107 protein-coding genes, 1 tRNA gene and 2 pseudogenes (1 of these 110 running past the window's edge) are annotated in these 115,343 nt (G+C 49.5%); 54 read left to right on the top strand and 56 right to left on the bottom strand.

Features of this window, described 5'->3' with window-relative positions; translation table 11 throughout:
• A protein-coding gene (mfd, locus tag VNQ80_RS08940; RefSeq protein ID WP_325637618.1) for a transcription-repair coupling factor crosses the window boundary here: on the top strand, positions 1-2,993 show its 3' portion. 340 nt of this gene lie to the left of the window's left edge; 2,993 of the gene's 3,333 nt are visible here — the last part of the coding sequence; its start codon lies beyond the left edge, outside the window; it ends in the stop codon at positions 2,991-2,993.
• A gap of 6 nt (positions 2,994-2,999) precedes the next feature.
• On the opposite strand, the gene VNQ80_RS08935 is transcribed toward mfd, so the two are convergent.
• Positions 3,000-5,039: a dipeptidyl-peptidase 3 family protein gene (locus tag VNQ80_RS08935; RefSeq protein WP_325637616.1), complete on the bottom strand. Its 2,040-nt coding sequence runs from the start codon at positions 5,037-5,039 to the stop codon at positions 3,000-3,002.
• Positions 5,040-5,196: 157 nt separating this feature from the next.
• Between VNQ80_RS08935 and VNQ80_RS08930 the strand changes: the two genes are divergently transcribed.
• The 4 genes from VNQ80_RS08930 to VNQ80_RS08915 all read left to right on the top strand — a co-directional run bounded on the left by VNQ80_RS08930 (position 5,197) and on the right by VNQ80_RS08915 (position 8,784).
• A complete protein-coding gene (locus tag VNQ80_RS08930) occupies positions 5,197-6,090 on the top strand; it encodes a DMT family transporter (RefSeq protein ID WP_325637614.1) in 894 nt (297 codons plus the stop codon).
• Positions 6,091-6,215: 125 nt separating this feature from the next.
• Positions 6,216-7,400 (top strand): aminotransferase class I/II-fold pyridoxal phosphate-dependent enzyme, encoded by a 1,185-nt coding sequence (locus tag VNQ80_RS08925; protein WP_325637612.1) that lies wholly within the window; start codon positions 6,216-6,218, stop codon positions 7,398-7,400.
• A 63-nt stretch (positions 7,401-7,463) separates the two neighbouring features.
• Complete coding sequence (locus VNQ80_RS08920) at positions 7,464-8,039, top strand: sigma-70 family RNA polymerase sigma factor (RefSeq protein WP_325637610.1); 576 nt, start codon at positions 7,464-7,466, stop codon at positions 8,037-8,039.
• On the top strand, positions 8,032-8,784 hold the full coding sequence (locus VNQ80_RS08915) for a hypothetical protein (protein ID WP_325637608.1): 753 nt from the start codon (positions 8,032-8,034) through the stop codon (positions 8,782-8,784). The genes VNQ80_RS08920 and VNQ80_RS08915 overlap by 8 nt, the downstream gene beginning before the upstream one ends.
• A 10-nt stretch (positions 8,785-8,794) precedes the next feature.
• Here the strand turns inward: VNQ80_RS08915 and VNQ80_RS08910 are convergent, their stop codons facing one another.
• Entirely contained in the window at positions 8,795-11,887 is a 3,093-nt protein-coding gene (locus tag VNQ80_RS08910) for a CHAT domain-containing tetratricopeptide repeat protein (protein WP_325637606.1), read from the bottom strand.
• A 188-nt stretch (positions 11,888-12,075) separates the two neighbouring features.
• Here VNQ80_RS08910 and VNQ80_RS08905 point away from each other — a divergent pair, with 188 nt between their 5' ends.
• The 11 genes and pseudogenes from VNQ80_RS08905 to VNQ80_RS08855 form a co-directional block, all read left to right on the top strand.
• Positions 12,076-12,588: a hypothetical protein gene (locus VNQ80_RS08905; protein WP_325637604.1), complete on the top strand. Its 513-nt coding sequence runs from the start codon at positions 12,076-12,078 to the stop codon at positions 12,586-12,588.
• A gap of 25 nt (positions 12,589-12,613) precedes the next feature.
• Complete coding sequence (locus tag VNQ80_RS08900; RefSeq protein WP_325637602.1) at positions 12,614-13,165, top strand: hypothetical protein; 552 nt, start codon at positions 12,614-12,616, stop codon at positions 13,163-13,165.
• Between the two features lie 7 nt (positions 13,166-13,172).
• Positions 13,173-13,943, top strand: coding sequence for a hypothetical protein (locus VNQ80_RS08895; RefSeq protein ID WP_325637600.1), 771 nt, complete (start codon positions 13,173-13,175; stop codon positions 13,941-13,943).
• A 130-nt stretch (positions 13,944-14,073) separates the two neighbouring features.
• Positions 14,074-15,153, top strand: a complete 1,080-nt coding sequence (locus VNQ80_RS08890) for a hypothetical protein (protein WP_325637598.1) — start codon at positions 14,074-14,076, stop codon at positions 15,151-15,153.
• 130 nt (positions 15,154-15,283) lie between these two features.
• Entirely contained in the window at positions 15,284-16,600 is a 1,317-nt protein-coding gene (locus VNQ80_RS08885) for an OmpA family protein (RefSeq protein WP_325637596.1), read from the top strand.
• A gap of 94 nt (positions 16,601-16,694) precedes the next feature.
• Positions 16,695-18,482, top strand: a complete 1,788-nt coding sequence (locus VNQ80_RS08880) for a chloride channel protein (protein WP_325637594.1) — start codon at positions 16,695-16,697, stop codon at positions 18,480-18,482.
• Positions 18,483-18,593: 111 nt separating this feature from the next.
• A complete protein-coding gene (locus VNQ80_RS08875) occupies positions 18,594-20,834 on the top strand; it encodes an inorganic phosphate transporter (protein ID WP_325637592.1) in 2,241 nt (746 codons plus the stop codon).
• A gap of 99 nt (positions 20,835-20,933) precedes the next feature.
• Positions 20,934-21,263 (top strand): metalloregulator ArsR/SmtB family transcription factor, encoded by a 330-nt coding sequence (locus VNQ80_RS08870; RefSeq protein ID WP_325637590.1) that lies wholly within the window; start codon positions 20,934-20,936, stop codon positions 21,261-21,263.
• A gap of 79 nt (positions 21,264-21,342) precedes the next feature.
• On the top strand, positions 21,343-21,780 hold the full coding sequence (locus VNQ80_RS08865; protein ID WP_325637588.1) for a DUF6428 family protein: 438 nt from the start codon (positions 21,343-21,345) through the stop codon (positions 21,778-21,780).
• Position 21,781: 1 nt separating this feature from the next.
• Positions 21,782-22,210 carry an arsenate reductase ArsC gene (locus tag VNQ80_RS08860; protein ID WP_325637586.1) on the top strand — a complete coding sequence of 143 codons (429 nt, stop codon included), beginning with the start codon at positions 21,782-21,784 and terminating at the stop codon, positions 22,208-22,210.
• A gap of 11 nt (positions 22,211-22,221) precedes the next feature.
• A pseudogene (locus tag VNQ80_RS08855) lies at positions 22,222-22,593 on the top strand (arsenic resistance protein); the annotation flags it as partial.
• Positions 22,594-22,707: 114 nt separating this feature from the next.
• Here VNQ80_RS08855 and VNQ80_RS08850 read toward each other — a convergent pair.
• Entirely contained in the window at positions 22,708-22,848 is a 141-nt protein-coding gene (locus tag VNQ80_RS08850) for a Txe/YoeB family addiction module toxin (RefSeq protein WP_325637584.1), read from the bottom strand.
• Positions 22,849-22,860: 12 nt separating this feature from the next.
• Positions 22,861-23,058 carry a DUF2683 family protein gene (locus VNQ80_RS08845; protein ID WP_325637582.1) on the bottom strand — a complete coding sequence of 66 codons (198 nt, stop codon included), beginning with the start codon at positions 23,056-23,058 and terminating at the stop codon, positions 22,861-22,863.
• Between the two features lie 140 nt (positions 23,059-23,198).
• On the opposite strand from VNQ80_RS08845, the pseudogene VNQ80_RS20950 reads away from it, so the two are divergent.
• Positions 23,199-24,164, top strand: a pseudogene (locus VNQ80_RS20950) (Rpn family recombination-promoting nuclease/putative transposase).
• 65 nt (positions 24,165-24,229) lie between these two features.
• Here the strand turns inward: VNQ80_RS20950 and VNQ80_RS08830 are convergent.
• Both VNQ80_RS08830 and VNQ80_RS08825 read right to left on the bottom strand, forming a co-directional pair.
• Complete coding sequence (locus tag VNQ80_RS08830) at positions 24,230-24,892, bottom strand: helix-turn-helix domain-containing protein (protein ID WP_325637576.1); 663 nt, start codon at positions 24,890-24,892, stop codon at positions 24,230-24,232.
• Positions 24,893-25,192: 300 nt separating this feature from the next.
• Entirely contained in the window at positions 25,193-25,405 is a 213-nt protein-coding gene (locus VNQ80_RS08825; protein WP_325637574.1) for a hypothetical protein, read from the bottom strand.
• A 72-nt stretch (positions 25,406-25,477) separates the two neighbouring features.
• Between VNQ80_RS08825 and VNQ80_RS08820 the strand changes: the two genes are divergently transcribed.
• The 3 genes from VNQ80_RS08820 to VNQ80_RS08810 are packed head-to-tail and all read left to right on the top strand — an operon-like array spanning position 25,478 to position 31,593.
• The gene (locus tag VNQ80_RS08820) at positions 25,478-27,007 is read left to right on the top strand and encodes a TlpA disulfide reductase family protein (RefSeq protein WP_325637571.1); all 1,530 of its coding nucleotides are present in this window, start codon (positions 25,478-25,480) and stop codon (positions 27,005-27,007) included.
• Positions 27,004-30,204, top strand: a complete 3,201-nt coding sequence (locus tag VNQ80_RS08815; RefSeq protein WP_325637568.1) for a SusC/RagA family TonB-linked outer membrane protein — start codon at positions 27,004-27,006, stop codon at positions 30,202-30,204. The genes VNQ80_RS08820 and VNQ80_RS08815 overlap by 4 nt, the downstream gene beginning before the upstream one ends.
• Positions 30,205-30,213: 9 nt before the next feature.
• Positions 30,214-31,593 carry a RagB/SusD family nutrient uptake outer membrane protein gene (locus tag VNQ80_RS08810; protein ID WP_325637566.1) on the top strand — a complete coding sequence of 460 codons (1,380 nt, stop codon included), beginning with the start codon at positions 30,214-30,216 and terminating at the stop codon, positions 31,591-31,593.
• Positions 31,594-31,730: 137 nt separating this feature from the next.
• Here the strand turns inward: VNQ80_RS08810 and VNQ80_RS08805 are convergent, their stop codons facing one another.
• Positions 31,731-32,261, bottom strand: coding sequence for a hypothetical protein (locus tag VNQ80_RS08805; RefSeq protein ID WP_325637565.1), 531 nt, complete (start codon positions 32,259-32,261; stop codon positions 31,731-31,733).
• Positions 32,262-32,321: 60 nt separating this feature from the next.
• Entirely contained in the window at positions 32,322-32,939 is a 618-nt protein-coding gene (locus VNQ80_RS08800; protein ID WP_325637564.1) for a hypothetical protein, read from the bottom strand.
• Between the two features lie 298 nt (positions 32,940-33,237).
• Between VNQ80_RS08800 and VNQ80_RS08795 the strand changes: the two genes are divergently transcribed.
• Together VNQ80_RS08795 and VNQ80_RS08790 are read left to right on the top strand one after the other, a co-directional pair.
• Positions 33,238-33,807, top strand: a complete 570-nt coding sequence (locus tag VNQ80_RS08795; protein WP_325637562.1) for an RNA polymerase sigma factor — start codon at positions 33,238-33,240, stop codon at positions 33,805-33,807.
• Between the two features lie 17 nt (positions 33,808-33,824).
• Positions 33,825-35,144, top strand: coding sequence for a FecR domain-containing protein (locus tag VNQ80_RS08790; protein ID WP_325637561.1), 1,320 nt, complete (start codon positions 33,825-33,827; stop codon positions 35,142-35,144).
• A gap of 239 nt (positions 35,145-35,383) precedes the next feature.
• On the opposite strand, the gene VNQ80_RS08785 is transcribed toward VNQ80_RS08790, so the two are convergent.
• From VNQ80_RS08785 to nhaA, 4 genes are all read right to left on the bottom strand, one after another.
• Positions 35,384-35,767, bottom strand: a complete 384-nt coding sequence (locus tag VNQ80_RS08785; protein WP_325637559.1) for an HU family DNA-binding protein — start codon at positions 35,765-35,767, stop codon at positions 35,384-35,386.
• Between the two features lie 463 nt (positions 35,768-36,230).
• Positions 36,231-37,067, bottom strand: coding sequence for a universal stress protein (locus VNQ80_RS08780; protein WP_325637558.1), 837 nt, complete (start codon positions 37,065-37,067; stop codon positions 36,231-36,233).
• The gene (locus VNQ80_RS08775; RefSeq protein WP_325637557.1) at positions 37,064-37,972 is read right to left on the bottom strand and encodes an alpha/beta hydrolase; all 909 of its coding nucleotides are present in this window, start codon (positions 37,970-37,972) and stop codon (positions 37,064-37,066) included. The genes VNQ80_RS08780 and VNQ80_RS08775 overlap by 4 nt, the downstream gene beginning before the upstream one ends.
• Complete coding sequence (gene nhaA, locus VNQ80_RS08770; RefSeq protein ID WP_325637556.1) at positions 37,969-39,183, bottom strand: Na+/H+ antiporter NhaA; 1,215 nt, start codon at positions 39,181-39,183, stop codon at positions 37,969-37,971. Before nhaA ends, VNQ80_RS08775 begins: the two co-directional genes overlap by 4 nt.
• Positions 39,184-39,297: 114 nt before the next feature.
• Here nhaA and VNQ80_RS08765 point away from each other — a divergent pair, with 114 nt between their 5' ends.
• From VNQ80_RS08765 to VNQ80_RS08750, 4 genes are all read left to right on the top strand, one after another.
• Positions 39,298-40,341 carry a sensor histidine kinase gene (locus VNQ80_RS08765; protein WP_325638186.1) on the top strand — a complete coding sequence of 348 codons (1,044 nt, stop codon included), beginning with the start codon at positions 39,298-39,300 and terminating at the stop codon, positions 40,339-40,341.
• Between the two features lie 10 nt (positions 40,342-40,351).
• A complete protein-coding gene (locus VNQ80_RS08760; protein ID WP_325637555.1) occupies positions 40,352-41,029 on the top strand; it encodes a response regulator transcription factor in 678 nt (225 codons plus the stop codon).
• Between the two features lie 23 nt (positions 41,030-41,052).
• Entirely contained in the window at positions 41,053-42,993 is a 1,941-nt protein-coding gene (locus tag VNQ80_RS08755; RefSeq protein WP_325637554.1) for a KUP/HAK/KT family potassium transporter, read from the top strand.
• A 237-nt stretch (positions 42,994-43,230) separates the two neighbouring features.
• Complete coding sequence (locus tag VNQ80_RS08750) at positions 43,231-44,547, top strand: DUF389 domain-containing protein (RefSeq protein ID WP_325637553.1); 1,317 nt, start codon at positions 43,231-43,233, stop codon at positions 44,545-44,547.
• A 16-nt stretch (positions 44,548-44,563) separates the two neighbouring features.
• Here the strand turns inward: VNQ80_RS08750 and VNQ80_RS08745 are convergent, their stop codons facing one another.
• The 8 genes from VNQ80_RS08745 to VNQ80_RS08710 all read right to left on the bottom strand — a co-directional run bounded on the left by VNQ80_RS08745 (position 44,564) and on the right by VNQ80_RS08710 (position 51,053).
• A complete protein-coding gene (locus tag VNQ80_RS08745) occupies positions 44,564-46,003 on the bottom strand; it encodes an alanine/glycine:cation symporter family protein (protein ID WP_325637551.1) in 1,440 nt (479 codons plus the stop codon).
• Between the two features lie 108 nt (positions 46,004-46,111).
• Positions 46,112-47,620 carry a sodium/proline symporter PutP gene (gene putP / locus VNQ80_RS08740; protein ID WP_325637549.1) on the bottom strand — a complete coding sequence of 503 codons (1,509 nt, stop codon included), beginning with the start codon at positions 47,618-47,620 and terminating at the stop codon, positions 46,112-46,114.
• A gap of 288 nt (positions 47,621-47,908) precedes the next feature.
• Positions 47,909-48,679: a DUF72 domain-containing protein gene (locus VNQ80_RS08735; RefSeq protein WP_325637547.1), complete on the bottom strand. Its 771-nt coding sequence runs from the start codon at positions 48,677-48,679 to the stop codon at positions 47,909-47,911.
• Positions 48,676-49,407, bottom strand: coding sequence for an endonuclease (locus VNQ80_RS08730; RefSeq protein WP_325637545.1), 732 nt, complete (start codon positions 49,405-49,407; stop codon positions 48,676-48,678). Before VNQ80_RS08730 ends, VNQ80_RS08735 begins: the two co-directional genes overlap by 4 nt.
• A 104-nt stretch (positions 49,408-49,511) precedes the next feature.
• Complete coding sequence (locus VNQ80_RS08725) at positions 49,512-49,646, bottom strand: Fic family protein (RefSeq protein WP_325637543.1); 135 nt, start codon at positions 49,644-49,646, stop codon at positions 49,512-49,514.
• A 157-nt stretch (positions 49,647-49,803) separates the two neighbouring features.
• Positions 49,804-49,875 (bottom strand) — tRNA-Glu (locus VNQ80_RS08720).
• A 111-nt stretch (positions 49,876-49,986) separates the two neighbouring features.
• Positions 49,987-50,640 (bottom strand): class I SAM-dependent methyltransferase, encoded by a 654-nt coding sequence (locus tag VNQ80_RS08715; RefSeq protein ID WP_325637541.1) that lies wholly within the window; start codon positions 50,638-50,640, stop codon positions 49,987-49,989.
• A 5-nt stretch (positions 50,641-50,645) separates the two neighbouring features.
• The gene (locus VNQ80_RS08710) at positions 50,646-51,053 is read right to left on the bottom strand and encodes a DoxX family protein (RefSeq protein ID WP_325637539.1); all 408 of its coding nucleotides are present in this window, start codon (positions 51,051-51,053) and stop codon (positions 50,646-50,648) included.
• A gap of 133 nt (positions 51,054-51,186) precedes the next feature.
• Between VNQ80_RS08710 and metG the strand changes: the two genes are divergently transcribed.
• Positions 51,187-53,262 (top strand): methionine--tRNA ligase, encoded by a 2,076-nt coding sequence (gene metG / locus VNQ80_RS08705; protein WP_325637537.1) that lies wholly within the window; start codon positions 51,187-51,189, stop codon positions 53,260-53,262.
• On the opposite strand, the gene folP is transcribed toward metG, so the two are convergent.
• From folP to VNQ80_RS08685, 4 genes are all read right to left on the bottom strand, one after another.
• The gene (gene folP / locus VNQ80_RS08700) at positions 53,221-54,063 is read right to left on the bottom strand and encodes a dihydropteroate synthase (RefSeq protein WP_325637535.1); all 843 of its coding nucleotides are present in this window, start codon (positions 54,061-54,063) and stop codon (positions 53,221-53,223) included. The genes metG and folP overlap by 42 nt on opposite strands.
• 1 nt (position 54,064) lies before the next feature.
• A complete protein-coding gene (locus tag VNQ80_RS08695) occupies positions 54,065-54,544 on the bottom strand; it encodes a DUF4920 domain-containing protein (protein ID WP_325637533.1) in 480 nt (159 codons plus the stop codon).
• A gap of 72 nt (positions 54,545-54,616) precedes the next feature.
• The gene (locus VNQ80_RS08690; protein ID WP_325637531.1) at positions 54,617-55,198 is read right to left on the bottom strand and encodes an L-threonylcarbamoyladenylate synthase; all 582 of its coding nucleotides are present in this window, start codon (positions 55,196-55,198) and stop codon (positions 54,617-54,619) included.
• Positions 55,199-55,227: 29 nt separating this feature from the next.
• Entirely contained in the window at positions 55,228-56,046 is an 819-nt protein-coding gene (locus VNQ80_RS08685) for a 2,3,4,5-tetrahydropyridine-2,6-dicarboxylate N-succinyltransferase (protein ID WP_325637529.1), read from the bottom strand.
• Positions 56,047-56,159: 113 nt separating this feature from the next.
• Between VNQ80_RS08685 and VNQ80_RS08680 the strand changes: the two genes are divergently transcribed.
• Entirely contained in the window at positions 56,160-56,558 is a 399-nt protein-coding gene (locus tag VNQ80_RS08680) for an RNA-binding S4 domain-containing protein (RefSeq protein WP_325638185.1), read from the top strand.
• Here VNQ80_RS08680 and VNQ80_RS08675 read toward each other — a convergent pair.
• The 5 genes from VNQ80_RS08675 to VNQ80_RS08655 all read right to left on the bottom strand — a co-directional run bounded on the left by VNQ80_RS08675 (position 56,555) and on the right by VNQ80_RS08655 (position 60,752).
• Positions 56,555-57,313, bottom strand: coding sequence for a hypothetical protein (locus tag VNQ80_RS08675; protein ID WP_325637527.1), 759 nt, complete (start codon positions 57,311-57,313; stop codon positions 56,555-56,557). The genes VNQ80_RS08680 and VNQ80_RS08675 overlap by 4 nt on opposite strands.
• 101 nt (positions 57,314-57,414) lie before the next feature.
• On the bottom strand, positions 57,415-57,537 hold the full coding sequence (locus VNQ80_RS08670; RefSeq protein ID WP_325637525.1) for a hypothetical protein: 123 nt from the start codon (positions 57,535-57,537) through the stop codon (positions 57,415-57,417).
• A 5-nt stretch (positions 57,538-57,542) separates the two neighbouring features.
• Positions 57,543-58,046: a 6,7-dimethyl-8-ribityllumazine synthase gene (gene ribH, locus VNQ80_RS08665; RefSeq protein ID WP_325637523.1), complete on the bottom strand. Its 504-nt coding sequence runs from the start codon at positions 58,044-58,046 to the stop codon at positions 57,543-57,545.
• Positions 58,047-58,064: 18 nt separating this feature from the next.
• Positions 58,065-58,748, bottom strand: a complete 684-nt coding sequence (locus VNQ80_RS08660; RefSeq protein WP_325637521.1) for a tetratricopeptide repeat protein — start codon at positions 58,746-58,748, stop codon at positions 58,065-58,067.
• Between the two features lie 72 nt (positions 58,749-58,820).
• Positions 58,821-60,752: a nucleoside-diphosphate sugar epimerase/dehydratase gene (locus VNQ80_RS08655; protein ID WP_325637519.1), complete on the bottom strand. Its 1,932-nt coding sequence runs from the start codon at positions 60,750-60,752 to the stop codon at positions 58,821-58,823.
• Positions 60,753-60,978: 226 nt separating this feature from the next.
• Between VNQ80_RS08655 and VNQ80_RS08650 the strand changes: the two genes are divergently transcribed.
• The 3 genes from VNQ80_RS08650 (at position 60,979) to VNQ80_RS08640 (ending at position 64,184) form a co-directional block, all read left to right on the top strand.
• Positions 60,979-62,190, top strand: a complete 1,212-nt coding sequence (locus VNQ80_RS08650) for an alanine dehydrogenase (RefSeq protein ID WP_325637517.1) — start codon at positions 60,979-60,981, stop codon at positions 62,188-62,190.
• Between the two features lie 52 nt (positions 62,191-62,242).
• Positions 62,243-63,115 carry an alpha/beta hydrolase gene (locus tag VNQ80_RS08645; protein WP_325637515.1) on the top strand — a complete coding sequence of 291 codons (873 nt, stop codon included), beginning with the start codon at positions 62,243-62,245 and terminating at the stop codon, positions 63,113-63,115.
• A gap of 211 nt (positions 63,116-63,326) precedes the next feature.
• A complete protein-coding gene (locus VNQ80_RS08640) occupies positions 63,327-64,184 on the top strand; it encodes a glutamate--tRNA ligase family protein (RefSeq protein WP_325637513.1) in 858 nt (285 codons plus the stop codon).
• Here the strand turns inward: VNQ80_RS08640 and VNQ80_RS08635 are convergent.
• A complete protein-coding gene (locus VNQ80_RS08635; protein ID WP_325637511.1) occupies positions 64,149-65,429 on the bottom strand; it encodes a replication-associated recombination protein A in 1,281 nt (426 codons plus the stop codon). The two genes, VNQ80_RS08640 and VNQ80_RS08635, sit on opposite strands and share 36 nt — an antisense overlap.
• A gap of 89 nt (positions 65,430-65,518) precedes the next feature.
• Here VNQ80_RS08635 and VNQ80_RS08630 point away from each other — a divergent pair, with 89 nt between their 5' ends.
• Both VNQ80_RS08630 and VNQ80_RS08625 read left to right on the top strand, forming a co-directional pair.
• Positions 65,519-66,655 (top strand): tetratricopeptide repeat protein, encoded by a 1,137-nt coding sequence (locus tag VNQ80_RS08630; RefSeq protein WP_325637509.1) that lies wholly within the window; start codon positions 65,519-65,521, stop codon positions 66,653-66,655.
• Between the two features lie 165 nt (positions 66,656-66,820).
• A complete protein-coding gene (locus VNQ80_RS08625) occupies positions 66,821-68,938 on the top strand; it encodes a carboxy terminal-processing peptidase (RefSeq protein ID WP_325637507.1) in 2,118 nt (705 codons plus the stop codon).
• A gap of 58 nt (positions 68,939-68,996) precedes the next feature.
• Here the strand turns inward: VNQ80_RS08625 and VNQ80_RS08620 are convergent, their stop codons facing one another.
• Entirely contained in the window at positions 68,997-69,986 is a 990-nt protein-coding gene (locus tag VNQ80_RS08620; RefSeq protein WP_325637505.1) for an AraC family transcriptional regulator, read from the bottom strand.
• Positions 69,987-70,133: 147 nt separating this feature from the next.
• On the opposite strand from VNQ80_RS08620, the gene VNQ80_RS08615 reads away from it, so the two are divergent.
• Entirely contained in the window at positions 70,134-72,548 is a 2,415-nt protein-coding gene (locus VNQ80_RS08615; protein ID WP_325637503.1) for an outer membrane beta-barrel family protein, read from the top strand.
• A 17-nt stretch (positions 72,549-72,565) separates the two neighbouring features.
• On the opposite strand, the gene VNQ80_RS08610 is transcribed toward VNQ80_RS08615, so the two are convergent.
• From VNQ80_RS08610 to VNQ80_RS08565, 10 genes are all read right to left on the bottom strand, one after another.
• On the bottom strand, positions 72,566-72,721 hold the full coding sequence (locus tag VNQ80_RS08610) for a hypothetical protein (RefSeq protein ID WP_325637501.1): 156 nt from the start codon (positions 72,719-72,721) through the stop codon (positions 72,566-72,568).
• A gap of 190 nt (positions 72,722-72,911) precedes the next feature.
• The gene (locus VNQ80_RS08605) at positions 72,912-74,159 is read right to left on the bottom strand and encodes an NlpC/P60 family protein (RefSeq protein ID WP_325637499.1); all 1,248 of its coding nucleotides are present in this window, start codon (positions 74,157-74,159) and stop codon (positions 72,912-72,914) included.
• Between the two features lie 51 nt (positions 74,160-74,210).
• Positions 74,211-74,741, bottom strand: a complete 531-nt coding sequence (locus VNQ80_RS08600) for a hypothetical protein (RefSeq protein ID WP_325637497.1) — start codon at positions 74,739-74,741, stop codon at positions 74,211-74,213.
• 52 nt (positions 74,742-74,793) lie between these two features.
• Positions 74,794-75,549 (bottom strand): hypothetical protein, encoded by a 756-nt coding sequence (locus VNQ80_RS08595; protein ID WP_325637495.1) that lies wholly within the window; start codon positions 75,547-75,549, stop codon positions 74,794-74,796.
• Between the two features lie 90 nt (positions 75,550-75,639).
• Positions 75,640-76,047, bottom strand: coding sequence for a DUF3800 domain-containing protein (locus VNQ80_RS08590; protein ID WP_325637493.1), 408 nt, complete (start codon positions 76,045-76,047; stop codon positions 75,640-75,642).
• 139 nt (positions 76,048-76,186) lie between these two features.
• Positions 76,187-76,342: a hypothetical protein gene (locus VNQ80_RS08585; protein ID WP_325637491.1), complete on the bottom strand. Its 156-nt coding sequence runs from the start codon at positions 76,340-76,342 to the stop codon at positions 76,187-76,189.
• 16 nt (positions 76,343-76,358) lie between these two features.
• Entirely contained in the window at positions 76,359-76,805 is a 447-nt protein-coding gene (locus tag VNQ80_RS08580) for a DUF6934 family protein (RefSeq protein ID WP_325637489.1), read from the bottom strand.
• A gap of 44 nt (positions 76,806-76,849) precedes the next feature.
• A complete protein-coding gene (locus VNQ80_RS08575) occupies positions 76,850-77,104 on the bottom strand; it encodes a hypothetical protein (protein WP_325637487.1) in 255 nt (84 codons plus the stop codon).
• Positions 77,105-77,164: 60 nt separating this feature from the next.
• Positions 77,165-77,452, bottom strand: coding sequence for a hypothetical protein (locus tag VNQ80_RS08570; protein WP_325637485.1), 288 nt, complete (start codon positions 77,450-77,452; stop codon positions 77,165-77,167).
• A gap of 159 nt (positions 77,453-77,611) precedes the next feature.
• Complete coding sequence (locus VNQ80_RS08565) at positions 77,612-77,917, bottom strand: helix-turn-helix domain-containing protein (RefSeq protein ID WP_325637483.1); 306 nt, start codon at positions 77,915-77,917, stop codon at positions 77,612-77,614.
• Here VNQ80_RS08565 and VNQ80_RS08560 point away from each other — a divergent pair.
• The 5 genes from VNQ80_RS08560 (at position 77,883) to VNQ80_RS08540 (ending at position 83,265) form a co-directional block, all read left to right on the top strand.
• On the top strand, positions 77,883-78,125 hold the full coding sequence (locus VNQ80_RS08560) for a hypothetical protein (RefSeq protein WP_325637481.1): 243 nt from the start codon (positions 77,883-77,885) through the stop codon (positions 78,123-78,125). The two genes, VNQ80_RS08565 and VNQ80_RS08560, sit on opposite strands and share 35 nt — an antisense overlap.
• 364 nt (positions 78,126-78,489) lie before the next feature.
• Complete coding sequence (locus VNQ80_RS08555; RefSeq protein WP_325637479.1) at positions 78,490-81,378, top strand: triple tyrosine motif-containing protein; 2,889 nt, start codon at positions 78,490-78,492, stop codon at positions 81,376-81,378.
• Between the two features lie 92 nt (positions 81,379-81,470).
• On the top strand, positions 81,471-82,031 hold the full coding sequence (gene efp, locus VNQ80_RS08550) for an elongation factor P (protein WP_325637477.1): 561 nt from the start codon (positions 81,471-81,473) through the stop codon (positions 82,029-82,031).
• A 174-nt stretch (positions 82,032-82,205) separates the two neighbouring features.
• Positions 82,206-82,649, top strand: coding sequence for a DUF4488 domain-containing protein (locus VNQ80_RS08545; protein ID WP_325637476.1), 444 nt, complete (start codon positions 82,206-82,208; stop codon positions 82,647-82,649).
• Between the two features lie 25 nt (positions 82,650-82,674).
• Entirely contained in the window at positions 82,675-83,265 is a 591-nt protein-coding gene (locus tag VNQ80_RS08540; protein WP_325637475.1) for a 5-formyltetrahydrofolate cyclo-ligase, read from the top strand.
• On the opposite strand, the gene VNQ80_RS08535 is transcribed toward VNQ80_RS08540, so the two are convergent.
• Complete coding sequence (locus tag VNQ80_RS08535; protein ID WP_325637474.1) at positions 83,249-84,541, bottom strand: HAD-IB family phosphatase; 1,293 nt, start codon at positions 84,539-84,541, stop codon at positions 83,249-83,251. The genes VNQ80_RS08540 and VNQ80_RS08535 overlap by 17 nt on opposite strands.
• Before the next feature lie 9 nt (positions 84,542-84,550).
• On the bottom strand, positions 84,551-85,558 hold the full coding sequence (locus VNQ80_RS08530) for an NAD-dependent epimerase/dehydratase family protein (RefSeq protein ID WP_325637472.1): 1,008 nt from the start codon (positions 85,556-85,558) through the stop codon (positions 84,551-84,553).
• A 225-nt stretch (positions 85,559-85,783) separates the two neighbouring features.
• Here VNQ80_RS08530 and VNQ80_RS08525 point away from each other — a divergent pair, with 225 nt between their 5' ends.
• Positions 85,784-86,965 (top strand): formimidoylglutamase, encoded by a 1,182-nt coding sequence (locus VNQ80_RS08525; RefSeq protein WP_325637470.1) that lies wholly within the window; start codon positions 85,784-85,786, stop codon positions 86,963-86,965.
• A 33-nt stretch (positions 86,966-86,998) separates the two neighbouring features.
• On the opposite strand, the gene radA is transcribed toward VNQ80_RS08525, so the two are convergent.
• From radA to VNQ80_RS08510, 3 genes are read right to left on the bottom strand one after another with little or no spacing between them, the layout of a single operon-like run.
• Complete coding sequence (gene radA, locus VNQ80_RS08520; protein ID WP_325637468.1) at positions 86,999-88,375, bottom strand: DNA repair protein RadA; 1,377 nt, start codon at positions 88,373-88,375, stop codon at positions 86,999-87,001.
• A 2-nt stretch (positions 88,376-88,377) separates the two neighbouring features.
• Positions 88,378-89,535, bottom strand: a complete 1,158-nt coding sequence (locus tag VNQ80_RS08515) for a dipeptidase (RefSeq protein ID WP_325637466.1) — start codon at positions 89,533-89,535, stop codon at positions 88,378-88,380.
• A gap of 7 nt (positions 89,536-89,542) precedes the next feature.
• Positions 89,543-91,324, bottom strand: a complete 1,782-nt coding sequence (locus tag VNQ80_RS08510; RefSeq protein ID WP_325637464.1) for a serine hydrolase domain-containing protein — start codon at positions 91,322-91,324, stop codon at positions 89,543-89,545.
• 84 nt (positions 91,325-91,408) lie between these two features.
• On the opposite strand from VNQ80_RS08510, the gene VNQ80_RS08505 reads away from it, so the two are divergent.
• From VNQ80_RS08505 to miaA, 3 genes are read left to right on the top strand one after another with little or no spacing between them, the layout of a single operon-like run.
• A complete protein-coding gene (locus VNQ80_RS08505) occupies positions 91,409-92,221 on the top strand; it encodes a hypothetical protein (RefSeq protein WP_325637462.1) in 813 nt (270 codons plus the stop codon).
• Positions 92,222-92,255: 34 nt separating this feature from the next.
• Positions 92,256-93,428 (top strand): Gfo/Idh/MocA family oxidoreductase, encoded by a 1,173-nt coding sequence (locus VNQ80_RS08500; protein WP_325637459.1) that lies wholly within the window; start codon positions 92,256-92,258, stop codon positions 93,426-93,428.
• Entirely contained in the window at positions 93,425-94,336 is a 912-nt protein-coding gene (gene miaA, locus VNQ80_RS08495) for a tRNA (adenosine(37)-N6)-dimethylallyltransferase MiaA (RefSeq protein ID WP_325637457.1), read from the top strand. Before VNQ80_RS08500 ends, miaA begins: the two co-directional genes overlap by 4 nt.
• On the opposite strand, the gene VNQ80_RS08490 is transcribed toward miaA, so the two are convergent.
• From VNQ80_RS08490 to VNQ80_RS08480, 3 genes are all read right to left on the bottom strand, one after another.
• Positions 94,326-95,879, bottom strand: coding sequence for an Rne/Rng family ribonuclease (locus tag VNQ80_RS08490; protein ID WP_325637455.1), 1,554 nt, complete (start codon positions 95,877-95,879; stop codon positions 94,326-94,328). The two genes, miaA and VNQ80_RS08490, sit on opposite strands and share 11 nt — an antisense overlap.
• Before the next feature lie 363 nt (positions 95,880-96,242).
• Positions 96,243-97,073 carry a hypothetical protein gene (locus VNQ80_RS08485; protein WP_325637453.1) on the bottom strand — a complete coding sequence of 277 codons (831 nt, stop codon included), beginning with the start codon at positions 97,071-97,073 and terminating at the stop codon, positions 96,243-96,245.
• A gap of 34 nt (positions 97,074-97,107) precedes the next feature.
• Complete coding sequence (locus VNQ80_RS08480) at positions 97,108-97,392, bottom strand: HU family DNA-binding protein (RefSeq protein ID WP_325637451.1); 285 nt, start codon at positions 97,390-97,392, stop codon at positions 97,108-97,110.
• A gap of 253 nt (positions 97,393-97,645) precedes the next feature.
• Here VNQ80_RS08480 and VNQ80_RS08475 point away from each other — a divergent pair, with 253 nt between their 5' ends.
• From VNQ80_RS08475 to uxaC, 3 genes are all read left to right on the top strand, one after another.
• On the top strand, positions 97,646-98,467 hold the full coding sequence (locus VNQ80_RS08475) for an SDR family oxidoreductase (RefSeq protein ID WP_325637449.1): 822 nt from the start codon (positions 97,646-97,648) through the stop codon (positions 98,465-98,467).
• Positions 98,468-98,593: 126 nt separating this feature from the next.
• Positions 98,594-99,757 carry a mannonate dehydratase gene (gene uxuA, locus VNQ80_RS08470; protein ID WP_325637447.1) on the top strand — a complete coding sequence of 388 codons (1,164 nt, stop codon included), beginning with the start codon at positions 98,594-98,596 and terminating at the stop codon, positions 99,755-99,757.
• Positions 99,758-99,773: 16 nt separating this feature from the next.
• Complete coding sequence (gene uxaC / locus VNQ80_RS08465) at positions 99,774-101,177, top strand: glucuronate isomerase (RefSeq protein ID WP_325637445.1); 1,404 nt, start codon at positions 99,774-99,776, stop codon at positions 101,175-101,177.
• Here uxaC and hemL read toward each other — a convergent pair.
• The 4 genes from hemL to hemA all read right to left on the bottom strand — a co-directional run bounded on the left by hemL (position 101,172) and on the right by hemA (position 106,691).
• Positions 101,172-102,557, bottom strand: coding sequence for a glutamate-1-semialdehyde 2,1-aminomutase (gene hemL / locus VNQ80_RS08460; RefSeq protein ID WP_325637443.1), 1,386 nt, complete (start codon positions 102,555-102,557; stop codon positions 101,172-101,174). The two genes, uxaC and hemL, sit on opposite strands and share 6 nt — an antisense overlap.
• A 42-nt stretch (positions 102,558-102,599) precedes the next feature.
• Positions 102,600-103,571 (bottom strand): porphobilinogen synthase, encoded by a 972-nt coding sequence (gene hemB / locus VNQ80_RS08455; protein ID WP_325637441.1) that lies wholly within the window; start codon positions 103,569-103,571, stop codon positions 102,600-102,602.
• Positions 103,572-103,625: 54 nt separating this feature from the next.
• Positions 103,626-105,263, bottom strand: coding sequence for a hydroxymethylbilane synthase (hemC, locus tag VNQ80_RS08450; RefSeq protein WP_325637437.1), 1,638 nt, complete (start codon positions 105,261-105,263; stop codon positions 103,626-103,628).
• Positions 105,264-105,449: 186 nt separating this feature from the next.
• Entirely contained in the window at positions 105,450-106,691 is a 1,242-nt protein-coding gene (gene hemA / locus VNQ80_RS08445; protein ID WP_325637435.1) for a glutamyl-tRNA reductase, read from the bottom strand.
• A 246-nt stretch (positions 106,692-106,937) separates the two neighbouring features.
• Here hemA and VNQ80_RS08440 point away from each other — a divergent pair, with 246 nt between their 5' ends.
• From VNQ80_RS08440 to VNQ80_RS08430, 3 genes are read left to right on the top strand one after another with little or no spacing between them, the layout of a single operon-like run.
• Positions 106,938-108,149, top strand: coding sequence for a serine hydrolase domain-containing protein (locus VNQ80_RS08440; RefSeq protein ID WP_325637433.1), 1,212 nt, complete (start codon positions 106,938-106,940; stop codon positions 108,147-108,149).
• A 48-nt stretch (positions 108,150-108,197) separates the two neighbouring features.
• Positions 108,198-108,380, top strand: a complete 183-nt coding sequence (locus tag VNQ80_RS08435; protein WP_325637431.1) for a CoA-binding protein — start codon at positions 108,198-108,200, stop codon at positions 108,378-108,380.
• Positions 108,332-108,562 carry a CoA-binding protein gene (locus VNQ80_RS08430; protein ID WP_325637429.1) on the top strand — a complete coding sequence of 77 codons (231 nt, stop codon included), beginning with the start codon at positions 108,332-108,334 and terminating at the stop codon, positions 108,560-108,562. The genes VNQ80_RS08435 and VNQ80_RS08430 overlap by 49 nt, the downstream gene beginning before the upstream one ends.
• Before the next feature lie 7 nt (positions 108,563-108,569).
• On the opposite strand, the gene VNQ80_RS08425 is transcribed toward VNQ80_RS08430, so the two are convergent.
• The 3 genes from VNQ80_RS08425 to VNQ80_RS08415 form a co-directional block, all read right to left on the bottom strand.
• A complete protein-coding gene (locus VNQ80_RS08425) occupies positions 108,570-109,082 on the bottom strand; it encodes a GNAT family N-acetyltransferase (protein ID WP_325637427.1) in 513 nt (170 codons plus the stop codon).
• Positions 109,069-109,218 carry a hypothetical protein gene (locus VNQ80_RS08420; protein WP_325637425.1) on the bottom strand — a complete coding sequence of 50 codons (150 nt, stop codon included), beginning with the start codon at positions 109,216-109,218 and terminating at the stop codon, positions 109,069-109,071. The genes VNQ80_RS08425 and VNQ80_RS08420 overlap by 14 nt, the downstream gene beginning before the upstream one ends.
• Positions 109,219-109,281: 63 nt before the next feature.
• The gene (locus tag VNQ80_RS08415) at positions 109,282-111,378 is read right to left on the bottom strand and encodes a hypothetical protein (RefSeq protein ID WP_325637423.1); all 2,097 of its coding nucleotides are present in this window, start codon (positions 111,376-111,378) and stop codon (positions 109,282-109,284) included.
• A gap of 221 nt (positions 111,379-111,599) precedes the next feature.
• Between VNQ80_RS08415 and VNQ80_RS08410 the strand changes: the two genes are divergently transcribed.
• The 5 genes from VNQ80_RS08410 to rplB all read left to right on the top strand — a co-directional run bounded on the left by VNQ80_RS08410 (position 111,600) and on the right by rplB (position 115,278).
• Entirely contained in the window at positions 111,600-112,643 is a 1,044-nt protein-coding gene (locus VNQ80_RS08410; protein ID WP_325637421.1) for a LacI family DNA-binding transcriptional regulator, read from the top strand.
• 260 nt (positions 112,644-112,903) lie between these two features.
• Positions 112,904-113,521, top strand: coding sequence for a 50S ribosomal protein L3 (gene rplC / locus VNQ80_RS08405; RefSeq protein ID WP_325637419.1), 618 nt, complete (start codon positions 112,904-112,906; stop codon positions 113,519-113,521).
• A gap of 4 nt (positions 113,522-113,525) precedes the next feature.
• Positions 113,526-114,155, top strand: a complete 630-nt coding sequence (gene rplD / locus VNQ80_RS08400; RefSeq protein WP_325637417.1) for a 50S ribosomal protein L4 — start codon at positions 113,526-113,528, stop codon at positions 114,153-114,155.
• Between the two features lies 1 nt (position 114,156).
• Positions 114,157-114,447, top strand: a complete 291-nt coding sequence (gene rplW, locus VNQ80_RS08395; RefSeq protein WP_188504464.1) for a 50S ribosomal protein L23 — start codon at positions 114,157-114,159, stop codon at positions 114,445-114,447.
• A gap of 6 nt (positions 114,448-114,453) precedes the next feature.
• A complete protein-coding gene (gene rplB / locus VNQ80_RS08390) occupies positions 114,454-115,278 on the top strand; it encodes a 50S ribosomal protein L2 (RefSeq protein ID WP_325637412.1) in 825 nt (274 codons plus the stop codon).
• The last annotated feature ends 65 nt before the right edge of the window (positions 115,279-115,343 follow it).

Here is a 115,343-nt window from a genome sequence, read left to right as displayed (position 1 = left end):
CGAGCGAGCTACCCAAGATGGTGGTGACTTACCCAGAGGCACTGGCGGAAAAAGTAATCAACCGCAGCGACCTGGAGAAAAATACGCTCGAGATCACCCAACGGGCCAACCTCGATATCGATTTCATCAATGAATTTTTGCAAGAATATGAGTTTGAACGGGTAGATTTCGTCTATGAGCCCGGGCAGTATGCGATCCGTGGGGGTATAGTGGATATCTTTTCCTTCTCTAACGACCTGCCTTACCGTATCGAGTTTTTTGGCAACGATATCGAAAGCATCCGTACGTTCGACATCGAAAGCCAACTGTCGGTAAGCAACATCCACACGGTAACCATCGTACCCAACGTGCAGGCCAAGTTCCTGACGGAAGGAAACATTGCACTGCTGGAGTACATTCCCGCCGACGCGGTGATCTGGTTTGAGGATGTGCAGTTTACGCTCGACATCATTGCTCGGGGCTATAAGAAGGCTACCGAGCTGTGGCGTGCCCTGCCACAGGAGGATAAGCAGCAGAACCCCGAATGGGTAGACCCGAAGTATAACTTCATCGACGACAAGAACCTTTCAGCGATATTGCATGATTTCGCGGTGGTGGAATTCGGCAAGCAGTTTCTGTACAAAGCGGATCATACCATCGTGTTTGACCAGCGCCCGCAGCCCTCGTTCAATAAGGACTTCAGTCTGCTGATACACAACTTCAAGGAGAATGAAAAGGCCGGTATCGAGAATTGTGTTTTCAGCGATTCGCCCCGACAGATTGAACGGCTCATCACCATCCTTGACGACATGGACAAGTCGGTCTCCTTTACACCTATACACACGGCCCTTCGCGAAGGCTTTGCCGATTTGGCCCTTGGTGTAGCATGCTATACCGACCATCAAGTGTTTGACCGCTATTACAAATACAAACGGAAGAAAGGATACGAGCGGTCGCAGGCCATTACGTTGAAGGAACTGCGCGAGCTGAAACCGGGAGACTATATTACCCACATCGACCACGGCATCGGTAAATATGCCGGCCTGGAAAAAGTGGAGGTAAACGGCAAGATACAGGAGTCTATCCGTTTGGTTTATGCCGATAACGACCTGCTCTACGTAAACATCAATTCGCTCAATCGCATCTCGAAATATACAGGCAAAGATGGCGTGGCACCCAAGATGAACAAGCTGGGTACCGACGCGTGGGATAAGTTGAAAAAAACCACTAAAAAAAAAGTTAAGGACATTGCGCGCGACCTGATTAAGCTCTACGCGAAGCGGAAGGCACAAACAGGCAATGCATTCAGCCCCGATACCTACCTGCAAACCGAATTGGAGGCTTCGTTCATCTACGAGGACACGCCCGACCAGGAAAAGGCAACGCACGATGTGAAACAGGATATGGAGTCGCCTCATCCCATGGACCGCCTCGTGTGTGGCGATGTGGGTTTCGGCAAAACGGAGGTGGCTATCCGTGCAGCATTCAAAGCGGTAACGGATAGCAAACAGGTGGCCGTACTAGTGCCTACCACCATCCTGGCCATGCAACATCACCGCACCTTCATGGAGCGCCTAAAAGGCTTCCCGTGCAATATCGATTACATCAACCGGTTTAAAACCAACAAACAGATAAAAGAGACGCTGGCCCGGCTGGCCGAGGGGAAACTGGATATCATCATCGGAACGCACCGCCTGGTGAGCAAAGACGTGAAGTTCAAAGACCTCGGCCTGATGATTGTGGATGAGGAGCAGAAGTTTGGTGTGGGGGTGAAGGAAAAACTCAAGCAGTTGCGTGCCAATGTAGATGTGCTCACGCTGACTGCCACGCCGATACCGCGTACGCTGCATTTCTCATTGATGGGCGCACGAGACCTCAGCATCATCAATACGCCGCCACCAAACCGGCAGCCGGTACAGACGGAATTGCACGTTTTTAACGAAACGCTGATCCAAGAAGCAGTAACCTATGAGATAGATCGCAGTGGGCAGGTATTCTTTATCCACAACCGCGTTGCCGACTTGCCACAACTGGGCAACTTGATTATGAAGCTGGTGCCGCATGCACGTGTGGGCGTGGCCCACGGTCAGCTTGAGGGCGAAGCCCTTGAGGATGTGATGCTCAAGTTTGTGAACCACGAATATGACGTGCTGGTAGCCACTACCATTATCGAAGCTGGGCTCGACATCCCCAACGCAAATACCATTATCATCAACCACGCCCACATGTTTGGGTTGAGCGACCTTCACCAAATGCGGGGCCGTGTAGGGCGCTCCAACAAGAAGGCCTTTTGCTACCTGTTGAGTCCGCCATTATCTACGCTCACTGCCGAAGCGTATAAGCGACTTAATGCCATTGAGGAGTTTTCGGAGTTGGGCAGCGGCTTCAACGTGGCCATGCGCGACCTCGATATCCGTGGTAGTGGCAACCTGCTGGGGGCGGAGCAGAGTGGCTTCATCGCCGAGATCGGCTTTGAGATGTACCACAAAATATTGGATGAAGCCATCCAGGAGCTGAAAGACGACGAGTTCTCGGCGCTTTTCACCGATGTAAAGCCGCGGGAGTTTGTGTCGTTCACACAAATTGATACCGATCTGGAGGTACTCATCCCCGACGAATACGTAACCAACGTGGCTGAGCGGTATAACCTTTACAACGACATTTCCAAGTTGGAAAACGAGGCGCAGCTCGATGCCTTCCGACAGTCGTTGCGCGACCGGTTTGGTCCGATACCGCCGCAAGTCGAGGAGCTGCTGAATACACTGCGACTGCAGTGGCTGGGCAAGGAAATCGGCTTCGAAAAGGTATCCTTCAAGAAAAATGTGCTCCGCGGCTACTTTGCCACCAATCCGGCCTATTTCGAGAGTGAACGCTTCGGTAAAATCCTGCAGTTTGTGCAGCAGAACCCCACCATCTGTAACCTCAAAGAGGTGAAAGGATCACTGCGCATTGCCTTTGAGCGGGTACCAGATATCCAGCACGCCATTGCTATTTTGGGTGATATGGCGGGGTGATGGCAGCTAGTTCACCGCGGGCAACAGCGAATATTCCTTGCCGTACTCCAGCATCTGACCGTAGAAATCTGCGACATATTCCAGCTTCACATTGGTGATTTCGCCGTTTTCTTCAATGGCGGTAAGCCGCGGTTGCACGAAGCCCTTGTAAGGTTTGAGGTTGAGCTTGGCGTAACGTGCCAACACCTCGTCGTGCAGTTCGCGATTGACTTTCACGCCGTAGGTTTCTACGAGATTCTTACCAGACTCGTAATCGCCTTCCGATTTGATACGTTGGATTTCACGGAGTAGCTCGCCGAACAGCGTGCGCAACTTTTCATAGTCGTTTACTTGCACGTAGGTTTTGCCATCGATTTTCTCAAACGATACCACATTATCCGCTTTGCCTTTTTCATATACCCAGTACGCATTGAGTGCACGGTTGCGCATATGCGCTTCCTCAATCTGGTCGCCCGGCTTGATGCGCGTAAGCTGGGTCATCAGGCCATTCATGAGGTAACTATCGTACTCGGCCTTGCCCGCTTCCAGCGATGGCATGACGCCGATATCGATCAACTTCGGATCGAGGATATAGTACAGGGCTACCAGGTCGGCCCGCGCTTCTTCCAAGCAGGAAGCATAGCTTTTGAGTGTCTTGTCCGTCGTGCCCACGCTGGGGTTGATCTGGCCGGAAGCATGGCCGATGCATTCGTGCATATCGGTATGGAGGTCGCTGGCTAGGTTGCCGTATTTTTTCATACGATTCAGCTTGGCCGTATCGGCCACGAATTCTTCGAGGAAGCCGCTATTGGCGCTGCTCTCGTTGTAGGCGTGCACAATGTTGCTGAGTGATACCGACTTGGAGCCGTATTCTTTGCGTAGCCAGTCTGAATTGGGGAGGTTGATGCCAATGGGTGTGCTGGGCGTTGCGTCGCCCGCCTCGGCAATGACCGTAATGGCCTTGGCGCTGATGCCTTTCACTTCTTTTTTCTTATGCTCAGGCATGAGTGGCGAGTTGTCTTCAAACCATTGAGCCTCATCGGCGATGGCCTTGATGCGTTTGGTGCTTTCGAGGTCTTTCAGCGAGAGTACGGCTTCGTAGCTGCCCTTGATACCCATGGCATCATTATACACTTCGATGAAGCCGTTGGCGAAATCGATGGTACCGGTGGTATCCTGCACCCATGCCTTATTGTATTCATCCCACGTGTGGAGGTCGCCCGTGCGGTAGTAGTCTGCCAATAAGGTTAGTGCCTGCTGTTGGGTGGGATTCTCCGCCAAAGGGATAGCTTTTTCGAGCCAGGAGATAATCTGGTCGATAGCAGTGCCGTACATGCCACCTGATTTCCAGGTTTGCTCGGTGACTTTGCCGTCTACTTTCACTACCTTGCTGTTGAGGCCCCATTCGGGGTCGTGGCCCGTATCTGGGAACGTGCTGTAGAAGGCTTCGACTTCTTGCTGGGTCACGCCTTCATAAAAGTTATTGGACGATTGTGCCACATGGTCGATGCCTTCGGTAAGATTGACCATTTTGGGGTTTATCGTGGGATCGAAGATGACCGGCTGGATGCGGTCGATGAATGCGGCAACACTTTCGCCTTCGAGCAGCGGAAGGGCTGCCGAATCGCACGCCTGTACCACACCGGCAAAGTATTCGGGCCTGCACGCTGGCACAAACTTATCGTTGGAATAATGGTGGTGAGCACCGTTGCTGAACCAGAAGCGGCCCGCATAGGTTTTGAACTTTTCCCACTCGTCGCCGCTTTTGTCCGTTTCGGGGCTGTTGAAAATAGCCTCCAGTGTTTTGCGGATGGTCAGGTTGTCTTTGCCACGCTGGTCGTAAATGATGTCGCGGCCCGATAGTGCAGCTTGGTAGAGGTAATAAGCCAGCTTTTTCTGCTGGAGGGTGAGCGCATCGAATCCTGGCACCTCGTAGCGCAGGATTTCGAGATCGGCAAATGCGTCGACCGCGACGGGCGATGCGTGTCCATCCGTTGCCGTGTCGCTTTGGGGCGACTGGCACGACTGGGATAGGGTAGCTAAGGCTACAGAACTAGCAATGAGCATTGTGATTTTGGTAGGTAAAATTTTCATGATTGAAACATTCATTTAGTGCATGGTATCATGGCCGAATTGGTGCTCGGTCTCTGCAAAGGAAATAAAATAAAACCGAAAACCATTCTTTTGTTTAGTTTCGCGGTGAAATTGTGGCTTTAAAAGTGAGGTGAAAAGTTCGATTCAACAGGCGGGTCATGTGGTTGCCGGCACCGTGTTTGCCATCTTATGGGCGTCGGCATCGGCGGCGACGAAGATCGGCCTGCTATCCGCACAACCCTTTATCATTGCCATTGCACGGTTCGCGGTGGCCGCCACGATAATGCTGGTAATTGCACACGTCGTAATGGGACAGCGGCTGCCCAAGGGGCGGGCACTTTGGAAGCGATTGGCAACCTACGGTTTCCTTAACGTAGGCCTCTACCTCGGCTTGTATGTGGTGGCCATGCAGGAAGTGTCAGCCGGGTTGGGTGCCTTGTTCGTGGCGACCAACCCGGTGCTTATTGCCGTGATGGGCGCGCTATGGTATAAGCAACCCGTGGGCGGGAGCACGGTCGTGAGTTTCATACTATGTATTGCGGGCATGTTGCTGGCGTCGTATCCGTTATTGGGTGAGAGTTACGCCACACCGCGCGGCCTTACTGTTCTATTCCTCAGTATGTTGTCTTACTCGGCCGGGTCGATTTATTTTGCCAGGCAGGATTGGGGCAGGCTGCACATCCTCACCATCAACGGCTGGCAAACGCTAATCGGCGGATTATGCGTGTTGCCGTTCGCCTATTTTTTTTACAACGGTTCGGCCAACACATTCGATGGGAAGTTTTGGGGTGCAGTGCTGTGGCTGGCCATTGCTGTGTCGGTCATTGCGGTGCTTCTTTGGTTGTATTTGTTGCGAGATAATCCCGTTAAGGCATCCGCGTGGTTATTTCTCTGCCCCATTGCGGGCTTTGCCATCGCGGCTGTGCTGATGGGCGAGCCGCTTTCTTGGCATACCTTTGCAGGTGTACTGCTCGTTATAGTGGGCCTGTATATCGTGCAACGGCGGCGTGCAGCAGCCAGCTGACTTGTTACCTTTGTATATAGCCGCACCACAGTGGGAACCACTTGGCTGTTGGATTAATCGGGGGGATTAATTTTTTTGCCTAAGTTTGTGTGGTTGCAAAACAACCCTTTCAAATTTCACATAACATGAGTCATATAGAAACCGATTTAATCCACGCGGGCAAGTCGTTTAACGACACGAAGGCCGTTGTGCCGCCCATTTACCAATCGTCAACGTACTACGCATCGGCCGATGCTGAGGCATACATGGCGGCGGCTACCGACGCCAGGTACCCCTATTTTTATCACCGCCATGGCAACCCGGTAAGTAGCCAGGCGGCCGAGGTAGTGGCCGGTTTGGAAGGTACCGAAGCGGCATTGCTCACGGCTACAGGTATGGCGGCCATCAGCACGGCCATCCTCACGATTGTGAAGGCGGGCGACCATGTAGTCGCCCAGTATTCGCACTATTCGGCGGCAAGCATTCTGCTGAAGGAGCTGCTGCCCCAGTTTGGTGTGACGGTGTCTTTCTTTGATCAAGGGGATAATTCATCGCTCAAGGAGGCGCTGCGCGATACAACGACCTTGATTTACCTCGAAACGCCCTCCAACCCTAATTTGGCTGTAACCGATTTGGCATATGTGAGCAATGTGGCTCGGCAGCGCGGCATTACCACCATCTGTGACAATACCTTCGCCAGCCCCATTAACCAGCGGCCGGGCGACTTCGGTATCGACATTATTGTGCATAGTGCTACCAAGTACCTCGGGGGTCACAGCGACCTCACTGCGGGCGTAGTCTGCGGAACCGAGGAAATGGTGAACAAGGCATGGAAGAAATTGCTGTCGCTGGGGGGTGCGCTGGCACCGTTTGACGCGTGGTTGCTGCTGCGCGGCCTCCGTACGTTATCCCTCCGCGTGAACCAGATCAATGCTAATGCGTTGGCACTGGCCCAATGGCTGGAGAATCACCCCATCATTGCGCACGTGGGGTACTGTGGCCTGCCCTCACACCCGCAACATGAGTTGGCAAGGACGCAGATGAAAGGCTTTACGGGCATGCTCTGCGTGGAAGTGGCGGGTACCGATGAACGCCAGCAATTTACGCGGGCACAGACAGTATTGAACCGCCTGAATATCTTTGCCAATGCGGCGAGCTTGGGCGGTGTGGAATCGTTAGCGGTGCACCCGGCCAGCATGTGGGGGCTGCACCATTCGCCAGAACAGAAGCTGAAGGCGGGTATCAACGACGGCATGTTGCGCATCTCGGTGGGCATCGAACATATTGACGATTTAGTCGGCGATTTCGAACAGGCGCTGACAGGACTTTAAAAGGAGAGACTGCTCAACCCTAATCAATCGTTTCTTTTTGCTACACAGTTTACTTAAGCTTACATGCCGACACTAATAGAAAATGAACAGCAACTAATCGGTGAGATTGCAAGAGGCAATGAAAAGGTGCTTGAAGATCTCTATGTCTCCAATAAGGCGAAGTTTTTGGGATATGCGAAAGGGATGTTGCAAGATTCCGCGGCTTTGGAAGATATCTATCAGGATGCCATCATCGCTTTTTACGAAAACGTACGGGTGGGGAAGGTGACAACATTGAAAAGTAGCATTTCAACGTACATTATCAGTATAGGCAAATTTATGCTCTTTCGCTATCTTCGGAATCGGAAAATGACAACTCATTTGAAGGCTTTTGAAGACCAGGAATTAGACAGGGTATTTTCCGACTATATCGAAACGATTTCGGATGAGGACGAAACGATTAAGTTTTTTCAAAATGCTATCGACAAGCTGGGCGAGCCGTGTGCCACGTTGTTGAAGTTGTTTTATTATGAAGATAAAGGGAACACCGATATTATGGAACTATTGGGGTATGCCAACACCGATGTGGTGAAAAGCCAGAAATACAGGTGCATGCAAAGTTTGAAACTCATCGTGAAAAAATTATATCGAAATGCGTGAAGAAAAAGATGCACTAATCGATGCCTACCTAAAAGGTCGGTTAGACGAGGAAGGGCGTCGTAGCGTGGAACGTCTGGTTGCGGAAGACGCTTCGTTTCGAGAGGAGATCAGGTTTAGGCAGCAAGCGACAAAGGCGTTTGCACGAAATGAATACAAGCGGTTAAAGTCGCGTCTGCAGCAGCTATCCATGGAAGCCGAACCTTCCACGACACCCATTTTTAGAGACGGTAGTCGGCGAAGGTGGTGGTATGCCGCTGCTTCCATCACGTTGATTGGTGTAATAAGTTTGGTTTTCTGGATGCAACAACCCGCGCGTACGGCTACGGAACTATATTCAGCTTATTTTGACCCCTATCCGAATATCGCCGCACCTATAGTACGGGAGGCTAGCGAAAGTCATCCAAGCATAGCCGCCTATGCCTACTATGAGCAGGGAGATTACCGAAGAGCTTATGAACTGTTTGGAGAATTAATCAAGCGTGGTGAAGCGGATGCCGACGCCTCGTTTTACCAAGCCTTATCCGCAATGTCATTAAACCGGGATCAGGAAGCCCTGATGTTGTTGTCTGCATACATGGACTCGGCTAGCCCGAAGCTCATGCGCCAAGCACAATGGTATTCGGCGCTAGCTCGTATGAAAGTTGGCGAAACACAGGAAGCTGTCGCGCTACTGGAACATTTGTCAGCATCAAAGGGCTACAAACAAAACGAAGCTAAGGTATTGAGAAGCGAATTGAAACCGTGATGCTGCGTTTTTAATGCAGGCGCGTCCGGCTAAGCTTTCTGCCCACGTAAATACATCCGCCCAGCAAGATAGCACCCAAAACTGCCCAGTATGCCCAAGCTGTATGGGTGTGGATTGGGCCAGTATTACCGGATACGACGAGCCCAGCCCAATAATAAGGATGCCGTAATTCGGATTCAAATTCAGTTTTTTTGAGGTACTCTTTTTTTGCCATGGCTAGTGCCATATGCTTAGCTTGGTTTTCCTTCAATCCCCGATAAAAGCCAACCATGATTTCGCTCGTACTATTGTCAGGTAATTGCCAAAGCCCCATGACGAGGCTAGGTACACCCGCATAGGTGAATGCCTTTGCCAAACTCTGCACGCCTTCGCCTTTTTGGAGTGGACCGTGCCCGGTATTACAGGCGCTGAGAACTGCCAATCTTGCTTGTAATTTCATCCCATACAATTCATAAGCATGCAGTCGGCTTCGGTCTGCAAAAAGGAAATGGGATTGCTCACCATTTTGGTCATCCACTTGGGCATGCATAGCCAGGTGTAACAGTCCGTATTTGGGGGCCTGATTCCAGAATACAGATTTAACGACCGTATCACCTTGATGGACTTCCCCGCTGAATAAATTGGATAGCGCAGCCGCTTCGGTTGCTGTGCCAGGTAAGTGGATTAAATCTTCGCCACGGGTACCTGCTGCTACCCCCGCCGACGCGTAATGCGGAGCAAAGGCAGCAAATGCTTTGTTAGGGAAGCCGGTAGGTCTATCTTGAACGAACCAAAGTGGCAAGGAGGCTGCATAGCTGGGCGTATGGTTGAGCACGAGGAAACCGTTAGGATCGCCCGTGCTTGTCAAGGCTTCGAAGGGAACGTAATGCAAGATACCATCCGGTATAATGACGAGTTGGTTTGCCAGTTGAGGTCGCAATTCCGCGGGCAATAACACATCGTGCAAGGTTTTGGCCGATGAGTAGTAGGCCTCATCTCGTTGCTTCAACAGGTTAATGGTATGCTCGGCCAGCTTTGTCAAGGTAGATGATGTGCCCAATGGATAAAGTGCTAGACCACGGCGATGGATATGGATGAGGTAGGCTGCGGAATCGGTGACCACATACCGTAAAATTGATTGGTTGCGTAGCTTTCGCTGGATAGCAGAAGCTGTGATCAGGCCGTCGTTCCATTGATTGTATGTGGGGTGTAAGGCCAAAATCGTGGCTTCAACTTGCTGCAGCGCTCTTTCTTCTTGATGAAGCAAGGATGTGATACGATCAACGTCTGTGCCTAAGATACTATCGTTTTCGGCTTCATACAATTGGCTCTTGTAATGCACGATGAGACGGCGATGGGTTTCTTCTTGATTATGCAGGGAGTCTGGAATAGGTGCCGAGCCTGTTGGGGTGTTTTTAAGGAATTTTTTCCAGCTATGGCGACTCTGGTTATACTCCAATATGCTGATAAGCTCCGATAATTTTTTTTCGTTCGGGGCCAATACCTGGCTTTCCAATAAACCATGTTGGATGGCCGATAGCAGCTCAGCTAATGTTTCATTGTAAATTCCGCCGAGATAATAGGTGTCCAGCATTTCGGCGGCCCGCGTAAACAGGTTCCGCGCTGCCACTAAGTCGGAAGCAGCGCCCGTGGTGCGGTAGAAGCCCAGGTAATGGTGACCTGCCGTACTCAACGCGGCGATGTAATTACGGCTCACTTTGCCCGCGAAATCGTCCTGGCTGATTTTTTGTGGGGATTTTCCCAGATCGTCCAACCCTGTTAACTGGCTAAGAACCTGCTCGGTATGGTGTCTCACCTGTGCGAAATCATTTGTTTTACTTGCAATTTGGGCGGCAAGGGTGTGGAAGTCGGGGAGGTTGGCTGCATTGCGACTTGTGGAAATCGCCCTGTCTATATGTTCCTTTGCGTTTGCGTAATCTCCCGTGGCCATTAACGACTTGGCCATTTTGGCATGCGTTTGTGATTGCGGCGCCCCATACCGGTGGGTCTCCTTGAGATCAAGGGCCCGCTGGAAGTAGCGGATGGCAAGGGTGTCTGCTCCTCGCTCTGCATATTCGCTGCCGATGTCTGCATAGCCGCTCTCGAGGTATTCGAGCCGTTCGTCGGTTTGCTGCGGACCAATTTGGCGTAGCAATTGAACGATGGAATCGAGGTAGCTGTTTGTTCGGGTGACATCTCCTTTTCGAGCATAAAGTTTTATGCTCTTACTCCACAGACTTAGCCGTATCGTCACATTTTCGTGGTTTTGTTTATTGGGGATAAGCCTATTGTTTTTGCCCCATTGGCCACCTTTGTTGAGGTGGAGTTGGCGCATCTTGGCCAACAGGCTTTCCGCTTCGTCCACTTGTCCGTATTTCATAAGCCAATGGAGGAGATTGCCATATGCCGTACTGAGGTAGCTTTGATCTTCCAAATCAATATTTTCCCAAATATTGGCGGCTTCGCGATAGGCTTCGTACTCCTTATTGGCTAAGCCAACTGCTCCATAGTTGTATGCCAGGTTGTTATAACCCAGCGCTACTTCATTGTCCAGGCGGCCGTTATAACGGATATACAGCTCAATGGATCGTTGGTAGTTTTCAATGGCTTGTGGGTAATTGCCAATCTTATTGCTGATATAGGCAACGTCATGAACGGAAGAGATATACGCCAAAGGTGGATCATCATCGAGGAAACTGCGCAATCGTACACAATGCTCGGCAATGGGAAGAGCCTCCCGCCATCGGCCATTGTAACCAAGAAAATGGTAGTAGGTATTGAGAAAGGTGGATTGGCGTGACGTATCCAATTGGGAGGCCGGTAATAGCGGATAGGCTTCTTCAAAGAACGGAATGCCTTCCTTATCATAATTGAAAGTGAGCCCCTTGCCATAAAGAAGGCGGAATCGTAACATTTGCTTAACCGTGTCCGGCGAATTTCCGGCGCTAGCGACGGCTTGTTCCCAAAAAGGTATCGCTTCATCAAAATGCCTGATTTGCTGTAGGGAGTCGGCGATAGTTGCCGCCTGTTTCCATTGAGATTCCTGCGATTCTGTGGTGGATACCAGCGCCGTTGCGAAGCAAGTTATCAATAGGGGTAAGGATCGGTAGATGATGGAACGCATATGTTGCTGCTGAGTTAGTGTGACGATGTTTGCAAATATAGGGCAATGCATTTATTTGATGATACACCAAATTAGGTATTATGCTGTCATTTTGATTTTTCTGTTTACCTCGGTATGCATGTTTTGCACTAACCGGATAATATAACAAAATAATTAATTGGATTGACATGAAAAAACAAGTTCCTCTTATGAAAAAATCAGTATTATCAAGTTTCCTACTATTGGTCTGTGTGGCGTTCGCTCAGGCGCAACAACCTATAAACGTAGGTTTATTCGGTGGTTACGGCACTAAAATTGAAAAGCCAGCCATCGGTGTGATCGGCGAAATCGGCATTATCGAGAAGCTGGCCATTGCGCCATCGCTTGCCTATTATTTTCTGGAGAAAAACGAATTTGCAAAAACCTCGTTCTGGGAGTTCAACGCCAACGCCCATTATTTCCTGATGGACGGCGGGCCGCTCAGCGTCTATGGATTGGCGGGATTGAATGTCGCACGGTCTTCTGTATCATTTGATTTGGGCGATACCGGGATGGACTTCGGAGGCCTGGGAGGCAGTAGCAGCAAAGTAGGCCTTAACATCGGTGGTGGTGCAACCCTCGATTTTGGTTCCAAAATTCTTCCTTTTGCCGAATTGAAATATACCATCGCCGGTACCGAGCAGTTGGGTGTTTTCCTTGGTGTGAAATACAATATCCGTTAACAAATAAGTACAAAAATAAAAAGCCATGAAAAAAACATTCACATTTTTTAGCGTATGGGTCATTGTCGTGCTAAGCGCTTGCGGCAAGAAAGACAACCCGATACCCGATGCGAACAACAGCAGCTATGAATTTAAATTCCTGAGCGGGCCACTCGCCGGGCAGGAGTATAAGGCCGGCGGGTTGTCTGCGGAACAAGCGATAGCCTTGTTTGTACAGGAACCCGGAACCAATACGAGGGGGATTAGTCTCCAATTACTGCATGGCGATTTTACGTTTGCCATGGCGTTGGGGCTAGACCAAAATGACCAGCCGCTTCCTTTTGTGCTAGACGGTGCGGACACGGGGACGAAAGCGGCCTTTTACTTGAACGAAGGCGGGAGTCAATACGTGTTCGGTTCCGTGGGTGGCAACCTATCGATCAGCAAACTAAAGCGGCTAACGGGCGGGGCGAATGGCAATGGCGGTTTGGCAACGTTTGAATTGAGCTTTGAAAATGCAACGTTCTACGATGCCGTGGCCGCTGGCGACAACATCGACGTGCCGGTAGCGATTAGTGGTAAAATAGTTATCCGTTAAAAAAAAGATGATGAAGAAAATTACGTTCCTATTGCTTGCCACCACTTTACTGGCCTGCGGCAAAAAAGATAATCCGAACCCAGAGGGTCCGGGCGCAGCAACCGAAATCTGGTATCCCGAAAAGTCGCAACCCGGCGTGTTCAAGGTGCCTGATGCACTGAAAAATCATAATAACGATTACGCCAAGCAGACTCATGCGGGGATTGCGGAACTGGAAGATTTGATTAGCGCTTACAATGCCTATTTTCTGGCTCCGGAGGGGACTAAAAACACGTCACTTACGCTGGCGCTTGGTTACCAGTATGACTACCTAGTCGACGGTCACACCGTTAAATATATGTATGGCGATTTCAGCAGTACGCATCGTGTTTTTGAGCTTGAGGTAGTCAATTCAACAGGGGGGCGTATCGTTTTTATCTCAGGAAGTTGGTGGGAAAACTGGAATGCCGAGGACGGGAGAACGGAAAACGGCAGGCACTATGGGCAAATGAGGTATGAAGTTGGTGAAGGCGACAGTAAACAAGCCAAAGAATTTTCCTGGATCGACGACGGAGGCGGTGATTACCGGGTATCCTTCAATATTTGGAAACCCGGTGGGGGCGGTGGTCTTGCCGCCAAATACGAGTACACCTTCAACGCCGATCGATCCGGAAAGTCAATGTATCAGGCCGAACTGCCCGAAGGCGGGTACGCACACTATCAAGCAGCTTGGATGAGCAACGGTTCCGGGGCAATCACCTTTGGCGAAGGAGGAAATGCCAAGAAACATGAATGGTAAGCTATCAACTATAGAGCACATTTTCATGGTGGACCGAAAAGGTACAGGAGCCTGGAATGGGGGAATGTACCCTTCGGTTTCTTTCATGGGAACGTTCCGATGAAGTCGAATCTTTAAATTTGATACTCCTATGAAAAAGCGAATAATAAATGGCGCGATACTATTGTTAATCTTGACGATGTCGTCGTGTAAGAAGGGTGACACCGGACCGCAGGGGCCTCCAGGTGTTGCAGGAGAGCGGGGAACTTCTGGTAGCAGTGGACCGGCAGGAAAGGATGGAAACTTGATACTGAATGGCACAGGGACGCCTGCTGATGGACTGGGTTCAGCGGGCGACTATTACCTGAATACCGCAAATTCGACGCTTTATGGTCCGAAGACCGATGGAGGATGGGGGAAACCCACCAGCTTACAGGGACCGCGTGGCGCTACAGGTGCGCAGGGGCCGAAGGGAGATCGCGGTGAGACGGGTGCTAGGGGACCTACGGGCGCTCAAGGCCCCAAAGGTGATGCCGGCGCAACCGGCCCCCGTGGCACTACAGGTGCGCAGGGGCCGAAGGGCGAAAAGGGTGATGCCGGATCGCAAATACTCAGTGGCACGGTATCGCCTACTACCGAGATAGGCCGCAATGGCGATTATTATTTCCATACCACCACCGGTGCATTGTTCGGGCCTAAATCCGACGCCGGGTGGGGTGCGGGTATTGTTTTGCGGGGTGTTCAAGGCCCTAAAGGTGATAAGGGAGATAGGGGTGACCTAGGTCCTCAAGGGGAGCGTGGGCCTAAAGGTGACCAAGGCGATACAGGCACGGCCAATGTTATTTATTCTGAATGGATAAGAGCGGAGTGGGATTTCCAGAATTCGCGTTCTCGCTCGTTGACGATCAATGGTATCCAAGCACTGCAAAACCCGGAAAAAAGTAGCGTGCATTTATATATGAGGTTCGGGGTACAAAATGCCAATTACGCGTTGCCCTATACTGAATTTTGGAATGATGGAAATGTAACCACGGATTACACCTTCGGACGAAATTACATTAATGCGCGGATTATAGGTACGGGCGTGAATATCGATCCGTTTCAATATAACGAAATTTACTTTCGGTACATCATTATTCCCGGTGGGATAGCCGCATCTGCAAAGACTAACCGTATTGATTTAAACAGCTTGGATGCTGTATCAAACGCATTCAACATTCCGATGATGTAAACCAAATTGTAAATCAAAATAGAATTTTATCACCATGAAATATAATACCAACATTATTTTAGTCTCTGTTTTTAGCTTAGTCCTATTGTTAGGAACTTTCATTTCTGCCGAAGCGCAGATTTGGAAAAACATGGGAAAAAAAATCGAAAAGAAAGTGGAACAGAAAGCTAGCCAACGAATTGAGCGAAAGATTGATAAGGCGATCGATAAGGGACTTGACAAAGTGGAGGAAACGCCCGGTGAAATCGCTAAGTCTGAGAAGGATGGAAAAACGAAAGGCCAGCCTCAAAAAAAAGGAAAAGACGCTAATAGGGAATCCCGTGCGGGCGAAGCTGAGGGCTTGCCACTAGGTAACGCTGACACTTCTACTGCTAGTTTGCAGCGGTACAGCAAATTCAGCTTTGTGCCGGGTGAGGAAATCATCGCTTTCGATGATTTTTCCCAGGACGCGGTAGGTGATTTACCCGCTTCTTGGATAAGTACCGGCACTTCCGAAATAGTTAACTTCGAGGGAATGGAGGGGAACTGGGTATGGTTCAACAAGACCACAGGAAATTTCATTCCCGAATATTTGCGGGATTTCCCGGAAAACTTCACCCTTGAGTTTGACCTGATGTACGATTTCGCATTTGGCACATATAGCAACGCACGACTGCTAGCGCTGGTGTTTTCTGATATTGCCAATCCTGAAGCTAAGATGGACTGGACAGGCACCCCCGGATACTTCTTTCTCCAAAAATTGGCTGACAATTACACGGGGATTGAGTTCTCCGGAATCGGGAGCGATGGCGGGCCCTTCATTACGGGTAGGAAAGCCGTAGCTGCGGACAAATCCCTCAACTACTCGACACCGTATAAAGCTGGCCTGTTAATCAACTCCGACGGTATAAATGTGCCGATCCGTATCTCCATCGCACGGATGGGTAGGCGGCTACAGGTTTTTGCCAATGAAGAGAAGGTGTTGGACTTAACAAATGCCTTTGAAAAGACCGCGGAGTTGACGAGCGCTCGATTTTTTGTAAACAACAATACGGATTCCGATAATTATTACCTAAGCAATATCCGTTATGCCGTTGGTAAGCCTGATACGCGTAATAAACTGCTTTCTTCGGGTACGTTTACGACCTCGGCAATTACTTTCAGCTCAGGATCGGCACATATCAAACCGGAATCCTACGGGATATTGAAGGAAATAGCCGATGCACTGAAGTCGGAACCCGGGAAATCCGTCACCATTATTGGCCATACTGATAGCGACGGGGCTGAGGATTTAAACCAACGGCTTTCAGAGCAGCGGGCAGAGGCCGTGAAACAAGCCTTGGTGCAGGAGTTCGCGGTGAGCAATGGAATGGTTGCGGAGGGGAAGGGCGAAAGCACACCCGTAGCAGATAATGTAACAGTAGTTGGTAAAGCGAAGAATCGCCGAGTGGAGTTTTTAATCAACTAAACCGACTCGGGAATGCTGATTGAAGGGTGATTTTGTTATTAAGTTAATATAGCGCCGCACTTTTTGGTACCATATGATTAGCTTTGTTGGTCATATGAGGCGAGGCGGCAAATATTTATTAAAGCTCAACCAATGGCGGATCCAACGGTTATCAAACCGGAATTTTCTGGTTATTCTTTCCGTTGTGGTTGGTATTATTGGCGGCCTCGCGGCAGCGGCACTGAAAGGCCTCACACATTCCATCGCATCCTTTTTGCAGGACGGAGTACAATGGGAATACAAATATTACCTGTACCTTTTTTTTCCACTGGTGGGCATCCTGCTTAGCGTGGTTTACGTAAGGCGGTTTATCAAAAGCAAACACATGGCGCACGGTATGACCCCAATTATGTATGCCATATCACGTAAATCGAGCAAGCTCGAACCCCACAACATGTATTCGCAGATCATTACCAGTGCACTGACCATTGGGTTTGGTGGGTCGGCCGGGTTGGAAGCACCCATTGCGAACAGCGGCTCGGCAATTGGCTCTAACATCGGCCGTGTGTTCGGGCTAAATTACCGCGAGGTGACCCTGTTGCTGGCATGCGGCGCCGCGGCCGGTATTGCCGGGGCGTTTAACAGCCCTGTGGCGGGGATGATTTTCGCGATAGAAATCCTCCTGCCCGAATTTTCGATACCGGCATTCATCCCGTTACTCATGTCGGCAGCGACGGCTTCCGTGATATCGCGTTTGCTGTACAGCGAGCCACTGTTCCACCTGCTTACCGACGATTGGGACCTGAACGCGCTGTTTTTCTATGTGATGCTCGCGGTCGTTGTCGGCTTGTTTTCTATCTATTTCGCGAAACTGAGTACTGCAGTGAACGGATGGTTTGCGCGCATCGCCAACCCATACCGAAAAGTGTGGTTGAGTGGACTGCTATTGGGGTTACTCATTTTCCTTTTCCCCGCGCTATATGGCGAGGGGTATTTGGCCATCCAACAGATTCTGGACGGGAATCACCGTGCACTGCTTGAAAACAGCATCTTTTCGGAATACAGTTCTTACGGTTATTTGATCGTTTGCTATGCAATTATTACGGTATTTGCCAAATCGTTTGCTTCGCTTGTAACACTCAACAGCGGGGGCAATGGCGGCATATTCGGGCCCACGGTAGTGATGGGTGGTTTATTGGGCTTTGCCTTTGCCTACGGATTAAACTTGACGGGGTGGGTAACCCTTGATGTTGCTAATTTTTCCGTGGCGGGAATGGCGGCTGCGTTAAGTGGCATCATGCACGCACCCCTTACGGGTATTTTCCTGAGTGCTGAAATAACCGGCGGCTACGCCCTCATGGTGCCGTTGATGATCGTAACATCCATTGCCTACCTCATCAACCGCAGTGTTATGAAACACTCCATCTATACCAAGGCATTGGCAGAAAAGGGGGATTTACTTACTCATGAAGACAAAGATCGTACGGTGCTGAGCATGATGAAGCTCCGCTACGTGCTGGAAACGAACTTCACGATCCTCCACCCGTGGGAGAAACCGGCAGATAGGCGGTATGACATCATCCATACGAAGCGGAATATTTTTCCGGTGGTGGATGACGGGGGTAAGCTGATGGGAATCATTTACAGCGAGCGTTTATTTGAGATCCTGTTGGGCGAAACGAATGAGGGAGACAAAGCGATTGCGGATTTGGTGCAGAAGCCCGTGGATACGGTGCAGATGGGAGCTAACATGGAGGTGGTGATGAACAAGATGAACCGCGAAGACATCTGGATTCTGCCAGTGGTAGACCAAGATGGGAAATACATGGGCTTTGTCTCTAAATCGGCTGTTTTTAACAAATACCGGGCGCTGTTGATGCGGCAGGCCGATTACCTCGGGTAAATAGACCGGCAGCAAGCGTCGGGGTTGTTAACATTAACTTAATATTAACACAACGGTTAATACACATTAACTTTACATTTTTGGGGCCGTTATCCGTAATTGGAAATTACTATGGAATACATGTTGTTTATTATTGCGGTACTGCTCGTGTTGGCTATTGCGGATTTGATTGTAGGTGTCAGTAACGATGCTGTCAATTTTCTGAATTCAGCCATCGGGAGCAAAGTAACGACCTACCGGAATATTATCCTTATTGCAGCGGCCGGTATATTGGTTGGGTGTTTTTTTTCGAGCGGTATGATGGAAATTGCCCGGAAAGGGATTTTTCAGCCGCAACATTTCACCTTTGATAAGGTGATGTGGATATTCCTCGCCGTGATGCTCGCCGATATCGTATTGCTTGATATTTTTAACTCGTTAGGCCTCCCTACTTCGACCACAGTCTCCATCGTATTCGAGTTGCTCGGTGCTTCGATGATTATGGGCTTTCTATTTGCGGCCGAGAAAGGGGAGTCAATCGGTGAGGTAATGAAATACATCAATACCGATAGCACGTTTTCAATCGTTTCAGGCATATTTCTTTCTATTTTGATTGCCTTTACCGCGGGAGTGATTGTACAGTTCATCATGCGCTCCGCATTTACTTTTCAATACGAGAAGCGATTGAAAAGCCTTGGTGTCCTTTTCTCCGGAATCGGCATAGTCGTCATTATCTATTTTTTATTGATTAAGGGGCTGAAGGGAACCAACTTGTTGGAGGGGGAGTGGGTAAACCACATAAATAATAATATCGTGACGGTTATGCTGGCGATTTTGGCCGTTGCGATAGGACTTTGCTATCTGCTCCAGCGCCAGTTCGGTATAAACCCACTCAAGATTGTCGTGCTGGCCGGAACCTTTTCCTTGGCGATGGCATTTGCTGGAAACGACCTGGTGAACTTCATCGGTGTACCGATTACGGGCTTGCTGGCCTACCAGAACTGGGTGGGGAGTGGTGTGGCGGCCGATGCGCTGTACCAGGACTACTTAGCGAATAGCGACATCATCGTACCGAATTACATGCTAGGCATAGCAGGGGCGGTGATGGCGCTGACCTTGTGGTTGAGCGCGAAGGCGAAGAAGGTGACTGAGACCGAAATCAACCTCGGCAAGCAGGGCGATGACGGCAGCGACGAGCGGTTTAAACCAAACAACATTTCGCGACGGGTGGTAAAGACCGCCATGATGTTGGGCAATGTGTTTGATGCGGTAATACCGCGCAACGTTAAGCGTCGTTACAACCTGAGCTTTGAACGGGATAAACTGCAAAAGGCAACGCAGGTGGGGGAAGACGCGCCGGCATTTGATTTGGTTAGGGCAGGCACCAACTTGATATTGGCGAGTATATTGATTGCGTGGGCCACCTCGCAGAAGTTGCCGCTATCGACCACCTACGTGACCTTTATGGTGGCCATGGGTACCTCATTGGCCGATAAGGCCTGGGGCCGTGAATCGGCGGTTTACCGGGTTACGGGTGTACTCAGCGTAATCGGGGGGTGGTTCATCACGGCATTGATTGCGTTTTCGGTAGCCGGCTTATTTGTGTTTGTGATTTACCAAGGGGTGGTCGCTACGGCGGTGCTGATGGGTATTGTACTCGCTTACATCATCATTTCAAACATTACTTTCTCTAAAAAGGAACAGAAATCAAAGATCGAAAAGAGCAGGCTCAGCTTATTGGAAGAGCCCGACCTCGACGTATACATCCGCAGCAAGAACATGTTGGTAACGATGATCATCGAAATCTCTGGCCACTACGGTACGGTGCTAAACGGCATCCGTAGTGGCGACGCTTCAGCCATCAAGAAGACGGACAAGGAGCTGATGGACCTCATTAAGTACTCATACAAACTGAAGCGGAACAGCCTCCGGGCCATCCGGAAACTCGGGGCTGCCGACCGCCGCTCGGCTGAGGTGATTGTACATGGCTCCGATCTGATACAGGATATGCTCCAATCGGCCAAGTTCCTGAGTGCTGAAAGTCTTCAGTATATCGAGAACCTACATGAACCTCTGGCCAGTGGATTTATCGATACGCTAGAGGTACTGGCAGGTAAAATGGACAAGTTCTTCCGGTTGGCTACCAATGAACTCAATGAAGAGGATGGGCCGGATGTACCACTGCTTCGCTTGAGCCGCAATGAGATCCGCGAGTTTATCAATACCCATTTCGGGAATGAGCTGGACATCATCCGCCGTAAGGATATTGGCAGTAAGCAAGCATTGCTGCAAACCAGTATTTTCCTGCAGAGCCGCGACATACAGGCGGTGCTTTTCCGAATTTGTAAGCTCTACGGACGGTTTGAGAATTGAGGCCCGTGCCTTCTGGAATGAAGCTGCGCAATGTTGTTGGTGATTGATTTGCGATTTTGAAGTATTAATCGTAATATTGCAATGTAATAGTGAGGTACAATGGGTATTACCAGATCAGAAATATTCAATGAACAGCAGAATAGGCTGGCGGTTACGCTGAAAGCATTGGCACATCCAGCCCGGATTGCTATCCTGCAGTATATCATCAAGCAGAATGCCTGTATCTGCAACGACTTGGTACAGGAACTCGGCCTAGCGCAGGCCACGATTTCGCAACATCTCCGGGAGCTTAAGAATATCGGCATTATCAAGGGAAACATCGAGGGCACCAGCGTTTGCTACTGCATCGATGAAGGTATATGGCAGTCCGTGAAAAGCGAACTTGACGCCTTCTTTTCACAGGATGTAGCCGGGGAGAAGTGCTGCTGATTTTTTTGGATTTATATATCGTAATAATGCATTATAACAATACTGATAAAATTAAATCGGAAATATAACTTTTAATACCATGAGACTATCTGCAATAAAGCAACTGCTTCCCGAACTGGACAACATGAAATTCCAACTGGAAGACGGCACATTCGTACCTGAACACTTCCATGTAACCGAGGTCGGTATGGTCACCAAGGATTTCATTGACTGCGGCGGCGTGATCCGCCACGAAAAGGTAGTCAACTTCCAGCTTTGGAATGCCGATGATTACGAGCACCGACTGAAACCCGGCAAGCTACGCCGCATTATCCAGCTGTCAGAAGAAAAACTGGGTTTGGAGGATGCCGAAATCGAGGTGGAATACCAAAGCACCACCATTGGGAAATACGATTTGGATTTCAATGGGCAGCATTTTGTGTTAAGGAACAAAGCAACTGCTTGCCTGGCGCAGGATGCGTGCGGCACTCCGGTTGCCGTTTCTCCTTGCTGCACACCAAATGAAGGTTGCTGCTGATATGGAAAAAAAGAAGATATTGGTGCTCTGCACAGGCAACAGTTGCCGGAGCCAGTTGGCTGAGGGCTACCTGCGGCATTTCGCCGGGGGCCGCGCGGAGGTTTACAGTGCGGGCATTGAGACACACGGTGTGCATCCCAAAGCCATAGCGGTGATGGCGGAAGATGGGGTCGATATTTCCCACCACACCTCAAACCATGTGGATGAGTATGATGGAATTGCTTTCGATTACGTAATCACGGTGTGTGACAATGCAAAAGAGAGCTGTCCGGTGTTTCCAACACGGGCAAAAAAATTCCATCATAATTTCCCCGATCCGGCAAAGGCGCAGGGAACGCCCGAAGAAGTGATGGACCAGTTCCGAAGCGTGAGGGACATGATTAGAGATTACGCCGATAAATTCGTAAAAGAGGTGGTTGGCCAGCGTTAAGCCAAAAGGATGTCGCTTTACTGTTTACGATCGTGGTTATGTTCAGCTTGAAAGGTGAGCTGATCGTACAGATTCCCATGGATGTTGTGCGCATCGCCATCCCGCTGGCCATTTACTTTGCTGTCATGTTCGTTTTCAGTTTCATCATGGGTAAGCGCATAGGTGCCGATTATTCCAAGAATACGGCAATCGCATTCACCGCTACCGGAAACAACTTTGAGCTTGCCATTGCGGTGGCTATCGGCGTCTTCGGCATCAACAGCGGGCAGGCTTTCGCGGGGGTCATTGGTCCTTTGGTGGAGGTCCCCGCATTGATCGCGCTGGTAAATCTTGCCTTCTGGTTCAGGAATAAATATTACAAAACCGATGTGTTGTCGCAATAATGCCCACAATTTCCCTTCCAACCTCGCTACCTTGGCTTCGAGTTCGGCGATGTATTCCACCAAAGATGCTGTCGGGTTCATAACTCCATTTATTTTAAAGGGTGTGGAGCAATTTTAAGTATAATGCCCTTTCAAAGAAAAGACATATACAATATCACCGCGCACCTGATATACATAACGGTGTTCACGGTTTATGCGTCTTGACCATTTTCCTGAATATTTATGTTTGAGCGGCTCGGGCTTGCCGGAATGCACGTTGGGTGAATTCTATTTCCATAACTCGTCCAGTGTCATTTTCACTGTACGACCCGCCTTGATATCCTCTTCGCCTTCCTGCATTTTCGCAACAAAATCAGCATTGTAAGTTGTTTTGCTTTCTTCAAAATCAACCTTTAGGGCTTTCAATACGGCCTTGATTGCCGTTAGCTTCTCGCTACTGTCCGGATGCACGATTAAATATCCCATAGTTCAAAATTACTAAATATTCCTTACCTATTCGCCGCGTTCCTTTTTGGCAAGTGTATTTCTATTGCTTTTCTAATAACCCCCTGAGGTACGTAATCTCTTTATCTTTAAAAATTAAGCTAAAATTTTTATCTTTACGCATGGCCGATTCAAAAGAACCTAAAATAGGCAGATTCATCGATCCACTTACGGACTGGGGCTTCCGTTATCTTTTTGGGCAGGAACCCAACAAGGAGATCTTGAAAGCGTTTCTCAACGACCTTTTCCAAGGAGAGAAGCATATTGTAGATCTCGAATATGCGCCTAATGAACACGATGGTGATGATGACAAGGACAAACGTGTTGTATTCGACCTGCATTGCCGCGGCGATAACGGGGAATATTTCATCATTGAGATGCAGCGTATCCGTCAGGATTTCTTCAAGGACAGGGCGCTGTTTTACATCTCGCGGCTCATCCAGCGGTTGCTGAAAAAGGGCAAAGAATCCAACAATTATGAACTGCCTGAAGTTTACTTCATCGGCATTCTGGAGTTCCCTATGGATGTGGATGAACAGGGCAGGTATTTCCACGATATTGCCTTAGTGGAAAAGACGTCAGGAAAAGTTTTTCATTATAACATTAATTGTTCTTTAGCGACATAATGGAGCATTCATGCATTTTGTTTAACAGCTGCATGAATGGTTTACAATAAACTGGGTTTTAAATTTCTTGAATTGCCTAACTTTGCAAAGGAAGAAGGTGATCTGCTTACAGATACGGATAAGTGGATGTATCTGTTGAAGCATATGAGCACGCTGGATAAGGTTCCGACATTTTTGGATAAGCGGGTTTTTCAGCTTATCTTTAAGATATCGGAAGTAGCAAAATTAAGAAAAGAGGAACGTATGGCATACGAAGCAAGTTTAAAAGCTAAATGGGATACGCAGAATGCGTTTAACGCGGTACGGAGGGAAGCGAGGGAAGCAGGGAAGGAAGAAGCTGGTTTCCAATTTGTAAAAAACTTACTGTTCAACACCGATTTCGATGATGTAAAAATTGCGGAATTGGCATCCGTTTCTTTGAGTTTTGTGCAGAAAGTTAAAGCTGAATTGAAAGTCAAGTAGAATCAGGAATAAATAGAACCATACGGGAATACAACAGAGCCATACCTTCACCGGTGTGGCTTTTCTTATTTCGGCAACGGTTCCGGTCTCGTTGCAGCGGGTTCATGAGCAGCCAGGGCATCCTTTCCAGTTTGTGTTGTGTAATATCTTTGCCCGGGATCGTTGGGATTCGCTAAATTTGTCATCGTCATCCAGCCTGTGGACTCTCCTTTCAGGAAATCCAGCATGTTTTCAAAACGCGGTGTCTTGGAGTTGAGGCCGACTTTCTTTAGCAGCTCACGCTTAGATAATGGGGACCACCCCGCCACAAGTATGTTGTGCATATCCTTTATATCGTCATCATCGAAACTGTATGCTTTTGCTTCGTCAGAGACCAGTTTAACTTGGTGCCTAAGTTGGTCAATCAAGTGATTGGTACTCTTCTCGGCCAGCGCGTTTTCCTCGTCGGACCGTCCAAGTGCTAGAAAATCTTTGTTGAATACGTCTTCATCTTTCAGGCCGTGGGCTGCCGCATTGTCAAGCAGCGTTGTGACTTTCATCCCTACAGAACCAGCTTCATATCTCCCATACATCCCTCTGTTGAGCTTCTTTGCGTTTGCGAATTTTTCGTAGCTGGTATATCCTGCATTTTTTCTGAGCTTTTGAAAAGCGTTTCCTATCGCTTTTCTCAGTTTTAAATGTAGCGGATTTTCCTGTTTTTTCTTGCTTTCAGTTGATTTGTTCTCCATATATAAATCAACCTCGAATTAAAACATCATACAACTCGAAAAAACGAGCTATTGTTATTTGTTTATATCAGCTATTGTTTTTATAATTGCATTATCAAATTATTTGTAGATATTTTATGATTAAAAATTAGTTAAGTAAATATTATTAAGTATAGGGTATAATTAAAGAGTCTCACTTCCCTCATTGCCTAACAATGTTTTCGAACGGTGAGAGCGATAGATTATGCCTGCATCTCTTAATGTGCTACCTTTGTGGCTTTAAGAATGTGGGCGCTATCGTTTCTGCTGAGTTCAACGGTGTTAGGCCCGGAGGGATAAGGCAAGGCGGAGCGCCCCTTCTTTATTTAAGTGAGACTCGCTAAACAAGCGAGCAATGACAACCAAGCCCAGAGCCAATACATCCAACATACTACCAGCTTCCCGAAGCGGGGCAAATACCCGATGCGCGTTTACCGCGTATGACCGCTTGTACCCCAAGAAGCCGAAGAAACCAATATAGCTTTCATTATTCACGCTTTTCTGCAGTTTCAGATTGCCGAAAAAGCCGGATTAATAATCAAATCACGAATTGAATTATGAAACAAAATGAAGCAAAAATTACGCTTAGGGGATCACTATGCCCTAACCAAACATAAACCGAAACACCATTATATACGATACATCAGCCTAATGGCTGTACTGATGAGCATGTGTTTGTATGCCGTGAAGCAGGTCTCCGCCCAGCAGGCGGAGCCTGCGGCTACGGCAGTTGCAGAAATCAAACCGCTGCAAATCGGCGACACCATCCCCGAATGGCTTTGGCACCATCCGTTGCAAGTGGTAAACCATTCGCCCATTGGCGGAAGAGATACGGTCACGCTCGATGATTACCGGGGGAAACTAATCATCCTTGATTTCTGGGCTACATGGTGCAGTCCCTGCATTGCATCCATAGAAAAGCTTTCTGCCATCCAACAAAGATACCCTGGTAAAGTCGCGTTGATTCCCATAGCTTCCCACGAGGCCATTGATAACCAATCACTGGCCAACTTCATGAAAAGTAAGAACTGGCCTGTTGCATCGGTAATAGACCGAGATAAGTTCTTTTTCGACGGGGTATTCCGCAATGGTGAGAGAAACGGCATACCGTATGTGGTTTGGATAAAAGATGGAAGAGTTGCCGCAAAGCCAAAGATTGCCTACGTGACCGAAGAGAACATCCTACGGTTTTATGAGGGCGAACCCGTGGATATCGAGATGAAATCTGGGAATGTAGGAGCCATTGACCGCTCAAAATCGCTGTTCCTGCCTGACAATGGTTTCACAAAAGTATACCAACGCCTTTCGCCATATTCTGCGATTGGCGGATACATTCCTAATTATGGCACCGGGCGCAAGATGGAGATCAGCACGCAGGATGATACCGTCGCGGTAATTTCCATAAACCGGACCCTTGAAGACCTGATATTCGATGCGTTCTCGACCGCTATCATGCCAAAGTTGGATAAAACAAATGGCATCTACTGGTGCATAGACTCCGGATTAAGAAAGAGATTGTTCGCGGACCGCCCGGGATACGATAAAACAAACGATCTCCAGCATTATTTAAGGCGGATGAAATGGCTTGAAGAAAACACATACAGTTATAATCTCAGGGTCCCGGACGATACTCCGCAAAGGGAAGTATTCAAAATGGCCAGACGTGATATCACGATGTTTTTTAAAAAACATCTCGGCGTTGATATCGCGGTTGAACCGGCGATGAAGCACCGGTATGCGGTATTAAAAACCATCGGAAGCCCTCAGGAAACGCTGGCACTATTGAACGCAAACGACGAAGGCCGGCGGCTGGTGGACACACCGTCGCATTATCAGCGGCAACATTTCGAACAGGTTTTCTTAAAGGAAATATACAACAGATTATCGCCGTTGACCATCAATGCGGTTATAGACAGTACGGGTATTCCGTCGGGTACCTTCGTCTGTTTCGACCTGCCAAATGATACGTGCGGTGACGACAATGTCATTGTTAACGCACTTAAACGCTATAGACTCTCTCTTTCAATCCGCGAGACCTACGTACCCGTGATCACAGTCAGGCAGTCAACGCAGAACAATTTAGAGAAATGCTTATGAAACCAATATATTTAACTATTATCTTCGTGATTGTCTTAACGGCTACCGCAGCAGCGCAACCATACCAAGGGCGGGTGCTGGCATCCGACACAAAGCTCCCGTTAGCGGGAGTCAATATAGAAAGTACAAATAGCGGACGGATAGACGTCTCGGATTCCAACGGATACTTCCATATAGCAATCCAACATCAGGCAGACACCTTTATCGCGAAACATCTTGGCTACGAAAGCCAAGAATTTACGCTGGCTGCCATGGGCAAGTCCCTTACGTTATACCTGACCCTGTCGTCAGCCGTATTGCAGGAAGTCATTGTCAATACCGGTTACTACGAAATACCCCGCGAAAGGGCTACCGGCTCATTTGCGCATATAGACCAACAAACACTCAGTAGGAGTGCAAGCACAAATATTTTGGATCGGCTGGAAGGGGTGACCAATGGGTTGCAATTCGATCGAAGTTTGGTAACCGGAGAGAACGCCGGTTCTGCTGCGCCACGTTTGCGCGTAAGGGGGCTTTCAACTATTGAAGCCGGGTCTGACCCCCTCGTTATCGTGGATAATTTCCCTTATGACGGGAACATCTCAACCATAAATCCAAATGATGTAGAAAGTGTAACCGTCCTCAAAGACGCCGCATCAGCTTCGATCTGGGGTGCACGTGCTGGAAACGGTGTTATCGTCATCAATACAAAAAAAGGACGCCGCAACCAGCCCTTCACCGTAAACCTTGTCGCGAATACCTCTTTTTTGGAGAGCCCGGACTTGTTTTACTCACGCAATTTTCTCCCCTCCGAGACGGTGATGAAAATCCAGGAAGAGTTTTTTTCCAAAGGCGGGTACGTGGAGGATGAATCTATATACCTCCCACTGTATGTGGAAATGCTAATCAAAAAACGGGATGGTCTTATTACTGACGAGGCATTCGATTATATGCGTAACCAGTATCGTCAAGCCGACCTGAGACAGCAAGCGCGCAGCTATCTATACCAGACCGGGTTGACGCAGCAATATGCGGTAAATGGTAGTGGCGGCGGTGAGCGATACACCTATTATCTGGCCGGTAATTATGACAATAACAAAGGGAATGTTATCGGCAATTCAAGCAGGCGGGTAAACGTGAACATGCGGAATGAATTCAAGATAAATAAAAAAATCTCCATAGAAGCCGGAATCTGGTACACGTCCAAATCCGCAGTAAACAACGGACTGACCTATACGGCGATTGGTAATGGCGCAACCGAGCCTTATCTTTTGTTAGCGGATGAACAAGGCATTCCTTTACCGACGGGTTATTATTCTAGACGGTTCTCCTATTCGGAAAACGCGATTGAAAAGGGATTGGTGAATTGGCAGTATTATCCGCTTGAAGAAATGGAATTGCGCAATCGGATAAGTGATGACAGGGAAGTGAGGGTGACCAGTGGCTTCAACTACAGAATTTTGAATTGGCTGGATGTAAAGGCCAATTACAGGTTCCTGTCAGGTCAATCCGGGGGAAGCAACTACTATGATCCAGGGAGTTTCTATGTCAGGGATTTGATCAACAGATTCACGCAGCCCGATGGCAGACAGGTTATTCCCCACGGTGGAATAAACGACGTCATGCCAAACAATGCATATTCCACCCATTCCGGTAGGGTGTTGCTCAATCAGGAACGGGAATGGAGCGGTTCACATCGCCTGTCGGCGTTGGCCGGGATCGAGTTATCCGAGCATCGGATATCGCAAACACCCGGCTTGAGGCTATATAATTTCAGTAACGATTTCCTGGGTGGAACCCAGGCGTTCGATTTTACGACATGGTATCCGGTATTGCCCCGTGGAAGTGCCAGGGTCGAGAGTGGTCAGGGTAGCGTGGAAAGGAGACTTAATAGGAATCTTTCTTACTTTTCAAATGCAGCATACACCTATCTGGACCGTTATATCATTTCCAGTAGTGTAAGGTGGGACGGCAGCAACCTACTGGGGGTGAAAACGAATCAGCGGGGTACAGTCCTGTGGTCTTCGGGCGTGAGTTGGCGTATCGATGAAGAGAAATTCTACAATAAAGATGGGATATTTCCCCGTTTACGCTTAAAAGCGACCTACGGGAGTGGCGGAATTATCGATAAATCGCAGGGGCACTACCCAACCGTTTCCTTCCGGATCAATTCGGATACCGGTTTACCGTATGCTGATCTGCTCCATCCCGGCAATCCGAGTTTGAGATGGGAAACGGTTAATACATTGAACCTTGCAGCGGAGTGGGGGATGAAAGAGGAGCGCCTTTCGGGGAGCGTAGAGTGGTATAACAAAGATGCAAAAGACCTGCTGGGAAGTTTCATGATCGATCCTACGACAGGTGCCGGCCCGAACTATCGACGCAATTACGCCAGTATGCGTACACGTGGCCTTGATCTGCAGATCAGCAGCCTGAATATCAGGAAAGCAGGGTTTCATTGGAAAAGTGTTGTGATGGTGAATTATTCGTCCAACAAAATAGTATCCTACGACACCCCGGAAAGTGCAAATGTATTCGATTATTTCTTTCTCAATGGCAGGCCTCCGGTTGTCGGACGTTCCTTGGACGCGATTTATGCATTTCCGTGGTATGGTCTTAACGGAAATACCGGGCTACCGGACCTTCCCGGTTACGAAGACGGAAATGTAGACTACGACGAGCATATTCTGAATTTCGACCCTAACGATTTATCGTTGATGGGCGTCGGGGTGCCGCCTTTGTTTGGCTCGCTCCGAAATGATTTCTCGTTTAAAGGATTCGACTTGAGTGCGATGATTTCCTTTAGCCAAGGCGGGTTGTTTAGGAGAACGTCCATGGTGCCCGGGGGAGAATACTTAACTACGCCAAGATACCACCAGGACTACTTCAGGCGTTGGCAGGAACCGGGAGACGAAGCATTCACGGATGTCCCGGCCCGGGTGGAGCGTTACCATGCAAATCTTGCTGATTTTTATACCTATTCCGAAGTACTGGTGGAAAGCAGTGACCATATCCGGTTGCGCGATATTAATCTCAGTTATACAATAGACGGGAAAAAGGTGGGAGCATTATCCTTCCAAAGCCTCCGCTTAACCATAAATGCCCAAAACCTTGGAATCCTTTGGCGGAAGAACCGAAGTGGCGTAAACCCACTATATCCCAATGCGGAATTTCCGGCCCAGCGATCAGTCACTCTGGGCTTTCAATTGACATTATAAAGTTTGACAATGAAGAATTTAATTTATCTAATCGTCTCGGTTGCTCTCTCCGGTTGCGGTTCAGCATTTTTGGATGTGCGCCCGAACCAAGGCCAGCGCATTCCGAAAAGTATCGCTGACTATAACGCGATGATGGACAACACTTCGCTACTGAATACGTTTTCTTCCCACTCGCTTGGAATGATAGGTTCGGATGAGTATTTCATGCTGGACACGCGATATGACGCATTTCCGGTAGGCAGTGCTACCAATTACATGAAAAGGGCTTATACTTGGGAAAAAACCATTTATGAAGGCGGGGAAATCGTTACGGATTGGTCGCGCGGATATAGCAGGATTTTGCAATGTAACATTGTTCTGGATGGGTTGTTGAAAATGGATGCCAGTAAAAAGGAAAATGAGCTATGGCGCCAGGCGAAAGGTAACGCACTATTTTTCCGTGCGTTAAACTATTACTGGCTCGCCCAATTGTACTGTGACCCGTACCTCGCAGATTCGGCGCCCCAAGCGTTGGGGTTGCCACTCCGTGTGGAGGCCGATGTTACCATTTCCGTTGCTCGCTCTACAGTGGAAGAAACCTACAGACGCATCGTCAATGACCTGCTGGAGGCCGAATCTTTGCTTCTGGAGCTTCCGGACAATATGTACCAAGCGTCAAAATGTGCTGTTTTTGCACTTTTAGCAAAAACATATATGCAAATGGGGCGCTATGATGATGGTCTGATTGCTGCATCCCGAAGCCTATCAATTAAGCGGAATTTGATAAATTTCAATCACTTGGATCTGGATGTACGATACGTATTTCCCGCGAACGGAGAAGGGAATCCGGAGATTATTATGTTTACATCTGCCACGAACATGACGCCGTTAACGACTGCACGGCAATGTGTGGACACGGCACTTTTTGCTTCATATGGGGATAACGACCTTCGGAAAACAGCATATTTTCATCACAACTCCGACGGCAGGATTCTATTCAAGGGAAGCTACGTGGGAAATCCGGCATTTTTCACGGGTCTGGCGGTCGATGAAGTTATCCTCAACAGGGCTGAATGCAGTGCCCGCCTGGGGGATTTTGAAGGAGCAAAAGCGGACATGCAATATCTACTTGATCATCGGATTGACGATGTGCTGGACCAAAAGATGCCAAAAATCAATAATGATAACCTCTTGGACCTGATTGTTAGCGAACGGCGGAAAGAGCTTGTGCTGCGCGGCACCCGATGGGAAGATTTGCGCCGTTTTAACAACGAGGGGGTATTCAGGGAAAAAGTCGAGCGACGCATTCACGATACGACCTATGAACTGCTGCCCGGTTCCAAACGTTACACATGGCCATTGCCCGTAGAAGCTATTGCGGCGGGTAAGTATGAGCAGAACAGCCGTTGACAAAGGGTGGATAGCGCAAAGACTTCGTTGAGATGAAGTTCTTCGGTTTCAATGTAAGCTTCGCTGGACCAAAAAATCCCCAAAATCGCAATCTATAAGAGATTGGATTTTGGGGATACTAACGGCATTGACCATCGTTATATATCGGGTTGCCTTGCATAACCCAGAGAGGCCTTGCTCGTTACAACGGAGCTGCCGGGATGGGCAGTCAGCGCATCTTGAACAGAGCCGGAGGTTATGTTGGGAGCTGTCGTTCCGGGAAATTCAATCAACACTGTGCAGAAATCACCCTCATTGTCAAGCTGCGCACACCCCTCACTATCGTATTCTTCCGGCTCGTCCGATAGTCCTGTAATCATTTGATTACTCGGGTTACTAGATGCGGTTGCATCGAGACTATACCATTGCTGAACAGTCTGAACGTGCGTCTTATTACTGGTAATCGATGGTAAACTCCTCACCCAATCGGGGTCAGCTTTGGTTATCGCGGCTACTACCGTGTCCAGATTGATGTCTACCGTTTCCAACTGAGCCTTTTCAATGGTTGGGCCAACCGTTGTTTCCGTGGCGTAAGATGCCAAGCTTACACCGCCTACCAATGCGCCAAACAATACTACTTTGCTAGCCTGCTCCGCGACTTTTTTGATTACTATAGATAAAATACCCATAATCTTTGCCGGCATTATAACGGAAATGCCGCCCGTTTTAAGTTAAAAAACATGTATTGGTCAGTCGGTCAACGGCCGAACTCGCCGCCGTTCCCCAAGCAGCTGGCCGGGGAGAATCGGTATCCTCAAACGATTCCCGGAAATAGGATGCACGGCCCTACGCCGGAACAACGCGTACCTGCAATCGTGGACAAATCTGTTGATCGCTCCGAAGGGCAGGCGGGGATTGCGGAATAGCATCCGTAGCGGAACACTAATGCTGAAGGCGATCAGCTGGACGAAGCGGAAAGTATGCTCGGTGGACAGCGCCAAATGTTTGCGTATACGCATCAGGTAGTACCTGTGGACCTGCGCTCGCCACTGCCTTACTTTCGTTTTTATCCGTTTGACCTGTACCTTCCAGCGTCCTGCCAACAGAATTTCCGCACCGCCATCACCGCGCTGCTGCCTGGGCAGCTTGGGGCCCGGGTGGTATATATCAGCACCTCTCGCCGTGCTTAGCGTCCCCTGCGATGGCTCCGGTGTCAAAGTTGCCAGCACCGCCGATTTGCGCAGGGAAGGGGTGTTACTTATCCGGGGCACCCCACCCGAGCGGCCATCGCTTGGCTGCGGGGGATCCGCAGCGTAAAAACCGGTGTTCCCCTTGCCACATATCGTATGTATGAAAAACCAGTGCATAACGTTTATTTCTTTTGGTTAGGGCAATACTTTCCCATCGGTCACTTTATCAAGTAATGCCCTATGAATTAATTAGTTATTTGATTTATTTCTTTGCTTTTTCCGGTTTGTTTTCCGTCCTTTGTGTTAATCCAAACTTCATTTTTTTACTACCTCGCTCTACTAAGTAACTAGCCCAAAGGCGGGTTATGTACCATACGGATTTTCACTTTTTTGTCTAATTTTTTATAAATGGCTGATACATAGACGTATTTATTTTCAATAGAATAGGTCATTTGGTCTTAAAGCAGATCAGGACATGGATAAACCTAAAGGAAACAACATTACGCTGTTCCGGCAGCTGGGGGAGCACTCCGAAACGGCCTTCGATAAACTGTACGATATCTATGCGGGCAGGTTGTTGGTGTTCATCGGCACGTACCTCTCTTTCGAAACCGAACCAGCGGAAGACGTGCTGGCGGAGGTGATGGAAGCACTGTGGATTCAGCGGGAACAGATTGCCACCAAAACAGACCCGGAGCGATGGATGTATAAGATAGCCAAAAACCGCGCCCTGGAAATGCGTAAAGTGCTCATCAGGCATCGGTATGAGGCCCTGGATGAATACCCCGGGCTGGTGAGCGACATGCTCACGGACAGCAAGCTGGAAGGGGATGAACTGGAAGGGTTGGTGTGGGAGGCACTGGAAGGGTTGACGCCCACCGAACGGGAGGTATTCGAGTGCAAGTGGCTGGAGGGGCTAACGAGTGCAGCGATTGCCAAAAGGCATGGTGTAATCGAACAGACGGTGAATAACCAGATGACCGCGGCTAGAAAGAAAATCGGCGAGTACTTGGCAGAACACCTGGACCCGGACGATATAGGATGACTAAAAAGGAGCAACCAATGATTCACAACGTAGATTACGTAAAGGGGCTGATGCGGAAGCGTTTCGAGGGAACGATTTCGCCCATGGAGTCTGCCCTGCTCCGGGCGGCGCACCGGATGTACGACGAGGGGGAATGGCTGCGCATGACAGCCCAAGCGCTGGAAGAGATGGACCACGCAACCGAAGGCGGGCTGCCCAAGGGTACCCCGCTGGACCTCCCCGCGATACGGCGCGAAGTGGATAGAAAGCGGCGGGGTGCCGCCCGGTCTAAGGCTTGGGCGAGGGTGGCCGTCGCGGCCATGCTCCTTGCCGTATTAGGGTGGGGAATAAAGAAATACTGGGAGGACCACCTCGGTCCGCTACGGGTGTACGGCGATTGCACCCCGGCGGTGGATGGGACGATTCCCGGCACCGGTTTCGAAGGGACGGTAGCCTATGGTGATGCCCCACCCGTTGCCATCGGCACCGCGGTATGGGGGCACATCGGAACGGTCGGTAACCTATCCATAGACCGGGATACATCCGGCGTGGTCGTTATCAGCAAGGGCCGCGAAGCGGCGCCGAGCGGCGCTGGGATGCTCCCCGTCATCCGGGTATCCACTGGGAAAGGCGAACAACTGGGGGTCCGGCTACCGGATGGAACCCGGGTAAGGCTGAACGAGGGTGCTGTACTGAGCTATTCCCCCGGGGGGGGAGAGTCGGCAGCTCCTGCTGTTGGGGTCAGCGGGGTAGCGTTTGTGCAGGTGCCACGGCAGGAGAACAGCGGACAGGTCGGCATCGGGACCGGGAACAGCTGGATATACACCGGAAAGGCAGATTTCGTGGTGGCCACCGCGGAGGAACGAACCGGAATCACATTGCTGGATGGTGGGTTGAGAGCCGTGTCACGGCGGGAAAAGAAGGAAAGGTCCTTACAGGTGCCGGGAGATCGGGTCAGTATCGAGAACGGGCGTGCACTCGATGGCACTCCCACAGACATCGTGGTGACCATGCATAGCGACCGGGTTGCTGATGCGCTGCAATGGGCACGGGCAATAAAAGAGTACCGCGATGTACCTTTGGATGATTTTATACGGGAGAATGCGGGCAGGTTCCACATCCGGTTCAAAGATTTAAACTGCCTGCCCAAAGGGAAACACATCAGCGCAGCCTTGTGTTACCGGGCTTCTGTGGATGATTTCCTGGCCGTCATAGAGAAACATGGGGTCTTGGTATATGAAGAAAACGGCCAATATACACTCTGCGACCCGAAAACAGGTAAACGATGGTCGCGCTCCACGGCTATCGCACACGTGGCGGATGGAGATGGCTGTACCCAATGTGGTCGGTTTCATTGATTTTACGGGGTAAATAAATTTCGTTATAAGCTATGTTTTTGCTGGGCCCGTTGCCGCCAAAAACTCGACGAAGTGACTTTGGGAAGTCGCCGAAGCCATTTTTTAAACGGCTGTGGTCGTTTTTTATTTGACTACGGTGACTTTGGGAAATGACCGTGGTCGTTTTAGGTGAATTTAAACAAAAAAGCCGCCTCGCCTGCGGCGAGACGGCTTGCTGCGCAGCGTGAGTGGATAGCCCGCTACTGGTTTTTCTTAAAAGTTAAGCCTTCCAGTTGCAGTGCAACCCGCTTACCGGGGCTGAACAGCAGACGTCGACTGGTGATGTTACCTGACGTGACGTCATCTGCGACTTCGCTCCCCTCACTGCTCCAGCTCAGGCGGAACGAGCCGAGATTGCCGAGCCGGACGATGTAACCCTGCGAAATGTTACGCGGGATTTCACGCACCAAGCTCTGCAGTACGGCATAAATATCGGATTCCGTAAGCGATGACGCGTACGAGATGTCTGTCGCCAGGTTCTCGAGGGTGATTTCGCCCGAGTGAACCGGGCGGGGGTAAAACTTCTTCGGTGCATCCGGGTCGCCCGGTTTACCGATTTCCAAAACGTTGAATTTAATTGCCATGTTTTTACTTTTTTTAAAACATTAAACCATAGAATAATACTCCGTGCCGCGGGCGGTACCCTTCCCTTGGCATTACAAAGTTGCGGAACCTGTCGAGAAGGCGTGTCGGAATTGGCGGCTTTGGCGGGATTGACGGAATTGGCGGTTTTGTCGCGCACAAAAAAAACCGCCTCACTCACTGAGATGTTCTTTGATAGCTTATGAAATCGTTGGCGGTGAGCGGTGACTTCAGCCCATAGTTACAGAAATATCACCACAACCATCAATGTCACTACCAGCGCTGTTATAAAAAAGGCAATGGCTCCAAAGGTTTCCAACAGCCCCATAGTATACATAACGGCTACGATAGCCCCAAAAACAATCAGCGATTGGGTTGTCAGCTTTAATGTGCTTTTTTTGTATTGCCCATTGCGGATATGTTTAAATGATGCTTGATATAAAAATAATATGGGTGCATCAATTCCTACTGATTAATAAATACGGGTGTTTTTGGCTGATGAATAATGGCTTTCGCAAGGCTCTTGTGAGCCAGTTTTTCAAAAAAGCTCCTTCCGCCAATCAAGGTTAGGACCGTCAATGTGGCTCCAAGCCTGTCAATAGTTTCATTGACAATATCAACACTTTCTTTACCGTGAACTAACTGGGTTGCCAGCCCGCTAAAGCCGGTTGTACCTTCCAGCTCAGCCTTCCATCGATCTAATTTCTCTTGGCCTACATCTGTTGGCGGCCCATTTTCTTCATGTATATGTACGAGTGTACATTGCTTAATAAGACGACCGAATAGGGAATTCAGACTTTTCCATGTATCCTTATCCCCGTCTTGGTAATCGGTAAAAAAAACAATATTTCCCAAACCGTTAAAAAGTGTATTGGACGGTATAATTAGTAAGGGTGCGATAGCTGCTTTGGCTAAATCATAGGTATTGCTCCCAAGCATCCCCATTTTCAATCCCGATGCACCGTGTGTACCCATCACGATGAGTTCGGTATGATCGGCCATTGTAAAATCACTTATCGCCTCAACCAAACCGGCTTTAACTTCGCCTGAAGAAATATCCGGCTTTTCGGCAAGCGGCCCCAGCGACTGTAAAAAACTCTCCATACCTTTTTGGGCTCCTAGCGTGGCTCGTTTCTCATCGGTTTGGTTTGCTAGATCGCTTTGGAAGGCCGAACGAAAGGACATATATGCATGGAGGATATGAACATTGTACCCTGTTTTTTCTGCCAGTTTAATTGCGTATTGCGTTGCTGTTAATGCATTATTCGAAAAATCCGTAGGTACTACTATTGTTTTCTTCATTTGATGATATGTTTGTAATGTGATAAGTTTTGCACATAATGATCGTTGAGGAAATCTTCGATCTGTTTTTTGACCGTATGTCTATTGCTATCGATCCAAATCATATGCCCCCAGGGATTTTCAATTAACCTTAGGTTTGCACTTGGAATATGGTCGTTTGCATGAATGGCGTGCTTTATCGGAACATTGCGGTCAAACTTACTGTGAAGAATGAGTGTCGGGCAAGAAACCCTGCTTATTAACCCATCATTAGAGACCTGTTTGATGTCGTTCAGGAAGCCATGCCCTGAGCAATAATGTAGCATGGCGTCCCTCAGCCTGACCGATTCTCTATAAGTGATCTCGTGTCTTTTCACGGTGGAGAACTGGCTAAAAAATAACTTAGCCAGTGCCTTAGGCGCGTCTCTTGCAATAACATATACCAACGCCCAAACGAGCCATTGAAGGTAGGGGTGAAATAAAACCTCGGCTACCCGATAAGTTTTATCATTTTTCTCGAGCCACTTCGTGCTGACTGCCGATGCGAGAATCATCTTTTTTACCCGATCTTTATACAGTGCTGCAAAAGTGATTGCTGAAGGGCCGCCCGCTGAGGTCCCGTAAACGATGGTTTGTTGAATGCCCAATTGATCTAAAAACCTAGCGAAGAGATGCGCTGTCGCTTCTGGAGATTCGTTATTTTTAAGCGATGTTTTGCCATAACCTGGTCGGGACGGGGTGATGAGCCGATACGTCAACGGGTCGAATCCTAAATGCGGTAGCCTATCTAAGCAATTGGAATGCCCCCCGTGAAAAAAAAGAACAGGCTCGCCCGTTCCGTAATCCGTATATTCTACCATACCCATCGGAGTCTGGATGAATTTCACCTTAAGGTCCGTAAGCTGACGACGTCTTAAGTTCATCATGTTGAGCGTGCATTATTTTCCTCAATGGGTAATGGCTTTGCCTGTTTCCTGGCAATCATTGCAAGCGTAAACGCACCGATCAGTCCGGATAATAACGATGCTACCAATACGGAGAATTTGGCTTCTGCCATCAACAGTTCTTGCCCGGCAAATGAAAGTAACGCGATGAAAATGGACATGGTGAAGCCGATACCTGCCAACAATCCCACACCTACGATATGCATCCAGGAGGCTTTGTCGGGCAAGGTACACACGCGCAGTTTGACGGCTATCCAGGAGATGAGTGTAATGCCCATGGGCTTGCCGATGAGTAACCCAAGTATGATACCCAACCCAAGCGGGGTGAACAGCCCATGGAACATCTCCTGCTGGAACCGGATATTGGTGTTGGCTAGGGCAAATACGGGCATGATGAGGAAGTTGACGGGTTTCACCAATATATGCTCCAATTTTTCAAGCGGTGACTCCTTGGCATCAGGTGTGGTTGGCAAGGTCATAGCTACCAACACGCCGGCGATAGTTGCATGTATACCCGAGTGATGGATGAAGTACCAGATAAAAACGCCGGGTACCAGATACATGTAGAGGCTCTTGACTCCAAAACGATTGAAACCCAGTAGCACAATGAAAAGCCCTCCGGCATAGAGCAAATAATTGAAGTGCAAATCGGATGTGTAAAAAACCGCAATGACCAATATCGCCACGAGATCGTCAACTATGGCCAATGCGGCCAGGAAAATTTTGAGGGACACCGGAACTTTTTTACCCAGCATGGTGATGATAGCGATGGCGAAAGCAATATCGGTAGCCATCGGGATACCCCACCCCGCGGCTGTTGTTGTTCCTGAATTAAATAGGGCATATATCGAAGCTGGCACAAGCACTCCGCCAACCGCGGCGAATATGGGGAGTGCTGCTTTCTTTGGCGAGGATAATTCGCCTTCTACCAATTCGCGCTTGATTTCTAATCCTACCATGAGAAAGAAAATGGCCATTAGCCCATCGTTGATCCACAGCAGCACGGAATACCGAAGGTGTAGTTGCTCCGTGTGGATGCCGAGTTCGGTGGCCAGGAGTCGCTCGAAATGGACGCCGAGCGGCGAATTGGCGATAAGCAGGGAAACCACTACACAAAATAATAGGATAACGCCCCCCGCTGATCCGGATTTAAGAAACTCACGAAAAGGCGCTAGATTTATCAGTTTATTCATACCGATAAAAATACCAAATCGCGTAACTAAAATCAGAATCCCACGAACTTCTTTATAAAATCTTTATACCTGAGTTTCTAACTTTGCAGTAAAATTACTCCGAACTTGGTAGCGGTGAAACTTCGTTCCTTTTGGCAATTTTTAATCGGAACAGCATCGATTGCTTTTCTGGCCCTGGGTTGTTACGCTTTGGGAGATGCCGTGGACCAATGGGCAGTAGCGCTGATTCTGCTGGCCGCGGTGTCGGTGCTAGCCGTATTGTTCGATATCATACCTGTGCTGGCTGCCGCATTGCTTAGTGCACTGCTGCTCAATATTTTTTTCATTGATCCGGTCCCGAATTATAAAATTTACGACACGGAAAGTGTGCTTTTATTTTTCGTCTACCTTTTCATTGCGCTGGTTAATGCCGTGCTTACAAACCGACTGCGAAAACAGGAAAAAAAGATACGTGACCGGGAAGAAAAGGCAAAAACGATTAAACTGTATAACACGCTGCTCAATTCATTGTCGCACGAACTGAAAACACCGATTGCCACGATTATCGGTGGCATAGACACCCTGAAGGAAATTGATGCGGAAATTCTTCCAGAACAGCGGATGGAGCTACTTGCCGAAATAGAAACGGCAGGTAACCGTCTTAATAGGCAGGTAGAGAACTTAATGAATATGAGCAGGCTGGAAACAGGCACATTGAAACTCAAACGGGATTGGTGCGACGTTAACGAACTGATTTTTTTGGTCATTCAGAAGCTCCCCGTTGAAGATACAAGCCGTATCCGCTTTGAACCCGATGATACCTTGCCATTGGTTAAGTTAGATGGCGGCTTGATAGAAACAGCGGTGTATGCATTGGTGCATAATGCCACCCGGTACACCCCGAAGCAGATGCCAATTGAAATAGCAACTTCTTATGAAGGAAACATGTTGTTGATCGATGTGTCGGATAGCGGGAAAGGTATACCCGAATCGGAGAAGCAGCACTTGTTCGAGAAATTTTATCGACTTCCCAACTCAGGGACAGGCGGCTCCGGACTGGGCCTTTCCATCGCTAAGGGCTTTGTAGAAGCTCATGGTGGGACGGTTAACGTCGCCAACCGGCCTCAAGGCGGTGCGTTGTTCTGTATCACGTTACCAGCAGAAGTTCCCAAATTGTAAGCGTAAGCACATGAACAAGCCCACGGTATTGATTATTGACGATGAACCCCAGATACGGAAGCTTTTAGAAATCAATCTTTCGAGCAAGGGATATGCCGTCAGACAAGCCGAATCGGGGAAAGAGGGTTTACTGTTAGCTTCCAGTCACTTTCCGGATGCGATTCTACTGGATTTGGGCTTGCCAGACCTCGATGGCCATGAAGTGCTTAGGCGACTCCGTGAGTGGTATAATCGGGCTATTGTGATACTATCGGTACAGAATGGCGAAGCCGATATCATCAACGCGCTAGAAAATGGTGCGAACGACTACCTGACCAAGCCGTTCCGTGTAGGGGAATTGCTGGCCAGGTTGAAATCCGCCATTCGTCACAGTGATTCAAGCATCGTTGTCCAAACGGTCGAGACGGGGAACCTGGAAATCGATCTCATGGCAAGGGTTGTCAGGCGGGCAGGTGAAATCCAAAAACTTACGTCAACTGAATACAGCTTGTTAGCGTTGCTTGCCCGTAACGAAGGACGGGTGCTTACCCATCAATTCCTGCTGAAAGAGGTGTGGGGTATCAGCTTCCAATCGGAAACCCAATATTTGCGGGTATTCATTGCCCAGATCAGGAAAAAGATTGAAGATGACCCAAACCGTCCAACCCATATCATTACCGAGAGCGGCGTGGGTTACCGGTTTCAATAGAAGAAGTAAAGATTGTACAAATAATGAAACAGCATTTCCATGCCCATCCGCTTACAGCTGCTGGCCTGCTCGTGGCACTGGGCATTATCTACGGCGATATCGGCACTTCTCCACTTTACGTTTTCAAAGCGATTATCGGACAGGAAGCCATCAGCCCGGACCTGGTATATGGTGGATTATCCTGTATCTTTTGGACATTGACACTGCAAACGACCGTCAAATACGTCATTATCACCCTACGAGCCGACAATAAGGGCGAGGGTGGTATTCTCTCCCTGTTTTCATTAGTAAGAAAACGGGGTCGCTGGGTGGTATTTCCGGCTATGCTTGGCGGCGCTGCCCTGTTGGCAGATGGAATGATCACACCTGCCATTACCATTTCCTCAGCCGTTGAAGGACTGGATATCTTTTTCCCGAGTCTGCAGACCGTGCCGATTGTGCTGGTTATCGTCGTTGTACTTTTTTCCGTTCAACGCTTCGGTACCGCCATTGTAGGCAGGCTGTTCGGCCCTGTGATGTTTCTTTGGTTCTCGATGCTGGCCGTACTTGGGCTCATCCATCTCTTGGGTGATGTGGCTGTCTTAAAAGCCGTAAGTCCGCATTACGCCATTCAGACCGTTATTTCTCATCCCGATGCACTCTTAATCATCGGTGCCGTTTTCCTTTGTACTACAGGTGCCGAAGCACTGTATTCGGATCTGGGCCATTGTGGCCTCAAAAACATCCGGATTTCATGGATATTCGTGAAGCTATGTTTGCTATTGAATTATTTTGGACAGGGGGCATGGCTGTTGGGGCACGAAGGCACCACACTCGACGGCGGCAATCCGTTTTACAATGTGATGCCTGCATGGTTCTTGCCATATGGGATCTCAATCGCAACGATTGCGGCCATCATTGCCAGCCAAGCGATGGTTTCGGGCGCGTTCACGTTAGTATCCGAGGCCGTCCGCTTAAACTTATGGCCAAAGGTACGGATTGTCCATCCCAATATGCTGAAAGGACAGCTTTACGTGCCGTCTGTAAACTGGATTTTGTTAATCGGTTGTATACTGGTCATCTTGGTATTCCGCGAATCCGCTAGGATGGAGGCCGCGTATGGATTGGCCATTAATATCAGTTTTATTGTAACCACCACGCTGATGACCGTATTTTTGTTGCAGAAGCGTATTCCGAAAGTGCTTGCAGTGTGCTTTTTGATATTTTACCTCATCATAGAGGTTACTTTTTTCATTGGTAATGTCTCTAAATTCTCCCATGGAGGATGGCTTACGCTACTCATTACGGCAGTCATATTCACTGTGATGCTTTGCTGGTGGTGGGCCCGTAAGATCAAGAACCGGCATACCCGGTTCGTCGCAATCGAGAAATACCTGCCCATCATCTCAGAAATCGGCACGGATAAATCCATTCCATTGTATGCCTCTCAGCTGGTTTACCTTACCAGTGCAAACTTCGATTCTGAGATTGAGGAGAGTATTATTTATTCAATCATTAGGAAAAAACCTAAACGGGCTGACGTTTATTGGTTGGTGCACGTGGATGTCACAGACTCGCCTTACACCGGTAAATATGAGGTTACGCACCTGGTTCAGGGTAAGATAATTCGGATCGATTTCCGCTTGGGTTTCCGTGACGAGCAGCGCATCAGCGTACTTTTCCGTGAAGTTGTCCAGAACCTCGTTGCAAATGGCGAGGTAAACATCAAAAGTAACTTCGAAACGTTGAGGCGGTATAAATTAGACGGTGATTTCCGGTTTGTCGTACTGGAGCGGGTGTTGTCTGGTTCTTCGGATTTCAGCTTTTCCGATCGGATAGTGCTGGATTTATACAGTGTATTACGGAGGTTCAGCCTTTCGGAGGAAAAAGGATTCGGTTTGGATTCCAGCTTCGTAACAGTGGAAAGGGTTCCGTTGACGGTTCCTGCTCAACCCCAACCGGGGAGGCTAAAGCGAGTTGATTGAGCAACGACCAAAATTAACCTTGCTAAGTGTTTAATAGGCTCTATACAAACGCAGCGAGAAGGGGGGCGTTTAGAAAAAATTGGTTCTTAATAAAACATGTATGGAAAACTAAAAGTGCTTAGCGATGTTTGTTAAGCCGAGCAATGCAGCTATGAAACCTTCATGATTTATTCAACTGCATAGGGGAGTGAATAAATATGATAGCTTCGCCGCAAAAAAACGCCAAATTATACAAAGATGAAAATCAGCGATATCATCCGGAAGTTTAACATCAAGTCTGAACAGGAACCGCACGACATCATTCACGAAACCGTGGAAAAAGGGATTTACTTTAAAGGTACAAACCTCTGGATATTAATTTTTGCCATCCTGATTGCGTGCGTTGGCCTCAATGTCAATTCAACGGCAGTTATCATCGGTGCCATGTTGATTTCCCCACTGATGGGACCTATACTCGGAATGGGATATAGTTTGGCGACCTACGATTTTGCCCTGCTGCGTAGATCGCTGACCAATTTCGGGTTCGCTGTTCTTGCGGGATTATCGGCTTCTACCTTGTACTTTTTGATAACGCCGATATCTGAAGCGCATTCCGAATTGCTGGCCCGGACCAGTCCAAACATCTATGACGTTATCATTGCATTGGTGGGCGGTTTGGCAGGTATCGTGGCGATATCCAGCAAACAAAAGGGAAATGTTATTCCCGGCGTGGCCATCGCAACGGCATTGATGCCGCCACTGTGCACCGCCGGCTATGGGTTGGCAAACGGAGCGTGGACTTACTTCTTCGGTGCTATTTACTTGTTTACCATCAATACGGTGTTCATCGGCGTAGCAACGTTGATTACTGCACGTTTCCTGAAATTCCCAATTTGGCACCCCGCGGAAGAGGGATTACGGAAATCGGCGAACCGCTGGGTGAGTTTCATCGTGACCGTAACCGTGGTACCTAGTATATATTTTGGTTTCGTACTGGTACAGCAAGAGCAGTTTGTCCAAGAGGCGAATGCGTTCATTCGCAATGACACATACATTGAGGGGGATTACTTGCTGCGATCAGAGGTGGATCCATCCAAGAAAACAATTCGCTTGGTTTACGGAGGAAGGCTGATTCCTGAATCGGTAAAAGAAGAAGTAGCTGCTAAAACGCGGTATTATCGGCTTGCCGATGCCTCGGTAACCATCCAACAAGGTTTTTCAATAGATGAGTCGGACGATAAGATTGTGCTGATGGATCGGCAGCAGGCTGAAATAAACAGACTCCGTCAGGACTTGGAAAAAAGCCTGCATATACAGGATAGTTTACGGGCACAACGGGAACTTGGCCAGCAATTGCTCAGGGAATTAAAGCCTTTGTTTCCCGAAGTTGTTGCTTGCGGAACGGCGGAACAGGTTATATTCGGCGATTCGTCACACACCGCGAGCTATCCAAGCCTTTTCGTCGGCACCGATGACCTCGAGAAAACAAGCGAGCAACGCAAACGGATTGAAGACTGGTTTAGGTCTAGGCTAGCCGTAGATTCGGTGAAAGTATATATCGAACCTACACGCTAGGGGAGATTTCCTCTTACTATTCTTCTGTCCCTGCCTTTTCCCAAAAATATGCGCGTTTTATACCATGGTGAGCCGGATTGAAATTGGGGTCTTTTCCCTCCCGTCTTTGCTTTCGGTAATCTTTAAGCGCGCGCAAAGCAGGTTTGCGTAGAAGAAGAATCGCTATTAGGTTTAACCATGCCATCATACCGACCCCAATATCGCCCAATTTCCAGGCGACCTCAGCTGTTCGGATGGTGCCATAAAATGTCGCTGCCAAAATCATTATACGTAGTGCCCAAACAGCCCATTTGTGGCGACCTTTTCGATCGATATAACTCAAGTTAGTTTCGGCCATATAGTAGTAAGCCAAAATGGTTGTAAATGCAAAGAAAAGCAAGGCAATGGCTACGGCTGGCGCGCCGAGAAGCGGGAAATGGTGCGCAATAGCCTGTTGGGTGTAAGCAGGGCCAATCTCGGTGTCGGGCAAATGCTGCACAACATAGTCCCCATTCGGGTGATAAACGTTAAAGCTTCCCGTGAACAAAATCATCAATGCAGTCGCTGTACACACAAACAGTGTGTCGACGTAGACGGAGAATGCTTGTACCAAACCTTGCTTCGCCGGATGGCTCACTTCAGCGGCGGCGGCGGCGTGCGGTGCGGTTCCTTGTCCGGCCTCGTTTGAATAGATACCACGCTTTACCCCCCACGCGATAGCCATGCCGATCATCCCACTAAAAGCAGGCTCAAAATCAAACGCAGAGCGGATAATAAGGCCGAAGACGGCAGGAATCTCCTTTATATTCAGTCCGATAATGACAATTGCCAAAAGGATGTACCCTCCGGCCATAAAAGGGACAACTACCTGGGCCACCTTTGCTATGCGCTTAATGCCACCGATGATGATAAGCCCCAGTAGGACAACCAGACCAATGCCCGTATAATGTACCGGTATTGAAAAGGCATTATCGCTGCTTAAGGCAATGCTATTGCTTTGCACACCCGGGAGGAATAGAGCCGTGCTCAGAATCGTTGCAATTGCGAAAACAATACCATACCACTTCACCCCCAATCCTTTTTCGATATAAAATGCCGGTCCGCCACGGTATTGTCCGTCTTTGACCTCCTTGTAAATTTGGCCGAGCGTAGCTTCCACAAAGGCAGAAGCACTACCTAAGAATGCGATGAGCCACATCCAAAAAACAGCTCCTGGACCACCCATCGCAATGGCGGTAGCTACACCGGCAATATTGCCGGTACCAATGCGACCAGAAAGTGCAAGGGCAAATGCTTGAAACGAAGATACGCCCTTCTTCGATGCCGAACCTCCTACCAGAAGTTTGACCATACTTTTTAGGTTCGTCAACTGCAAAAAACGGGTGGCAATCGAAAAGTAGATGCCTGCTGCTAAACATAAAAAGACCAGGGCATCGCTCCAGATGATTTCGTATAACGTTTCTATCGTTTCCTCCATTCGTCAGCAGTTTATCATTCGTTGGGACGGATGGTCGCTAATATACAAATTCTTACAGGTGGGGGCGCCAATGTGGATTGATAAGATAACAGTAACCCTTAGCGGTCACTATCCATTGCGAGCATGTGCAATCTCGTTTCGCACCTCATCAAACTCACGTTTAATATCGTCAGACACTGGCTTGGTTAGCAGCGAAACCACAATTACGGTGAGAAAACTGAGTAGGAAGCCAGGAATGATCTCATATACATCTTTGTAGCCATGAGGCAGGAACACCCAAAGCAATACCGTGGCACCACCTACTACCATACCAGATAAAGCACCGGCCGCCGTGATACGCTTCCACAACAACGATAAAATAATCAATGGGCCAAAGGCGGCGCCAAAGCCTGCCCAAGCATTTCCGACTAGGCCGAGAATGCTTTCTTTTGGATTCAGTGCGAGGATAAAAGCGACTACCGCTACGACAAGAACTGACACACGGCTCATGATGAGCATGTTCTTGGCCGTTGCATGCTTGTTGAAGAATGTTTTGTAGATGTCTTCCGTCATTGAACTCGAAGTGACAAGTAGTTGGGATGATATCGTACTCATTACCGCAGCCAAGATAGCTGAAAGTAGGAATCCGCCGATGAGTGGATGAAAAAGCGCTTTGGATAGGTAGATAAATATCGTTTCGGCGAGTTCACGGGATTCATCGAACTCCGCCATGGTTTCGGTATCGAATTGCTGAAGATAGGCGATTCCAAAGAATCCGAGAAACAACGCACCCAATACGGTACCGATCATCCACGTCATTCCAATATGCCGTGCTCTTTTGATATCGCGAACGCTGTCGATCGCCATAAACCGAACCAAAATATGGGGCTGCCCGAAGTAGCCAAGGCCCCATGCCAGTAGGGAAATAACGGATATCGTAGTCGTTCCTCGCCACAAATCCATGTAGTTGACATTTTTTGCACGAATCGTTTCCATGGCGTCACCCACTCCGCCTACCTGGAAGATGACAACGGTAGGTATCAAGAGCAAAGCAACGACCATGATGCTGCCTTGTACAGCATCCGTTAAACTAACGGCCATAAAGCCGCCAATAAATGTGTAGAAGACCACGACCAACGAAGTAACCCATAGGCCGATGTTGTAGTCCATGCCGAAAGCTGATTCAAATAATCGTCCACCCGATACCATACCGGCGGACGTATATAACGTGAAAAAAACCAGTATGAAAACGGAAGACACCAACTTCAGCAGCTGTGATTTATCGTGAAACCGGTTTTCGAAAAAGACGGGCAGCGTTATGGCATTTTTGGCTACCTCGGTGTATACGCGTAGACGGGGAGCCACAATGAGGTAGTTGAGGAACGCACCAATCGTCAGCCCAATAGCGAGCCATGAACCAGCCAGCCCCATCATGTATATGGCGCCCGGCAGTCCCATCAATAACCACCCACTCATGTCAGATGCGCCGGCGGATAGGGCGGTTACAAACGGTCCCATTTTACGGCCGCCGATTAAAAACTCTTCCGAATTGCTGGTTGATTTCCGGTATCCGTATATACCGATTAGAATCATGAGCACTACATATAGACCGATGGCAATTAATTCATAAGTGTTCATAGGCTTTTTGTCTTAAATTTTATATGCTTATAGTTTTAAAAGTCTTATCTGCTCTGCCTTGCAGGCTATGAACCTTAAAAAAGGGAAAGCGGTCTAAGAAATCCGATACGCTTACTGCCAGAAAAAAGCAGGCAGCGCTTGGGTTGATCACATCAGTATACTACGGTGGCGATACGCCTAACCGAATCCAAGTCTGATACGATGTTGTTGTAAAGGTAGAAAAAATTCAGTGAGCTATATAATGGGGCGTAGTGTTTCGGCTATGTATAGATTAAAATAATTAAGATGTTAAAATATATATACAAGTCTTCCTCTTCCAGAGGGGTAAGCGCTACGGCTGGCAATTGCTTTTAACTGTAGCGCATTTATGATAGCGGCTGTAGATGCGGTATTGTTGAAATAGATAAAGACTTCCTTAAAACCAACTTGGTTTACCTGATGATAAAGGGTTTCAACTTCCTCTTCGGTATATGCTGAGTGAAATAGCTGCGGGTTGCCATGCATCCGTATATAACCAATGGATGTGGTCTGTTGGATTGCGGTGGGTAGGTAAGGGTAATTCACATTGCAGAAAGTAACATTATTTTCGCTCAGCTTTGTTATAACATCGTCGCACCACCAGCTTTCATGCCTGAATTCCACTACATTTTTGAAGTTAGGGTCCATTGCGTGGACAACCGATGTCAACCGATCGTCATTAAAACTGAAACTTGGCGGCAGCTGCCAGAGAATGCAAGCTAATTTATCCTTGAAGCCTTCTTTGCTTATCAAGTAAAATTCTTCTATTTCTCGTTTACACCCTTCCAGTCTTTTAATGTGTGTAATTATTTTAGGAACCTTAACGCTAAAACGAAAATCGTCCGGAACACTGCCTGACCACGACAACAAATTTTGCACGGTCGGGAATCGGTAAAATGTCCCATTGAACTCATAAGTGTTGAAATGTTTGGAATAGTAATCAAACCACTTTTTTTTGGGGAGTTCATTGGGATAAAACAGGTTCTTCCAAGAAGACGTGGCATAACTTGAGCATCCGATATATAATTTGTCGCGTTTCATACATATAAGTCTTGGCAATTTGTACAAAAGAAACTCCGTCGTTTTTTGTTTCCCGTATATTTTTTATGAAGCGGCAGGTTACATCGGAAGCACGTCTTTTTTGTATGCGCTAGCCAATGTTTTTTAAGTACACCGGCTTTCTTATACGCTAAAAATTCAAAACTGTACTGTCTCGATTGCTCAATAATCGCTTCAAGCTCACTGTGGGGTATTTTACCGACAACACTTTCTGGATGCACATGGACACGATATAATACCTCATTCTTAATGATGTTCCCAACGCCCGAGAAAATATGCTGTTCAAGGAGCGCATCGCAGATCAGCGTGCCCGACACGTCACGAAGCTTATCCAGCGCCGCGCTTCCACTCCACGCTGCATTCATCACATCGGCTGACCAGTCATAATGCGAGTCGATGTCACCCGCTAGTATTTTTACAGAAGCGGTATAGAAATTGAGTATTCCATTTGAAAAAACTAGCCCGAGTCGTAAAGGGGTGGTTTTTGTTTCATTTATCCGGTACGTACCAAAAAGCAGGAAATGGATTCGGAAAGTAAATCCTTCAAAGCACAGCAGTAAATGTTTACCCCAAGTCCTTACGTCCAAAAGCTTTTCATTCTCTGCGCGGTTAATATCTATTTTTGAATTACCCGCAACGGCGAGAATCCGTTCTCCTATAAAGGGCGAAATCTGCTCCTTAGCGATGATTATACTTGGTCCTTCTGGCATAATTAAAAATCAGGAAGCTTGTTACAACTCAAGTAATAACTGACTAGCAACGGTTTAGTTTTTAACAAAATAGAATCTTAGGACCGCATCTTATTGCCTCCCCGTCATTGGGTTTTTGCGGTGAGTAAAATCAAAAAACGACGAGTGCAACTGTTACTGTCCAAAAATGGGTGAATAGTCTCGAATTGATAATGAATTAATGCAATTTTTAATAAATCAGGAAAAAGTACTTTTTTCATTATGGGCGAATTTTTCCAGGCTATTCGTTATTCTGGAGCAGAAGTATAGACAGGAAAGATAAAGGCATCGTCGTTGATACTTGCGCGACCAATCCAATTTTGATTGCTTTTTATTGGCACAAAAAAGGAGACAACCTGTATTTGGTGTCTCCTTAAGTAGCCCGTAGGGGAATCGAACCCCTGTTTCAAGAATGAAAATCTTGCGTCCTAACCCCTAGACGAACGGGCCTTTTTTTCAATTTCGAAAAACGCGTTCTTGTTTTTCGGTCTGCAAAGATAGAAGTATTTCGATTCGTTCCAAAGAAAAATAATAAAATTTAGTCTTTAGTTGCCTGCCTCTTTACCGAGCGCGAATGAATACCTCTTCTCTCATCATTTCCTGCCGATTTGCACCAGTGGTTTTATGTTCGCGGATCGTCGTGTCTACCCCTGAAAAGCCGTTGGTCAGCAGCAACTCCTGTGCGGCCTCAGGCGTATAGAGCGTGAACCCATAAGCCGTAAATGGAAGTTGCTCCATAAAGGCACGGCTGGCGATCGCCAAGCAAAATGTACCGCCCGGCTTCAGCATACGTCGGACCTCAGCGAGCTGTATGTCAGGATTTTCCCAAAAGTAAAGCGTGTTGACGGTAAGTATGTTATCAAATGACTGATTCGGGAATGGGAACGTCAGCCCGTCTGTCCATTCAAAACGCACGCGGCCGGTGCTGATGTGATGTTTGTTGATTTCCCGGGCTTCTTTAACCATCGTTTCAGACCTATCTACGCCGGTGTACCAAATACCGTGGCCTTTGGATAGTACATACGCTGCGAAGCTCCCATTTCCAGGGCCGATTTCCAGCACCTGCGCGCCCGGTTGGTAGGCCATGAGATCGATGGCATGGCGTGTCATATCGCCGTTGCTCACGTTCATGTGTGCTGCGGTTTCGATGCCAGCTTCGCCTTCCGGTTTAGCGAGTTGTGCTGCCACGGCCTTGAAATCGATGGGTTTGTCCATGATGTTTATCGTTTGTCTACACTGTATCTGCCGGGGCCCACGAAAGCAAGGCCGATGAAGACCACACCGATTTCGATGGCATGTGATGCGCCCTTGAGCCCATCGCCCCGGTCCAGATGGGAGAGGGTCGCAACAAGCATGGTAAAGGCAAGAGCGATAGCCATGGGCCGGAAAAACAAGCCGAGTAGAAGGCAGACGCCCCCCACGGTCTCAGCCAGGGCCGCCAGCAATCCCCAAAATACGGGCAGAAAGGTGATGCCCAAGTTACCCATCGCGCTGCCCACGCCTTCCCATCGATCGGGGCCACCCAATAATTTGGGATAACCGTGCATCACAAACATGATGCCCAGACCAAGACGTATAAGTAGCAATCCGGTGTTTTTAAATTTGCTCAACGATGATAGTGCCGCCATTTTTTGATTGGTGATATTTATGCAACCTGTGTTAATTCCGCGCAAATTGATTTATCTTTGCCATGTTTGCAAGCAATGGAGTTACATTTTTCTGTAAAATTGCATTACTTTCCCACTAAATAACTGATATACATTGAGTAATACAGATTTACCTTTTAAACGTTATACAATTACTTCGGCATTGCCTTATGCCAATGGTCCGCTGCACATCGGCCACTTGGCAGGTGCCTATATCCCGGCCGATATTTACGTGCGCTTTCTGCGCCTGAATGAACGGGATGTGGTCTACGTGTGTGGCTCGGACGAGCATGGTGCTGCCATTACCATCAAGGCGAAAAAGGAAGGGACAACACCGCAGGCGATTATCGACCAATACCATGCCCAAATCAAAGCCAGCTTCGAACAATTCGGAATCTCGTTTGATATTTACCACCGGACGTCTGAGCGGATACATCATGAGCTTTCGCAGGAGTTTTTCCTCAATTTGTACGAGAAAGGTGAGTTTACCGAACAGGTAACCGAGCAGTATTACGACGAGGAGTACCACCAGTTTTTGGCCGATAGGTACATTACGGGTACCTGCCCCAATTGTAAGAGCGAGGGCGCCTATGGTGACCAGTGTGAGAAATGCGGCACATCACTCAATCCGACGGATCTGATTAATCCCATTTCGACGCTAAGTGGGAAGCCGCCGGTGCTCCGTGAAACTAAACATTGGTATCTACCGCTAGACAAATACCAGCCCTGGCTGGAAAAGTGGTTGCTCGAAGGCAAAAAGGATGTGCTGAAACCGAACGTTTATGGGCAATGCCGCTCATGGCTAAAGTCAGGCCTGCAACCGCGGTCAATGACACGTGATCTGGACTGGGGTGTGGATGTACCGCTTGATGATGCAGCGGGCAAGAAACTGTATGTATGGCTCGATGCGCCTATCGGCTATATCTCGGCGACGAAGCAATGGGCATTGGATACGGGCAACGATTGGGAAAAATACTGGAAAAAGCAGGCCGATTCGGCCGATGATGCCTGTCTGATCCATTTCATTGGGAAGGATAACATCGTGTTCCACTGCATCACGTTCCCGAGTATCCTGCACGCGCATGGCGAATATATCCTACCGGAGAACGTGCCAGCCAATGAATTCCTCAACCTGGAGGGCGACAAACTGTCGACCTCACGCAACCACGCCGTGTGGCTGCATGAGTACCTGGAGGAGTTTCCGGGAAAAGAAGACGAACTGCGTTACGTGCTTACGTCCATCCTGCCAGAGACATCAGATAGCGAATTCACCTGGCGCGATTTCCAAGCGCGGATTAATAATGAATTGGTGGCCATTTTTGGCAATTTCATCAATCGCGTGTTGGTGCTTTCGCATAAGTATTTCGATGGCAAGGTGATGCCGGCAACCGGCCCGACCGATACTGATCGCTTTATTTTCTCGGAACTGGAACGCTATCCGAAACATATCGCTACATCGATCGCCCACTTCCGCTTCCGCGAGGCGTTGGCACAATTCATGAACGTTGCTCGCCTAGGTAACAAGTATTTGGCCGATGCCGAGCCATGGAAGGTGATTAAAACTGATGAGGAGCGCGTAAAGACGGTATTGAACGTCGGGTTGCAAATAGCAGCGAATTTGGCTGTGCTTGCACAGCCCTTCCTGCCCAATACCGCACGGCGAATGGCCGAAATGCTGCGCTTGGAGAACGTCGGATGGAAGAATGCGGGAAGCAGCACGTTGCTGCCGGCCGGGCATCAATTAGGGCAGCCACAGTTGCTCTTCGAGAAAATCACCGACGAGCAGGTTAATGCACAGCTTGCCAAGCTATCCCAGGCAAAGGTAGACAATGGAACACCTGCCACGGCCTTGGCCGAAGCAAAAGAGCCCATAGAATTCACCGATTTTGTAAAAATGGATATCCGTACCGGCGAAATCCTCGCTGCCGAGAAAGTGGCTAAGACCAAAAAGTTGCTGAAGCTGACGATTGATACTGGTATTGACCAGCGCACGGTGGTGTCTGGTATTGCCGAGTTTTTCGCGCCTGAAGAAATTATAGGCAAGCAGGTGGCCATTCTGGTGAACCTGGAGCCACGTGAAATCAAAGGGATCGTATCACAGGGCATGATTCTGATGGCAGAGGATGCGGATGGCCGGCTCGACTTCGTATCACCGCAGACGGCCATGCGGCCGGGTAGCGTGATTCGGTAGGAGTAGGGCAATGGCTTCTTTGGCGGCCTTTACATCGTGCACCCGCAGGATGTGTACCCCCTTCATGAGCAGTACCGTATTGAGTACCGTCGTGCCGTTGAGTGCGTCGTCGGGCTTAATGCCCAATTTTTTGTAGATCATGGATTTACGGGAGATGGCGCCAAGTATTGGTAGTCCGTGCATATGCAATGTTTCCAACCGATTAAGCAGTTCGTAGTTCTGTTCCAGTGTTTTCGCAAATCCAAAGCCGGGGTCCAAGATAATGTCGCGTACGCCCAATTGACGTAAGGCAGCCACTTGCTTGCCGAAGAATAGGCTCACTTCACTGGTTATGTCGTCGTAATCAGTTAACCGTTGCATGGTGTCGGGAGTACCCCGCATGTGCATCAGGATATAAGGTGCCTGCAGCTCGGCAACGGTCGCGAACATCTCGTCATCGAGGGTCCCGCCAGAAATGTCATTTATGATTTGCGCGCCTGCCGCGATGCTTGAACGCGCCACCCCTGCACGGAACGTGTCGACGGAGATGACCGCTTCGGGGAATCGATGGATAATGGCTTCAATGGCCGGTAATAGACGCCCGGATTCTTCAGCTGCGCTCACATTGGCCGCACCGGGCCGCGAAGAGTAAGCCCCGATGTCGATGATATCGGCACCGGCGGCAAGCAGCTGTTCGGCTTGCGCCAACGCAGCCGGCACTGTATAGTGGCGCCCACCATCGTAAAAAGAATCGGGCGTGATATTCAATATACCCATCACCTTCGGTGTGGAAAGATCGATCAATTTGCCGCCTGCATTCATCCTATCGCACTACCACTACACCGTCGGCAAGGATGTTGATGTCTACCTTGGGCACTGTTATTTTGGCGATTTCTTCGGCGTCTTTACCTGCGTCTTCGGCAAAGTGCTGCTGTTGGGCTACCGAAATCTCCCGTACGTTGGCCTGACCTTCGAGCACGACCGTTTTGCCCACGATATCCTGCGGCATAAAAAAACTGTAATCCTTAAACCGAACCAAAATGGGGTCGCCTTCGCCTTCGCGCGAGACACGGATGAAACAGCCTTTCTTTTTGCAGACTTCCACCACCTTGCCCGTTACCTTACCGGTATAAGAGGCATCGGTGCAGAGGTTAGCTTCCAGCTGCTGTACATTGATGGCGCCCGTGATTGTGATCGCCTTGCCGTACTGCACCCCCGGCTGGGCGGAGGGAATTTCGTTTTGGGCCTTCGATGCCATCATGGAACAGCACAGAGCAACAAGGGTGAATGCAATCTTGTTCATATCCTGTTGTTTTTATCGATATGCAAACTTAGCTAATTTCCGCGATTTACAGCGCTGCTTTCCGCAACAGCCTCAACGGCGTATGAACGAAAATCGGCCACCCGGCTCTAGCTTCATCACAATGGATGCCGCGCCGGGCCGCGTATCGTCCTGGCCGTAGTTTACTACATAATCTACGCCATCGATGATGGTTTGGTCGACCTCGCTGAAGGTGGCCGGTGCCGGTAGGCCACTTAAGTTGGCCGATGTGGATACGATGGGCTTCCGGAACCGCTGGAGTAACGCCGAGCAGAATGGGTGCTGCACGATACGGATGCCGATACTGCCGTCTTCCGCCAAGAGGTTGGGTGCTAAATTTTTGGCACTTGAATAGACGATGGTAAGCGGGCGTTCCGTATATTCAATGAGTTGATAGGCGACCTCGGGCACTTCCTGTACATAACTTTGGAGCTTATGGTCGCTATCGAGCAGAATAATCAGACTCTTGGTGTGGTCGCGCCCTTTGAGCCGGAATACCCGGTCTACCGCTTCTGGATTGGTCGCATCGCAGCCAATACCCCAAATGGTATCGGTCGGATATAGGATTAGCCCACCGTTCCGTAGGGTTTCGAGGGCCCGATTGATGTCTGTTTGTTTAACGTCGTCGCTATTCATGCTTGTTGAACCATGGGCAGTAACGTCTTCTACACCGCCACATGGTGTTCGCGCAGTGCGTCGTTGAGCGAAGTTTTCTTATCGGTCGATTCCTTACGTTTGCCGATAATGAGGGCACAGGGAACCTGGTAAGCGCCGGCGGAGAATGTTTTGGTGTAGGAACCGGGGATCACTACGGACCTTGCCGGCACAATCCCCTTGTATTCGATCGGTTCGGCACCACTGACGTCGATGATTTTGGTGGATGCCGTGAGTACCACATTGGCACCGAGGACAGCTTCTGCTTCGACGTGCACACCCTCTACCACGATAGCCCTCGACCCAACAAAGACATTGTCTTCGATAATAACCGGCGCAGCTTGGACGGGCTCTAACACGCCGCCAATACCCACACCCCCACTCAGGTGTACATGTTTGCCGATTTGCGCGCATGATCCTACCGTCGCCCAAGTATCTACCATGGTGCCTTCATCTACGTATGCCCCGATATTTACATATGAGGGCATCATGATGACACCTTTGGCCAAATAAGCGCCGTACCGTGCGATGCCATGCGGCACCACGCGCACACCCAACTCTTTATAATTGGTTTTCAGTTTCATTTTGTCGTGGAATACGAACGGGCCTGTGGCCACTTCTTCCATTTGCCGGATGGGGAAATAGAGGATAACTGCTTTTTTAATCCAGTCGTTTACATGCCAACGGGAACCGATGGGTTCGGCTACCCGCAGCTCGCCTCTATCCAACCGTTGGATGACGGCCTCAATCGCTTCCCGGTATTCCTTGTATTCCAAAAATTGCCGATTCTCCCAGGCGCCTTCAACCAGTCCTTTTAATTCTTTAATCATATCGAGCTGTGTATCGAAAGTTGTTCGCAAAGAAAGCAAATTCTTGCGACTTACTTTAGACGGTGTTGTAAAATCTTTTTTATCTAAACCACATTTTGGCTAAGTTTGCTGTAATGGCGGAAGTGGAAAAACTACGTGTAGACAAATACCTGTGGGCTATCCGTGTGTTCAAGACACGGAGCTTGGCAACGGAGGCATGCAAGGCCGGCCGCGTAAAACTCGATGGGAGGAGTGTAAAGCCTTCAGCAGTAGTGAAGATGGGTGACAGCTATCACATCCAGAAAGGGCTGGAAAAGAAAGTACTCCGGGTTACTGGCCTACTCGAAAAACGCGTCGATGCCAAGACCGCGGCTGCGTTCTACGAAGACATTACACCGGTGGAGGAGACCTATAGCTACAAATCGATGGGTCGGGCATCGGTGCCGACAAGAGACCGCGGTGCAGGTAGGCCCACCAAAAAAGACCGTCGGGAAATCGATAGCTTGCAAAACGACTGGTGGGACGAAGACTAAGGTTTACTGAATTTCTGCCCCTCGATATGCACCAATGCTGCGGCGATTGGGTAGGTGATGCTTGTCGCTGTATCACTGCTGGTGAAGCGGGTGGGCAATATTAAACCGCTGCCGATAGCTTTATAGTTGCCAATGGAATACCCATCGGTTCCATCGTTGGGCCACCACTGGTGTATCCGGCCCGTTTGTGAATCGATGTATAGTTGACCCGTTACGGCCGCCTCAAAGCTGGTGTGTTTGTTTTCGAGGCTGACTACCGTAAACCGTTGGGAGTCGACCAGTTTCTCGCCGGCTATGCGGTAGGAAACCTGGTCCCCTTCTAAAATAGTAGGTAGGAATAGAAGCTGGGCATCTTTGTTGAACTCTTCGGTGATTTCCGTAATGATATCGTCCGTAGTGCGCGGGTTTTCAAGTTTTACGTTATTAATGTAGACTGTACCCGTGCTCGTTTCAACATTGAACAGCACAGTAATGACTTCATCATCCGTAGTAACGCCGTCAAAACGGCAATTTCCCGTTTGTTTGTCCCAAAGGTATTTCCGCTCACCCTGCGCAAAGGAACGGTGTCCCCCCGCGCAGCTGAACATAAAATACCGGGCATTTTGCCAATTTTCCCGCCCTCCTACGGCTTCCCAGAGTTTATCCACCAGGTTGTCTTCCGTGGGCGACGGCGTAACCTGTCCGCTCACGGCAGTTACGCTACACCATAAGGCAATAAGTAGGTTTAGTTTGAATTTGACAGCACGTTGCATCATCTTTATCATTCTTGTTTTTCAGCGAGACATACGTGGCAGCTGAAAATGCGGAAGGCATTAATGACCGCAAATAAGATTACTTATATGACCGAAGGTAACAATTACCGGAGCCGTTTTGTTTTCGGATACGTATTGTAGGCCGGGCAGGTCTTCGGTGAGCAGGACTGCAATGAAAATGAAACGACCGTAAATAACGCGATGCCGATGATGAATATCCTTTTCATGATGATCAGTTGTTATTGCTGGTCACACGGGCACTTAACTGTGCCATCTGAATAGCAGTGATAGCAGCCTCTTCACCTTTGTTGCCGTGTTTCCCACCCGCCCTGTCCAGCGCTTGCTGCAGGGTGTCAGTTGTTAGAACGCCGAAGATAGCTGGTTTATTGTGCTTCAGCGCAACATGGGTGATGCCGTGGGCAACAGCGCTGCAGATAAAATCGAAATGCTTGGTTTCTCCTTGGATAACACAACCAAGGCATATCACCGCATCCAATTGCTGGTTGCGGAAAAGAATGTCTGCTCCACCAGTGAGCTCGTAACTACCCGGTACGTGGACAATTTGGATATTGTCATCAATTGCACCATGTTTTATCAAGGCCTCATACGCACCGTCCAACAGTGGGCCGGTCACCTCGGCATTCCATTGTGAAACAACAATGCCAAATCGGTACGGGGCAGCTGATGCGACTTCGATATGGGAGAAATCTGAGAGATTTTTATGGTGACTTGCCATAACCGATCAAACAAAAGGTTACAATTGCGCTTCTGCCCGCGCGATGTAACTTTCAATAGCGGTAGCCTCGTGGCTTTCCGGATAATCAGATTGGATGCGCTTATACGCAGCAACCGCATTTTTAAAATCGTTTTGCGCCTCATATACCAAGCCTAACTTTTTAAGCAATAGTGGAGAGGTAAATGCGTTCGCATTTTTTTCCGCGGCTTTTTGGTAGAATGAAGCAGCCTTTTTATAATCTTTCAACTCGGAGTAGGCATCGCCGAGCAGGCCGATAACCAGCGGATCGAGTATGACACTACCCGTATTGGTATATTTTTCCAACGCGTTAATCGCTTCTTGATAATTGCCTTGACGAAGGTAAAGACCACCTAGATAGGCATTGGCAATGTTTGCGGATTTGGTGTTTTCATATTCCGTTGCTATTTCCTTAAAACCGGGATATGAACCATCGCCATCAATGGCACGCTGCTGCAGGGAGTCGATAGTAGCGTACGTTTCTGCCTTGAAAAGCTGGTTAGCGGCTGTTTCCGCACGCGGGGCGAGGTAAAAGCGCTGGTAGCCTATATAAAGTAACACCAATACGACAATACCACCAATGATAAATACCAAGCTCTTTTGGTTTTCTTGTATGAAACTGCCGCCTGCCGTATGTTTTGCGCCGGTCGATACCGCTGCCTTATGTTTTTGATTGTTTGACATTTCTGTTTTTAAATTCGGACTGCAAAAATACACTTTTACAACTTATATCCAAGTGCTTTTTACAAGGGTAAGTCAAACACCGATACCATTTTTATGTTTTTGGTCGAGTTCTTCGTAAACGGAGTTATTACTTTTGAATTCAGGAACGAGCTCTTTCATTTTCAAAACGATCTCTCGCTCGTTTTGGTTCTTTGTTAAGTTGATCAGTGCGGCGATTTGCGCCTCTACATGCCCAAAATCATATTCCCTTACTTTAGCCACCATGATTTTGTGGTGATGAGTAGGCAGGGTATTCTCCAAGTCGTTGAGTAATTCCTCATATAATTTCTCGCCGGGCCGAAGTCCCGAGTATTCGATGGAGATGTCTTTATTCGGCACGAGGCCCGAAAGTTTAATCATTTTGGTTGCCAATTCGACAATCTTCACCGACTTGCCCATATCGAACACATATATTTCTCCACCTTTGCCCATCGAGCCGGCCTCCAACACCAATTGACAGGCCTCGGGGATGGTCATGAAATACCGTGTGATTTCGGGGTGGGTAACCGTCACCGGACCACCCTTTTCAATTTGAGCCTTAAATCGGGGAATCACCGAGCCGTTTGAACCCAGCACATTACCAAACCGGGTAGTGATAAACCGTGTATTGGCACTTTTAGTGCTCCCATTGAATGTGGCTCGTTTTTGTGAGAGGTAATTGAAATAGGTTTGCACATAGATTTCGGCGATACGCTTGGAGGCGCCCATCACATTGGTGGGATTGACCGCCTTGTCTGTAGATATCATCACGAAATTTTCCGCCCCATGGGCCACCGCCAAACGTGCGATTAATCGGGTACCCATGATATTGGTACGGACCGCTTCCACGGGGTGGTTTTCCATCATCGGCACGTGCTTGTACGCCGCTGCATGGTATACATAATGAGGTTTGAATGTTTTGAATAACGCTTCCATCCGGTCCTCGTCGCGTATATCCCCGATGAATGCGTGGTATACCTGGTTTTTCTGCAGATCTTCAAGTTCTAATTGGAGCTCGTGCAATGGGGTTTCCGCTTGGTCATTGAGAATAATCATTTGGGGGCTGTATTTGCCCAATTGCCGGGCAATTTCGCTGCCGATGGATCCTGCGGCTCCCGTGACCAATATCCGCTTGCCGGCAAGTTGCTGCTGGATGGATAAATTGTTTATTTTAATGGGTTCACGCTCAAGCAAATCTTCGATACGCAACTTCTGGATTTGATTGGGGGTCAACTCACCATTGATCAGTCGGTGTACCGGAGGCATTGTTAATACGTTGATGTTGCGCTCCAGACAAAGGTCGACGATGTTTGCTTTTTTCTCTATCGGTATATTGTGGGAGGAAATGATGAGCTCATCGACTTTGCCCTGCACGATGAGCTGTTCGAAATAGTCGGTATGATAAATATGTACACCATCAATGATTTTTCCGACTTTATGTAAGTTATCGTCGATAAAACCAACAACCACATTTTCGGCGTTATGATCGTGATCAAGGGTCCGTTTGGCAGCAATGCCCAAATCGCCAGCGCCATAAATGACCGTTTGTTTTCGCGTAGATTTCAGGTTTTTGATGTAAAGAAAAAACAGTTTTACGGTAGATCGATAGGTAATCAGCAGCAGGAAGCTCATCAAACCGTACGCAATCAACAAACTGTTGGACATTAATGGTGGTCGATTGAGTGCGATTAGGATGGTGTTGACTAGAAACAACCCGGCTATGCATAGCGACACGGACGAGAGGATACGTACCGAGTCTAACGCGCTGGTATAGCGAACGATGCCGGCGTACATCTTCAGCCGGTAAAATATCAGGGCGCTTACGGCCAGAACCACCAGTAGCGTCCGACTGAAATCGGTAGAATTAATAGCGTTATAAGCAAACCGGTTTAATAGCAGGTAGGCAAAAAATAATGCTATCGCACTACAGCCTAAGTCTAGCGTAAAGATAATCCAGCGGGGGACAATATTGAATCTGTCAAACATCCAGTGTGATTAACGTGTAGCGTTACTTATGTCGCCATACTATAAATGCGCTCCAAATATAGGTATTTTCTATTATCAAACAAGAGCACGTATATTTTAAGTCGTTCTCGTCAAGCAAGTTGGGCGCCTGATTTTGCTCATTCCTACATAATTAACCCTCAATTTATTAAAAGTTTGATTATTTTCGCATGATGAACCCTAATTTTATTGATAAAGTGAGTGCATCATGAGTGAGCTATCGAAGTTGGCGCGTCAGGCGTTGCTGCAACCGCAGGAGGCGATGCTTGGAACAGGAAAGAAGAAAGACAGCCTTTACATTGGCATACCCAAAGAAATCAGTTTCCAGGAGAACCGCGTCCCGTTGACGCCGCTCTCCGTCGCATTGCTCGTTGAATATGGCCATGAGGTCGTGCTAGAAAGCGGTGCCGGTGCCGCCGCCAACTTTCTGGATCATCATTACAGCGAACAAGGCGCGCGCATTGTGCACGACAAAGAGGAAGTGTACCGAGCGGATATCATCATCAAAATAGCACCACCGACCCTCGAAGAGGTCGCTATGATGCGCAACGGACAGGTACTGCTTTCATCGCAGCAACCGTCATTGATGAGTATCGACCTGCTCCATGCGCTTATGAAGAAGAAAGTCACAGCGCTTTCCTACGAGTATTTGCGTGACGAGGGCAACACATTGACCGTGGTGCGTGCCATGAGTGAGATCGTGGGCGCAACATCCGTGCTGATCGCTGCCGAATACCTGAGCAATGTTTTCGACGGGAAAGGGTTGATGCTGGGTGGGGTTACCGGCGTGCCGCCCACGGAGATGGTAATCCTGGGTGCCGGTACGGTAGGTGAATTTGCTGCCCGAACCGCCATCGCGTTGGGTGCACAGGTAAAAGTATTCGATAGTTCGGTCTACCGCTTACGCCGTTTACAGAATAATGTAGGAAGCCGTGTATTTACATCTGTGGTGCAGCCCATCGTGCTTCGCAAGGCAGTAATTGGCTGTGACGTGGTAATCGGCGCCATAAGGGCAACCCATGGCCGCAGCCCGTGCATCATCAGCGAAGAAACGGTGTCGAGGATGAAACCAAATTCGGTGTTGATAGATATCAGTATCGACCAAGGGGGGTGTTTCGAGACGTCGGAGATCACCAACCACGAATCGCCGGTGTTTCGAAAGTACGAGGTGATCCATTACTGTGTGCCCAACGTGGCGTCGCGTGTGGCGCGGACAGCAACTTATGCGTTAACCAACATTTTCACACCCATATTATTGGATATCGGTGAAATGGGAGGCATCATGAACCTCATCTGGGCCAAACCCGGTGTACGAAATGCCATCTACCTATACCAGGGACACCTCACCAACAAGGATATGGCCAACAAGTTTAATTTGACCCCCAAGGATCTTGACCTGCTGGTCGTATCCAACCACTAAATGAAAGCCAATGCAATACGTAAAATGGATTTGTTGTGTAACCTTGTTAACGATGAGCACATTGGTTGCATATAGCCAAAAAGAGATGGCGCTGTATGACATGGAAGTGCCCAATAGCAAAGCCTTTTCAATGGACTATGTGCAAACCACCGACGATAACGGCATTACGCGCGTAACAGGGGTGACCAACCCCACGCTGATAGCCTATTTTCCACCAAAAGACGTGGTCAATACAGGGAAAGCAGTCATTATCTGCCCCGGCGGCGGGTACGCCATATTGGCCATTTCTCATGAAGGACTTGATGTAGCCAAACTGCTTGCTGCGAAAGGCATCAGTGCATTCGTGCTCAAGTACCGGCTGCCGAAGGATGAGATCATGGTGGATAAGCGCATTGGCCCCTTGCAGGATGCGCAGCGGGCCATCCAGCTGGTGCGCGAGCGGGCTTCCGAATGGGGGATAGCCGAAAACCAGATCGGTATTGCTGGGTTTTCGGCAGGTGGCCACTTGGCAGCCACTCTGTCCACTCATTATAGCGATGCGTTAATTGCCAATCCGCAACATACCTCCCTACGCCCCGATTTCTCATTGCTGGTCTATCCAGTCATCAGCTTGCAAACGCAATTGACCCACGGTGGGTCTCGGACCAACCTGTTGGGTAGCAACCCCAGCACGGATGATGTGACGCTGTTTTCAAACGAACTTCAGGTGACGGCCGACACGCCCCCGGCTTTTCTGGTCCATGCCGAAGATGATCAGGCGGTGCCCATTGCCAACAGCGAAGCGTACGTGGCGGCACTCCAGCGGCATGGTATTGCCGTTAAGCTCCTCACTTATCCCGAAGGTGGGCATGGTTTCGGTCTCAACAATAAAACGACAACGGATAAGTGGTTCGATCATTTCTTAGACTGGTTATCCAACCATTGATGCCACTGGTGTGGCCAGCCGATGGCCGTTGTCCAAACGGAATCGCCTGGAAGCCGGACCGCGGGGAGCGGCCAGCTATCCAGTGATTCACAAACACACATTGATTCTAATAGACGCAGGTCGGGGAGAAATGTTGCACGTGAATAAAAAAAGAAACTAAGCGCTCATCAGCCAATAAATAAAAAATAGATGAAATCCCTAATTTTGCACCATGCAACAGTTTTTGCGTACGCGTATTGCTCCCACACCCAGTGGCTATCTGCATTTGGGCAATGTGTTGTCATTCGCAATTACTGCGGTGCTGGCCCGGCAATCGGGAGCCCGAATTATGCTACGCATCGATGACCTCGACCGCGAAAGGGTACGGGCAGATTATGTGGCAGATATCTTCGATACCTTAACCTACCTTGGGATAGCTTGGGATGAAGGGCCAATGGATTATGATGCATACGAGGCAACCTATTCGCAAGTGCATCGTTTGGGATTATATCGGAATGCGTTGGAGCAATTGCGCACACAGGGCGCAGTTTATGCCTGCGATTGTTCGCGCACGTTGGTACAGCGTCACCATCCCAGTGGTGTATACACCGGGAGGTGCAAGCATCGCGGTCTGCCATTGGATGGCAAAGGTTACTGTTGGCGTATCGATACGGATAAAGCCGACCTTCCGGAGCACGTAAACCATTTTATCGTTCGAAAAAAAGATGGGATGCCGGCCTACCAGCTGACATCGTTGGTAGACGACGTGCACTTCGGTGTAGACTTGGTCGTGCGGGGACAGGATTTGTGGGATTCGACGAGGGCACAGCTATTTTTGGCCAATGAATTGGGATATAAGCGTTTTTGCGAAGCATCATTCGTGCACCACGCGCTATTGAAAGCGGGGGCAGGTGAAAAACTATCCAAATCGGCGGGAGCTACTTCCATCCGCTACCTACGCAACAAAGCGTATTCAAGAACGGATATTTACCGGTCGATTGGCGAAATGGCGGGGTTGCCACGACCGATTTCCACCTGGGAAGACCTCATGCCACTAGTATCCGTATTTATCCTTCCAATTGGATCGTAGCTTTTCCCTTAGTTTCTCTTCGGCGGGGTTCCTGCCGGGATCGTAGAGTTTGGTGCCACTTAACCCTTCTGGCATAAATTCCTGGTCGACAAAGTTTCCCTCATAGGCATGGGCATATTGGTAATCTTTGCCATAATCCAATTGCTTCATCAGTTTGGTTGGGGCGTTTCGTATCGGTAGTGGTACCGGTAAATCACCGGTCTTTCGCACCAATGCCTGGGCCTTATTGATGGCTTCGTAAGAAGCGTTGCTTTTGGCTGAGGAGGCCAAGTAGGTAACGGTTTGCGAAAGGATGATGCGCGACTCCGGCCAACCGATTACATTAACGGCCTGAAAGCAATTGTTGGCCAGCAGCAATGCATTGGGGTTGGCGTTGCCGACGTCTTCCGAAGCGAGGATGAGCAGCCGACGTGCGATGAACAACGGATCTTCGCCACCTTCAATCATGCGAGCCAGCCAGTAAACCGCAGCGTTGGGGTCGCTGCCGCGAATCGATTTGATGAAAGCCGATATGATGTCATAGTGCTGCTCGCCCGTCTTATCGTAACGCGCCATGTTCTGCTGGACCTGCTTAAGCACCAGGTCGTTGGTAATCTCGAGGGGATCGCCCCCGGCCGAGTTAACGACCAACTCAAGGATGTTGAGTAGTTTGCGGGCATCGCCACCCGATAGCCTGAGCAGCGCCCCGTGCTCCTTGATCGTAACAGGTAAATCGCGGAGGTATTCATCTTCTTTCAGCGCTTTGTCTATTAAACTCACCAGCTCCGCTTCCGTGAGATGTTCTAACACATACACCTGGCAACGCGAAAGCAAAGCAGAGATGACTTCGAAAGAGGGGTTTTCCGTGGTGGCCCCGATTAAGGTTACAAGTCCACGCTCAACCGCGCCGAGGAGAGAGTCTTGTTGCGACTTTGAAAACCGGTGGATCTCATCGATGAATAGGATTGGCTGCTCCTGTTGGAAATTACGGAGTTGTGTAGCCTTATCGATGACTTCACGTACGTCTTTCACTCCCGAGTTGATCGCGCTCAGGCTAAAAAACGGGCGGTTCAATTGTGTTGAAATAATCGATGCGAGTGTTGTTTTACCCACACCCGGCGGGCCCCACAAGATCATCGAAGGGATATTTTGCCGTAGGATGGCTTGATAAAGCACAGCGTCTTTGCCGATGATATGTTGTTGCCCTACATAATCGGCAATCGTCGTGGGGCGCATCCGCTCTGCTAATGGAATTTTTGTTGCCATGATTCTTAGCAAAAATAAGTGGATTTATGTTATATAGCGAAAAAATAAGGAACAATTTTTGTATCTTGGTGCGCTGATTGGAAGGATATATGAAGGTAACACAGCCGCTGTGGCGCTTTTCGGCATGCTTTGGCTTCTTTTTATGGGGTATTTTTACAGGTGTCTTTGCCCAAGAAACTGTCGATTTTTCAGGCGTCATAACCAAATATGACAGTACGTTTTCGGGGATAGGTCCGGAGGTTTATTTCCTTCCGCCACCAAAAACGGAGGCAGAGTTATTGGACGACCGGTACGAGGAGAAAGAAGTGGATTCTGCATTGGTTGATGAATACGTACAGCGGATGCAATACTATCACCGATTGGAAATGACCGGCAATGGTGATGTAGCAGCGAAATACGTTCCCATTGGCGAATCACAGGTGGCCAGTGTAGAAGGTAGGTTGCTGATGGCGGTCGATTACAATGTGGCAAGCAATAACCTCAATGCGTTGGCCGATATTCAGAACCGATTAGCCATGGAATACGTTGCTGTCGGGACAGTCAATTTTGCCGTGGAGTTTTTTGAAAAGGCCATACGGGCCAAGCAAGCGGTAAACAACATGGCAGATTGGGGAACCATTACGCATAACCTCGCCGTGGCTTATGAATACCTGGGGCAATTGGATAAGGCCTATACGTTGCGGGAGCAGTTGTATGAGCGGGCGGTACAAAGTCGTGATAATCGAGATCAGGCGAACGCGTTAATGGAACTGGCATTGATCAAAGCCAAGAAGGGTGTGTGGAACGAAGCCGAGCGCGACATCATCCGGAAAGTCGTGCCCCTGTTTCGCCGGGTACGGGATGAGGCAGGCCGGGCTTCGGCATATAGCACATTGGCGACCATCTATACACTTCAACATAGATACCCCGAAGCACAATGGTTTTTGGTGCAGGCCAAGACGATTGTCGACCGCGAGGGCATCAGCGATCAGCTACCCGAAATCATGTTCAACCTTGCGGAAACAAAGAAATATGCGGGGAACCCACGGGTGGCTATCGAAGAGTATAAAGTGGCCAGCGACCTGGCCAAAAAAGACCACCGGATTGGTATGCAATTGGCCATACAAGATGCGCTTGGCAACCTATACCATGAGGCAGGCGACTATGACGGTGCCGCACTTGCCCTCAATCAGTATGACATGCTGAAGAATATATTGTTCAAGGGCGTAACGCCACTCGACAATTGATTAAGAGGAAAGCGTATACTTGTAACAAACCGAAGTCAAACACATCAGATGACAATTAGGTAATAAAGATAATTGGATTTTTAGTTACATTTAGCAACTTTAGTAATGTGGGATTGTGGCTAGCCACAATCAGGAAAAGGGGATAGAATTACCAGTATGGAGAATATGTTGAAGAAAGTTTTTTTTGCGTTGTTTGTGGTGGCCATAGCGGCTTGCGGGTCGAAGCCGCGGGTCAATTTGGACGCGGAGGTAGGTGCTTTGCAGCCTACAGCTCAGCATGCAGTGATTGCAAAGGATGTGGTGGGATTATTTGAATCGGTGAGCTATAAAAAAGTGCCTTTCAACGATTCCATTTCGTCTATCATTTTCGATAATTTAATTAAATCGGTAGACCAAGGCAAGAATTACCTCCTGCAATCGGATATCGATGAATTTGAGCAGTATCGGAATACATTAGCCCAGGATTTCCGCGAAGGGGACCTCAGTGCGGCGTACCATATATTTAATGTATACCTGGAGCGCTACCTAGGGCGATTGGATTATGCCATTGGGCAGGTAGCAACAGCGCACGACTTTTCGGTCGACGAAGTGTATGTTTACAATAGGGAAGATGCAAACTGGTTTGCATCGGAGGCCGAGGCGGACGAACAGTGGCGCAAGCGCGTTAAGTACGATTTGCTTAACCTTCGTATCAGCGGGGATGGTAGCGATTCGACAGCGGCCAAGCAACAGGAAACGCTGACCAACCGCTATAAAAACCTGATTTCGATGGCTAAAAAAACTGATAACAACGAGGCTTTTCAGGTCATCATGGCGGCATTAACTGATGCTATTGACCCGCATACTAGCTACTTTAACCCGTACTTTGCACAACGGTTTAACGAGGAGATGGCTAACACGTTTGAAGGTATTGGAGCACGGTTAACCATCGAAAATGAAGTGGTAAAAGTGGCGGATGTTATCGTGGGTGGTCCGGTGTATCGCGAGAAGGCGCTGCAGATCGACGACCGCATTATTGGCGTTGCACAGGGAGAAGATGGTGAGTTTGAAGATATTATTGGCTGGAAGCTAGACCATGCTGTCACGAAAATCAAAGGCCCCAAGGGCACGGTGGTACGGTTGAAAGTGATTCCTGCAGGCCAGGAGCTCACTGCCGAGCCGAAAATCGTGTCCCTCACACGCGACCGAGTGGTTATCGAAGACGAGTCTGCCAAGCGTGAGATTAAAGAAGTGGTGGGCGATGACGGGAACACCTATCGTGTGGGCATTATCAGTCTACCTAAATTCTATATAGATTTCGATGCATATCGTAGGAACGACCCGAACTATAAAAGCACCACCCGTGATGTACGGCTGCTGCTCGATTCGCTCAAACAGGAAAATGTGGATGCGGTGGTAATGGACCTACGATTTAATGGAGGTGGTTCGCTACAGGAGTCCATTGAATTGACGGGGCTATTTATCGACAATGGCCCGGTGGTGCAGGTGCGCGACACGCGCGACCGTATCGAAGTGAATAGCGATCGTGAGGAAGGGGTGGCCTGGGATGGTCCTTTGGGCGTGATCATTAATCGGTTCAGTGCTTCTGCATCTGAGATATTTGCCGCTGCCATACAAGATTATGGCCGTGGGATTGTATTGGGCTCGCAATCATATGGTAAGGGAACGGTGCAATCGGCCATTGACATGAGCCGCGTAATCAGCCCGACCGACCGTCTGCTACTTAAGGCGCGGACCAGTGATGCGGACGGATTACCGGCCGGAGCGCCCCAATTCGGTCAGATTAATATTACGCTGGCCAAGTTTTATCGGATTACCGGTAGTAGTACCCAGCATAAGGGCGTAGAGCCGGATATCGTGTTCCCGTCGATGTATGCCGCTGATAAATATGGTGAAAGTTCGGAGCCGTCTGCCTTGCCGTGGGACCGGATTTCGGCTACTGATTTCGCACCGGTTGCCGATTTGAGCCCGGTGATTAGTCAATTGGCGACGAAACACCAAACACGCATGAATGATTCCCCTGCTTTCGGGTTTTTATTGGAGGACATCGAGACGATGAGGAAACAGGAAACCGAAACCAGTGTTACCCTTGTGGAAGAACGGCTCAAAAAGGAACGTGAAGAGAGCCGTTTGAAAAGAAAAGGACGGACTGAGGCGCTGCAGCAGTTGCAGATAAATCTACCGCTCGGTGGTGCGGCTACCGCCGTGGATGAAGGGCTCGATTTTATCCAAGAGGAGAGCTTGGCGGTGATGGCCGACTACGTAGCGTTGGAAAGGAAATAGTTCCTACTGCCGACGGCTTTATCGGTTCCCGCTGTGGTTCTTCCTGCTCGCTTTCCTTTTAAAGCAGCCTTTTTAAAACATCGCTGGGAAGTTCGCCGTATTTATTTTTGAATGCGGTTGTAAAATGCTGTACGTGCTGGTAGTTGATCAACGAAGCGACTTCGGAAACTGTGTATCGTCGTGAGGCAAGCATCCGATAGGCGTATTGAAGTTTCTGTTGCCGCACATAAGTCATAACCGGTAGGCCCACATTCGCTTTAAATGTTGTTTTTAGCTTGGTCGGACTGAGGCCCGCCCTGGTTGACAGTTGAGGTAAGGTAACCGGCTCCGTAACGTGCTGATCAATCCATTCCTTAAGTCTAGCGATGGTGCTGGTATCATCTAAATTGCTGGATAAACGGGTAAGTTGCCGTTCGGATTTCCTACTCACATCATCGGCCACCAACAAGATGAGTTCGGCTAGTTTATTTTGAATATAAACCGATTGCAGCCGTTCGGAAACCGTCGAACGGATGATTTCGTTGATGCAACGTAGCATGGCCGCCGTAATGCCCTGCGCCCGTTCGTGTAGCAAGCACGGCGATCGACTGCTTACACCAGAGATAAAATACACCATAATACCTTCCTGCTGGCCAAGTAACCCCCTGAGATAATCCAATGTCATCATCACATCCAAGCATTTACGCGAGCGTGGATAGTAAAGCTGCCCACGGATGTAGGGCATGTAAATACCATTATAATGACTGCCGGGAATCAGCACCTCGATAGATGATGGGGTATTTATCTTGGGAACGAACTCGGAATGCCCTTCCACCTCAAATTGGAGCTTAAGGGCCCCTTCTGGATGAATAACACGAAGAAAAGTCGGTTTGTGAATATCAATTTCGCGATAAATGGCCTCAATACCGTCAAACTTCATTTGCTTTTCTTTGATGTTCAATTCGGCAATTTCGTTAACGTACAGCACATGTGTGTCCCTGTCGTACGTGGAGCCGTTGTTGTAGTCGGCCAGTGTAACGATGGATTTTTCGTTTGTGGATGTGTCCAAAATCGGCAATGTTTTTTGTCCGTATTCGTAATTAAAATGCAATAATAAGAAATATTTTTGCAGCTGTTTAGAATCAGTATAAATAATATGCTTGCCGGCTTCGCGACCATTGGTTTACTTAGCCAATATTTAAAGCAAATCATGCGAATGAAGACATTGTTGTCAGTTCTATTCTTTTTTTGCCCTATAGGGTATGCGCTTTATGGACAATCCACCGTAGGTGGCACCATCGCTGACGAGACCGGGCGGGGGGTGCCACTCGCAACGGTTGAAGTGTTGAGCCTACCGGACAGTACAGTCGCTACAACAACCACAACGGATGAGCACGGCCATTTTGAAATACTGGTCAAGCCAGCTACCTATGTGTTTCGGGTTTCATTTTTAGGGTATAAAACATATAAGGGACCTACTACACCGGTAGCAGCTGGTGTACATGATTTGGGTGTTTTGCGCCTCGAAGTGGAAGATCTCTTGCTCGGCGAAGTGGTCATCAACCGCCAGCACCGCTTGGTGGAGCAACGCAGCGACCGCATGGTCGTTAATGTCGAAAACAGTATGCTGTCTGATGGGATGACCGCCTTGGAGATCCTACAGCGCGCGCCGGGTGTCCGGGTAGACGACGATGGCAACATCAGCATGCGCGGCAAAACGGGCGTTGGTGTGTTAATCAACGGTAAGCTTTCCCACCTTTCTGATAAGGAATTGGCCGTACTGTTGAAGGGCACCCAGTCATCGTCTATCAAAAGCATCGAACTCATCACCAATCCGTCTGCGAAATTCGATGCCGCGGGAAATGCAGGGCTTATTAACCTGGTGATGAAGCGTGAAAATCGCATCGGTGTCAATGGTACCGCGCATACATTCGCAGCCGCCGGGCGCAAAGAGCGATATGGCGGCGGATTGAGCCTTAACGCCCGTCACGACCGGTTCAACGCCATCACCAGCTACAATTATGGCTACCGGGGTGAGCGCGAGTACCGGTCGTTTACCCGGCAGTTTAACCACCCTACCCATCCGGATTCAAACAAGGTCTCCGAACAATACTCGGCCACCGATGAACCCTTGACTACACACAACGCAAAACTTGGTTTGGATTACGACCTCAATGACGGGTTGACACTGGGCGCTCTGTGGACAGGCAGTTTCGGCACATACGACAACCTCAGTACCGGATACAACAACATTGCTTTCAGCGACGGCCGCCCGGTGTCGGATGCCCGCACCGACAACCAGCATACCAGCAGTTGGAATACACAGGGTGTCAATCTTAGCATACTGCATAAGATCGGCGACAAAGGGGATGAGCTTTCCGCCGATGTAGGCTATACCTACGCCGACTATTCGGCTGACCAGTTTCTCGTGTCTGATTTTAGGCCTACGCCTTTTCAGCCCGTATTTGTTTCACAAAGGCGCGGAAAAACGCCGTCCGTCACAGATGTGCTCGTTGGCAAGGCGGACTACGTTCACCAATTAGGAAATACAATGAAGCTCGAAGCCGGATGGAAAAGCAGCTGGATTGACGCCGATAACAACGCATTGAATGATACACTGCGCAACGATGCGTGGATTCCAGATGCAGGAACGAGCAACCATTTCAGATACGAGGAGCAGATCCATGCAGGCTATATCAACTACAACATGGAGCGGGAGCGTTGGAATTTATTGGCCGGGTTGCGGATAGAACACACCCGTACGGTTGGCCACCAATTAACGAGCGGTGAGGCTACCCAACGGAAATATACCCAACTATTCCCCAGCTTTTCGCTGGCGTACAAACCCAGTGACCAGCGTACCATCCAGCTTTCCTATAGCCGGCGCATCCAGCGTCCGGACTATGACGACCTCAATCCGTTCCGCTATTACGTCGATGCATTTGTGTTTTGGGAGGGCAACCCCTATCTGCAGCCCGAGTTGGCTCACGCCTTCGAGCTGAATACCGTGTTCGGCGGGATATTTAGTATATCGGCATATTATACCTATGTAAACGATGTGATGACCAGCGTACTCACCCAGCTTCCCGAGCAGAATGTCACGATACGCAGCATACACAATATCGATGGTTTTCAGAATATGGGTATCAATGTCAACGCCTCTTTCAAACCTGCAACGTTCTGGACCAGTATCAATAACGTAAATGGCTACAACAACCGGTACCACGGAACCTTCAATGGTGAGGCAATAGACAACACACAGTGGTCTGCCACATTCAATTCCATCAATACGTTCTCATTCGGCCGTGGATGGGATGCAGAAGTGCTTGGAGAATACCATACACCGAGTGTAGACGGCGTGCTGGAGCTCAATGCATATGGTACGGTAGCAGCCGGTTTGATGAAGAAACTGGTACACGATCGGTTAACGTTCAAACTCGCAGCTACCGATTTGTTCCGCACCATGGATTACAGTCCACGTTCTGTAGTAGACGGGGTAGTGATGCAACAGCGGTTCAATCTGGATTCGCGCGTGGTGACGTTCTCTGTCGGTTTCCGTTTCGGCCGCGAAATCAAAACACGCGAGCACCGTTCGGGTGCCGAAGCCGAGCAACAGCGCATAAGGGGTTAACTACAAGCTTGTAGCCGCTACATGGTGTCGTTCATCAACGTATCATTGGCTGGCGGTACCGGCTCCACATACGTTGTGTCCGTGTCTTGCTGTTGGTTGTTTCCAGTGTTGTTACATGCAGCCAGAAAAACGGTTGCGGCCAAAATTGCGAAAAGCATTTTAATCGTCTTCATTTGTGTAAATTTTGTTTAACGATGAATTTGCATTATTTTTTGTTTGTCGTAATAGCAACAACCGGCGCTACATTTAGTTTTAAATAGTCGCACGATTTCAGACCCAGCAATGATTTTACGTTTTCGAGCTTCCGATAAGCAGGATTTTCCCGGTAAGGGAAAATCCTGCTCTCTTGTGCGGAATGCAGGTCTACTCATTGTTCCGCAGCCTGCCTTCGGCGTCGCACCCGGCATTTTCATTTTCGCCAAGGGCCATCGCAAAGTAAGAAGTTTCATCGCGGTCTAGCTTCACGCTGAAGCTGTCGTACCGATAGAAATCCTTTTCTGCAGATGTGATATAAGTGGTACCGCTCAACACGTTGGTGGCATTGTTGTATTGCATTTCGGCCGAAACCGCCAGTTGCGATCCATCGTAGTCAACGCCTGTTCCAGTCACTTCGAAGATAGCATCGTCCGAAGTCGGGAACTCTAGCGTAAGCATAATAGCATCAGCTTCCTGGTCGTTGCACCGCAGGAAGAGGGACCAATTACCACTGATTTCCGCATTGATGCGCGTAATGGCGTACGGTTTGCTTTGGCCGAACCAATACGGATCATTCAGTTGCAAGCGCCTTACCCCGCGGGTTTCCCCTCGGTTTTTGGCGCAGTCTTCGGCGTTCGCACCGGCGGCCCCGTTCGATTGGAAGACAGCCAGTTTGCCATCGCTGTTTTTAAGGATGACGCCGATGTGGGTGGCCACGCCACTGCTGTTGGTCCAGTAAATAATGTCGCCAGCTTCGAAATTGGCCGTGGGGATGGCGCCCAGATCTTCCACCTTCACCTTATCGAGCGAGGAAATGGCCGATTTGATTGCTTTCTGCAAGACGTCTGGCTGGCGTTGCGTATTGGCAGGCCCCTTTACGATCGGCACCCCGGCCTCGGTGAAGAGCTGGTAAATGAATCCCGAACAGTCGAGTCCATAGATTGCCTCCTCGCAGGCCGTTCCACCTCCTGGAGGCACTTGCCGCTTGGTGTGGTCTTTTGATCCCCACGAGTAGGCCAGCCCGTTCTGGGCAGGCTTTCCGTCACCCTCGGCAGCGAACTGGTGCTTGCTGCGGTCGGTGAGGTTAAGTGCAACCGCCGCCAACCGCGCAATCAATAAGTTGCGTGCATCCTGAGGCCCTAGGTCATTGTAGGCATTGGTTTCGGCACCCATCCATTTTTCCCCGAACGGCCGGTCCACCTCGTTGAGGTAATCTGCGAGGATTTCGCCGTTGGGCAGTACTACCGTCGTGGCGCTGAAGTCGGTAGCTTCCGGAATGTTGTCCAGGATTTGCACTTCAGCTGGCGAAAGCGCTTCCGGATCGGAAATTGTACCAGGTTCTTCTTTCGGGTCTTTCTGGCAGGAATTGAATGTAAAGAGGAGGGCGAAGGCCATCCAGATCATGGATCTTTTCATTTTGTGTTTGTTAAGCGTTTATAAATAATATGATTGTCGTTGGAAAATTGCTCATTCATAATACTGGATGGCGACTAGCCGGAATCCCTCCTTCCCCCGGTGGAACACCAGGTCCTTGGGCCGTTCGGGGTTATGGGTCATCAGCAGAAAATCGTCGGGGCCGATGATGTCGCCGAATTCGCCGTGCTGTGCATCATGGCCCCTGAACCGGTCTGCGGCGACGGCAGCAATGGTATGTTTGTCGATAATATCGTCATAGTGCTCCACGAATTGCTCCGCCGATGCACAGGTCAACGACTGGCTTGGATCATAGATATCGTTATAGTAATCTTCGAACGGGAAGGCTACCAGCTCAGCCACCTGCTGGCGATCATCCGCCAGCACTGCCGCCTTGAATGGTACCCAAAACGCTGCGAAAGCTTCCGCTGTCGTTTCGGTCGCAGCCGAACTATCGGCCGGCACAACCGTGTCTTCCGTAACCGCGTGTGGTTGGCTGCGATCGTTCTGGCTGCCGCCGCGTTGCGGACCGCAACCAGCCAGGAATAACGCGGACAGGGCCAGCAGTGAAAATCTGATCATCATGGCCCAAAGATAGTGCAGTAAACCGCGGGTTAAAATACCGAATAGTAGGTATTTAGTCGCCCATAGTCATTCTTTTTACCACATTGTCCAGTCGCTTCACCACTAGGTTAAGATAAATACGGGTATCCGGATGGCGCTCTTGCACGTTTTTCAATAGCAACCGATATGAGTGAAGTGCCGTGTTATTGGCGGCTATTCCATCCACTACGGAGATATAGAGCTCGATGTCGTTGTCCACTTTTTTTACGTAAACGTATTTTGTCACCTCGTCGTCCAAGAACCCAGCTAACCGCAAGCTGTATGCGATGCGATCAACCTCATTCTCCGGTATATTCGCTTTATCAAAGCTGACCTCATGTTGCATGGAGCCATACGTCTTTGACGTCACGTTAGCGTTTGTTATGATACCTATAAGTAATACGGTACCAAACAATACAACCAAGCTGATCACCAGGCTAACCAGCCCAACGCCTATCGTCCGCTTCCAGCTATACACTTTCCCGCCAGCATCGATATGGGCCGCAATGCGTCCGCCTTGGAATCGGTTTACCAGTGCATATGCGATTGTCGTATATATGAGTGGGATGAGAGAGTTCGGGATCTTTTCTAGTGCAGGTATCACAAAGTGGCTTCCAAATATGACCACTGCAGATAATATAGTGGCTACCCATGTTATGCGCAATTTGTCATGCTGCCTGAAGGCTTTGTAGTTCTCGGCTATAAGATATCCGATGGCCAATGGCCCACCCAGAAATGAGGCCAGTGCCAATTCCTTATCCGTATAAATCCGTTCTGTGGTTACCTCCATGTTTAGCAGGCTTCGGGTATTTCGTTGTGCAAAATATTAATCATAACGGTTTAACTCAGGGCATTCCAAAAACCAAAACATCAGATTACTTCAGGCCCAAGTCACATTGGTTTTGATAAAGGTAACTAGTTTGCGCCCAACATCCAAATCCAACAGGAACGTCGGTCGATTAATATTCTTTTTGTCGATCACCACAGATACACACCTTATATTGAGTGTTGCCATAAACGAGCAATGGTCAAAAAGGATATTCTTTCTAATTTGTACCCCATATTTTCCATAGTAAGGGTTTTTGTCTGTTGCAAACTCTTTGCTGTAGAACTCTTCCTTTATCGGGAAACCGTATTTTTCTTTAAGAAATTTTCTGAACCCGACAATCGCATTATAATTGTCTTTCCAGTGGGTTTCATGCATATATAGGCACGACAGTACAAACAATTCTGACGAATAGACCGGATAGCCGTCATCTCCCGATTCATCAAAGTAAGCTATAAACATCCGGTTTAGTTTTTTGTATTAATTAACAGTCACAACTCACTTTCCCACCACCGGCCGTGGTCCATCTCCGTAGAAGAAATCGAAAAGTTGGCTTGGGTTTAAACCAAAGGTCTTGGGTTGCACGAAACAATGGTGGCAATTACCACTCTTTCGGCAATCCCACTGTTTTCAGGATGTGGTTGGTCTTATCGACTTTGTCCTTGAACAAATCTATTTTGCGGTATTTGTTCAGGCTTTTGTTGGTGGTAAAATCAACCTTTCTCTTTTTATCCGCTACCTTATTTTTCTTTGGCATGCTCATAATTACAAAGTTACGTTTTTTTCCGCTTTACAAGAAATGCTTCGTAGCTTGCTTTTTTGTTAAAGGATTCCCATCTTTTAGCCTTCAAGCCATATACCGCAAAGTCTTTTTCAATCGCCTCTAGGTTGTTCGATATACCCATCTGGTAGAGCCGTGTTCTGGCTTTGGTGCTACCCGCAGCAATGATGGAGGCATCGGGGTACTTGTCGGTAAAATGATAGACAGTGGCGGCGACTGTTGACAAGACTTTCTGACTATCACCATTATTCGTGACCACTAAATCGTTCACCTCACTGGTATCTTGATCTTTATCCCCGAAGCCCAAGTTATATAAGTTTTTAAGATTGGTTTCCGAATACTTGACGATTTTGTGTACATTCCCTTTAGAGCCGATGCTCACAAACTCATACACCGTATTTTTTTCGTCAACCTCAATATGATATCTGTCATCAATCATAGGTTAGGTAATTCTCGTTGGCTTCCGCGCTAATTAAATCGGCTCTACTTTGTAATCTCGCAAATCGTTTCGGCGCCATCCTCACATTCGGGGCTCGGTCCTTGTTCATAAAAATCAGGATTGATTGCTTCCAGCTCCGTAGAACCAGTAAAGTGCCAAGTCTGATTTAGAACTTTCTGCTCTGGTGTTGGTTTGTCGGGTATGGCAAAAAGCAAATTGCCACCTATGAGACTCAAAACACCAATGCTCATCATCGTTAACGCAGCGATGCGTAATCGCTTATTCTTAATTAACGTCATAACGTTATAGGCATTTATTATTTCGGAAATGCTTACCGTTTAAATTTAAAAAAGTGACTATTAGTTACTCGGGTCATCGGCCGGACTCACTTTCGTTCCCCCTGAACTGGTTGGGGGAAATCGGTATTCGCGAACGATTCCCGGAAATTTAGCTAGCACGGCCCTACGCCGAAATACCGCAAACCTACAATCATGCACGAATCGGGTGATCGCTTCGAAGGGTAGCGCAGGCCCGAGGCGGTATACATCAGTACATATCGCCGCCTCGATAAGAGCGTGGTGCTGGGGAAATGCAGTATGGGAATCGGTGCTCCCCTTGTTATATCTAGTATATGTTACCTGCTTCATGAAAGCAAAGGTAGGGCAGGCCGGCGGGGTACCTTTGACTTATCTGATATGAGAATTCTTGATTTATTTGATACTGAGTAGTACCTACATGATTGTAAATAACAACAATGTTAATCCAGACCTACTTATGGAGTCAGCAACAATCATGTTTTCCAGTCTTTATCCCGATCTTAATAACTTATAAGATATGCTTTTTGCCGGTGCCCCGAACCGTGCCTTATAGGCCCGGCTGAAATAAGCAGGTGTCCAGCCGAGATACCGGGCCACCCTGCCGGGTCGGTCGCCTTCCTGCAGCAGTTGAACCGCCAGTTCCAGTTTCTGCCGCGTGATGTAGCTGCCGATTGTTTCACCGTGGTGCGTTTTGAATAGCCTGCGTGCGTAGACGGCCGAAATCCGGAATTGTTTTATTAAGCTGGATGAAAGCGGCCTGTTGGAACAACTGGCCAAGAACCTGCCTGAAATCATTGCCTTTATCCGTCGAACTTTTCCTCCCGAAGAGGCTAAACTCTTCTTGCCCGATGTCATCGATTACCTGGGTATCAGCCCACAAATGTATTACCGCAAGGTAGCCCAAGGCAAGCTGACGCCCCGCAAGTGGGAAGGCCCGGATTTTTTCTACCGGCGCGATCTGGAGAAAGGGCGCATGGAGAGTAAGCGCCGCGGCCGGATCTGATTGCCGATCGGAATGGGTCCGGGATGGGCTATACCGTTGTCCCGCCCTGCTTCGGGTGCTGTTCGACTCGTGTTCGGCCGGTTGCCGAACGCCTGCCGAAGGTTTGTCGAAGGCGTGTCGAACCTTTCTCGAAGGATCCCCGAACGATTGTCGAAGCGCAGTCGAAGGCGACTCGAACAACTGTCGAACAACTGTCGAAGGAATGGCAGCGATTGGCAGTAATCTGTGCCGATTGCTGCCAATCACTGCCAAAAGTTTGCCCTGGCGGTGTCCTTTCTCGAACCGATGAAGTGGATACTCAACCCGGGCTTTTTTCTCACATTCGAATTCCTTATGTTTGTATATGAACACGTGCCTGAAGGACATGACTAGACCGATACTGGCGGCCATTTTTATAGGTACGTGCCTCGCCTTCGGAACCGTTGGCCAGGCGCAGGAAATCCAACGCATCGGCTCCCCCTTGGTGCAGCAGTATACGAAGTCGGACTACAAAGCGGGTAACCAGAATTGGGCAGTAGCCACAGGCAAAAATGGCATCATGTATGTCGCCAACGCGGATGGACTGCTGGTGTTTGACGGCCAGTATTGGACGCTGCACCCGCTGCCTAATAAGAGCACGGTTCGGAGCGTTGCGGTAGACAGTACGGGCCGTATCTACACCGGTGGCCTGGGCGAGTTTGGTTATTGGGAGGATGCGGGCTACGAGCAGATGCGCTATCAATCGATCAGTCAATTGCTCGACAAAGAGCAACGGGCGCGCGACGAGGTGTGGAAGATCATCGTAGACGGTGATCGTGTACTCTTCCAAACGTTTTCTACGATATATAGCTATGAAGATAACAGCCTACACCCCATACGGGGCGGTGGCCAACCTTTTCTTTTCCTGCACCAGGTGCGCAACCGTATCTTTATCGAGTTGATCCCTTCCGGCCTCCATGAGCTGACCGGCGATAAACTGGTGCCGCTTAAAGATAAGGATGTGTTGCACGGAGCAAATATCCTGACCATGCTGCCGTTTGGTACCGACGATGTACTGATAGGTACCTCCAAATCGGGATTGTATCTCATGGATAGTACGGCGACCATCCGCAAGTGGGATAATGCAGGCGAAGGGGTGCTGCGGGCTGCGCAGCTCAATAACGGACTGAAGGTGCAAGACCACTACTACGCGTTCGGCACCATCCTACAGGGGGTGGTCGTGATTGATGAGTCCGGCCATATCGTACAGCATGTTCACAAGGGGAATGGCCTGCAGAACAATACCGTGCTTGGTATGCACTTGGACCACCAGCGGAACATCTGGGTAGGGCTCGACAATGGGGTAGACCGGATCGAAATCAACGCGCCATTGTATTATTATGCGGACAATACCGGCAGCATTGGCACTGTGTATGCAGCGCGTATTTTCCAGGGCAACATTTACCTCGGTACCAACCAGGGGTTGTTTTACAGTCCTTGGGCGGCTAGTGATGGTTACCACCCATTTTCCTTTTCCTTGGTGGCGGGCTCGCAGGGCCAAGTATGGGACCTCACCGTGGTGGATGGCGAGCTTTTATGTGGCCATAACGATGGCACATTTAACGTGTCGGGCAATCAGATCGTGAAACTATCGCCCGTTACCGGTGGCTGGACACTGCGGCGGGCGGCCGGACGGCCGAATACGCTGCTGCAGGGTACGTATACCGGGTTGGCCGTTTTTGACCGCACGGCTCAGGGATGGCAGTTTTCGAACCGCTTGGGCGGGTACAACGATCCTACCCAGTTTATCGTGCCGGTATCGGCCACCGAGGTGTGGGCAAGCGGCTACAAGGGATTGCGCCACCTTACCCTGGATGAAGGGTTAACGCAGGTCGACGACATCCAGGTGTATGATACCATCAGCGGATTGCCACCGAGTACGTTCGTCAATGTGCTGGAGCTGGCGGGTAGCCCGGTTTTTGCTACCGACAGCGGTTTTTACCGCCATGACGAAATCACGGACAAGTTCTATCCGTACGATCAGTTGAACGGACAGCTTGGCTCGTTCGCGTTTTCAAATCAAATTATCCATGCCGATAGTAATCGGTACTGGTTTATCAACCGCGCGCGTATCGCGTTGGTTTATTTCGGCCCAAAAGGGGACGTACAGGTAGACTCTACCCGCTTTGCAACCCTCAACGGACGGATGATGAAATTTTATGAAAGCATCAACCGGGTGGGGAATGAGTTCTACCTAATCAGCCTCGACGATGGCTTTGCCATCTATCAAGCCACTGATACCGCCGCAGCCAAAAAGCAAGACCTCCCTTCGCCGCTCATTCGGGCGATGAATAACATCACCGATAGTCTTTTAGACAGGTGGTATACCATAGGCACGAACCCGGAGATACCCAATCGGCATAATAATATCCGCATCAGCTATGCCTTGCCCTGGTATAGCGCTATACCGGTGCAGTACCAGTTTTACCTCGAAGGCTATTCGCGTACCTGGTCGGAATGGAGCGAGGCTGCCCAGAAGGAGTTTACCAACCTGAAACGCGGAAGCTATACATTTAAGGTGCGGGCAAGGACGGCAGATGGCACCGTATCGGATATCGCCGAATTACGGTTTACCATTATGCCTCCTTGGTGGCTATCATGGGGTGCTTGGGTGTTGTATATCCTGCTTTTCGTGGCTGTGCTGATAGCCGGTCGTGGCTGGTATCGGCGGAAAATCAGAAAACACCGGGAGCTTATACAGGCTAATATGGCCAAGAAGCAACGCGAATTGCTGGCGAAGGAAGCCGAGGAAAATGAACAACGACTGGTGAAGCTGAAGAACGAGCAGTTGGAACGGGAGCTGGCTAGCAAAAACCGCCAACTGGCCAACACGACCATGAGTATTGTCTACAAGAATGAACTATTGGACAATGTGCACGACGAACTGCTGCAACTGCACGACAATGAGGGGCGGAAACTATCGAACGAACAGCTCCGTAAAATCAACAAAATCATAGAGGATGCGCGGAGCGATGAGCGCGACTGGCACGTTTTCGAGAAGAGTTTCAACGAAGCGCACGAGAACTTCTTCAAAAAGCTCAAAGCAGACTATCCGGAGCTGGTGCCCAACGACATGAAGCTTTGCGCTTACCTGCGCATGAACATGAGCAGCAAGGAGATTGCCTCGCTGCTCAATATTACCACGCGCGGGGTGGAGATTAGGCGGTATCGGCTACGGAAGAAACTGAACCTGACCCCCAATAAAAACTTGACCGAGTTCCTCATGGAAGTCTGAACGCGCGTACCGTTGTTTTTTCGTTTTGCGCGATTATCGTTTGTAATTCGAAGCAACTTTGTCTAAGTTTGCGCCATATTATATGATAGATTATGGCCAAAGCTTCAGATGTAAAAAGTGGTAATATCCTGCGGTTCAATGGTGAATTGGTGTCCGTAGAAGAGTATATCCATCGAACCCCCGGCAACTTGCGGGCATTCTACCAAGCCAAGATGCGCAATGTGAAGACCGGAAAACTCGTAGAATACCGTTTCCGTACCGATGAAGAAGTCGAGATTGCACGTGTCGAAACCAGCGACTATCAATACCTCTATGAAGACGGTGATATGTTCGTGGTGATGGACAATAACTCATTCGAGCAATTCAACATTCCCAAGCAGCTATTCGGTGACTCGGCACGTTTTTTGAAAGAAGGTATGCAGGTACTGGTGGCCATGGAGAGCGAAGAGCCGATTATGGCACAGGCACCGACAACGGTGGAACTGGAAGTGACGTATACGGAACCCGCGGTAAAAGGAGACACCTCAACCAATGCACTGAAAAGTGCAACCGTTGAAACGGGGGTGGAGATCAAGGTGCCGCTTTTTGTCAACCAGGGGGATAAAGTGAAAATAGACACCCGTTCCGGTGGTTATGTGGAACGTGTGAAATAACATATTTTAAATTTTAGGTTTAGGTTGATTAGTCGGTCTTGGGGCTCTCCGCTTCAAGGCCGATTTTTTTTCCGTTAATTAAATTTTACTACCTTGCGGATGTGGATAACCAAATATAACTTTTTTATAACACGTCATTTTCAATCAATGGAAGCCTCAATTAAAAACTACCCCATGCGCAGTCGAATCCGGGCGATCGTTTGTACATGCCTGCTCTTTTTAGGTTCGTTTTCTTTCTCTTGGAGCCAGGAAGACCCTGCCGACCTATTTGTTGGCGTTTGGGAATTGGTGGAGGTGTCGAATATAGCGGGGTCCATGGTTAAAGTGCACCCGGGCAACTATAAAATTTTCGGGACCGATGGAAGTTATCACTTCATGCGGGTCTTTCCCCAAGGAGCATCTTATGTGCAGGAAGGTACGTTTGCCGTGCAATCCGATAGCGTTTATTTAGAACGCATAAATTGGGCGTTAATTAAACAAGTGGAAGGGAAAGCGCATAGACTTACCTACCGGTTGAATGAAAACGGGACAATTTCCATTGAAGGGGTAGGTGAAATTCCTTTCCGGGAAACCTGGCGGAGAGTTGCCAATTATAATACTACATCCGCGGCCAATTAACCGGTATACCACAGCGATTCGTCTAATGCACTTATTGACAAAGCAAGAACTGCGCAAAGTATACCGCGAAAGGCGAGTTGGCCTTTCGGCTGAGGAGTTCCAGGAATTGAATGAGCGGTTGGTGGCGCAGATGGGGTCTTTGGTCTTACATCCCAGTTGCACCGTGCATCTTTTCCTCCCCATTGCCGGCAACAAAGAACCCGATACTTATGCGATTGCCAACTGGTTGCGGCAACAATATCCCGGCATGCGCCTGGTACTCCCCAAAACCGAACGGACGAGTCACCGGATGAGCCATTTGGTATGGGATGCCGAGACCAGGTTGGTGCCCAACCATTGGGGCATACCCGAGCCCGAGGCGGGAATTGCAGTGCGTCCACACGACATCGACGCGGTATTTTTACCTTTGCTGGCCTTTGATGAATACGGACACCGGGTTGGTTACGGTAAGGGCTTTTACGACCGGTTTCTGGCGGAATGCCGCCCCACAACCAAGAAAATCGGGCTATCGTTGTTTGAAGCCGTGGAAACCATCGCCGACGTCTCTACACACGACGTGGCCATGGACCAGTGCATTACACCTACCCGAATATGGACATTTAATACAGCACCCTGAATTTTATCGTGTTATCGATCTGCCGGAGTTGCCGCAGCAATTGCTTATCGTATTGCGTATCCACGTCGGTTACCGCGTAGCCGATATCGCCTTTGGTCATCAGGAACTGGGCAACGATGTTGATGCGGTTTTCGGCGAACACCTGGTTGATCTGCGCCATGACACCCGGTACGTTGCGGTGGATATGCAGTAGCCGATGGGCTTTATCCATTTTGGGCAAGGGCAGATTGGGGAAATTGCGACTGAGATACGTATCGCCTTTATTGATAAAATCAGCCATGCGGCGGGGAATGAACTCCCCATTCCGCTTCTTATCTTTTTTATCGTCAAACAGCACAATACCCTTCTCATTGCAGATATCGCGGTTTACACGGTACTTGCTGTCGCCAAGGTAGCCGATGGTTTTGAGTTTGTCTGCCCTGGTCAACTGCTCATCAGCCAGTGTGACATCCTTGCCCAGCAGCAACATCCCAACGTCTTTGACGTATTTCTCTTCGAATGTTGGTTTGATACGGATGGAAAAACCATCCCGCTTTAGGATGTGTGCGGCAATCTCCGGCACATCACCCACGATGAGGCAGAGGATGCGGTTTTTGGGATATGATATGGCGCGTGGTAGGTCGTTTACATAAAGGAACTCATCAAAGCTGGGGGTTACGTGGTCCGCTTTTTCGGATACGCTTTTCCGTTCGATGTTTTCGGTAAAGGCGAAGAAACGCTCGATCAGCCCAGACTCTTTCAGCTGGAAGTCGGAATAGCCATCACCAATGCCGTAGATTTTGCCGGGCAGTTGCAGTTGCTGTAGGAGCTTTACCTTGCCCCCTTCTTCAGACAGCGGGTTGCCCTCGTCATATCCGGTGATGTTGCCGGCCTCATCAAACGTAAACGTGTTGGCATAGACATTTTCTTTCTTGATATGGTAAGGAATGACTACGGGGAAGATAAATTCCTTGAACCCGCCCGAAACAATCAAAACGCTATCTGCATTCTTCTTGAAGAATTCCTTGTTCCGTGAAAAAGACCGTGAGACCTTCTTTTTCAGTACCCAGATTAATTTGGCGAGATGCTCACGGTTGGCTTCCAGTAATTTAACGCGCGCAGCAAGGCTTTCGCGGAACGACAGTTGGCCATTCATTGACAGGTTGGTAAGGCGCTCGATCTCTTCATATACCAGCTCCTTGGCCGGGTGGTTTGCCAGTGAAATACGGGCCAATTCGTCTAATGCCTCCACCTGCGTGAAGGTGCTGTCAAAATCAATGATGTAATAGTTGTTCAAAGTATGTTGTTATTTCAGTGTTGTACAAATTTCGCGTAGCGTGTCATCTATCGGCTTAAATGCCATGCCGGTGGCGGCGACCACCTTGCGGTTTGAAAAACGCAGTCGCTGGCGGGCCGATTTGGCGGTTTCGCGGGTAATGAGTGGGCGCTCGCCGGTAAACATGGCCAGCAGGCCAGCGGCGCGCCAGGCGATGCTCAGCATCCACGGTTTGGCCCGGTGCTTGGGCGCAGGCCTACCCAGATGGTTGCTGCATCGTGCCAGGAGTTCCCGGTATGTCATGTTTACGTTGCTCAGCAGGAAGCGTTGCCCGATTATGGCGGGGTTGTCCATGAGCAGCACCATCGCTTTGGCGGTATCTTCCACATCAATAAGGCCTACGGACCCGTCGGGGTAGAAATTGAGCCCTTTACGAAGCATCGCGAAAATCGCTCCGCTGGTGTCGCTGCCTTCAGACCGCGCCGATGGACCAATGATGAGTGCCGGGTTTACGATAAGGGCGTCCAGCCCTTCGGCAATTCCCCGCCATACCTCCATCTCACCTTCGTGCTTGGCCACCGCGTAGCCGGGCTGGCTGGATGAATATTCCCACAGATCGTCTTCGGTTGCTTCTTCGTTATGCTTTGGCTGTCCAATCGCAGCGATGGAACTGACATGCAGCAGCCGTGCGCGGTGTTGCAAAGCCAGGTTGACCACATTGGCCGTGCCGGCCACGTTCACCGTCATCAACCGTTGCCGGTCCGCAACATGGTACGATATCATGCCTGCACAATGGTAAACCTTCGATATGCCAATAAACGCATCGCTCAACGCAAAGAAATCATTGATGTCGGCATCTACCCAGGTAAGTGCCGGTAGGTCGATGAGTTCCTCTGGGATAATCGACTTAGCCCGTTTGGTAGCCCGGACCGCCACACCCGAAGCGAGTAATCGTTTGATGAGTATCGAACCAAGAAAACCTGTTCCGCCTGTTACTAAAACCACCGTCTCAGCATAGTTTGATAATAATGCTTTCATCTGTTCCTTTTTACCTTCAGTTGTCAGATGGAGCCTTTGATGATTAATCCGCCAACTGGCGGAGCCCTGTGCGCTTAACGATTATGTTAATCATGTCGGGTTCAAAAGTAAGGTAATAAATGGATATTTCCGCTACAAAAAGCGTTCTTAAGGCAGTGCATAGATCGATAAATTTGCTTTTTATGGGCAAATTTAGCTAAGTTTGCCAAACAACAAACAACTATCATGTCCTTATCGGTTTTCTTTTCACCTGTTTCCTCCAAGGCTTTCACGCCCGACACGGGGTTCTTCCGGTCGCAGATCGGGGCGTCCGTGCGGTTGTTCGATCAGCATTTTCCAGACCTGGACGGTGAGAAGCCGGATTTGGCGTTGTTTGGCGTGCTGGACGACCGGATGGCCAACGGTAACCAAGGGTGTGCCGACGGCGCCGACGCCGTACGGAACTACCTGTATGGACTCTATCAGGGTGATTATACGTTACGGTTGGCCGACCTCGGCAACATCCGGGCAGGGGAGACCGTAACCGATACCTATGCCGCCGTGAAAACCGTTTGTGAGGAACTGATCAAATCGGGTATCGTTCCCGTCATCATCGGCGGTGGGCAGGACATCACGTATGCGCAGTACCTGGCGTATGAGAAGCTGGAGCAACGGGTAGACGTGGCGATTGTTGATTCGCGATTTGACATTGATCAAGAGCAGACGGAGAGCGCCCCCCTGAACGCGCAGACGTATATCAACCACATCATCCTGCACGAGCCGGACTACCTCTTTAACCTGACCAACCTGGCTTACCAGACCTACTTCGTGAGCAAAGAGTCCATTGCCATGTATGATAAGCTCTATTTCAACGCTGTACGGCTGGGTATGATGGCCGGCCAAGTGGGCCAGGTGGAGCCCATTATCCGTTCGGCCGATATGCTAAGCTTCGATATGAGCGCCATCAGGCATTCGGACGCACCCGGTAGTGCTCATGCATCGGCCAACGGGCTGTTCGGTGACGAAGCCTGTCAGGTTTGCCGGTATGCGGGGATGAGCGACAAGCTTACGTCCATTGGTTTTTATGAGTATAACCCGGCGCTCGACAGCCGCGGGCAAACGGCGATGCTCTTGGCCCAGATGATCTGGTATTTCCTCGACGGGTTCTACAACCGCAAACACGATGCACCACTCGTGCCGAAGTCGGCCTACATTACTTACCGCACAAGCGTACATAATGACGCCTATGAATTGGTCTTTGTGAAGAGCAAGAAATCTGACAGGTGGTGGATGCAGGTGCCTTACTCAGGCACGAAGTCGGTCAACGAGCGGTACCACCTGGTGCCTTGCCGTTATGAGGACTATCAGACTGCCGTTGCGGGCGAAATGCCGGATTTGTGGTGGAAAACGCACCAAAAATTGATTTAATGCCGGTGTGCCTAGGGAGTGGGGTAGTCTCCACTACCCAAACACGGCCTGAAATACCTCTTCTACGCGCGCCACGGGCTTGATGGCTATTTGGTATTTACTGCGTTCCAACCCTTTGGTATTGTATTTCGAAAGATAAATAGTCTCGAATCCGAGTTTTTCGGCTTCGGCTATCCGCTGCTCGATCCGGTTTACGGCCCGTATTTCACCGGAAAGGCCCACTTCGCCGGCAAAGGCCACCGTAGTGGGCACGGCGATGTCTTGCTGGGAAGAGATAATGGCCATGATGACCGCCAGGTCGATTGCGGGATCTTCTACCCGTAAACCCCCTGCAATATTGAGGAAAACATCCTGCGCGCTAAGCCGGAAGCCAAATCGCTTTTCGAGAACGGCGAGCAACATATTCATCCGTCTGGTATCGAACCCCGTAGACGAACGTTGGGGTGTACCGTATGCCGAATTGCTTACCAATGCCTGTACTTCAATCAACATCGGCCGTAGCCCTTCCAATAGCACGGCTATAGCAGTTCCGCTGGTGCCGTCTTCGCGCTGCGAAAGGAGAATCTCAGAAGGATTGCTCACTTCGCGCAGGCCAGAGCCCTGCATTTCATATATGCCGAGCTCGGCGGCCGATCCGAACCGGTTTTTCACCGCCCGTAGGATGCGATAGGCGTGGTGGCGGTCGCCCTCAAACTGCAATACGGTGTCTACCATGTGTTCCAGCACTTTGGGACCGGCAATACTACCGTCTTTGGTGATGTGGCCAACAATGAACACCGGTATATCGGTTTCCTTGGCAAAGCGGAGAAGCTCGGCAGTACATTCGCGCACCTGCGATACGCTGCCAGGTGCCGAGTCGACGTGCGGCGAATGCAGCGTTTGGATGGAGTCGACGATCATCACGTCGGGAGCGACCGATTGGACTTGGGCGAAGATGTTTGCCGTTACCGTTTCGGTAAGGATGTAGCAGTTGGCCCGCGATGCCTGGGCAATCCGTTCTGCCCGCATTTTGAGCTGCTGCTCGCTTTCCTCGCCCGAGACATATAAGGTCTTCGCGTTCATGGTGAGCGCGAGCTGTAGCATGAGCGTGGATTTGCCGATGCCCGGTTCGCCACCGATAAGCACCAGGGATCCGCGGACGATGCCGCCACCCAATACCCGGTTCAATTCCCGATCGGGCGTAACCAGCCGGTTTTCGGCCACCTGCTCGATTTCATGTATCACGGCCGCCTTGCGCGACTGCTTTTTGGTGTCCGGGGCGGTACGCCAATCGGGTGTCCGGGAGCTTGGGCGTATAATCACCTCCTCTACAAACGTATTCCATTCATTGCAGGAGGGGCACTTGCCGAGCCACTTGGCCGATTCATATCCGCAGTTTTGGCAGAAGAAGGATGTCTTTGTTTTAGCCATTGTTAATTTACTTGAGCCGCCATCACACGGAGCACATTTTCGCCCAGGATTTTGCGGACCTCGGATTCGGTGTACCCCCGTTGCAGCAGGCCCGCGGTGAGGTTGGGGAAATCGCTGCAATCATCGAGCCCGATGGGGGTGGAGGATATCCCGTCGAAATCGCTGCCGATGCCTACGTGGTCTATGCCCGCGGTCTTCACCATATAATCGATGTGGTCAAGCAACAACGGCAGGGGCGGGCGGAGCTGTTCTTTCGCGGCAGGGGGTAGCCGGCGGAATTTACCGTCGCTTGAGCGTTTTACGCTGTCATCGACCGAGACGTACTTGTCATATAATCGATTGATTTTCGTGTAATGCATGGGATCCAGGAAACCCGAATAGAAATTAAGGCAGATGACGCCGCCGTTTTCGGCGACAGCTTTGATCTGATCGTCCTGCAAATTGCGCGGATGCGCCATCAGCGCGTAGGCGTTGCTGTGCGACACGAGCACGGGTTTGCTGGTTGTTTTTATCACATCGAAAAAAGTCTGCCTGCCCACGTGCGAGAGGTCTACCATCATGCCCAGTTCATTCATCCTGCGGATAACCAGGCGCCCAAAATCGGTCAGGCCCTGATGTTTGAGTTTCTTGGCGTTCCGGCTCTCATCCGTGGCGGAGGTCGCCCATTCCGTGCTGTTGTTCCAGGTAAGGGTGAGGTAACGTGCACCACGGGCAAATAAGCTATCCAGGTAATCTATTCGACCCTCGATCATGTGGCCCCCCTCCACACCGATCACTGCGGCAATCTTCCCTTGTCCGGTAATGATCCGTATGTCGGTGGTAGTCTTTGCAAGGGCGATTTCTGCGGGATTATTTTGAATGACCTGCATCAAGCCGTCAATCTGCTTATTGGCGTAAGCGAACGCCGTGCCTTTGCCATACTTTTCATTGCACCATACAGCGAAAACCTGGACATCAATACCCCCTTCTTTGATCCGCGGAAGGTCGGTGTGGCCGGTGTTGATCCGTTTGCCGATGTCTTTGCCACGCATGACCGACTGGTAGAGGACGTCGTTATGTGTGTCTATAACAAGTGCTGACGCATGGATGCGTTGGGTGTCTTGCGCATGTAGTCTGCCTGTGCAGCAGGCAACGGCGATGAGTAGCACGGCTTTATTCATAGCGAACTTATTTGTTCCGGACCGCTTCGTAGATCCGATCTTGGATGCGGCTGCGGACGTTCAACTCATACAGTTTGGTGCTTACCACCGGATGTACGCGGTTGGAAAGGAAGATATAAATCAGTTGCTCCTCTGGGTCTATCCATATGCAGGTACCCGTATAGCCCGTATGGCCGAATGTAGCCGGCGATGCGAACTTGGACGGGTATGCTTTGCTCGTGTCGGGGTCGCCGCGGTCGAACCCTAAGCCCCGTCTGCTTGTTGCCGATTGCTTGGACGTGAACAGGTCTACCGTTTCCGGTTTGAAATACCGATCGCCCCCATATTCGCCCCGATTGAGTAGCAGCTGCCCGTAAATGGCCAAGTCGTTTGCCGTGGCGAAGAGGCCCGCATGGCCGGCAATGCCACCGGCCATACCCGCACCTTGGTCGTGCACATAGCCCTGGAGCAAGGTTTTCCGGAAAGTTTTATCGTCTTCTGTGGGTACGATACGTGCTTTCGGGAAACGCTGCCTGGGAAGGTATCCGGCCGTTTGCATGCCCAACGGGCGATAAAATTCCTGCTGGATATAGTCTTGTATGGGTATACCCGTTTGGTGTTCGGCCACTTCCTTCATCACGTACATGCTGATATCGCTATATACATATTTTCTGGTGGGATTGAGTTTCGACTGTAGCATGATGGGCCACATCACCTCTTCATAATACTGCGTGCGGATGTAGCATCCATCGGCGACTTTTACGGCGTATGCTGCCGAAGAGTCGGTACTGAGGTCACCCGGCTTGAGTTTCCGGTAAAAGGGAATATACGGAATGAAGCCGGCCTCGTGGAGCATGACGTCCCGCAACACGGTGCCGTTCTTGTTGGTTTCCTGTGCCTGCAGGAGGTAATGACCCATGGTGCTGTCGAGGTTGACGATACCACGCTCGGTAAGGCGCATGATGGTAGGCGTTGTCGCCGTAATTTTCGTTATGGAGGCCATATCGAAAATATCGGAGATTTTCGTTGGCTCCGCCTGCTCATAGGTATGGTATCCGTATGACTTTTCAAAGATCACCTTGCCACTTTTGACGGCCATGACCACGCCTCCGGGAATAGCCCGTTCGCGGATGGCTTCGTTCATGATGTGATCAATATCGGTTTCCAGTTGTACCTGGTCGATACCGAGCGTCGCTGCATCGGTATAGGTCAATCGAGTTTGTGCAGTGGTGTAACCCGCGCCGATGGTATACCGCGGTGAGAACGATTGCGGCAACTTTGCCGTACATGCAAGGCCACCGAAAAGGGACATTGCGGCATCGGCTGCCGATGCTTCGGTTTTTTCGGGGCTCCATAAAATGGGGAAGCGGAGAAAGTCCAGCTCTTTTAAGGCGGTACCATTGCCGAAAACCGCGAGTATGACTTCTTTGCCTACGGCTTGTGTGGTGATAAACTGCATGAGCCGGCGATCGGATAGGTCTTCGGCGGACAATACGGCAATAATGGTATTGTAAAACTTGATGTTTTCATCGAGGTGTAGGTAGCTATCGGCTTGCACCGGTATCGCAAAGCGGTCTACAGGTGCGTAGCGGCTAATTTGTTCGCCAAAGGCGGTGGATAGCGACGCATCGAGGCGGGTGATGAGTGCCGTTTGCCGTTCGGCGAGGTCCCGCAGTGGAATCACATGAGCTTGGTTGTTGAGTAAGACGGCCTGGTTTATTCTTGCGTGGGTTGGGAGTTGTGCGTATAGCGCCGCATTGGTGTATATGCATACCGTAAAAACGCATAGCAGCGTAATAATTTTTCTCATGGTAGACGAATATCGGTAATTTGCATAAAAAATAGCTATCTCTTGTGTTTTTTATGATTTTTGTAGTTCATTTACCCATAGCTGATGTTTCAAGTAAACGCTTCTTTTTATCGGTTTCTCTCGGCATTGCAGGATAGGCTTACGCTTGCATTTAGTTTAAAGGCGCTTTCAGAAAAGGCGTGTTTGCTGTACCCGGAAGGTGAGGGTATTCGTATAGTTTACTACCGGTGCGGTGCTGGGCAGCGCATCCCGGTAGCAGGTGATGGCCGGTGTGTGCACGTCGATGAAGACACCTGGATTACAAAACCCGATATTTTGCTCAGCCGCATTGCCGCATTGATGGGGCAGGCACAGCGTATCCATGCGCGGGATACCGTGGCGGCACGGATTGAAAAACACGTAACGCTGTCTTTTTTGCAAGAGCATCACTTGCAGGTGGCATTGGCGGGCAAATACCGCTACGGACTTTACCACGGTGGCGAGCTGGTCGCGGCAGCGGTGTTCAGCGGTGGCCGGCGCATGGCCGGCAAACCAATCGACTACCGCTCTTACGAACTGCTCCGCTTCTGCCACAAACAGGGTGTACATGTTGTGGGGGGCTTCAGTAAGCTGCTTGATGCTTTCCAACGCGACTTCGATCTCGGCGATATCATGACGTATGCCGACAAGGATTGGTCGGACGGCAACAGCTACCGCAAGTTGGGATTTGCGATGGTGGGCGAAACCGCACCGCAGCTATTCTGGGTTGACCCGCGCACGATGCAACGTTATTACGAACGTACGCTGCCCCCGGAAATCCGTACGGTACCTGCCGATGAGCGCGTAGCCGCGGGGTATGTGACGGTTTACAACAGCGGGAGTATGAAGTATATTTTTAGTATATTCGACGGATTTTAACTGAGCTATTGAACTTTTTAATGTAGAAAAACAGATGAACAGAAAACTTCGCATGGGTATGGTAGGCGGGGGAAAAGATGCCTTCATCGGTGCCGTGCACCGTATTGCAGCCAATATGGACGGACTGGTGGAACTGGTATGCGGTGCATTTAGCATCAACCCCGATATTGCGCGTGAATCAGGAAAAGCGCTTTTCATTCCCGAAGACCGGGTTTACCTGACGTTCCAAGAGATGATTGAAAAGGAAAGCCAACTTCCGGAAGGCGAACGTATGGATTTTGTGACGATCGTAACACCCAATTTCGTCCACTTCGAACCCGCAAAATTGGCCTTAGAGAATGGGTTTAACGTGGTTATTGAAAAGCCGATGACCTTCACGCTCGAAGAAGCCAAGGAACTCAAGGAAATCGTGGATCGTACCGGTAACATATTGTGTCTTACCCATACGTACAGTGGCTACCCCATGGTGAAGCAGGCCAAAGCGATGATCAAGGAGGGTGTGCTCGGAAAAATCAGGAAAGTGGTGGTGGAGTATCCGCAGGGCTGGTTGAGCCGGCTTTCCGAGCGCGAGGGAAATGCCCAAGCCGCTTGGCGTACAGATCCGAAAAAATCGGGGAAAAGCGGTTCGATGGGAGATATCGGAACCCATGCGGCCCACTTGGCCGAATACGTGACGGGTTTAGCAATTTCCGAGCTTTGTGCCGACTTGTCGACCTTGGTTGAAGGACGCCTATTGGATGACGATGGCAATGTGTTGCTGCGCTTTGATAATGGCGCACGGGGGGTACTGGTGGCTTCCCAGATTTCCGCCGGCGAAGAGAACGCATTGCGCATCCGTGTGTATGGCGAAAAAGGAGGTATCGACTGGGCTCAGGAAGACCCCAATAATCTTATCGTGAAGATGCTCGACCAGCCGCGTCAATATATCCGTACGGGCAACGGCTATGCGGCACCCTATACGCTCAGTAGTTTTGCGGTACACAATACACGCGTGCCATCCGGTCACCCCGAAGGATTATTGGAAGCGTTCGGTAATATTTACCGGAATTTTGCGCTCACGGTTTCTGCAAAACTCAACGGCGAGACACCCACTGCCGAGATGCTGGATTTTCCGCAGGTTGATGAGGGGGTGCGGGGGATGGCGTTTATCGAAAACGTCGTAGCTAGCAACAACTCCTTCGAAAAGTGGACTAAATTCGTGGTGTGAAGGACACACCCGATCTCATCGTGATTCTTGGCCCCACCGCCTCCGGGAAAACACGGTTGGCGGTGGAGGTGGCCAAGCGGATTGATGGGGCGATTATCAGTGCCGATTCCCGACAGGTGTACCGTGGTATGGACCTCGGCACAGGCAAAGACCTCGAAATCTACGGGGATATTCCCTATTTCTTAATCGATATCCGGGAAGCCGGAGACACGTATGATGTAAGCCAATTCCGGAAAAATTTCCATGAGGCCCTCGATGGTATTAGGCAGCAGGGAAAACGGCCTATACTGTGTGGTGGTACCGGATTATATATCCAGTCGGTGCTGCAGCGATTTGACTACAGCGAGGTGCCGGTGGATATAGCCCAGCGCAACGAACTGGAAACACTGGAAATCGACGTGCTTCGCGATCGGTTGAAGCAGTTGCCTAGTCCACCCGGTTTTAACGCCGACACAAGCACTAAGAAACGACTTATCCGGGCAATAGCGATCTGTACGTGGTGTCAGCACCATGCGCTGCCTTCCGACGGTTGTGCCCCCATCCCTGCCGTACTTTTTGGTATAAACCCGGCAGTGGAAGTGCGCCGGCAACGCATCACCGACCGGCTTCGCGTGCGGATTGACCAAGGGCTCATCGAAGAGGTAAGGGAGCTATTGCAAAAGGGCATACCGCCTGAGCGGCTGGTCTATTACGGGTTGGAGTATAAGTATGTAACCCGCTACCTCTTGGGGGAGCTGGATTACGAAACATTTTTTGCGCGGCTCAATACCGAGATACATCGTTTTGCCAAACGGCAGATGACGTATTTCCGGAAGATGGAAAAGGATGGGCTAGAAATACATTGGTTGGCCAACGGGCCGATAGATGATATGGCCACCGAGGTGGTGGCCATATCTGCTATAATTTGATCTCTACCTCTTTGCCATTGAAGAAATGGAACTCGGTGAGGAAGTATGAAGTAACCGGTTTTAGCTTTATCCAGCGCCCGAATTTAAAATACCACTTCACCCGCCGCGAAATAAAGCCCGATTTGAGGTAGGTGTAAATATACGGGTGGATACAGAGGGTGATGTCCTTTTCGTTTTGCTCTTGTAAGATGAAGCTCAGGTTGTTTTCAATATCATCCATCAAAACGATGCTTGAGCGTATCTCACCGGTGCCATCACAAGCGGGGCATTTCTCATTGGTGACGATGCTCATTTCAGGGCGTACCCGTTGCCGCGTGATCTGTACCAAGCCGAATTTGCTCGGTGGTAGGATGGTGTGCCGCGCACGGTCGGTCGCCATGCATTGTTTGAGGTAGGCGTGCAGCTCCTTGCGGTTGGCCGGCTTATGCATATCGATAAAATCGATAACCACGATACCACCCATATCGCGAAGACGGAGTTGGCGGGCAATTTCTTTGGCCGCCTCCATGTTTACCTGCAGTGCGTTCTCCTCCTGGTTTTCTTTGTTGGCCGTCCGGTTGCCACTATTCACATCGATGACGTGTAGGGCTTCCGTATGCTCAATGACCAGGTAAGCACCTCCATGCAGGTTGACCGTTTTGCCAAAAGCGGCCTTGATTTGCCGCTCAACACCGAAATGCTCAAAAATCGGCTCACGGTGTTTATACAGCTTGACGATTTTTTCCAGATCGGGCGAAATTTCCTGCACATAAGAACGGGTCTCTTCGTAGATGGCCTGTTCGTTGACATAGATATGCGAAAACTCATCGGTGAGGATGTCGCGCAAGATGGTCGACGTCCGATCCATCTCGCCAAGTACCTTTTGCGATGGCTCGGCCGCTCGCAGGCGACTGGTGAGCACTTCCCATTTCGAAATAAGATCCAATAAATCCTTTTGCAGTTCGGCAACCCCTTTCCCTTCGGAAACGGTCCGTATAATCACGCCGAAATTCGTAGGCTTGATGCTTTCTACGATTTTTTTCAGCCTATTGCGCTCCGTGTTGCCTTTGATGCGCTTTGAAATGGATACCGCACTTGAAAACGGGACGAGTACAACGTACCTCCCGGCAATAGACAGATCTGAACTTAACCGAGGTCCCTTGGTAGAAATAGGTTCCTTGGCTATCTGAACAGGCAACAGCATATTCCGGGTAAGTACCTCGGATATTTTGCCGGCCTTGTTGATGTCCTTTTCTAATCTTAAACTATCGAGCAGTTTCTCTTTGTAACTGCCTTTCTTTACCAATTTGGTGAGCTTGATGAGCGATTGGACCTGGGGGCCCAGGTCGAGGTAATGGAGGAACGCATCCTTCGAATAGCCAACATCCACAAAGGCAGCATTAAGGCCGGGCATGATTTTCTTTATCCTACCCAGGTAAATGTCACCTACCGCATAGTTGTTATTAATTTGTTCCTTATTGAGCTCTACAAGCTGTTTGTCTTGAAGTAAAGCGATAGTGACCCCCCTCTCGGGGGCCGAATCGATAATTAACTCCTTTACCAACAGCTATTCCTTTTGCAAAGCAGGCAATTATCGGGAACCTAAAAAAGAATGTTCCCATGGTCATTTGCGAAAGGATAATAACCTGCTTTGAATGAAAAATAAAAAACGTTTTATCCATATCCCGCTAGTCTCCCGGGAACAATTTGTAAGGGCAGAGTTCTGTTGTGGATGCACAGATTGGTGCTACCACGCTCATTTATATACCCTATGCCGGAAGCAGGATCATGTGAGGCAAGGTTATTTTTTCTTGTGCCTGTTTTTTCTTAAACGTTTTTTACGTTTGTGGGTAGCCATTTTGTGTCTTTTTCTTTTTTTTCCGCTTGGCATAGCTTAAAATTTTTTAAATGAATAAAATTAAAATGATTATTTACTCAATTCATCAATTTTACGATTGATAAATTGGGTCAGGGTCGGATCGGCCGCCAGATCCCTGCTTTTTTCAAAAGCAGCGATGGCTTCGCGATTCAACCCGATGTTTTCATAACTTGTTGCCAGATAAAAATAGGATTCGGCGTCGGGCTGTTGGGATACAACCGTGTTAAACCGATCGATAGCAAGGTCAAACTGGCGTGACTGCATGGAAAATAAGCCTAAACTTTTGTTAGCCCCAACGTGTGATGGCTGCACACTCACCACCTCCCGAAGCAGTGCGATACCGGGCATTGGGTTTTTCGATCCAGTTACGTACGCACTGCCCAGGCCCACCTTGGCATCCAGGTTGGTCGAATCCAATGCCAATGCGTTTTCATATGCATTGATGGCATAATCGTTGAGGACACCCGCTGTCAGCGTGTCTTGGAGGTTGGCGTAAGCCGCACGGTATGCATCACCAGCGTTGAGCCAATCATCAAACTGGCCATCGAGTTTTGCCAACTCTTCGTAGATGAAACCCAGTGGAGCCGTCTTGTTCACATCGTCCCATTTGATGGCGAGCTGCTGCAGCAGAGTACGCTTCTCCGTGTCGCTGGCACGTTGCAGCTCAGCCTCGATAGCCGATATTTCCTGGATGATACTCGGGTTAAGCCCTTCTTTGGCTTTTTGCGATACGGATTCAAGGGTAATTTGCGGCCCGGTAGCGGTGCTCGAAGCAGCCTTGTCTTCATTGACCAAACCTTTGATGGGCTGGGCCAATAAAAACCCCATCAATACGACGATGGATGTGATGGCGACTACCTGTTTGGTTCGTTGCTGCATGTGGATACCCGTGTTTGCCGCTTGCGCGCAAAAATTACTTATTGCCAGTTTTTACCTTCTCAACAAAGGTCTTAGCCGGTTTGAATGTTGGCACATAGTGCGCAGGGATAATGATGGCGGTGTTTTTTGAAATATTGCGAGCTGTCTTTTCTGCCCTTTTCTTTACGACAAAACTGCCGAAACCCCGTACATAAACATTCTCGCCCCCAACCATCGCGTTTTTGACAACTTTGAAGAATGCCTCAACCGTTTCTTGAACATCTACTTTCTCCAGTCCGGTTTTGTTTGCGATTTCTGCTATAATTTCTGCCTTAGTCATATCTATAATTTTTGTAATTAATTATTTTTCAATACATAAGCCCTTCCAATGTTGGGGATGCAAAAGTATCGCTTTAAAACGACATCTTAAAATAATTTTGTTAAATTTTTGTAAATGCGTCAGTTACGGCTTATTCATGTTGGTTCCCCTACAACGTTTTCGTGAATTTTTATGTGAAAACGTATCTCTATTCAATCCATTTTTGACTAATATTGGGGATTAAAATACACAATAGACCTTATTTCTTAAAACTATGGACGGAATACAACAGTTTTCTTTAGCCGGTAAAGTGATTGTGATTACAGGCGCGACAGGAGTTCTGGGCGAATCGTTCGCTTTGGCTACCGCAGCGGCAGGTGCTAAAGTGGCGGTGTTGGGTCGTAACAAGGAACGGGCGGATGCTCGGGTTGCGGCGATAAAGCGTAACGGTGGCGACGCCATTGCCGTGATTACGGATGTATTGGATGAACAGGCTGTACACCAGGCTAAGGACCAGATATTGGACGCTTGGGGCACAATAGATGGGCTGGTGAATGCGGCGGGAGGGAATATCCCGGGGGCAACGATTGGCCCCGACCAAAATCTTTTTGATACCAAAATTGCCGATACACAGAAAGCCGTTGAATTAAATCTCTTTGGTACGGTTATCCCTACGCACGTTTTCGGCCGGATAATCGCAGAGAAGGGGAAAGGATCTATTGTAAATATTTCGTCGTTGGCCGCCCAACAAGCCATTACCCGTGTAATGGGGTATAATATGGCCAAATGTGCAATTGAGGGCTACACCAAGTGGATGGCCGTCGAGTTGGCCCAGCGTTATGGCGATAAAGTGCGGGTGAATGGCATCGCCCCCGGGGTGTTCCTTACCGAACAGAACCGCACGTTGCTGACCAACCCCAATGGGTCTTATACCGACCGCGCACAGCGGTTCGTGAACAATACGGCATTCGGACGGCTGGGCGACCCGGCTGAACTCACCGGTACGTTAATCTTCTTGCTAAGCGATGCGTCGGGCTTTATTTCGGGTGAAACCATATTGGTGGATGGTGGATTCAACGCCTGGAGTGGGGTGTAGCTATTTAGTAGTTAGTAATTAGTATCTAGTGGTTCGTATTGCACATTGAGGCGAACGGGTTTAGCCTGCCGGGAGCAACAGCATGCAAAAAGCACAGCGCAAAAAGCAGAAGGCAAAATAAAAGACATGACAAAAAAACTTGAACAGACGTGGCGGTGGTACGGTCCTGCCGATACGGTTTCATTGCAGGATATCAAACAAGCGGGGGCAACCGGGATTGTAACGGCGCTGCACCACATTCCCCATGGCGACGTGTGGCCGTTGGAAGACATACGCGAGCGGAAAGCGATTATCGAAGCTGCCGGACTGACATGGAGCGTCGTGGAAAGTGTAGCAGTGCACGAGGCTATAAAAACCCGGCGGGCCGATGCGGAGCGGTACCTAGACAATTATCGGCAGAGCCTACGGAACCTTGCTGTTGCGGGAATAAAAACGGTCTGCTATAATTTTATGCCGGTATTGGATTGGACACGCACCCAACTCGATCTGGAGATGAAAGACGGCTCTAAAGCATTGTATTTTGATTGGAATGATTTGGCAGTTTTCGACCTGTTTGTATTGAAAAGGGAAGGGGCCGAACAGGATTATCCGGAAGCTGTGAGGGTGGAGGCCAAGAAACGGTATGAAGCCTATTCCCCACAGGCGATCGAGCTCCTCAACAGCAATGTGTTGATGGGGATACCGGGCGAGCGCAGTATTGAACTGGATGAATTACGGGAAAGTATCCGCGAATATGCGACCATTGGCTTCGATGGCCTGCGTGAGAACCTGATTTGGTTCCTGTCTGCTATTGCCGATGTATGCGAGGAAGAAGGTATCCGGATGACCATCCATCCGGATGACCCCCCTTATCCAATTCTCGGGTTACCGCGGATTGCGAGCAACAAGGAAGACCTTTTGTATATTATCCGTTCGCTGGACCGGCCCTTCAACGGCATCTGCTTCTGTACAGGGTCACTGGGTGCGGGTAAGGGCAATGACCTTCCCGATATATTCGATGCAGTGAAGTCACGCGTCTATTTCGCGCACCTGCGCAACGTGAAAAAGGATAGCCTGGGGAATTTTTACGAGGCCGATCATCTCGACGGCGACGTTGATATGTATACGGTGATGAAGGCATTGGTCGCCGAAAACCAACAGCGTGGCGAAGCGATACCGTTCCGGCCGGACCATGGGCACCAGATGCTCGACGACATGGACAAGATTACCGCTCCGGGGTATTCGGCCATCGGGCGCCTGCGCGGCTTGGCGGAGCTTCGGGGACTGGAGTTAGGAATAATGGGACAGTAATCAGATCACTATACACATGGCTTATTTTCTTCACGACGATTTCCTGCTTCAGTCGAAACATGCCGTACGGCTTTACCACGAGTACGTTAAAGAACTACCCATCATCGATTACCATTCGCACCTTCCTCCCGATGGTATTGCGTCTGATGGGAAATTCGAAAACCTAACGCGTATCTGGCTCGCGGGCGACCACTATAAATGGCGCGCACTGCGTGTGCTGGGTACCGAGGAGCAATACATAACCGGTACGGCAACCGACCGGGAGAAATTCCGCAAGTGGGCCGAGGCGGTTCCCTACACGTTGCGCAATCCGCTGTACCATTGGACCCACATGGAACTCAAGAACCCATTCGGCATCACCGAGCTGTTGGGACCTGGGAATGCGGACCGGATTTTCGATACGGCCTCGGCACAATTGCAAACATCGGCGTTTTCACCCCGGGGGTTGTTGACGCATTTCGGCGTGGAAATGGTAGGGACGACCGATGATCCTGTGGATGACCTGCGCCACCACCAAGCCATTGCCGGCTCGGGTTTTGGAACAAAGGTGTTGCCAACGTTCAGGCCGGATAAGGTGTTCCAACTGAGCAAGGGTGACGACTATCGCCGCTATATCGATCAATTGCAGGCGAGCAGCGGCGTGGCCATCGTTGATTTGGATACCCTATTGGATGCCTTGTGGAACCGACTGTATTATTTCCATAGCCATGGCTGCCGCATTGCCGACCATGGCCTCAACAGCCTTCCTCGTGAAGTGGATACAAGTCTTTCATTGGACGAAGTGTTTAAACTGGTGCTTGCGGGCGATGATGCCCTGGCGGCTGAACATGAGGAGGCATTTACCTTTTTGGTGCTTTCTGAATTGTGCAAATTGTATCACGACAAAGGATGGGTGCAGCAATTCCACCTCGGTCCGCTTCGGAATACCAATAGCCGGAAATTGCGGGAGCTCGGCGCCGATACCGGATACGACTCTATCGGCGATTTCCAGCAGGCACAGTCCATGCAGCATTTTTTCAATACGTTGGAGGAAGAAGGCCGTTTGGCCAAAACCGTGGTATACAACCTCAACCCCGCAGATAACGCCGTTTTTGCCGCCATGATGGGGAATTTCCAGGCGGAAGGGACCAAAGGCAAGATGCAGTTTGGTTCGGGCTGGTGGTTTCTGGACCAGCTCGATGGCATGACCCAACAACTGAATACCTTGTCGAACATCGGATTGATCAGTTGTTTCGTGGGGATGCTGACCGATTCACGCAGCTTCCTGTCGTACTCGAGGCATGAATATTTCCGACGGTTGCTATGCAACCTCTTCGCCGAAGATATGAACAAGGGCCTGCTGCCGGATGATATCGATTGGACAGGCAAAGTGATACAAGATATTTGCTACCACAACGCCAAGCAGTATTTCAACTTATAATTTTGGGGCGCCCATCGTCCGGAACGCCTCATCGAGGCTTTCGAAGATGGCGCGCTTGGTCTTTTCCAGCTCGACCTTCGTGTGCGCTGCGGAAACAAATCCTACTTCGTAGCCCGAAGGCCCCAGGTATACGCCGCGGTTGAGCAATTCGCGATGGAATGCCTTATAGTATTCCATGCTACTGTGATCGATATCGCTGGCAGCCAGGATGGTCTCTTTGTCGGTAAAAGCAAACCAAAAAATCGAGCCGATCTGGAAAACCTTGAACCGGTAGTTTTTGGCGGAAGCATAGCGTTGTATCGCTTCGACGAACTCCGTGGTCTTCGTGTGGAGGTTTTTATAGAAATTACCGCTTTTAAGTACCGTGAGCTGTGCGATTCCCGCAGCCATGGCTACGGGATTGCCCGATAGGGTTCCAGCTTGGTAAACGGCGCCCTCGGGCGATATGTGGCCCATCAGCGCGGCCGATGCGCCATAGGCACCCACGGGCATACCCCCGCCGATAATTTTGCCATAAGTGACGATATCCGGATGCACGTCGTAATGGGCCGCTGCGCCTTCAAACCCAAGGCGGAACCCGGTAATGACCTCATCAAAGATAAGCAGCGCTTGATGCTGGTGGGTAATTTCGCGTAGGAAGTGGATGTATTCCCGGTCTTGGATAAGCAGTCCGTTGTTTGCCGGTACCCCCTCAATGATGACCGCTGCGATTTGCCCCTCGAATTGGGCGAACGCCGTTTCCACAGCGCTCCGGTCATTCAGTGGAATAACGATAGTTTCGTCGGCAAATGCTTTGGGAACCCCGGCGGAAGAGGTCTCGCCGAATGTGACCAGCCCCGAACCCGCCTTCACCAGCAGTGAATCGGAGTGGCCGTGATAGCATCCTTCGAATTTGATGATTTTATCGCGCCCGGTATACCCCCTGGCCAGCCGGATGGCCGACATGACGGCCTCGGTACCGGAGCTGACGAACCGGATTTTCTCGATGTATCTGTTGTGTTCGAGGATGAGCTCGGCGAGTTCGTTCTCCAATGCTGTGGGCGCACCGAAACTTAAGCCTTTTTCGAGGGTTTGGGTTACTTTTTCCCTTATTTTGGGATGGTTGTGGCCCAATATCAATGGTCCCCAGGAACAGCAGAAATCAATGAATTTGTTGCCATCGGCGTCCCATAGGTAACAGCCATCGCCCCGTTCGATAAACAACGGCGTACCATAAACCGATTTGAATGCCCGTACGGGCGAGTTGACGCCTCCAGGAAAATACCGTTGGGCCCGTTCAAATAATTCGGCTGATTTTTCACGTACAATATCGTTTCTTTTGCCCGACGGGGGCTGAGGTTCATCACTTCCGCCGAAGGCTTTCTTCAATGCGTCTAACATCTTTATTAACTATCAACTATCAACTATCAATTATCAATCCGTTTAGAGCCACTTATTTTCCAGTACTTCCTTGGCATGGTAGGTGAGGATGGCGGTGGCTCCTGCCCGGCGGATTCCCGTAAGGACTTCCATTGTTGCCCGGCGCTCATCGAGCCAGCCATTGCGGGCTGAGGCTTTAACCATAGCATACTCACCACTGACGTTATAAGCTGCTATAGGAAGGTCAAAACCATCACGCAGTAGCTTGATAACATCCAGGTAGGCGAGTGCCGGCTTTACCATCAAGAAGTCCGCCCCTTCTTGGGTGTCCAATTCCGCTTCGATCAACGCTTCGCGCTGATTGGCGGGATCCATTTGGTACGATTTCTTGTCGCCGTGTTTCGGTGCTGAGTTGAGGGCGTCGCGGAAAGGGCCATAAAAGGCGCTGGCGTATTTGGCGGTATACGACATCAATGATACCTTGGTGAAGCCGTTTTCGTCTAGCACATTACGGATGTAACCGATCCGTCCATCCATCATGTCTGATGGCGCAATGATATCGGCACCTGCTTGGGCATGCGCCAGTGCCATCTGGCCCAAGATGATCAATGTTTCGTCATTCAGCACTTCGCCGTTTTCCACCAGACCGTCATGCCCGTCGCTACTGTAGGGGTCCATGGCTACATCGGTGATGACACACGCTTCTGGGAAACGTTGTTTCACTTCGGCGATGGCACGGAGGTACAAACTGCCTTTCCTCGTGCTTTCGGTTGCGTACTTGTCTTTGAGTGATTCATCGATATTGGGAAACAAATCGAATGCATGCAGCCCAAGTTCCATGCAGTGCTCCACCTCGCGGAGTAGGTTGTCTACCGTATACCGGTAAATACCGGGCATGGAGGAGACCTCTGTTTTAACGTTGTTGCCATCGATAATAAACAAGGGAAATATCAGGTTTGACGCCGTGATGTGCGTTTCCTGCACCATATCCCGTATCACCGCTGATTTGCGGTTTCTTCTTGGTCGTATTAGCATGCTATATTAATTGGAAATCCCTCGAAATCATATATGGTATCATCAACAAAGCGGCTAGTAATCCAACCCGAATACCGCTTCGGCAAGACCGATTTCGTCGGGTGAGTACGGGAGTGTGTATGGCAGTCCGAATTCTTCGATTTTCCGACCTGTAGACCGCCCGATACAGATAATCTGTTGGCCCGGGTCGACCAGGTTATCTACGAAATAGGCCTCCACATTTGAGGGGCTGGTGAAAATCAATACATCGGCGTTCGACTTGGACACGTTGGTATCGATGCGCGTCTGATATACCGGTAGATTGATTACTTTAGTATCTGCCGTTAGTGACTTTTGGATGGTTTCCAGAGAATCTTTGGCACGGGGAATCAGCACGGTGGTGCCATCGGCAATTTTGGCAAACTCTTCGGCGATTTCCTCCATGTTGATGCCCAGCCTTTCTCCGGAAAACTCCGGGGCATGGCCAAACTGCCTGAGCATCTCTTCGGAGCCACGCCCGATAACCGCAAATTTCGTTCGTTTACTCAGCCGCGGTTCGAGTTTAAAGAAGTTTTCGATGCCATTTTTACTACCAAAAAACACCCAGTCGACATACTTGAGAATATAGGGGTCTAGCTTATTAATCATGGGGAAAATGCGGATCAGTGAGCGACCCTCCACCTTAATGTCGTGTTTGGCCATGGCACGATGGAAATAGCTGGCTTCGGATAAGTCGCGCGTGATGAATACATGGCCCGGCAGTTTCCGCGTTTTGTCGAATTTATTGGCGATCCGTTCGGCCAGCCCGTCCGTGTGTTCGGCGGTGAGGTAGAGGCGGTCGGGAAACTCTTCGCTATCTTCGGCGTTGGAGGTCCATACTTCATACAAATCGCCCTGTTTACGGCAGTAACAACCCAACGGCGCATGGCACCCTGCATCGAAAAGGTTCAGCACTTTGCGTTCAACGGCAATGGTATCTGCCACGGCAGCGTTGTGTATGGACTGCAGTACGTCCGCGAGTTGCGTGTCGTTTTCACGGATCTGCACCGCTAAGACCCCTTGTGCCGGGGCAGGTATGATTTCCACCGGTGGGAGTTCTTCGACATGGAAGTCGCTGAGGTCAACATTGACGCGGGTAATCCCCGCTTTGGCAAGCATGATGGCATCAAAATTCTCGTCGCGGAGTTTCTGAATGCGGCTCAGTACATTCCCACGGAGGTCATCGAACTCCAAATCCGGGCGCATGGCCAACAACTGCGCTTTCCGGCGGTTTGAAGAAGTACCTACGATGGCGTTGTGTTTAAGTGCTAGACGTTTCTTCAGGTCTACACAGTCTTTATGGATGATGAGCAACTCCGACGGGTCTTCACGGGCGGTAACGGCTGCGATGGTGAGGCCAGGGGGGTGTACTGTGGGGAGATCCTTGTGTGAATGGACAGCGAGGTCGATACCTCCATTTAATAGCTCTTCTTCCAATTCTTTGGTAAAGAACCCTTTTCCTTCCAGTTTGTCCAGCCGTAAATGCTGCACAATGTCGCCCTGTGTCTTGATGACTTTGAGTGCTGCATCCACGCCGATTTCGGCCAGTCGGTCTTTGACGTAATTGGCCTGCCATAAGGCCAGCTCACTTCCACGGGTGCCAATAATGAGCGTGCGGTCTACCAATTTTGTTAGGGTAGGGGCCGTTTTAGTCAGGGGTTCATCTGTTAGCATACACAAACTTAGCTAAATTATTGATGTTTTTTAATATCTTTCTGGTATCAATGAAATCACGACGCTGTGTTCGGGGATCTCTTCGCTGCCATTAAGAGCCTTTTAAGTTTGCGAAACTTAACGAATATAAGGCGTTATCCGAACGGATAAGTTAAAAGATTGTACGTTTCGGGTAACGACGAGGCACTAATGGATGTCCGAATGGTTTGTCTTAACCAAAATATCCTTGGCCATCACCATGGGTACTTTGATGTATTTTTTTTCCATATAGTCCATTACTTTTTCGAGCACAGCCCTCGAATTGGCATCCAACGCACCTACTTCGGTGGCGAATACCTCATTGAGTGCAAAAGAACGTATTTCTTTTACTTTCTCGGGTACTTCGCGCATAGCCAGTTCCACGCGGCGTTGCTTGAGTAGCGGAAGGAATTCGCGGATGTTGTCGGCGATGATTTGTTCCGCATGGACTAATTCATCATAACGCTCCTGCAAGTTTTTGGAAGCGATTGCCTGTAGACCGCTTACTTCTATATAGTGTACCGGATACTCCTCCAATACTTCGGGATGGACATCGTTGGGGATGGCTAAATCGACGACAACCTTCCTGTCGGTCTCGCCATTGAGGAGCGATTGGTAGCGTGTGTTATCGATAATCGCTTCGGGCGACCCGGTACAGGTGATCAGGATGTCAAATCCACCCTTGTAATGGGGAAGTTCGCTCAATGGGTACGCTTCAGCATTCAATTCGGCGCTCAGTGCTCGTGCATTCTCCAAGGTGCGGTTAAATATCACGAAATTCGAAAAACGGTGTTTCAAAAGGTACTTAGCGATGTTTTGGTTGGTTTCCCCCGCGCCGATAATGAGAATACGTGGGTTGTCTTCCAATTTGATTTCACGCAATTTGCGATAAGCCAGCGAAACCACGGAAACCGGATTGCGGGATATGCGCGTATGTGTATATACCTCTTTTGCTGTTTTTACTAGCCGATCCATAACCAACCGAAGGAAATCGCCCGTAAAACCGCTCTTGCGGCAACGCTCATAGGCCCTACGCACCTGTGCTAGGATTTCCTTTTCGCCTACAACCAAACTTTCCAATGAACACGACATCCGGAGCAGGTGGTTCAAGGCGTCGATACCCTCGTAGGTGTTTACCTGGCCCAAGAAACACTCCAGTTGTGCTGAAGGAACACAGAAGTTGAGCTTGTGCATGAATTCCTTGATGAACGTGGGCGTTAATTCATGTGCACCATAGAACACAAATTCAACGCGATTGCAAGTACCCACATAAAAAATTTCGGGAATGTCAAAGCTATTCTTCAGGGTAATCAGTCGACTCTCCAACTCTTCGTTGCAAATCACAAGGTTTCCTAAATCCTTAAGATCCACATGTTTGTGGGTAAATGCTATGACTTTAAGATTCTTCAAGGCTGTACTATGCTCCCTTAATTTCGGAAACAAAAGTACAACATCTCCTATCTGACCACTGTCAGAACTGTGTAAAACACAGATATTTAGAATGGTTATAAATTAGGCAGGTTGCCTTATTGGTAAAAAACATGTTAGACTGCGCTTTCGGTGTTAAAATAGTTGCCATTGCAAGTCGATTGCAATACCTTAGCGGCCACGTATGAAACCGGTTCCATCTGGCCGTTGAAGATGAAAATATAGTAGATGAAAATTAGTGAAAAACCATTGTTCAGAAATAGCCTTTTCTTCTTATTAATCATTGCCATCATCGGTGCATCGTGCACCTCGGCCGAAAAGAAGCGTGCCCGTGTAGAGCGGAAACAACACGAGCTCGACAGTATTGCGCTGGTGTATGACCCGGTGAAGGCTGACGATCGATTGGACGCATTCATGCAACGGTTGCACCGCAGGTCCGGTTTTAACGGGAATGTGTTGATTGCAAAAAAAGGGAAAATCCTCTACCAAAACGCTTTTGGGTGGGCTGATTACCTGATGAAGGACAGCTTGGAGATTGCGTCTCAGTTTGAATTGGCATCGGTATCAAAGCCGCTCACCGCTACGGGAATACTCCGGTTGATGGAGGAAGGTAAGATTAGGTTGGACCAGACGGTAGATGAGTTTTTCCCGGATTTCCCCTACCCGGATGTGACCATCAAGTTGTTGCTTACCCATCGATCCGGGCTAACGAACTACCTTTATTTTACAGATAAGCAAGAGATTTGGCCCGACAAGCGAAAGGGGATGTCCAACGCGGAGGTGATGGCGCTGTTGGCAAAGCACAAACCCGCGAAATATGCGAACCCCGATGTACGGTTTTTCTATAACAATACCAATTACATGGTGCTGGCGTCGATTATCGAAAAGGTGACCGGCCAGGATTTTGCCGTGTACATGAAAGAAAATGTGTTTGCGCCCGCGGGTATGAAGCATACCGCGGTGTACTCCAAGGCTGTGTACGAAAAGATTCCCAATGGTGTCGTGGGCCACGACAAGGTGTGGCGCCGCTCGGTGGTACAGAATTTTCAGGATGGTCCCGTTGGCGATAAAGGCATATATAGCACCGTCCAAGACCTGTACCTGTTTGACCGGGCATTACGCGAGGGCCGTTTGCTTAAGCCCGAAACGCTCGACTCGGCTTACGCCGGATATAGCAAGCCCACCAAAAGCGTATTCAATTACGGTTTTGGGTGGCGTACCTACGAGACGGATAAACAACGGGTTGTATACCATACCGGCTGGTGGCATGGCTTCCGGAACATCTACGTTCGAGACCTAACCAACGATGTTACGATTGTGCTCCTTGCAAATCTGGCCAACGGCAGCCTACTCCATTTGGACGAGCTTTACCAGCTACTGGATATGCCGGTGATCCGTCAGGGAGCTTATTCGTCCGAGGGAGAATATATGGCAAAATAGTGGTGTTATTTTCTTCAACTATTGTCCGTAACTTTGCAATATATGGCCATGGGAAAAAAGAAAACATTGATTTTGGGCGCCACGACCAATCCGGGCAGGTATGCTTATTTAGCGGCCCACCGGTTGGTTGCGGCCGGGCACGATATTGTAAACATCGGAATAAAGAAGGGGGAGTCCGCGGGGTGGAAATACAACATGCAGGGGATGTTATTGCGGGTGTCGATACGGTGACCCTCTACATCGGTCCGCAGCGGCAGCCCGAATATTACGACTACATCCTAGCGACCCAACCCAAACGTATCATTTTCAATCCGGGCACGGAAAACCCCGAACTGGAAGCTTTAGCGCAACAGCAGGGGATCGAGGTGGTGCGCGCATGTACCTTGGTGATGTTGAGTACCGGGCAGTACTGATGGCTGGCTAGGCCATCTCCGGTAACACTTTTTCATACGCTCGTCGGCGGCTTCCCCGGAAATATACTTCGCCGCAATAGGTGTAACCCATCGATTCAAAAATCCGCAACATGGCGGGGTTGTCGTAATTCGTGTCTGCTTTGATACTTTGTATGTTGTTGCTTGCGGCGAACGCTTCGATGTGTTCTATCATTTTCCGCGCTAGCCCTTGCCCGAGGTGGGCTTTGGAAATCGCAACACGGTGGAATACGACGAAATCACCATTGGTAAGCCATTCGCCTTCGATAGCGGCATACGCTGGTTCATCATTGATCATGAGGGCACAATAACCGGCAATAGTTTCGCCATCGGCCAGTACACATCCGGCACCTTTATCGATATCATGACGCAAAACCTCGGGGTTGGGGTAGCCATCCTGCCACTGCTCGCTACCCGCCTCTTTTCGCCGGGCAATCGCGTGTTGGATGATTTCCCATATTTGGGGCAGTTCGTGGGGCTGCGCTTTTCTAAACGTGTACATCCGACCTCCTCATTTTAATACCGATCCAAGCGCTGTCTAACCTGATTCCTTCGGCTGCAACGGCTAATTCAGTGGACTGCAGTAGCGTATCGCTTGCTGGCCACAGCCCAACCGATAAAAATCTAATTTTCTTCATACCTTACTTTTATACCTTACTTAAAGATAGCGATTCAAAGTTTCGCACGCCAACTCATCCCGGCTACAGCGCCGGCTTCAGTCCCTCCCATTTCACAACCCAAGACCCGTCATCCGGAAATCCGGGGGCATTGGTATCGGGGCCCCCATCCCATCCGGCCGCCATCATGGCCACGGCGTATAACAGTCCGCCATTGCCCGGAAAATAAGGAAACGGCGCACGGCAACCACCCACCAATCCATGCTCATCAAACAAAAACGCGGGGTATTCCAGTAGGTAGTCTACTGCCTGTTCCGACCGTCCCAGCCTTGCTGCCGACATGGCCAGCATCGGGAAATCCCAGCCCCATGTTTCGTGAAGTTTCCATTCGCGGTGTACCCGTTCAAGCGTCCTGCCCATTGTTGGAACATCCACGCCATCTCCCGGTAGCATACCGAACGCCCCGATCAGCGCCGGATGTTCCCAGTTATACCGCGTCCACATGTTTTCGATTCCCTCGTAAGTAACATACACCCCGTCTTCAATCGGCAACGGTGAAAGCTTATTCAACACGTCATCCCATTTTTCGTCCCGCGGCATATTCATCCGCTCTTTCCAAACCTGCGCGGTACGCAGGCCGAATTGCCAGTAAGACAGTTCAAATGTAGGGTTGACGGTTGTGCGGGGATCGGTGTTCTCCGAAACAATATAAACGGGAGGTCCGAGTACGTAACGATCTTTCGCCGCATCGTAATGGGCGAAATCAGCCATAAACGCGGCCGATTCAAACACGACATCACGCCATTTATCGAGTGTGGCCTGCGTAGGATGCAAACGGTAGTCCAGTTCGGCGAAAAAAATCGGATGGGGCTGCTGCCAGATCAGCGTCGCATGGATGGGATGTGGCCAATCCCGGTCCAGATATGCTGTACATTTCGGCCAGCGTGCGCCTTTGTAACCCTGCTTTTCCGCACGCACCCTTGAGGTGGGCAAAAAATCAGGGTAAACATGCAGGCTTCTATCAAATAGCGGCCAACGATCCCACAGGGCAAAGTGGGCGCCGTGCCACCAGATCATCTCAAAATGAAAACGTCCGTACCAACCGTTATTAACCAGACCGCTCTCCTGCGGTGGCCAGCTACCGGCCTCGTTTACCTTCATTACGTACTGTGATAACACCAGCCGGCGTTCTAGCTCTTTCCAGCGGGGATCCGTACTTGCCGACAGGTCGATGGCTGCACCAGACATCCAGTATGCCTTCCACGATGTTATGGAGGATCGCTGGCATTCCGAAAAATTCAATCGGGTCTCCACAGTAGGATCATCACTAAACGCAAAAACAAACTCCAGGGTATTCCCCGATTCGGGCACCAACTGGAACGCATGTTTGTCTACCTTTTGAAATGTTGCTTCCGTCATCCAGTTTACGGAAACCCCACAATCGGTATCGTCCAACGTGCGCTCAAGGCGTACGAATTTTTTTTCGGTGAAAACCCATTCCGTGGTATGTGCATTGGGCTGATCGAATGTACTGTTTACTTGCTGACTCCCGTCCGGATAGGGAAAAGAAAAGGCAACTGCAATCTGCCCGCTTTCTACCAGTCTGGAGGTAATCTGCACACCCACGGCATCCTTTTCGCCGTGGCTCAATGTCACTACCCGAACAGGAGTCCCTTCCAATTCGAAGGTGCTGGTGATTGTGCCTGTCCACAGATCCGTTTCCTGCCGGGTATTCGCCAAATCTCCCAACGTGGCAAGGCTGCCATCTGATTTTTTCAATACCAACCCGATCCGACCCAGGTTGAGCGAATGGGGATTGCCGGCCAGCCACGCCGACAATTCCGGATGATCTTCATCCCAGTCGTCATAGCGGACCTGCCGACCATACGTGTCCCACATTTTCCCATTAAAATCTTTGATGTCAAGGCCCTCGGGGAGTGGAAAACTATGCCATCCCCAATGCGACATCGTGGCATGTGTGGTGAACGACTGAAGGCCGGTGATATCCACGCCGAATGCAAACTCTCCATTACCGACCTGTGCCGGGCTCCACGGATTATTTTTTTCTGTGATGATTCGATGGCGACCTACCAGCTTCTCACGGTCTATCTTGCCATTGCTGGAACTGAGTAATAGCACCCAAAGTCCTGACAGTAAAAAAAGGTTTTTTGTCCAAGTCACGGAATGTTGGTAACACTTCTTCATTATTAGATTTCTTAATAACCCTCGTTTTGTTCTTGCGAATTTAAGCTTTTTTACCGCTGCACGAGGAATCGCGTGCAGCTATTGCAAAGTCATTATGGCTAATGATGCCGGGTTAGTAGCCGCAGCGCGCTTTACCAAGGTGCATTTGCTTTTTCCACCAAAATAACGTTGCTTTGGCAGCAAGCTGATTATACGAAATGACACCGAAAAAACCGAAATCGGAAAACAGCATCGTGGACATTGCCAAGGTATTGGGGATATCTCCGGCTACTGTTTCAAGGGCACTTAATAATAATCCACGGATCAGTGAGGCTACGCGCCAGCGGGTGAAGGCGATGGCTAAGGAAATGGGTTATCGGCACAACAGCATGGCGTCCTCGTTGCGCAACCGCCGCTCCAACATCATCGGGCTGATTGTGCCTCGGATATCCATGTATTTCCATGTGTTTTTCATCACTTCGCTGCAACGGCAGCTTCAGGCGGCGGGATACAACCTGATGATCTGCCAGTCCAATGATTCGGTAAGCATGGAGAAGGAGTTGGCGAATACGTTGTATTCGGCCCGGGTGGATGCATTGGTCGTATCGCTCGCACTGTATACGGAAGATATTGCTCATTTCGATGGATTCCTCCAGCAGGGCATACCACTGGTGTTTTACGATCGGGTGCCCTTGGGAGCGAATACGCCGGCCTATATTGTCAAAGGCGATGATTACCGTGGTGGGCTGTTGGCAGGCAACCATTTGATGCAGGCGGGTTGCCGGAGGATTGCGTACATCAGCGGTCCGCAGACCTGCAGCATCTATAAGGAGCGCACACATGGGTTTACAGATGCGCTAGCTAAAGAGGGCGTGTCGCTGCGGGATGAATGGATTTACCATCAGGAACTGACGGCAGAAAACGCCTGGAGCAGCTTACGTAGGATATTTGATGGTACCAACCAACCCGACGGGCTCTTCGCGGCGAACGACACCACGGCTATTGCTGCTGTGGAGTTTGCCCGAGAGCGCGGTATCCGGATTCCTGAAGACTTAAAGATAATCGGTTACTCAAACGACCCGAGGGCGGCCATCATCTCTCCCGCCATCACATCGATTGAACAATACCCGAACGCTATGGCCGACAAAGTAGCACAGACGCTTATTGATGCCTTGCAAGGCGTTCCCAATCGGTCAAACACGGCTACGCTGGCTGAACCTCTGGTGTGCCCTGTTGATTTGGTAAGACGGATGACGACCTAAATTCGGCTGCATGTGAAGCACCGCGGGTGGGTGTATGTAGTAGGAAGACGGCATTTTGCCGAGGAACCATGGGGAAAACTGTGGGAAAGACACCGCAAAGAAGGGATGGGAAAGTGCATGAATATGGAAAACAAAAAAATAATTTACTAACTGTTTGATACTTACTGTAAGTTTCCTATCTTTGCCGTCCCTTTTGAGGGGATGGTATGTCTTGAGCGAAGCCCTACTGCTTCGATGGACGTTAATAGATTAATAGAAACATGTCTGGAATTATTGGAAAAAAAGTAGGAATGACCAGCATTTTTGATGCGGACGGGAAGAATATCCCATGTACCGTAATCGAAGCTGGCCCGTGCGTGGTAACGCAGATACGCACGGAAGAAAAGGATGGGTATTCCGCGGTTCAGCTCGCTTTTGATGAAGCAAAAGAGAAGAACACGACGGCTCCTTTGAAAGGGCATTTCGCCAAAGCGAAAACGACGCCCAAGCGTAAATTGGTAGAATTTAAAACCTTTCCCGACGAAAAGCAACTCGGTGAATTGGTGACGGTTTCTATTTTTGAAGAAGGCGAGTACATTGATGTGGTCGGCACTTCGAAAGGAAAAGGTTTCCAAGGGGTAATGAAGCGCCACGGTTTCGGCGGTGTTGGTGGGGCTACCCACGGTCAGCACAACCGCCTGCGCGCACCCGGTTCATTGGGAGCGTCATCTTGGCCGTCGCGTGTATTCAAAGGAACGCGTATGGCTGGCCGTACAGGGGGCGATCGTGTGAAGGTTCAGAACCTGCAGGTGCTGAAAGTTTACGAAGAGCAAAACCTGCTCGTGGTGAGTGGTTCCATCCCCGGAGCCAAAGGTTCTTACGTAATCGTAGATAAATAAGGAGATGGAAGTTAACGTTTTAAATATATCAGGTAAAGAAACAGGTGCCAAGGTGCAACTTCCTGAGTCGGTATTTGGGGTAGAACCCAATGACCATGCGATTTATCTGGATGTGAAGCAATACCTGGCTAACCAACGCCAGGGAACGCATAAATCCAAGCAACGTAACGAGATTGCCGGTTCGACCCGCAAGCTCCACAAACAAAAGGGAACCGGTGGTGCCCGTGCAGGGAGCATCAAATCTCCATTGTTCAATGGCGGTGGCCGTATTTTCGGTCCGCAGCCGCGCGACTATAGTTTCAAACTGAACAAGAAGCTTAAATCTTTGGCGCGTAAATCAGCGTTGAGCTACAAAGCCAAAGAGAATAATATCGTGGTATTGGACGAGGTCAATTTCGATAGCATCAAAACCAAGAACTATGTGAGCTTGGTGAACAGCCTGAACGTGGCTGGCGAGAAGACCTTATTGGTACTACCCGTTCAAAACAACAACGTTTATTTATCAAGCAGGAACCTCAAGAAAACAAAGGTGATTACCGCCAATGAATTGAACACGTACGACGTGTTGAATGCGGGCAAACTTTTGCTGACTACGGATGCTGTTAAAACATTGGAGGAGGCACTTGCCAAGTAACATGGAAATTATCAAAAAGCCCATATTGACCGAAAAAGCATCGCTGCTCACCGAGAAGCTGAACCGCTATGCATTTAAGGTGGATCCCAAGGCAAACAAGATACAAATCAAACAAGCTGTGGAACAGATGTTTGGCGTGACCGTTCTGGCCGTGAACACGATTGTGGTTGCCGGCAAAGCCAAGAACCGCTATACCAAAGCTGGATTTGTTTCCGGGAGGACCCCGAAGTACAAGAAAGCCATCATCACGATTAAGGATGGCGAAACGATTGACTTTTACAGTACGATATAATAAGAGATGGCAGTTAAAAGATTCAAACCGGTTACCCCTGGCACTCGCTTCAGAGTAGGCGGAGACTATTCCGATATTACCACCAACGTTCCTGAAAAGTCGTTGGTCGTAAAGATCAAGAAGTCCGGCGGGCGGAACAATTCCGGTAAAATGACGATGCGTTACCTCGGTGGGGGACATAAAAAAGCATACCGACTGATTGACTTCAAACGCGATAAGAAAGACGTTCCCGCAAAAGTTGCCACCATAGAATACGACCCCAATCGTACGGCGCGTATTGCACTTCTGCATTATGTAGATGGCGAAAAGCGTTACATCATTGCGCCTGAGGGGCTCAAAGTCGGACAGACGATTGTTTCCGGCGATTCGGTAGCGCCTGAAATTGGCAACACATTGCCGCTGGCGGTGATTCCGTTGGGTTCTATTATCCACAATATCGAGTTGAACCCGGGGCAGGGTGGTACCATCGCCCGTAGCGCGGGTACATATGCCCAGCTTTCGGCTCGCGACAGTAAATATGCCATCATCAAGTTGCCTTCTGGCGAGACACGCATGATTTTGGCTACTTGCTTGGCCACCATCGGATCGGTGTCAAATGCCGAGAAAGCCAATGAGGTATTAGGTAAAGCCGGGCGGAAGCGCCACTTGGGCCGCAGGCCCCGTGTACGTGGTGTAGCCATGAACCCTGTCGATCACCCGATGGGTGGTGGTGAAGGCCGGTCATCCGGTGGTCACCCGCGTTCGCGCAAGGGACTGTTGGCCAAAGGCTACAAGACCCGCAGTAAAAAGAAAGCATCGAATCGTTACATTATTGAGAAAAGGAAGAAATAGTGGCTCGTTCAATTAAAAAAGGTCCTTATATCGACCACAACTTAGAAAGAAAAGTTCTTTCTATG

Origin of the sequence: Parapedobacter sp. (assembly GCF_035556095.1) — a bacterium.
In the GTDB taxonomy this organism is placed as follows: Bacteria; Bacteroidota; Bacteroidia; order Sphingobacteriales; family Sphingobacteriaceae; genus Parapedobacter.
The sequence above is the reverse complement of the archived record's forward strand: the minus strand, read 5'-3'. Positions and strand labels throughout refer to the sequence as shown.

Bases quoted from the DNA above. Each gene is read 5' to 3' on its own strand.
- VNQ80_RS08935 (WP_325637616.1), bottom strand. From the start codon at position 5,039: ATGCTCATTGCTAGTTCTGTAGCCTTAGCTACCCTATCCCAGTCGTGC.
- VNQ80_RS08925 (WP_325637612.1), top strand. From the start codon at position 6,216: ATGAGTCATATAGAAACCGATTTAATCCACGCGGGCAAGTCGTTTAAC.
- VNQ80_RS08920 (WP_325637610.1), top strand. From the start codon at position 7,464: ATGCCGACACTAATAGAAAATGAACAGCAACTAATCGGTGAGATTGCA.
- VNQ80_RS08915 (WP_325637608.1), top strand. From the start codon at position 8,032: ATGCGTGAAGAAAAAGATGCACTAATCGATGCCTACCTAAAAGGTCGG.
- VNQ80_RS08910 (WP_325637606.1), bottom strand. From the start codon at position 11,887: ATGCGTTCCATCATCTACCGATCCTTACCCCTATTGATAACTTGCTTC.
- VNQ80_RS08905 (WP_325637604.1), top strand. From the start codon at position 12,076: ATGAAAAAATCAGTATTATCAAGTTTCCTACTATTGGTCTGTGTGGCG.
- VNQ80_RS08900 (WP_325637602.1), top strand. From the start codon at position 12,614: ATGAAAAAAACATTCACATTTTTTAGCGTATGGGTCATTGTCGTGCTA.
- VNQ80_RS08895 (WP_325637600.1), top strand. From the start codon at position 13,173: ATGATGAAGAAAATTACGTTCCTATTGCTTGCCACCACTTTACTGGCC.
- VNQ80_RS08890 (WP_325637598.1), top strand. From the start codon at position 14,074: ATGAAAAAGCGAATAATAAATGGCGCGATACTATTGTTAATCTTGACG.
- VNQ80_RS08885 (WP_325637596.1), top strand. From the start codon at position 15,284: ATGGGAAAAAAAATCGAAAAGAAAGTGGAACAGAAAGCTAGCCAACGA.
- VNQ80_RS08880 (WP_325637594.1), top strand. From the start codon at position 16,695: ATGAGGCGAGGCGGCAAATATTTATTAAAGCTCAACCAATGGCGGATC.
- VNQ80_RS08875 (WP_325637592.1), top strand. From the start codon at position 18,594: ATGGAATACATGTTGTTTATTATTGCGGTACTGCTCGTGTTGGCTATT.
- VNQ80_RS08870 (WP_325637590.1), top strand. From the start codon at position 20,934: ATGGGTATTACCAGATCAGAAATATTCAATGAACAGCAGAATAGGCTG.
- VNQ80_RS08865 (WP_325637588.1), top strand. From the start codon at position 21,343: ATGAGACTATCTGCAATAAAGCAACTGCTTCCCGAACTGGACAACATG.
- VNQ80_RS08860 (WP_325637586.1), top strand. From the start codon at position 21,782: ATGGAAAAAAAGAAGATATTGGTGCTCTGCACAGGCAACAGTTGCCGG.
- VNQ80_RS08845 (WP_325637582.1), bottom strand. From the start codon at position 23,058: ATGGGATATTTAATCGTGCATCCGGACAGTAGCGAGAAGCTAACGGCA.
- VNQ80_RS08830 (WP_325637576.1), bottom strand. From the start codon at position 24,892: ATGGAGAACAAATCAACTGAAAGCAAGAAAAAACAGGAAAATCCGCTA.
- VNQ80_RS08820 (WP_325637571.1), top strand. From the start codon at position 25,478: ATGAAGCAAAAATTACGCTTAGGGGATCACTATGCCCTAACCAAACAT.
- VNQ80_RS08815 (WP_325637568.1), top strand. From the start codon at position 27,004: ATGAAACCAATATATTTAACTATTATCTTCGTGATTGTCTTAACGGCT.
- VNQ80_RS08810 (WP_325637566.1), top strand. From the start codon at position 30,214: ATGAAGAATTTAATTTATCTAATCGTCTCGGTTGCTCTCTCCGGTTGC.
- VNQ80_RS08805 (WP_325637565.1), bottom strand. From the start codon at position 32,261: ATGGGTATTTTATCTATAGTAATCAAAAAAGTCGCGGAGCAGGCTAGC.
- VNQ80_RS08800 (WP_325637564.1), bottom strand. From the start codon at position 32,939: ATGCACTGGTTTTTCATACATACGATATGTGGCAAGGGGAACACCGGT.
- VNQ80_RS08795 (WP_325637562.1), top strand. From the start codon at position 33,238: ATGGATAAACCTAAAGGAAACAACATTACGCTGTTCCGGCAGCTGGGG.
- VNQ80_RS08790 (WP_325637561.1), top strand. From the start codon at position 33,825: ATGATTCACAACGTAGATTACGTAAAGGGGCTGATGCGGAAGCGTTTC.
- VNQ80_RS08785 (WP_325637559.1), bottom strand. From the start codon at position 35,767: ATGGCAATTAAATTCAACGTTTTGGAAATCGGTAAACCGGGCGACCCG.
- VNQ80_RS08780 (WP_325637558.1), bottom strand. From the start codon at position 37,067: ATGAAGAAAACAATAGTAGTACCTACGGATTTTTCGAATAATGCATTA.
- VNQ80_RS08775 (WP_325637557.1), bottom strand. From the start codon at position 37,972: ATGATGAACTTAAGACGTCGTCAGCTTACGGACCTTAAGGTGAAATTC.
- nhaA (WP_325637556.1), bottom strand. From the start codon at position 39,183: ATGAATAAACTGATAAATCTAGCGCCTTTTCGTGAGTTTCTTAAATCC.
- VNQ80_RS08760 (WP_325637555.1), top strand. From the start codon at position 40,352: ATGAACAAGCCCACGGTATTGATTATTGACGATGAACCCCAGATACGG.
- VNQ80_RS08755 (WP_325637554.1), top strand. From the start codon at position 41,053: ATGAAACAGCATTTCCATGCCCATCCGCTTACAGCTGCTGGCCTGCTC.
- VNQ80_RS08750 (WP_325637553.1), top strand. From the start codon at position 43,231: ATGAAAATCAGCGATATCATCCGGAAGTTTAACATCAAGTCTGAACAG.
- VNQ80_RS08745 (WP_325637551.1), bottom strand. From the start codon at position 46,003: ATGGAGGAAACGATAGAAACGTTATACGAAATCATCTGGAGCGATGCC.
- putP (WP_325637549.1), bottom strand. From the start codon at position 47,620: ATGAACACTTATGAATTAATTGCCATCGGTCTATATGTAGTGCTCATG.
- VNQ80_RS08735 (WP_325637547.1), bottom strand. From the start codon at position 48,679: ATGAAACGCGACAAATTATATATCGGATGCTCAAGTTATGCCACGTCT.
- VNQ80_RS08730 (WP_325637545.1), bottom strand. From the start codon at position 49,407: ATGCCAGAAGGACCAAGTATAATCATCGCTAAGGAGCAGATTTCGCCC.
- VNQ80_RS08725 (WP_325637543.1), bottom strand. From the start codon at position 49,646: ATGAAAAAAGTACTTTTTCCTGATTTATTAAAAATTGCATTAATTCAT.
- VNQ80_RS08715 (WP_325637541.1), bottom strand. From the start codon at position 50,640: ATGGACAAACCCATCGATTTCAAGGCCGTGGCAGCACAACTCGCTAAA.
- VNQ80_RS08710 (WP_325637539.1), bottom strand. From the start codon at position 51,053: ATGGCGGCACTATCATCGTTGAGCAAATTTAAAAACACCGGATTGCTA.
- folP (WP_325637535.1), bottom strand. From the start codon at position 54,063: ATGAATGCAGGCGGCAAATTGATCGATCTTTCCACACCGAAGGTGATG.
- VNQ80_RS08695 (WP_325637533.1), bottom strand. From the start codon at position 54,544: ATGAACAAGATTGCATTCACCCTTGTTGCTCTGTGCTGTTCCATGATG.
- VNQ80_RS08690 (WP_325637531.1), bottom strand. From the start codon at position 55,198: ATGAATAGCGACGACGTTAAACAAACAGACATCAATCGGGCCCTCGAA.
- VNQ80_RS08685 (WP_325637529.1), bottom strand. From the start codon at position 56,046: ATGATTAAAGAATTAAAAGGACTGGTTGAAGGCGCCTGGGAGAATCGG.
- VNQ80_RS08680 (WP_325638185.1), top strand. From the start codon at position 56,160: ATGGCGGAAGTGGAAAAACTACGTGTAGACAAATACCTGTGGGCTATC.
- VNQ80_RS08675 (WP_325637527.1), bottom strand. From the start codon at position 57,313: ATGATGCAACGTGCTGTCAAATTCAAACTAAACCTACTTATTGCCTTA.
- VNQ80_RS08670 (WP_325637525.1), bottom strand. From the start codon at position 57,537: ATGAAAAGGATATTCATCATCGGCATCGCGTTATTTACGGTCGTTTCA.
- ribH (WP_325637523.1), bottom strand. From the start codon at position 58,046: ATGGCAAGTCACCATAAAAATCTCTCAGATTTCTCCCATATCGAAGTC.
- VNQ80_RS08660 (WP_325637521.1), bottom strand. From the start codon at position 58,748: ATGTCAAACAATCAAAAACATAAGGCAGCGGTATCGACCGGCGCAAAA.
- VNQ80_RS08655 (WP_325637519.1), bottom strand. From the start codon at position 60,752: ATGTTTGACAGATTCAATATTGTCCCCCGCTGGATTATCTTTACGCTA.
- VNQ80_RS08650 (WP_325637517.1), top strand. From the start codon at position 60,979: ATGAGTGAGCTATCGAAGTTGGCGCGTCAGGCGTTGCTGCAACCGCAG.
- VNQ80_RS08645 (WP_325637515.1), top strand. From the start codon at position 62,243: ATGAGCACATTGGTTGCATATAGCCAAAAAGAGATGGCGCTGTATGAC.
- VNQ80_RS08640 (WP_325637513.1), top strand. From the start codon at position 63,327: ATGCAACAGTTTTTGCGTACGCGTATTGCTCCCACACCCAGTGGCTAT.
- VNQ80_RS08635 (WP_325637511.1), bottom strand. From the start codon at position 65,429: ATGGCAACAAAAATTCCATTAGCAGAGCGGATGCGCCCCACGACGATT.
- VNQ80_RS08630 (WP_325637509.1), top strand. From the start codon at position 65,519: ATGAAGGTAACACAGCCGCTGTGGCGCTTTTCGGCATGCTTTGGCTTC.
- VNQ80_RS08625 (WP_325637507.1), top strand. From the start codon at position 66,821: ATGTTGAAGAAAGTTTTTTTTGCGTTGTTTGTGGTGGCCATAGCGGCT.
- VNQ80_RS08615 (WP_325637503.1), top strand. From the start codon at position 70,134: ATGAAGACATTGTTGTCAGTTCTATTCTTTTTTTGCCCTATAGGGTAT.
- VNQ80_RS08610 (WP_325637501.1), bottom strand. From the start codon at position 72,721: ATGAAGACGATTAAAATGCTTTTCGCAATTTTGGCCGCAACCGTTTTT.
- VNQ80_RS08605 (WP_325637499.1), bottom strand. From the start codon at position 74,159: ATGAAAAGATCCATGATCTGGATGGCCTTCGCCCTCCTCTTTACATTC.
- VNQ80_RS08600 (WP_325637497.1), bottom strand. From the start codon at position 74,741: ATGATGATCAGATTTTCACTGCTGGCCCTGTCCGCGTTATTCCTGGCT.
- VNQ80_RS08595 (WP_325637495.1), bottom strand. From the start codon at position 75,549: ATGGAGGTAACCACAGAACGGATTTATACGGATAAGGAATTGGCACTG.
- VNQ80_RS08590 (WP_325637493.1), bottom strand. From the start codon at position 76,047: ATGTTTATAGCTTACTTTGATGAATCGGGAGATGACGGCTATCCGGTC.
- VNQ80_RS08585 (WP_325637491.1), bottom strand. From the start codon at position 76,342: ATGCCAAAGAAAAATAAGGTAGCGGATAAAAAGAGAAAGGTTGATTTT.
- VNQ80_RS08580 (WP_325637489.1), bottom strand. From the start codon at position 76,805: ATGATTGATGACAGATATCATATTGAGGTTGACGAAAAAAATACGGTG.
- VNQ80_RS08575 (WP_325637487.1), bottom strand. From the start codon at position 77,104: ATGACGTTAATTAAGAATAAGCGATTACGCATCGCTGCGTTAACGATG.
- VNQ80_RS08570 (WP_325637485.1), bottom strand. From the start codon at position 77,452: ATGAAGCAGGTAACATATACTAGATATAACAAGGGGAGCACCGATTCC.
- VNQ80_RS08565 (WP_325637483.1), bottom strand. From the start codon at position 77,917: ATGATTTCAGGCAGGTTCTTGGCCAGTTGTTCCAACAGGCCGCTTTCA.
- VNQ80_RS08555 (WP_325637479.1), top strand. From the start codon at position 78,490: ATGACTAGACCGATACTGGCGGCCATTTTTATAGGTACGTGCCTCGCC.
- efp (WP_325637477.1), top strand. From the start codon at position 81,471: ATGGCCAAAGCTTCAGATGTAAAAAGTGGTAATATCCTGCGGTTCAAT.
- VNQ80_RS08545 (WP_325637476.1), top strand. From the start codon at position 82,206: ATGCGCAGTCGAATCCGGGCGATCGTTTGTACATGCCTGCTCTTTTTA.
- VNQ80_RS08540 (WP_325637475.1), top strand. From the start codon at position 82,675: ATGCACTTATTGACAAAGCAAGAACTGCGCAAAGTATACCGCGAAAGG.
- VNQ80_RS08530 (WP_325637472.1), bottom strand. From the start codon at position 85,558: ATGAAAGCATTATTATCAAACTATGCTGAGACGGTGGTTTTAGTAACA.
- VNQ80_RS08525 (WP_325637470.1), top strand. From the start codon at position 85,784: ATGTCCTTATCGGTTTTCTTTTCACCTGTTTCCTCCAAGGCTTTCACG.
- radA (WP_325637468.1), bottom strand. From the start codon at position 88,375: ATGGCTAAAACAAAGACATCCTTCTTCTGCCAAAACTGCGGATATGAA.
- VNQ80_RS08515 (WP_325637466.1), bottom strand. From the start codon at position 89,535: ATGAATAAAGCCGTGCTACTCATCGCCGTTGCCTGCTGCACAGGCAGA.
- VNQ80_RS08510 (WP_325637464.1), bottom strand. From the start codon at position 91,324: ATGAGAAAAATTATTACGCTGCTATGCGTTTTTACGGTATGCATATAC.
- VNQ80_RS08505 (WP_325637462.1), top strand. From the start codon at position 91,409: ATGTTTCAAGTAAACGCTTCTTTTTATCGGTTTCTCTCGGCATTGCAG.
- VNQ80_RS08500 (WP_325637459.1), top strand. From the start codon at position 92,256: ATGAACAGAAAACTTCGCATGGGTATGGTAGGCGGGGGAAAAGATGCC.
- VNQ80_RS08485 (WP_325637453.1), bottom strand. From the start codon at position 97,073: ATGCAGCAACGAACCAAACAGGTAGTCGCCATCACATCCATCGTCGTA.
- VNQ80_RS08480 (WP_325637451.1), bottom strand. From the start codon at position 97,392: ATGACTAAGGCAGAAATTATAGCAGAAATCGCAAACAAAACCGGACTG.
- VNQ80_RS08475 (WP_325637449.1), top strand. From the start codon at position 97,646: ATGGACGGAATACAACAGTTTTCTTTAGCCGGTAAAGTGATTGTGATT.
- uxuA (WP_325637447.1), top strand. From the start codon at position 98,594: ATGACAAAAAAACTTGAACAGACGTGGCGGTGGTACGGTCCTGCCGAT.
- uxaC (WP_325637445.1), top strand. From the start codon at position 99,774: ATGGCTTATTTTCTTCACGACGATTTCCTGCTTCAGTCGAAACATGCC.
- hemL (WP_325637443.1), bottom strand. From the start codon at position 102,557: ATGTTAGACGCATTGAAGAAAGCCTTCGGCGGAAGTGATGAACCTCAG.
- hemB (WP_325637441.1), bottom strand. From the start codon at position 103,571: ATGCTAATACGACCAAGAAGAAACCGCAAATCAGCGGTGATACGGGAT.
- hemC (WP_325637437.1), bottom strand. From the start codon at position 105,263: ATGCTAACAGATGAACCCCTGACTAAAACGGCCCCTACCCTAACAAAA.
- VNQ80_RS08440 (WP_325637433.1), top strand. From the start codon at position 106,938: ATGAAAATTAGTGAAAAACCATTGTTCAGAAATAGCCTTTTCTTCTTA.
- VNQ80_RS08435 (WP_325637431.1), top strand. From the start codon at position 108,198: ATGGGAAAAAAGAAAACATTGATTTTGGGCGCCACGACCAATCCGGGC.
- VNQ80_RS08425 (WP_325637427.1), bottom strand. From the start codon at position 109,082: ATGTACACGTTTAGAAAAGCGCAGCCCCACGAACTGCCCCAAATATGG.
- VNQ80_RS08420 (WP_325637425.1), bottom strand. From the start codon at position 109,218: ATGAAGAAAATTAGATTTTTATCGGTTGGGCTGTGGCCAGCAAGCGAT.
- VNQ80_RS08410 (WP_325637421.1), top strand. From the start codon at position 111,600: ATGACACCGAAAAAACCGAAATCGGAAAACAGCATCGTGGACATTGCC.
- rplC (WP_325637419.1), top strand. From the start codon at position 112,904: ATGTCTGGAATTATTGGAAAAAAAGTAGGAATGACCAGCATTTTTGAT.
- rplD (WP_325637417.1), top strand. From the start codon at position 113,526: ATGGAAGTTAACGTTTTAAATATATCAGGTAAAGAAACAGGTGCCAAG.
- rplW (WP_188504464.1), top strand. From the start codon at position 114,157: ATGGAAATTATCAAAAAGCCCATATTGACCGAAAAAGCATCGCTGCTC.
- rplB (WP_325637412.1), top strand. From the start codon at position 114,454: ATGGCAGTTAAAAGATTCAAACCGGTTACCCCTGGCACTCGCTTCAGA.